The organism is Nocardioides cavernae (genome assembly GCF_013410035.1).
In the GTDB taxonomy this organism is placed as follows: domain Bacteria; phylum Actinomycetota; class Actinomycetes; order Propionibacteriales; family Nocardioidaceae; genus Nocardioides; species Nocardioides cavernae_A.
On the sequence record NZ_JACCBW010000001.1, the window covers coordinates 1 to 112,902 of the forward strand.

General features: G+C 72.6%; 111 protein-coding genes, 2 tRNA genes and 1 pseudogene (1 of these 114 only partly in view). 29 read left to right on the top strand and 85 right to left on the bottom strand.

What is annotated here, in order from left to right; all coding sequences use genetic code 11:
* On the top strand, positions 1–392 hold a 392-nt coding region (locus tag F4692_RS00005; RefSeq protein WP_179617621.1), incomplete at its 5' end, for an integrase core domain-containing protein.
* Here the strand turns inward: F4692_RS00005 and F4692_RS00010 are convergent.
* Both F4692_RS00010 and F4692_RS00015 read right to left on the bottom strand, forming a co-directional pair.
* Positions 389–997, bottom strand: a complete 609-nt coding sequence (locus tag F4692_RS00010; protein WP_179617622.1) for a hypothetical protein — start codon at positions 995–997, stop codon at positions 389–391. The two genes, F4692_RS00005 and F4692_RS00010, sit on opposite strands and share 4 nt — an antisense overlap.
* Before the next feature lie 5 nt (positions 998–1,002).
* Entirely contained in the window at positions 1,003–2,466 is a 1,464-nt protein-coding gene (locus F4692_RS00015; protein WP_179617623.1) for a M1 family metallopeptidase, read from the bottom strand.
* A gap of 182 nt (positions 2,467–2,648) precedes the next feature.
* Between F4692_RS00015 and F4692_RS00020 the strand changes: the two genes are divergently transcribed.
* Together F4692_RS00020 and F4692_RS00025 are read left to right on the top strand one after the other, a co-directional pair.
* Positions 2,649–3,530 (top strand): serine protein kinase RIO, encoded by an 882-nt coding sequence (locus F4692_RS00020; RefSeq protein WP_257029398.1) that lies wholly within the window; start codon positions 2,649–2,651, stop codon positions 3,528–3,530.
* A gap of 117 nt (positions 3,531–3,647) precedes the next feature.
* Positions 3,648–4,718: an LOG family protein gene (locus F4692_RS00025; protein WP_179617625.1), complete on the top strand. Its 1,071-nt coding sequence runs from the start codon at positions 3,648–3,650 to the stop codon at positions 4,716–4,718.
* A 6-nt stretch (positions 4,719–4,724) separates the two neighbouring features.
* Here the strand turns inward: F4692_RS00025 and F4692_RS00030 are convergent, their stop codons facing one another.
* The 9 genes from F4692_RS00030 to rpsB all read right to left on the bottom strand — a co-directional run bounded on the left by F4692_RS00030 (position 4,725) and on the right by rpsB (position 12,918).
* On the bottom strand, positions 4,725–5,960 hold the full coding sequence (locus tag F4692_RS00030) for a glycosyltransferase family 4 protein (protein WP_179617626.1): 1,236 nt from the start codon (positions 5,958–5,960) through the stop codon (positions 4,725–4,727).
* 198 nt (positions 5,961–6,158) lie between these two features.
* Positions 6,159–7,292 carry a dual-specificity RNA methyltransferase RlmN gene (rlmN, locus tag F4692_RS00035; protein ID WP_179617627.1) on the bottom strand — a complete coding sequence of 378 codons (1,134 nt, stop codon included), beginning with the start codon at positions 7,290–7,292 and terminating at the stop codon, positions 6,159–6,161.
* Positions 7,293–7,338: 46 nt separating this feature from the next.
* On the bottom strand, positions 7,339–7,686 hold the full coding sequence (locus tag F4692_RS00040; protein ID WP_218858109.1) for a hypothetical protein: 348 nt from the start codon (positions 7,684–7,686) through the stop codon (positions 7,339–7,341).
* An 83-nt stretch (positions 7,687–7,769) separates the two neighbouring features.
* A complete protein-coding gene (locus F4692_RS00045; protein WP_179617628.1) occupies positions 7,770–8,558 on the bottom strand; it encodes an SDR family oxidoreductase in 789 nt (262 codons plus the stop codon).
* 4 nt (positions 8,559–8,562) lie between these two features.
* The gene (locus F4692_RS00050; RefSeq protein ID WP_179617629.1) at positions 8,563–9,480 is read right to left on the bottom strand and encodes a phosphatidate cytidylyltransferase; all 918 of its coding nucleotides are present in this window, start codon (positions 9,478–9,480) and stop codon (positions 8,563–8,565) included.
* 10 nt (positions 9,481–9,490) lie between these two features.
* Positions 9,491–10,045, bottom strand: coding sequence for a ribosome recycling factor (gene frr / locus F4692_RS00055; protein WP_308645200.1), 555 nt, complete (start codon positions 10,043–10,045; stop codon positions 9,491–9,493).
* Between the two features lie 64 nt (positions 10,046–10,109).
* Complete coding sequence (gene pyrH / locus F4692_RS00060; RefSeq protein WP_179617631.1) at positions 10,110–10,829, bottom strand: UMP kinase; 720 nt, start codon at positions 10,827–10,829, stop codon at positions 10,110–10,112.
* A gap of 146 nt (positions 10,830–10,975) precedes the next feature.
* Positions 10,976–11,788, bottom strand: coding sequence for a translation elongation factor Ts (tsf, locus tag F4692_RS00065; protein ID WP_179617632.1), 813 nt, complete (start codon positions 11,786–11,788; stop codon positions 10,976–10,978).
* Between the two features lie 116 nt (positions 11,789–11,904).
* The gene (rpsB, locus tag F4692_RS00070) at positions 11,905–12,918 is read right to left on the bottom strand and encodes a 30S ribosomal protein S2 (protein ID WP_179617633.1); all 1,014 of its coding nucleotides are present in this window, start codon (positions 12,916–12,918) and stop codon (positions 11,905–11,907) included.
* Between the two features lie 432 nt (positions 12,919–13,350).
* Between rpsB and F4692_RS00075 the strand changes: the two genes are divergently transcribed.
* On the top strand, positions 13,351–14,076 hold the full coding sequence (locus F4692_RS00075) for a M23 family metallopeptidase (protein WP_179617634.1): 726 nt from the start codon (positions 13,351–13,353) through the stop codon (positions 14,074–14,076).
* Here F4692_RS00075 and F4692_RS00080 read toward each other — a convergent pair.
* The 14 genes and pseudogenes from F4692_RS00080 to F4692_RS00140 all read right to left on the bottom strand — a co-directional run bounded on the left by F4692_RS00080 (position 14,003) and on the right by F4692_RS00140 (position 24,281).
* Positions 14,003–14,965: a tyrosine recombinase XerC gene (locus F4692_RS00080; protein ID WP_308645085.1), complete on the bottom strand. Its 963-nt coding sequence runs from the start codon at positions 14,963–14,965 to the stop codon at positions 14,003–14,005. The two genes, F4692_RS00075 and F4692_RS00080, sit on opposite strands and share 74 nt — an antisense overlap.
* 28 nt (positions 14,966–14,993) lie before the next feature.
* A complete protein-coding gene (gene dprA / locus F4692_RS00085; protein ID WP_179617635.1) occupies positions 14,994–16,151 on the bottom strand; it encodes a DNA-processing protein DprA in 1,158 nt (385 codons plus the stop codon).
* Positions 16,148–17,752 (bottom strand): YifB family Mg chelatase-like AAA ATPase, encoded by a 1,605-nt coding sequence (locus F4692_RS00090; RefSeq protein ID WP_179617636.1) that lies wholly within the window; start codon positions 17,750–17,752, stop codon positions 16,148–16,150. Before F4692_RS00090 ends, dprA begins: the two co-directional genes overlap by 4 nt.
* Positions 17,752–18,147, bottom strand: a complete 396-nt coding sequence (locus tag F4692_RS00095) for a YraN family protein (protein ID WP_179617637.1) — start codon at positions 18,145–18,147, stop codon at positions 17,752–17,754. Before F4692_RS00095 ends, F4692_RS00090 begins: the two co-directional genes overlap by 1 nt.
* Before the next feature lie 134 nt (positions 18,148–18,281).
* Complete coding sequence (locus F4692_RS00100) at positions 18,282–18,590, bottom strand: DUF2469 domain-containing protein (RefSeq protein ID WP_179617638.1); 309 nt, start codon at positions 18,588–18,590, stop codon at positions 18,282–18,284.
* Entirely contained in the window at positions 18,587–19,327 is a 741-nt protein-coding gene (locus tag F4692_RS00105; protein ID WP_179618938.1) for a ribonuclease HII, read from the bottom strand. Before F4692_RS00105 ends, F4692_RS00100 begins: the two co-directional genes overlap by 4 nt.
* A gap of 41 nt (positions 19,328–19,368) precedes the next feature.
* Positions 19,369–20,193 carry a signal peptidase I gene (lepB, locus tag F4692_RS00110; protein WP_179617639.1) on the bottom strand — a complete coding sequence of 275 codons (825 nt, stop codon included), beginning with the start codon at positions 20,191–20,193 and terminating at the stop codon, positions 19,369–19,371.
* 36 nt (positions 20,194–20,229) lie between these two features.
* Positions 20,230–20,580 carry a 50S ribosomal protein L19 gene (gene rplS / locus F4692_RS00115; RefSeq protein WP_179617640.1) on the bottom strand — a complete coding sequence of 117 codons (351 nt, stop codon included), beginning with the start codon at positions 20,578–20,580 and terminating at the stop codon, positions 20,230–20,232.
* Between the two features lie 204 nt (positions 20,581–20,784).
* Positions 20,785–21,279 carry a GNAT family N-acetyltransferase gene (locus F4692_RS20760; RefSeq protein ID WP_308645201.1) on the bottom strand — a complete coding sequence of 165 codons (495 nt, stop codon included), beginning with the start codon at positions 21,277–21,279 and terminating at the stop codon, positions 20,785–20,787.
* Positions 21,280–21,297: 18 nt separating this feature from the next.
* Positions 21,298–21,963: pseudogene (trmD, locus tag F4692_RS20765) on the bottom strand (tRNA (guanosine(37)-N1)-methyltransferase TrmD); the annotation flags it as partial.
* The gene (rimM, locus tag F4692_RS00125) at positions 21,960–22,541 is read right to left on the bottom strand and encodes a ribosome maturation factor RimM (RefSeq protein ID WP_308645086.1); all 582 of its coding nucleotides are present in this window, start codon (positions 22,539–22,541) and stop codon (positions 21,960–21,962) included. The pseudogene trmD and the gene rimM, both read right to left, overlap by 4 nt.
* 97 nt (positions 22,542–22,638) lie before the next feature.
* On the bottom strand, positions 22,639–22,881 hold the full coding sequence (locus F4692_RS00130; RefSeq protein ID WP_179618940.1) for an RNA-binding protein: 243 nt from the start codon (positions 22,879–22,881) through the stop codon (positions 22,639–22,641).
* Positions 22,882–22,886: 5 nt separating this feature from the next.
* A complete protein-coding gene (rpsP, locus tag F4692_RS00135; protein WP_179617642.1) occupies positions 22,887–23,441 on the bottom strand; it encodes a 30S ribosomal protein S16 in 555 nt (184 codons plus the stop codon).
* Between the two features lie 186 nt (positions 23,442–23,627).
* Complete coding sequence (locus F4692_RS00140) at positions 23,628–24,281, bottom strand: GNAT family N-acetyltransferase (RefSeq protein WP_179617643.1); 654 nt, start codon at positions 24,279–24,281, stop codon at positions 23,628–23,630.
* A gap of 82 nt (positions 24,282–24,363) precedes the next feature.
* Here F4692_RS00140 and F4692_RS00145 point away from each other — a divergent pair, with 82 nt between their 5' ends.
* Complete coding sequence (locus F4692_RS00145) at positions 24,364–25,254, top strand: VanW family protein (RefSeq protein WP_179617644.1); 891 nt, start codon at positions 24,364–24,366, stop codon at positions 25,252–25,254.
* On the opposite strand, the gene F4692_RS00150 is transcribed toward F4692_RS00145, so the two are convergent.
* From F4692_RS00150 to F4692_RS00175, 6 genes are all read right to left on the bottom strand, one after another.
* Positions 25,238–26,320: an amidohydrolase family protein gene (locus F4692_RS00150; protein WP_179617645.1), complete on the bottom strand. Its 1,083-nt coding sequence runs from the start codon at positions 26,318–26,320 to the stop codon at positions 25,238–25,240. The two genes, F4692_RS00145 and F4692_RS00150, sit on opposite strands and share 17 nt — an antisense overlap.
* A gap of 10 nt (positions 26,321–26,330) precedes the next feature.
* Positions 26,331–26,699, bottom strand: a complete 369-nt coding sequence (locus tag F4692_RS00155; protein ID WP_179617646.1) for a hypothetical protein — start codon at positions 26,697–26,699, stop codon at positions 26,331–26,333.
* A 118-nt stretch (positions 26,700–26,817) separates the two neighbouring features.
* Positions 26,818–28,404, bottom strand: coding sequence for a signal recognition particle protein (ffh, locus tag F4692_RS00160; RefSeq protein WP_179617647.1), 1,587 nt, complete (start codon positions 28,402–28,404; stop codon positions 26,818–26,820).
* Positions 28,405–28,500: 96 nt separating this feature from the next.
* On the bottom strand, positions 28,501–30,723 hold the full coding sequence (locus tag F4692_RS00165; protein ID WP_179617648.1) for a [protein-PII] uridylyltransferase: 2,223 nt from the start codon (positions 30,721–30,723) through the stop codon (positions 28,501–28,503).
* Positions 30,724–30,751: 28 nt separating this feature from the next.
* Positions 30,752–31,090 (bottom strand): P-II family nitrogen regulator, encoded by a 339-nt coding sequence (locus tag F4692_RS00170; RefSeq protein ID WP_179617649.1) that lies wholly within the window; start codon positions 31,088–31,090, stop codon positions 30,752–30,754.
* The gene (locus F4692_RS00175) at positions 31,087–32,370 is read right to left on the bottom strand and encodes an ammonium transporter (RefSeq protein ID WP_257029404.1); all 1,284 of its coding nucleotides are present in this window, start codon (positions 32,368–32,370) and stop codon (positions 31,087–31,089) included. The genes F4692_RS00170 and F4692_RS00175 overlap by 4 nt, the downstream gene beginning before the upstream one ends.
* A 221-nt stretch (positions 32,371–32,591) precedes the next feature.
* Here F4692_RS00175 and F4692_RS00180 point away from each other — a divergent pair, with 221 nt between their 5' ends.
* Together F4692_RS00180 and F4692_RS00185 are read left to right on the top strand one after the other, a co-directional pair.
* Positions 32,592–33,536 (top strand): rhamnan synthesis F family protein, encoded by a 945-nt coding sequence (locus F4692_RS00180; RefSeq protein ID WP_179617651.1) that lies wholly within the window; start codon positions 32,592–32,594, stop codon positions 33,534–33,536.
* On the top strand, positions 33,526–36,507 hold the full coding sequence (locus F4692_RS00185; protein WP_179617652.1) for a glycosyltransferase family protein: 2,982 nt from the start codon (positions 33,526–33,528) through the stop codon (positions 36,505–36,507). The genes F4692_RS00180 and F4692_RS00185 overlap by 11 nt, the downstream gene beginning before the upstream one ends.
* A 118-nt stretch (positions 36,508–36,625) precedes the next feature.
* Here F4692_RS00185 and ftsY read toward each other — a convergent pair whose 3' ends face one another.
* The 5 genes from ftsY to smc form a co-directional block, all read right to left on the bottom strand.
* Positions 36,626–37,780: a signal recognition particle-docking protein FtsY gene (gene ftsY, locus F4692_RS00190; protein ID WP_179617653.1), complete on the bottom strand. Its 1,155-nt coding sequence runs from the start codon at positions 37,778–37,780 to the stop codon at positions 36,626–36,628.
* A 25-nt stretch (positions 37,781–37,805) separates the two neighbouring features.
* Complete coding sequence (locus F4692_RS00195) at positions 37,806–38,717, bottom strand: class I SAM-dependent methyltransferase (protein WP_179617654.1); 912 nt, start codon at positions 38,715–38,717, stop codon at positions 37,806–37,808.
* 95 nt (positions 38,718–38,812) lie between these two features.
* Positions 38,813–38,989 carry a hypothetical protein gene (locus F4692_RS00200; RefSeq protein WP_179617655.1) on the bottom strand — a complete coding sequence of 59 codons (177 nt, stop codon included), beginning with the start codon at positions 38,987–38,989 and terminating at the stop codon, positions 38,813–38,815.
* A gap of 102 nt (positions 38,990–39,091) precedes the next feature.
* Complete coding sequence (locus F4692_RS00205) at positions 39,092–39,544, bottom strand: acyl-CoA thioesterase (RefSeq protein ID WP_179617656.1); 453 nt, start codon at positions 39,542–39,544, stop codon at positions 39,092–39,094.
* Positions 39,541–43,095 (bottom strand): chromosome segregation protein SMC, encoded by a 3,555-nt coding sequence (gene smc, locus F4692_RS00210; RefSeq protein ID WP_179617657.1) that lies wholly within the window; start codon positions 43,093–43,095, stop codon positions 39,541–39,543. The genes F4692_RS00205 and smc overlap by 4 nt, the downstream gene beginning before the upstream one ends.
* A 126-nt stretch (positions 43,096–43,221) precedes the next feature.
* On the opposite strand from smc, the gene F4692_RS00215 reads away from it, so the two are divergent.
* Positions 43,222–43,851 (top strand): hypothetical protein, encoded by a 630-nt coding sequence (locus F4692_RS00215; protein ID WP_179617658.1) that lies wholly within the window; start codon positions 43,222–43,224, stop codon positions 43,849–43,851.
* Positions 43,852–43,874: 23 nt separating this feature from the next.
* Here F4692_RS00215 and F4692_RS00220 read toward each other — a convergent pair whose 3' ends face one another.
* The 13 genes from F4692_RS00220 to F4692_RS00280 form a co-directional block, all read right to left on the bottom strand.
* Positions 43,875–44,348, bottom strand: a complete 474-nt coding sequence (locus F4692_RS00220; protein ID WP_179617659.1) for a GNAT family N-acetyltransferase — start codon at positions 44,346–44,348, stop codon at positions 43,875–43,877.
* Complete coding sequence (locus tag F4692_RS00225; RefSeq protein ID WP_179617660.1) at positions 44,341–45,447, bottom strand: pyridoxal-phosphate-dependent aminotransferase family protein; 1,107 nt, start codon at positions 45,445–45,447, stop codon at positions 44,341–44,343. Before F4692_RS00225 ends, F4692_RS00220 begins: the two co-directional genes overlap by 8 nt.
* Before the next feature lie 28 nt (positions 45,448–45,475).
* On the bottom strand, positions 45,476–46,837 hold the full coding sequence (locus F4692_RS00230; RefSeq protein WP_179617661.1) for an FAD-binding oxidoreductase: 1,362 nt from the start codon (positions 46,835–46,837) through the stop codon (positions 45,476–45,478).
* A gap of 36 nt (positions 46,838–46,873) precedes the next feature.
* The gene (locus tag F4692_RS00235; protein WP_308645087.1) at positions 46,874–48,115 is read right to left on the bottom strand and encodes an MFS transporter; all 1,242 of its coding nucleotides are present in this window, start codon (positions 48,113–48,115) and stop codon (positions 46,874–46,876) included.
* A 59-nt stretch (positions 48,116–48,174) separates the two neighbouring features.
* A complete protein-coding gene (locus F4692_RS00240) occupies positions 48,175–48,366 on the bottom strand; it encodes a hypothetical protein (RefSeq protein ID WP_179617663.1) in 192 nt (63 codons plus the stop codon).
* A 106-nt stretch (positions 48,367–48,472) separates the two neighbouring features.
* Positions 48,473–49,345, bottom strand: coding sequence for a bifunctional DNA-formamidopyrimidine glycosylase/DNA-(apurinic or apyrimidinic site) lyase (gene mutM / locus F4692_RS00245; protein WP_179617664.1), 873 nt, complete (start codon positions 49,343–49,345; stop codon positions 48,473–48,475).
* A 2-nt stretch (positions 49,346–49,347) separates the two neighbouring features.
* Positions 49,348–50,148 carry a ribonuclease III gene (rnc, locus tag F4692_RS00250; protein WP_475115477.1) on the bottom strand — a complete coding sequence of 267 codons (801 nt, stop codon included), beginning with the start codon at positions 50,146–50,148 and terminating at the stop codon, positions 49,348–49,350.
* A complete protein-coding gene (gene rpmF, locus F4692_RS00255) occupies positions 50,094–50,279 on the bottom strand; it encodes a 50S ribosomal protein L32 (protein WP_179617666.1) in 186 nt (61 codons plus the stop codon). The genes rnc and rpmF overlap by 55 nt, the downstream gene beginning before the upstream one ends.
* 58 nt (positions 50,280–50,337) lie before the next feature.
* A complete protein-coding gene (locus F4692_RS00260; protein WP_179617667.1) occupies positions 50,338–50,931 on the bottom strand; it encodes a YceD family protein in 594 nt (197 codons plus the stop codon).
* 69 nt (positions 50,932–51,000) lie between these two features.
* Positions 51,001–51,486 carry a pantetheine-phosphate adenylyltransferase gene (gene coaD, locus F4692_RS00265; RefSeq protein ID WP_179617668.1) on the bottom strand — a complete coding sequence of 162 codons (486 nt, stop codon included), beginning with the start codon at positions 51,484–51,486 and terminating at the stop codon, positions 51,001–51,003.
* Positions 51,487–51,514: 28 nt separating this feature from the next.
* Positions 51,515–52,084 (bottom strand): 16S rRNA (guanine(966)-N(2))-methyltransferase RsmD, encoded by a 570-nt coding sequence (rsmD, locus tag F4692_RS00270; RefSeq protein WP_179617669.1) that lies wholly within the window; start codon positions 52,082–52,084, stop codon positions 51,515–51,517.
* A gap of 10 nt (positions 52,085–52,094) precedes the next feature.
* On the bottom strand, positions 52,095–54,305 hold the full coding sequence (locus tag F4692_RS00275) for an ATP-dependent DNA helicase RecG (protein ID WP_179617670.1): 2,211 nt from the start codon (positions 54,303–54,305) through the stop codon (positions 52,095–52,097).
* A 17-nt stretch (positions 54,306–54,322) separates the two neighbouring features.
* Positions 54,323–55,963, bottom strand: a complete 1,641-nt coding sequence (locus F4692_RS00280; protein WP_179617671.1) for a DAK2 domain-containing protein — start codon at positions 55,961–55,963, stop codon at positions 54,323–54,325.
* A 205-nt stretch (positions 55,964–56,168) separates the two neighbouring features.
* On the opposite strand from F4692_RS00280, the gene rpmB reads away from it, so the two are divergent.
* Complete coding sequence (gene rpmB, locus F4692_RS00285; RefSeq protein ID WP_056602600.1) at positions 56,169–56,354, top strand: 50S ribosomal protein L28; 186 nt, start codon at positions 56,169–56,171, stop codon at positions 56,352–56,354.
* A gap of 173 nt (positions 56,355–56,527) precedes the next feature.
* On the opposite strand, the gene F4692_RS00290 is transcribed toward rpmB, so the two are convergent.
* A complete protein-coding gene (locus F4692_RS00290; protein ID WP_179617672.1) occupies positions 56,528–57,478 on the bottom strand; it encodes a thiamine-phosphate kinase in 951 nt (316 codons plus the stop codon).
* 117 nt (positions 57,479–57,595) lie between these two features.
* Between F4692_RS00290 and F4692_RS00295 the strand changes: the two genes are divergently transcribed.
* Complete coding sequence (locus F4692_RS00295; RefSeq protein ID WP_090972075.1) at positions 57,596–57,832, top strand: Lrp/AsnC family transcriptional regulator; 237 nt, start codon at positions 57,596–57,598, stop codon at positions 57,830–57,832.
* 60 nt (positions 57,833–57,892) lie between these two features.
* Positions 57,893–58,351 carry a DUF3515 domain-containing protein gene (locus tag F4692_RS00300; protein ID WP_179617673.1) on the top strand — a complete coding sequence of 153 codons (459 nt, stop codon included), beginning with the start codon at positions 57,893–57,895 and terminating at the stop codon, positions 58,349–58,351.
* A 34-nt stretch (positions 58,352–58,385) separates the two neighbouring features.
* On the opposite strand, the gene F4692_RS00305 is transcribed toward F4692_RS00300, so the two are convergent.
* Complete coding sequence (locus F4692_RS00305) at positions 58,386–59,519, bottom strand: D-alanine--D-alanine ligase family protein (protein ID WP_179617674.1); 1,134 nt, start codon at positions 59,517–59,519, stop codon at positions 58,386–58,388.
* 32 nt (positions 59,520–59,551) lie between these two features.
* Here F4692_RS00305 and F4692_RS00310 point away from each other — a divergent pair, with 32 nt between their 5' ends.
* On the top strand, positions 59,552–60,628 hold the full coding sequence (locus F4692_RS00310) for a trans-sulfuration enzyme family protein (RefSeq protein ID WP_179617675.1): 1,077 nt from the start codon (positions 59,552–59,554) through the stop codon (positions 60,626–60,628).
* A 249-nt stretch (positions 60,629–60,877) separates the two neighbouring features.
* Here F4692_RS00310 and F4692_RS00315 read toward each other — a convergent pair whose 3' ends face one another.
* Both F4692_RS00315 and F4692_RS00320 read right to left on the bottom strand, forming a co-directional pair.
* Positions 60,878–61,879, bottom strand: a complete 1,002-nt coding sequence (locus F4692_RS00315) for an NAD(P)H-dependent glycerol-3-phosphate dehydrogenase (protein WP_179617676.1) — start codon at positions 61,877–61,879, stop codon at positions 60,878–60,880.
* Positions 61,876–62,658 carry a lysophospholipid acyltransferase family protein gene (locus tag F4692_RS00320; protein ID WP_179617677.1) on the bottom strand — a complete coding sequence of 261 codons (783 nt, stop codon included), beginning with the start codon at positions 62,656–62,658 and terminating at the stop codon, positions 61,876–61,878. Before F4692_RS00320 ends, F4692_RS00315 begins: the two co-directional genes overlap by 4 nt.
* 123 nt (positions 62,659–62,781) lie before the next feature.
* Between F4692_RS00320 and cofC the strand changes: the two genes are divergently transcribed.
* Positions 62,782–63,462: a 2-phospho-L-lactate guanylyltransferase gene (gene cofC / locus F4692_RS00325; RefSeq protein WP_179617678.1), complete on the top strand. Its 681-nt coding sequence runs from the start codon at positions 62,782–62,784 to the stop codon at positions 63,460–63,462.
* Between the two features lie 37 nt (positions 63,463–63,499).
* On the opposite strand, the gene F4692_RS00330 is transcribed toward cofC, so the two are convergent.
* The 3 genes from F4692_RS00330 to leuC all read right to left on the bottom strand — a co-directional run bounded on the left by F4692_RS00330 (position 63,500) and on the right by leuC (position 66,337).
* Positions 63,500–64,192 carry an HU family DNA-binding protein gene (locus F4692_RS00330; protein ID WP_179617679.1) on the bottom strand — a complete coding sequence of 231 codons (693 nt, stop codon included), beginning with the start codon at positions 64,190–64,192 and terminating at the stop codon, positions 63,500–63,502.
* Positions 64,193–64,308: 116 nt separating this feature from the next.
* Entirely contained in the window at positions 64,309–64,908 is a 600-nt protein-coding gene (gene leuD / locus F4692_RS00335; protein ID WP_179617680.1) for a 3-isopropylmalate dehydratase small subunit, read from the bottom strand.
* 4 nt (positions 64,909–64,912) lie between these two features.
* Complete coding sequence (gene leuC / locus F4692_RS00340) at positions 64,913–66,337, bottom strand: 3-isopropylmalate dehydratase large subunit (RefSeq protein WP_179617681.1); 1,425 nt, start codon at positions 66,335–66,337, stop codon at positions 64,913–64,915.
* 78 nt (positions 66,338–66,415) lie between these two features.
* Between leuC and F4692_RS00345 the strand changes: the two genes are divergently transcribed.
* Complete coding sequence (locus tag F4692_RS00345) at positions 66,416–67,138, top strand: IclR family transcriptional regulator (RefSeq protein ID WP_056602619.1); 723 nt, start codon at positions 66,416–66,418, stop codon at positions 67,136–67,138.
* A gap of 66 nt (positions 67,139–67,204) precedes the next feature.
* Positions 67,205–67,789: a TIGR03086 family metal-binding protein gene (locus F4692_RS00350; protein ID WP_179617682.1), complete on the top strand. Its 585-nt coding sequence runs from the start codon at positions 67,205–67,207 to the stop codon at positions 67,787–67,789.
* Between the two features lie 31 nt (positions 67,790–67,820).
* On the opposite strand, the gene F4692_RS00355 is transcribed toward F4692_RS00350, so the two are convergent.
* The 8 genes from F4692_RS00355 to F4692_RS00390 all read right to left on the bottom strand — a co-directional run bounded on the left by F4692_RS00355 (position 67,821) and on the right by F4692_RS00390 (position 72,814).
* Positions 67,821–68,303, bottom strand: a complete 483-nt coding sequence (locus tag F4692_RS00355) for a methylated-DNA--[protein]-cysteine S-methyltransferase (protein WP_179617683.1) — start codon at positions 68,301–68,303, stop codon at positions 67,821–67,823.
* A 1-nt stretch (position 68,304) separates the two neighbouring features.
* On the bottom strand, positions 68,305–69,840 hold the full coding sequence (locus F4692_RS00360) for an Ada metal-binding domain-containing protein (protein ID WP_179617684.1): 1,536 nt from the start codon (positions 69,838–69,840) through the stop codon (positions 68,305–68,307).
* A 61-nt stretch (positions 69,841–69,901) separates the two neighbouring features.
* Positions 69,902–70,489, bottom strand: a complete 588-nt coding sequence (locus tag F4692_RS00365) for a hypothetical protein (protein WP_179617685.1) — start codon at positions 70,487–70,489, stop codon at positions 69,902–69,904.
* A complete protein-coding gene (locus F4692_RS00370; RefSeq protein ID WP_179617686.1) occupies positions 70,486–71,046 on the bottom strand; it encodes a hypothetical protein in 561 nt (186 codons plus the stop codon). The genes F4692_RS00365 and F4692_RS00370 overlap by 4 nt, the downstream gene beginning before the upstream one ends.
* Positions 71,043–71,423: an Asp23/Gls24 family envelope stress response protein gene (locus tag F4692_RS00375; RefSeq protein WP_179617687.1), complete on the bottom strand. Its 381-nt coding sequence runs from the start codon at positions 71,421–71,423 to the stop codon at positions 71,043–71,045. The genes F4692_RS00370 and F4692_RS00375 overlap by 4 nt, the downstream gene beginning before the upstream one ends.
* Complete coding sequence (locus F4692_RS00380) at positions 71,416–71,592, bottom strand: DUF2273 domain-containing protein (protein ID WP_179617688.1); 177 nt, start codon at positions 71,590–71,592, stop codon at positions 71,416–71,418. Before F4692_RS00380 ends, F4692_RS00375 begins: the two co-directional genes overlap by 8 nt.
* Positions 71,593–72,024: 432 nt before the next feature.
* Positions 72,025–72,345, bottom strand: a complete 321-nt coding sequence (locus F4692_RS00385) for a hypothetical protein (protein WP_179617689.1) — start codon at positions 72,343–72,345, stop codon at positions 72,025–72,027.
* Positions 72,335–72,814 carry an Asp23/Gls24 family envelope stress response protein gene (locus F4692_RS00390; protein ID WP_179617690.1) on the bottom strand — a complete coding sequence of 160 codons (480 nt, stop codon included), beginning with the start codon at positions 72,812–72,814 and terminating at the stop codon, positions 72,335–72,337. Before F4692_RS00390 ends, F4692_RS00385 begins: the two co-directional genes overlap by 11 nt.
* Before the next feature lie 162 nt (positions 72,815–72,976).
* On the opposite strand from F4692_RS00390, the gene F4692_RS00395 reads away from it, so the two are divergent.
* Both F4692_RS00395 and F4692_RS00400 read left to right on the top strand, forming a co-directional pair.
* Positions 72,977–73,540: a sigma-70 family RNA polymerase sigma factor gene (locus tag F4692_RS00395; RefSeq protein ID WP_308645088.1), complete on the top strand. Its 564-nt coding sequence runs from the start codon at positions 72,977–72,979 to the stop codon at positions 73,538–73,540.
* Complete coding sequence (locus F4692_RS00400; protein WP_179617691.1) at positions 73,531–74,001, top strand: hypothetical protein; 471 nt, start codon at positions 73,531–73,533, stop codon at positions 73,999–74,001. The genes F4692_RS00395 and F4692_RS00400 overlap by 10 nt, the downstream gene beginning before the upstream one ends.
* Here the strand turns inward: F4692_RS00400 and F4692_RS00405 are convergent.
* Positions 73,994–74,686, bottom strand: a complete 693-nt coding sequence (locus F4692_RS00405; protein ID WP_179617692.1) for a response regulator — start codon at positions 74,684–74,686, stop codon at positions 73,994–73,996. The genes F4692_RS00400 and F4692_RS00405 overlap by 8 nt on opposite strands.
* Entirely contained in the window at positions 74,683–76,305 is a 1,623-nt protein-coding gene (locus F4692_RS00410) for a sensor histidine kinase (protein ID WP_218858112.1), read from the bottom strand. The genes F4692_RS00405 and F4692_RS00410 overlap by 4 nt, the downstream gene beginning before the upstream one ends.
* A 127-nt stretch (positions 76,306–76,432) precedes the next feature.
* On the opposite strand from F4692_RS00410, the gene F4692_RS00415 reads away from it, so the two are divergent.
* Genes F4692_RS00415 through F4692_RS00430 form a run of 4 tightly spaced genes read left to right on the top strand, consistent with a single transcriptional unit; the run spans position 76,433 to position 79,951 of the window.
* Complete coding sequence (locus F4692_RS00415) at positions 76,433–77,449, top strand: Bug family tripartite tricarboxylate transporter substrate binding protein (RefSeq protein WP_257029408.1); 1,017 nt, start codon at positions 76,433–76,435, stop codon at positions 77,447–77,449.
* Positions 77,446–77,985, top strand: coding sequence for a tripartite tricarboxylate transporter TctB family protein (locus tag F4692_RS00420; protein WP_308645089.1), 540 nt, complete (start codon positions 77,446–77,448; stop codon positions 77,983–77,985). The genes F4692_RS00415 and F4692_RS00420 overlap by 4 nt, the downstream gene beginning before the upstream one ends.
* Positions 77,985–79,559, top strand: coding sequence for a tripartite tricarboxylate transporter permease (locus F4692_RS00425; RefSeq protein WP_179617695.1), 1,575 nt, complete (start codon positions 77,985–77,987; stop codon positions 79,557–79,559). The genes F4692_RS00420 and F4692_RS00425 overlap by 1 nt, the downstream gene beginning before the upstream one ends.
* Positions 79,556–79,951: a universal stress protein gene (locus F4692_RS00430; RefSeq protein ID WP_179617696.1), complete on the top strand. Its 396-nt coding sequence runs from the start codon at positions 79,556–79,558 to the stop codon at positions 79,949–79,951. The genes F4692_RS00425 and F4692_RS00430 overlap by 4 nt, the downstream gene beginning before the upstream one ends.
* Before the next feature lie 13 nt (positions 79,952–79,964).
* Here the strand turns inward: F4692_RS00430 and F4692_RS00435 are convergent, their stop codons facing one another.
* The 16 genes from F4692_RS00435 to F4692_RS00510 all read right to left on the bottom strand — a co-directional run bounded on the left by F4692_RS00435 (position 79,965) and on the right by F4692_RS00510 (position 102,930).
* Positions 79,965–80,501, bottom strand: coding sequence for a copper resistance CopC family protein (locus tag F4692_RS00435; RefSeq protein ID WP_179617697.1), 537 nt, complete (start codon positions 80,499–80,501; stop codon positions 79,965–79,967).
* A 13-nt stretch (positions 80,502–80,514) separates the two neighbouring features.
* Positions 80,515–81,522, bottom strand: a complete 1,008-nt coding sequence (locus tag F4692_RS00440) for a sugar phosphate isomerase/epimerase family protein (protein WP_179617698.1) — start codon at positions 81,520–81,522, stop codon at positions 80,515–80,517.
* Between the two features lie 292 nt (positions 81,523–81,814).
* Positions 81,815–88,570 (bottom strand): ThuA domain-containing protein, encoded by a 6,756-nt coding sequence (locus F4692_RS00445; RefSeq protein WP_179617699.1) that lies wholly within the window; start codon positions 88,568–88,570, stop codon positions 81,815–81,817.
* A 195-nt stretch (positions 88,571–88,765) separates the two neighbouring features.
* Positions 88,766–89,926 carry a xylose isomerase gene (gene xylA, locus F4692_RS00450; protein ID WP_179617700.1) on the bottom strand — a complete coding sequence of 387 codons (1,161 nt, stop codon included), beginning with the start codon at positions 89,924–89,926 and terminating at the stop codon, positions 88,766–88,768.
* Positions 89,923–91,116, bottom strand: a complete 1,194-nt coding sequence (locus F4692_RS00455; RefSeq protein ID WP_218858113.1) for a Gfo/Idh/MocA family protein — start codon at positions 91,114–91,116, stop codon at positions 89,923–89,925. Before F4692_RS00455 ends, xylA begins: the two co-directional genes overlap by 4 nt.
* Before the next feature lie 105 nt (positions 91,117–91,221).
* Positions 91,222–92,298: a substrate-binding domain-containing protein gene (locus tag F4692_RS00460; protein ID WP_179617701.1), complete on the bottom strand. Its 1,077-nt coding sequence runs from the start codon at positions 92,296–92,298 to the stop codon at positions 91,222–91,224.
* A 134-nt stretch (positions 92,299–92,432) separates the two neighbouring features.
* The gene (locus tag F4692_RS00465; RefSeq protein ID WP_179617702.1) at positions 92,433–93,521 is read right to left on the bottom strand and encodes an ABC transporter permease; all 1,089 of its coding nucleotides are present in this window, start codon (positions 93,519–93,521) and stop codon (positions 92,433–92,435) included.
* On the bottom strand, positions 93,518–95,029 hold the full coding sequence (locus F4692_RS00470; RefSeq protein WP_218858114.1) for a sugar ABC transporter ATP-binding protein: 1,512 nt from the start codon (positions 95,027–95,029) through the stop codon (positions 93,518–93,520). Before F4692_RS00470 ends, F4692_RS00465 begins: the two co-directional genes overlap by 4 nt.
* On the bottom strand, positions 95,026–96,297 hold the full coding sequence (locus tag F4692_RS00475) for an ROK family protein (protein ID WP_179617703.1): 1,272 nt from the start codon (positions 96,295–96,297) through the stop codon (positions 95,026–95,028). Before F4692_RS00475 ends, F4692_RS00470 begins: the two co-directional genes overlap by 4 nt.
* A gap of 108 nt (positions 96,298–96,405) precedes the next feature.
* Positions 96,406–97,830 carry a xylulokinase gene (gene xylB, locus F4692_RS00480; protein WP_179617704.1) on the bottom strand — a complete coding sequence of 475 codons (1,425 nt, stop codon included), beginning with the start codon at positions 97,828–97,830 and terminating at the stop codon, positions 96,406–96,408.
* Between the two features lie 81 nt (positions 97,831–97,911).
* Positions 97,912–97,987, bottom strand: a tRNA-Glu gene (locus F4692_RS00485).
* An 88-nt stretch (positions 97,988–98,075) separates the two neighbouring features.
* Positions 98,076–98,147, bottom strand: a tRNA-Gln gene (locus tag F4692_RS00490).
* 73 nt (positions 98,148–98,220) lie between these two features.
* Positions 98,221–99,228 carry a CPBP family intramembrane glutamic endopeptidase gene (locus F4692_RS00495; RefSeq protein ID WP_179617705.1) on the bottom strand — a complete coding sequence of 336 codons (1,008 nt, stop codon included), beginning with the start codon at positions 99,226–99,228 and terminating at the stop codon, positions 98,221–98,223.
* Positions 99,229–99,231: 3 nt separating this feature from the next.
* Complete coding sequence (gene gltX, locus F4692_RS00500) at positions 99,232–100,710, bottom strand: glutamate--tRNA ligase (protein WP_179617706.1); 1,479 nt, start codon at positions 100,708–100,710, stop codon at positions 99,232–99,234.
* The gene (locus tag F4692_RS00505; protein WP_179617707.1) at positions 100,707–101,534 is read right to left on the bottom strand and encodes a fumarylacetoacetate hydrolase family protein; all 828 of its coding nucleotides are present in this window, start codon (positions 101,532–101,534) and stop codon (positions 100,707–100,709) included. Before F4692_RS00505 ends, gltX begins: the two co-directional genes overlap by 4 nt.
* A gap of 34 nt (positions 101,535–101,568) precedes the next feature.
* The gene (locus tag F4692_RS00510) at positions 101,569–102,930 is read right to left on the bottom strand and encodes a pyridoxal phosphate-dependent decarboxylase family protein (RefSeq protein WP_179617708.1); all 1,362 of its coding nucleotides are present in this window, start codon (positions 102,928–102,930) and stop codon (positions 101,569–101,571) included.
* An 83-nt stretch (positions 102,931–103,013) separates the two neighbouring features.
* Here F4692_RS00510 and F4692_RS00515 point away from each other — a divergent pair, with 83 nt between their 5' ends.
* Complete coding sequence (locus tag F4692_RS00515; protein WP_179617709.1) at positions 103,014–103,904, top strand: 3-methyladenine DNA glycosylase; 891 nt, start codon at positions 103,014–103,016, stop codon at positions 103,902–103,904.
* Here F4692_RS00515 and F4692_RS00520 read toward each other — a convergent pair.
* The gene (locus tag F4692_RS00520) at positions 103,892–104,533 is read right to left on the bottom strand and encodes a sulfotransferase family protein (RefSeq protein ID WP_179617710.1); all 642 of its coding nucleotides are present in this window, start codon (positions 104,531–104,533) and stop codon (positions 103,892–103,894) included. The genes F4692_RS00515 and F4692_RS00520 overlap by 13 nt on opposite strands.
* Positions 104,534–104,574: 41 nt before the next feature.
* Positions 104,575–106,119 (bottom strand): amino acid permease, encoded by a 1,545-nt coding sequence (locus F4692_RS00525; RefSeq protein ID WP_179617711.1) that lies wholly within the window; start codon positions 106,117–106,119, stop codon positions 104,575–104,577.
* Positions 106,120–106,357: 238 nt separating this feature from the next.
* On the opposite strand from F4692_RS00525, the gene F4692_RS00530 reads away from it, so the two are divergent.
* From F4692_RS00530 to F4692_RS00555, 6 genes are read left to right on the top strand one after another with little or no spacing between them, the layout of a single operon-like run.
* Positions 106,358–107,725 (top strand): glutamine synthetase family protein, encoded by a 1,368-nt coding sequence (locus tag F4692_RS00530; protein ID WP_179617712.1) that lies wholly within the window; start codon positions 106,358–106,360, stop codon positions 107,723–107,725.
* 55 nt (positions 107,726–107,780) lie between these two features.
* On the top strand, positions 107,781–108,506 hold the full coding sequence (locus tag F4692_RS00535) for a gamma-glutamyl-gamma-aminobutyrate hydrolase family protein (RefSeq protein WP_308645090.1): 726 nt from the start codon (positions 107,781–107,783) through the stop codon (positions 108,504–108,506).
* Positions 108,503–109,906 carry an aldehyde dehydrogenase family protein gene (locus F4692_RS00540; RefSeq protein ID WP_308645091.1) on the top strand — a complete coding sequence of 468 codons (1,404 nt, stop codon included), beginning with the start codon at positions 108,503–108,505 and terminating at the stop codon, positions 109,904–109,906. The genes F4692_RS00535 and F4692_RS00540 overlap by 4 nt, the downstream gene beginning before the upstream one ends.
* Positions 109,903–110,691, top strand: a complete 789-nt coding sequence (locus tag F4692_RS00545; protein WP_179617714.1) for a 3-oxoacyl-ACP reductase — start codon at positions 109,903–109,905, stop codon at positions 110,689–110,691. Before F4692_RS00540 ends, F4692_RS00545 begins: the two co-directional genes overlap by 4 nt.
* A 16-nt stretch (positions 110,692–110,707) precedes the next feature.
* On the top strand, positions 110,708–111,421 hold the full coding sequence (locus F4692_RS00550; protein ID WP_179617715.1) for a FadR/GntR family transcriptional regulator: 714 nt from the start codon (positions 110,708–110,710) through the stop codon (positions 111,419–111,421).
* A 43-nt stretch (positions 111,422–111,464) separates the two neighbouring features.
* Positions 111,465–112,073 (top strand): pentapeptide repeat-containing protein, encoded by a 609-nt coding sequence (locus F4692_RS00555; RefSeq protein WP_257029412.1) that lies wholly within the window; start codon positions 111,465–111,467, stop codon positions 112,071–112,073.
* On the opposite strand, the gene F4692_RS00560 is transcribed toward F4692_RS00555, so the two are convergent.
* Positions 112,070–112,621 carry a TetR/AcrR family transcriptional regulator C-terminal domain-containing protein gene (locus tag F4692_RS00560; RefSeq protein WP_179617716.1) on the bottom strand — a complete coding sequence of 184 codons (552 nt, stop codon included), beginning with the start codon at positions 112,619–112,621 and terminating at the stop codon, positions 112,070–112,072. The genes F4692_RS00555 and F4692_RS00560 overlap by 4 nt on opposite strands.
* 105 nt (positions 112,622–112,726) lie before the next feature.
* Between F4692_RS00560 and F4692_RS00565 the strand changes: the two genes are divergently transcribed.
* Positions 112,727–112,902, top strand: partial view of a biotin transporter BioY gene (locus tag F4692_RS00565; protein WP_179617717.1) — the 5' portion only. Its footprint extends 436 nt past the window's final position; only the first 176 of its 612 coding nucleotides appear in the window; it begins with the start codon at positions 112,727–112,729; the stop codon falls past the right edge of the window.

Below are 112,902 nucleotides of genomic sequence, written 5' to 3' on the forward strand. Positions count from 1 at the left end.
AGATCCACGACGACGAGACCGCCGCCACCGCGGCCGGCGTGCTCTACCGGGCCGTGGCCTGGTTCACCGCCCGTGGAGTGACCGTGGAGCGGGTCTTGTCCGACAACGGGTCGGCCTACAAGAGTCACCTGTGGCGCGACACCTGCGCCGACCTCGGCATCGCCATGAAGAAGACAAGGCCCTACCGGCCACAGACCAACGGCAAGATCGAACGCTTCCACCGCACCATGGCCGACGGCTGGGCATTCAAGAAGTTCTACAACTCCGAATCCGCCCGCCGCGCCGCTCTGCCAGCATGGCTCCACGAGTACAACCACCACCGGCCCCACACCGCCATCGGCGGGTCAGCACCCATCACCAGGTTGATCAACCTCACCGATCAGTACAGCTAGGCGCGGGCCGGTCCCCCGGTCTCGCCGAAGAGCCAGAACGTCAGCCCGCCCACCGCGACGAGCCGGGCGCCGGGGGGCGGCACCGGCCCCGCGCCGTCGGGCACGCCGAGGGCGGCCAGGACGGTGAGGGTGTCGTCGGCGTGCCGGCACAGCACGGCGTCGCCGGGCACGTCCGCGCACCCGGCGGGGTCCGTACGCCCCGCGCGCATGGCGACCTCCCACGGGAGGTCCTCGCCGTCGGCCGACACCACCACGCCGTCCGCTGCGCTGCGCACGACGACGCTCCCCTCGGCCCCTGGGGAGTCGTCGTGCTGGACCACGGCGCCGACGCGGGCCGCGGCGAGCAGGGCGACCGCCCCGGTCTCCGGTGGGACGGACCCCAGCGCGACCTGGTCGCCGACGTCGACGCCGAACGCACGCAGCACCCCCGCGAACGCGGCCACCTCGGTCAACAGGTGGGCGAACGTCCGCTCTGCGCCGTCGAGCGCGAGCGCGACGTCGTCGGCACGCCCCCGGATGACGTGCAGGTCAAGGGCCTCGTAGCAGGCGTTCAGGGTGCCCGGGTCGCCGTCCGTGGGCGCGCGGAACCAGTGCGGGTCCGGCACAGTGATCAGCCCAGCCCGTTGTCGGCGGTCGCGGCCGGCTTCGAGGCGGTGCGCAGCCACGCGGTGAAGAACGAGCCGAGGTCCTGCCCGCTGACGCGGGCCGCGGTCGCCTCGAACTCCGCGGTCGAGCCGTTGCCGCCCTTCTGCTCGCGCAGCCACGTGCGCACGACCTGCCAGAAGACCTCGTCGCCGACGCGGTTGCGCAGCGCCTGCAGCGTCATCGCTCCGCGGCCGTAGATCGCGTTGTCGAAGACCCGTGCGGCGCCGGGGTCGCCGATGGTGACCTTCCAGAAGTCCGAGGACGCGGCCACGTTGTCGTAATAGCTGCGGAAGGTCGCGTCGGCCGCCCGGCCCCCGTGGGTCTCGTTCCAGCGCCACTCCATGAACGTCGCGAAGCCCTCGTTGAGCCAGATGTCGGACCAGTGGTGGACCGCGACGTCGTCGCCGAACCACTGGTGGGCGAGCTCGTGGACGACGAGCGTGGTGTAGCTGCTGCCGACGGCGGGATAGGTCGGCCGGGTCTGGTTCTCGAGGGCGAAGCCGGGGTCGAGCCCGGTCGTGATCCCGCCGACGACGGAGAAGGGGTAGTCGCCGAGGTCCTCCTCGAGACCCGCCACCACCGCGGGGGTCTTCTTCATGAGCTTCATGCTGGCGGCCTGGTCGGCCTCGCTCAGCTGCTCCGACACCGCCACGAGCCACGGCAGTCCTCGCTGCCTGCCCTTCGCGAGGGTGAAGTCGCCGGCCGCGAAGAACGCGAGGTAGGGCGCCATCGGCTCGTCGGCGCGCCAGTGCCACTGGGTCGACCTCTTCCCGACCTTCTTCGCGCGCAGCTTCCCGTTGGAGACGACCTCGCGCCCCTTCGGCACGCGGACCTTGACGTCGACGACGGCCTTGTCGAGCGGGTGGTCGTTGCTGGGGAACCACCAGGGCGCCATGTGCGGCTCGTTCATCGTCACCACCTCGGACCGGTTCGCCAGCCAGTTGCGCTCGCCCGCGTAGGCGTAGCGGTCGGGGCGGTCGTCGTACGACACCACGACCGTGTGCGCGCTGCCCGCGGCCAGCGGCTCCTGCGGGGTGATCCGCAGCTCGTGGCCGCCGTCGGCCTTCGCGAAGCGCGCCTTCTCGCCGTCGACCGTCACCTTCGAGACCTTCAGCAGGAAGTCGAGGGAGAAGCTGGCGAGGTCCTGGGTGGCGGTCAGCTCGACGGCTGTACGCCCGCTGAGCCGCTTGCTCGCGAACCCGTAGCGCGTCGAGATGCGGTACTCGGTGACGTCGATGCCGCCGTTGCCGTCGAGCGGCCAGTAGGGGTCGCCGATCCCCGGCGCACCGTCGGTGGGTGCGGACGCGGGCGCCTGCGCGGTCGCGGTGGGGTGGAGCAGGCCGGTGGCGAGGACGGCGCCCAGCATGCCGGCGAGCAGGGGGCGGGCGAGGGGCCGTCGTGCGGGACGGGGTGTGGGGCGTGTGGTCACCGTCCGAACCTAGCGCCTAATTGCGTTGCGGCCGGCCGGGACGGTGCCCGACGATGGCACCGGCGTCCCGCCACCGCCCGGTGCTGCCACGCACCCGGTGCCCCGTCTCGAAAGGAGCCGTGACATGTCCATCACTGTCCTCGGCCTGTCCGCCGACCACCTTTCGCACACCTGGAGCACCGTTGAACCGCACCTTCCCGGAGGACTTCCTCCGGCCTGACGACCGGTCGTCCCTCGAGGGCATCGACGAGTCGTTCGTCTTCACCTACGACACCTACGCCGACGAGCTCGGCGAGGGTCAGCGCTGGTCCCGCTGGGAGGACCTCGAAGCCCTGATGAGGGGTCCCGAGCCGCGCCCCGACTGGGTCGTGACCTCGAGCGGGGCCATCGACACCGAGCTCGGCGTCCTCAAGACCGGCAAGGAGGCCGACGTCTTCCTCGTCGAGCGCGAGGACCCGCACACACCGGGCTCGGCCGTCGTGATGGCCGCCAAGCGCTACCGCGACACCGACCACCGCAACTTCCACCGCGCCGCGTCCTACACCGAGGGCCGGTCGATGAAGCGCTCGCGCGACGAGCGCGCCGTCAAGCGGAAGTCGACCTGGGGCCGCCAGGTCGCCGCCGGCGAGTGGGCGGTCTCGGAGTGGAACGCGCTGCGCCGCTGCTGGGAGCTCGGCCTGCCGGTCCCCTACCCCGTCCAGATCGACGACGCCGAGATCATGATGGAGTGGATCACCGTCGACGGGGAGACCGCCCCGCGGGTGGCGCAGGTCCGTCCCGAGCCGTCCGTCGTGGAGGGCTACTACGAGCAGCTGCGCGACGCGTTGGCCACGCTCGTGCAGGCCGGGCTCGTGCACGGCGACCTCTCGCCCTACAACACCCTCGCCGCCGGTGACCGGCTGGTCATCATCGACCTGCCGCAGGTCGTCGACCTCGTCGGCAACCCCCGGGGGATGGACTTCCTGCTGCGCGACTGCGCCAACATGTGCGCGTGGTTCCGCTCGCGGGGCCTCGAGGTCGACGAGCAGGAGCTGTTCGGCGAGCTGATGGCCCACGCGTTCTGAGCCGGGCAGCGGCGACCGAGGCACGACGTAGCCGGGCAGCGGCGACCGAGGCACGAGGTCGGGGCGTGGGCCCTGGGCCTTCCACCGGCTCAGGGCCCAGGCCCTAGGTTGGCGCCCGTGAAGCACTCCCACGGACGCGTCGTCGACGTCACCTCCCTCGCCGACCTCGACCGCCGGCTCGCGGCGGGCGCGCGGTCGCTGGCCGGCTGGCGGGTGGTCGGGCTCGACCTCACCGAGCGGGGACCGGTCGTCCTCGAGCGCTCGCTGGCCCAGTCGCTCTTCCTCGGCTGCACGTTCGCCGACGGGGACGACGACGCCGTGCGTCGTGCCGGCGGCATCGTGCTGCACGACCTCCCCGGCATCCCGGTCGACCCCTACCGGGCGACGTTGTACGCGCCGCGCGACCTCTACGACACCCCCCGCTACGAGGACTCCGCCGACGCGCGGGCGTACGCCTGGTCGCGTCGCGGCACCAGCCCCGAGGACACCCTCGCGATGGCGCTCCACGACCACCACGTCGACGCGGCGCTGGCCACGTGGGTCACCGACCGGCGCATCGTCGGGGTGATGGGCGGGCACGCGCTCGAGCGGGGCAGCGAGGCGTACGCCGACGCCGCGCGGCTGGGGCACGCCCTCGGCGAGCGGCTCACCGTCGCGACCGGCGGCGGCCCCGGTGCGATGGAGGCGGCCAACCTGGGGGCCTACGTCCCGGGTGACCTCGACGCGGCGCTGGCCACGGTCGCCACGGTGCCGTCCTTCCGTCCCGACATCGGGGCCTGGGCGCGCGCGGCGTTCGAGGTCGTCGACGCCACGAGCGGCGGGAGGGAGTCGCTCGGGATCCCGACCTGGCACTACGGCCACGAGCCGCCGAACCCCTTCGCCACCTCGATTGCGAAGTACTTCAGCAACGCGCCCCGCGAGGCGGTGCTGCTCGAGATCTGCGACGCGGGGATCGTGTTCCTCCCCGGGGCCGCCGGGACGGTGCAGGAGGTCTTCCAGGACGCCTGCGAGAACTACTACGCCGACCGCTCGTCCGTCGCCCCGATGGTCCTGCTGGGGGCGCACCACTGGACCGAGGTCCTGCCCGTGTGGCCGCTGCTCCGCGCGCTCGCACGCGAGCGCGCGATGGAGGAGCACGTCCACCTCGTCGACACCGTCGAGGAGGCGGTGGCGGTGGTGGTCGGGTAGGTCCGGTCAGCCGGCGCGGCGGACGCTCCGTGGGGCCTCGCTGACGTCGCGGTAGTGGCGGACGAGCAGGTCGTTCACCGACTGCCAGGTGCGCTCGCGCACGCTCTGCCGCGCGGCGACCGCCATCCGGCGGCGGAGCACCGGCTGGGCGACGAGGCGCTCGACGTGCGCCACCAGCCCGGCGGCGTCCCCCGGCTCGTAGAGGTGGCCCGCGACCCCGTCGTCGACGACGTCGATCGGCCCGCCCGCGCGGGGAGCGACCACGGGGACGCCACTGGCCAGCGCCTCCTGGGCGGACTGGCAGTAGGTCTCGTGCCGGCCCGTGTGGACGAAGACGTCGAGGGTGGCGTACGTCCGGGCGAGGTCGTCGCCGTGCAGCACGCCGAGGAACGCCGCGCCCGGCAGCAGCGCACGCAGGCGGGCCTCCTCCGGTCCCCCGCCGACCACGACGACGCGTACGCCGGGCAGCCGGTCGACGTGGGCGAGCAGTTCGAGCTCCTTCTCGGGCGCGAGGCGGCCGACGTAGCCGACGAGCGCCTCACCGTGCGGCGCCAGCTCGGCGTGGAGGCCCTCGTCGCGCCGGCCGGGCTCGAAGAGGACCTGGTCGACACCGCGTGGCCAGCGGGCCACGGCGTGCACGCCGAGGCCCTCGAGCTGCGCGATGCTGGCCGACGAGGGGGCGAGGGTGCGGTCCACGCCCAGGTGGATGCGGCGGGTCAGCGCCTCCATCGCGCGGGCGCCGCCCGGGACGGCGTACCGGTCCGCGAAGCCGACGAGGTCGGTCTGGTAGATCGCGACGGTGGGGATCGCGAGCCCGCGGGCGGCCCGCGCGGCCTGGTAGCCCAGCGTGGCGGGCGAGGCGATGTGCACGACGTCCGGGCGGAACCGTTGCATCGTCGCGCGCAGCCGGCGGCGCGTCTCCAGCCCGATGCGGAAGTCGGCGTAGAACGGCAGGTTCGTCCCACGCGCGTGGGTCACGGCGAACCCGGCGTACGTGTCGGGTCCGGTCGGTGCGACGAGCTCGGCCTCGTGGCCCTCGGCCGCGAGGTGTTCCAGGACCCGCCGCACGGAGTTGGTGACCCCGTTGACCTGCGGCAGGAACGACTCGGTGACGACGAGGACGCGGAGGCGGCCGCCGGCGGCCGGGCTGGAGGTTGTTCGGGAGCCGGGTCGGGAGCCGGGGAGGGGGACGAGGGTGGCCGGTGCGGTGCGGCTGCGACGCCGCCGCTCGAGCAGGTCCATGTGCCGGACGCTAGGGAGCGCCCCGCAACGGACGGCACGCCCCGGGCGGACGTCATGTGAACGCTTCCCGACGGACCGGTGGTGGGGCGTGCTTCGCACCCAGGATGCGTGCTTCGGGGTCGAGATCTCCACCTCGGAGCAGGGCGTTCACCGGATGTCCGGTGACTCCAGCGACCGGCCGGCCGTCGGAGCGGGCGGCTACTCCTTGGCGGCGAGCTGGCCGCAGGCCCCGTCGATCTCGCGACCGCGGGTGTCACGCACGGTGGTCGGGATGCCCTTGGCCTCGAGCCGGCGGACGAACTCGCGCTCGTCGGCGGGGTCGGACGCGGTCCACTTCGACCCCTCGATCGGGTTGAGCGGGATCAGGTTCACGTGGACCCACCCCCAGTCGCCGTAGGAGTTGAGCACGTCGCCGAGCAGGTCCGCGCGGTGCGCCTGGTCGTTGATGCCGCGCATCATGGCGTACTCGATGGACACCCGGCGCTTGGTCTTCGCGGCGTAGTTCCACGCGGCCTCGACGGTCTCGGCCACCGAGAACCGCGTGTTGATCGGGACCAGCTCGTTGCGCAGCTCGTCGTCGGGCGCGTGCAGGCTCAGCGCGAGGGTCACCGGGATCCCGAGCTCGGCCAGCTGGTTGATCCGCGGGACGAGGCCGACCGTCGACACCGTGATCCCGCGCGCGCTCATGCCGAGGCCGCCGGGCGCCGGGTCGGTGAGGCGGCGGATGGCCCCGAACACGGCCTTCGTGTTCGCCAGCGGCTCACCCATGCCCATGAACACGACGTTGGACACCCGCCCCGGACCGCCGGGGACCTCGCCGCGGGCGAGCGACCGGGCGCCCGCCACGACCTGCTCGACGATCTCGGCGGTCGACATGTTGCGCTGGAGACCGCCCATGCCGGTCGCGCAGAACGGGCACGCCATGCCGCAGCCGGCCTGGCTCGAGACGCACATGGTGGCCCGGTCGGGGTAGCGCATCAGCACCGACTCGACGAGGGCGCCGTCGAAGAGCTTCCACAGCGTCTTGCGGGTGGTGCCCTTGTCCGCCTCCATCGTCCGCAGCGGCGTCATCAGGTCCGGCAGCAGCGCCTGGACGAGGTCGTCGCGCTGGCCGGACGGCAGGTCGGTCATCTCGGCCGGGTCGTCGACGAGCCGCGCGAAGTAGTGGTTGGACAGCTGCTTGGCGCGGAAGCCCGGCAGCCCCATCTCCTCGAGGAGCTCCTTGCGGCCGGCCTCGTCGAGGTCGGCGAGGTGGCGCGGCGGCTTCTTGCGGCCACGCGGCTCGTTGAGGACGAGGGGCAGGGTCTTGATGGGCTCAGCGGTCTCGGACATCCCCACGAGTGTCCCACCCCGGCGGCTGCGCGGGCGATTCAGCGGGTCAGGCGTCGACCATGAAGTAGAGCACCAGCGACGCGACGCCGAGGGTGGCCAGCGCCGTGACGAGCATCCCGACGAACATGAACTGCGCGAAGCGACGGGTCTTGCGCTTGACCAGCATCGAGATCGGCAGGGCGAGCGCGATCAGGACGAGGGGGAACAGCGCGCTGGCCGTCTCGTAGCTGAACAGCAGCCGCAGGATGCCGATGAACGCTCCGGGCAGCGCCGTGACGAACAGCATCCCGGCGAAGAACCCGGTGATGCCGGCGAACGTCGGGTGGCTGTGGTGCCACCACTCGAAGTGCCGGTCCCCCGCCACCTCGTGCTGCTCCGCCTGGTCTGTCTCCACGCGACCAGACTAGGCGCTGGTCGCCCGGGTGCGGCGGTCGGCACGCGGTCGCAGGGAATTCCGCGCGGGCGGCCGGGCCTGCCTCACGGCGCGAGGAACTCGCGAGCCCCGCGCAGCCGCGTGGCGAGGAGGTGCGCAGCGCGCCGCGAGTCGAGGCGTACGTCGATCGGGCCCGGGTCGGGCAGGTCCGCCCGGCGACCGGCACGCAGGGCGCCGGGGTCGAGGCCGTCACGGCGGGCGACCAGACGGCCCATCTCGAGACGGCTCATCGCGTCCGCCCCACCGAGGTGCAGAACGCCGCGCACGTCGGAGCCGGCGAGCTCGACGAGCGCGGCCGCGAGGTCCTCGACGTGCACCGGGCAGCGGCGCTCGTCGTCGAACAGCACGCCGTCCGCACCGCCGGCCAGGGCGTGGACCAGCGCCTCGTGCTGGGAGCGTCCGTCACCGAGGACCAGCGAGGTGCGTGCGACCACGGCGTCCCCGGAGGAGGCGAGGGTCGCGGTCTCGGCGACGACCTTCGCCCGGCCGTACGCCGACACGGGGTCGGGCACCGACGACTCGTCGTAGGGCCGGTCCGAGCCGCCGAAGACGACGTCGGAGGACACCAGCAGCATCCGCGCGCCCACGTCGGCCGCTGCCTGCGCGACGTGCGCCGCCCCGGTGCCCGTCACCTCGCCGTCGGACTGGACGTACGCCGTGTGCACGACCGCGTCCGGCCGGTGGCGGCGCAGCAGGCCCAGCACCGCAGCGCGGTCGCGTACGTCGGCGTCGGCCGAGCCCACGGCGACGACCTCGTGGCCGGCGGCCGCCGCGGCGGCGACGACGTGGCGGCCGAGGTAGCCGGAGCGACCGCCCGTGACGAGGAGGCGCACGGGCTCAGAAGACGAGGTAGTAGAGCACCAGCCAGATCGGACCCACCGTGGCCAGCAGGGAGTCGAGCCGGTCCATCAGGCCGCCGTGGCCGGGGATGACCTGGCTCATGTCCTTGATGCCCAGGTCGCGCTTGATCACGGACTCGCACAGGTCCCCGAGGGTGGCCATCACCGCGGCGATCACCCCGAGCAGGATCCCGACCCACCAGTCGCCGCCGAGGAAGGACGTGACCAGCCAGACGCCGACCGCGGTGGTGGCGACGAGCGAGCCCCCGAAGCCCTCCCACGACTTCTTCGGGGAGATGACGGGCGCCATCGGGTGCTTGCCGAAGAGCACGCCCGCGACGTAGCCGCCGGTGTCGGAGGCGATGGTGATCGCGATGAAGGTGATGACGCCGCGCACGCCGTTGTCGTCGAGGTCGAAGCCGAGCGGTGGGAACGTGCCGCCCTCGGAGAGCAGCAGGGCCACGAACGAGGCGAGGAACGGCACGTAGACGAGGGTGAAGACCGACGCGGTGGCGTTCTGGACGTAGCCCGCGACCCCGCGGCGCAGCAGCCACAGCATGATGACCAGCGCGGTGACCGCGGTGGCGGTCATGAGGGCCGGCGCGCCCCAGAAGTAGGCGACGACGACCATCGCGACGCCGCCGACCATCAGCGGCTGCTCGGGGATGTCGATGTCCTTGGCCGACAGCCCCTTGTGCAGCTCCCAGACGGCCACCGCCACCGCGGCCGCGACGATGCCCATGAAGGCGGTCTTCCAGAAGAAGAGCGACAGCAGGATCGCCGCGACGAGCACGACCGCCGAGGCGACCGCGGCCCGCAGGTCACGACCGGCGCGACCGTGGTCCCGCTTGATCGCCTCGGCCGGTTCGATCGGCGGCTGGCGCGGTTCGGCTGCCGGTGGTTCGGAGGTCGTCATCGATGGGTGCTCAGACCTCGAGCAGCTCGGCTTCCTTGTGCTTGAGCATGTCGTCGATCTTGTCGGTGTGGGTCTTGGTGACCGCGTCGAGGCGCTTCTCGGCACCGGTGACGTCGTCCTTGCCGACCTCGCCGTCCTTCTCGAGCTTCTCGAGGGCCTGCTTGGCCGTGCGCCGCACGTTGCGCACCGAGACGCGGCCGTCCTCGGCCTTGGCCTTGGCGAGCTTGATGAAGTCCTTGCGGCGCTCCTCGGTCAGCTCGGGGAAGACGCAGCGGAGCACCTTGCCGTCGTTGGCCGGGTTGACGCCGAGGTCGGAGTCGCGGATCGCCTTCTCGATGGCGCCCATCGCGCCGATGTCGAACGGCTGGATGAGGATCGTGCGGGCGTCCTGCGAGGTGAAGCTCGCCAGCTGCTGCAGCGGGGTCTGGGTGCCGTAGTAGTCGGCCGTGATCTTGGCGAACATGGCCGGGTTCGCGCGACCGGCGCGGATGGCGGCGAACTCCTCGCGCGTCGCCTCGACCGACTTGCCCATCTTGGCGTCGGCATCGTTCATGACGTCGTTGATCACGGTTGCTCTCTCTCGTCGTACGTCCGTGGTGCAGGTGGTGCGGGTGTGTGAGGGCAGCAGGTCAGGCCGTGCTGCTCACCAGCGTCCCAATCTTCTCACCCCGCACCGCGCGGCCGATGGTGCCCGGGGTCGAGAGGTTGAAGAAGACGATGTCCATCCGGTTGTCGCGGGCCATCGCGATGCCCGTGGCGTCGGCGACCTTGAGGTCGCGCGCGAGGTACTCGTCGTAGGTCAGGTTGTCGAACTTCACGGCGTCGGGGTTGGTCTTCGGGTCGGAGTCGTAGACGCCGTCCACGCCCTGCTTGCCCATGAGGATGACCTCGCAGCGGGTCTCCAGCGCCCGCTGCGCCGCGACGGTGTCGGTGGAGAAGAACGGCATGCCGGCGCCGGCGCCGAAGATCACGACCCGGCCCTTCTCCATGTGACGGATGGCGCGGCGCGGGATGTAGGGCTCGGCGACCTGGCCCATCGTGATGGCGGTCTGCACGCGGGTCTCGACCCCGTGCTTCTCGATGAGGTCCTGGAGTGCCAGGCAGTTCATCACGGTGCCGAGCATGCCCATGTAGTCGGCGCGGGCGCGCTCCATGCCGCGCTGCTGGAGCTCGGCGCCGCGGAAGAAGTTGCCGCCGCCGACGACGATGGCGATCTGCACCCCCGACTTGGCGACCTCGGCCACCTCACCGGCGAGGGCGTTGATGACGTCGAGGTCCAACCCCACCTCGCCTCCGCCGAACACTTCACCGGAGAGCTTGAGCAGGACTCGGTTGTACGCCACGTGCATCCCTTCACAGCAAGACTGGGTGATCGCCCTGAACCTACCGGCCAGCGACCCCGGCGGTCGAACCGGAGCGAGGCGGGCCGACGACGCGACGAGGGGCCGCACGCCGGACGGCGTACGACCCCTCGTCGGTGTCGGTGAGGCGTGGCTCAGGCGCCGACCTCGAAGCGGGCGAACCGCTTCACGGTGGTGCCGGCCTCGTCCAGGACGGCCTTGACCGACTTCTTGGACTCGGTGACCGACTCCTGCTCGAGCAGGACGATCTCCTTGAAGAACCCGCCGAGGCGACCCTCGACGATCTTGGCGATCGCCTGCTCGGGCTTGCCCTCCTCGCGGGTCTTCTGCTCGGCGATGGAGCGCTCGGACTCGACGACGTCGGCCGGGACCTCGTCGCGGGTGAGGTACTGCGCCTTCATCGCGGCGATCTGCATCGCGGCGCCGCGGGCGGCGGCCTCGTCACCCTCGAACTCGACGAGCACGCCGACGGCCGGGGGCAGGTCGGCGGCACGCTTGTGCATGTAGGTGACGGTGTTGCCGTCGAAGTAGGCGACCTCGCCCAGCTCGATCTTCTCGCCGATGGTGATCGCGAGGTCCTGCACGACCTCGCCGACGGTCTTGCCGTCGAGCTCGGCCGACTTGAGCGCCTCGGTGTCGGCGGCCTTGACCGCGTCGGCCACGTCGGCGATCTGCTGGGCCTTGGCGATGAAGTCCTCGTTCTTGGCGACGAAGTCGGTCTCGCTCTTCAGCTCGACCAGCGCGTGGCCGGAGGTCGCGACGAGACCGGCGGCGGTCTCGCGCTCGGCGCCGCGGGCGGCGGCCTTGGCGGCACCCTTGACGCGGAGCAGCTCGACGGCCTTGTCGAAGTCGCCGTCGGTCTCGGTCAGCGCCTTCTTGCAGTCCATCATCCCGGCCTGGGTCAGCTCGCGGAGCTTCTTGACATCGGCAGCGGTGAAGTTGGCCATGGTCCTTCTTCCTCGGGTTCGGTGGGCCCGCTCCCCTGCGGGGCGGCGGGCGAGTGGGTGGTGGATCGGCGCGTACGCCGGCCGCGGGCGGGTGCCTGCGGCCGGCGTACGGGCGATCAGTCCTGCTTGGCGGCCTCGGCCTCGGCGGGGGCCTCGGTGGCGGCGTCGGCCTCGGGCGCGGTCTCGGCGGGCGCCTCGGTGGCGGCCTCGGCCTCGGGCGCGCTCTCGGCGGGCGCCTCGGTGGCGGCCTCAGCGGCAGCCTCGGCCTGGGGGGCCTCGGACGCGGCACCGGTGGCCTCGGAGGCCGGGGTCTCCGCAGCGGCGTCGCCGGTGGCGGCGGCAGCGGTCTTCTCGGCGTCACCGGCGAGGAGCTCGCGCTCCCACTCGGCCAGGGGCTCCTCGGCGCCGACGGTCTCGTCGGTCGCGCCGCCCTTGGCACCCGAGCGGGCGATCAGGCCCTCGGCGACGGCGTCGGCGACCACGCGGGTCAGCAGGCCGACGGCGCGGATGGCGTCGTCGTTGCCCGGGATCGGGAAGTCGACGACGTCCGGGTCGCAGTTGGAGTCGAGGATGCCGATGATCGGGATCCGCAGCTTGCGGGCCTCCTCGACGGCGAGGTGCTCCTTGTTGGTGTCGACGATCCACACGGCCGACGGGACCTTGGTCATGTCGCGGATGCCGCCGAGGGTCTTGTCGAGCTTCGTGCGCTCCCGCTTCATCTGCAGGAGCTCCTTCTTCGTGCGGTTGGAGCCGGCGACGTCGTCGAAGTCGATCTCGTCGAGCTCCTTGAGGCGGTTGATCCGCTGGTGCACGGTGGAGAAGTTGGTGAGCATGCCGCCGAGCCAACGCTGGTTGACGTAGGGCATGCCGACGCGGGTGGCCTGCTCCGCGATGGCCTCCTGGGCCTGCTTCTTGGTGCCGACGAACATCACGACACCGCCCTTGGCGACGGTCTCCTTGACGAAGGCGAAGGACCGGTCGATGTAGGCCAGCGACTGCTGCAGGTCGATGATGTAGATGCCGTTGCGCTCGGTCATGATGAAGCGCTTCATCTTGGGGTTCCACCGACGGGTCTGGTGACCGAAGTGGACGCCGCTCTCGAGCAGCTGGCGCATGGTGACGACTGCCATGGGTTCTCCTGTTGTTGCGGAGCGCGCTCACGGACGTGCCCGACCTTCAGCAGGACGAGCCCGGAGCGTGGCTCCTGTTGTTTTCAGTTCGTGCGCCCGACGGGTGCCGGATGCCCTGACGCTCGCGCGTCGGTCCGATCCGCACCGCTCCGATGGACCTGGAGGTGGTGGGAACTGAGGGCCGACGCCCACGGGTGGTCCGGAACCAGGGATGCGTCCCGACGCGGTCAGCGAGCGTGCGAAGTCAGTCCAGGTGGACTGCTCCGCACATCGTAGGTCACGCGTTCACATGAGGGCCAATCGCTGGGCCACGCTCAGCCGAGCGTGGACGCGACGTCCCCGGACCGTCCACACGCGGCGCCGGGAGGCCGTCCTCCACAGGCCCGCCCCGCCCCGGCCCACGACCGCGCGTCCGGCGGCGACGATCGCGGGATGCGCGTGCTCCCGACCCTCCACCTGACCGTCCTCCTCACCGTCCTCCTGACCCTGCTCCTCGGCCCCGGCCTGTCCTCCCCCGCCGGCGCCGTGCCCGAGCCCGACGAGGCCGACGAGCCCGCCGGGGTGTGGCCGCTGCAGCCCGAGCCCGCGGTGGTCGCCGGCTTCGCACCGCCCCCGCACCCGTACGCCGTCGGGCACCGCGGCGCCGACCTGGCCGGAGCGCCCGGTCAGGCGGTGCACGCCGCGCTGCCGGGCACGGTGGGGTTCGCCGGCTCGATCGGCGGCAAGCCCGTGGTCACGGTCGTCCACGGCGGCAGGCGGACGACCTACGAACCGGTCGCAGCGACGGTCGAGGTGGGCGACGAGGTCGCCGGGGGCGACGTCATCGGGCGTCTGGTCCTCACCGACAGCCACTGCTTCCCGGCCGCGTGCCTGCACTGGGGGTTGATCGAGGGCCGGGGCAGCGACCAGGAGTACCTCGACCCGCTGACCCTCGTCGGCGGCGGCCCGGTCCGCCTCCTGCCGCTGTGGCGCGACGAGCCCGTGACCCCCCGGCTGCCGTGGAGCCCCGCGTGGGCGCCGCCCCTCGCGCGATGGCCGCGGCCGGTCGATACCTGGGTCCGGACGGGTGTCGACGCGCCGGTCGTCATGCCCGCGGGTGGGCCTGCTGGTACGCCCGGCGCAGCCGGTCGGTGGTCACGTGGGTGTAGAGCTGGGTAGTGGCGAGCGAGGCATGGCCGAGCAGCTCCTGCACCGAGCGCAGGTCGGCGCCGCCCTCGAGCAGGTGGGTCGCGGCCGTGTGGCGCAGGCCGTGCGGCCCGATGTCGGGGGCGCCGGGGACGTCGGCGATCCGCCGGTGGACCAGGTCGCGCACGGCGCGTTGGTCGATCCGCCTGCCCCGGACGCCGAGGAAGAGGGCCGGCCCCGACCCGTCGACGCGCAGCGACGGCCGTCCGTGGGCCACCCACCGGTCCAGCGCCCGCCCGGCCGGGGTGCCGTAGGGCACGGAGCGCTCCTTGCGCCCCTTGCCGAACACCCGGACGACGCGGCGCTCGTCGTCGACGTCGTCGATGTCGAGCCCGACGAGCTCGCCGACGCGGATCCCGGTGGCGTAGAGCAGCTCCAGCATCGCCACGTCGCGCAGGCCGACCGGGGTGCCGTCGTCGGCGAGGTCGGCCGCCGAGCGGATCAGTGCCTCCGCCTCGTCCGCGCGCAGCACGGGCGGGAGCGTCTTGTGCTTCTTCGGCGAGCCGAGCGCAGCGCCCGGGTCCGTCGGGACCCGCCCGGTGCGGTGCAGCCAGGCCGTGAACACCCGGGCGGCCGTGGCTCGACGGGCGATGGTCGTACGGCTGCGGCCGGTGGTCTGCAGCCGCGCGAGCCAGCTGCGCAGCGTGCGGAGGTCGAGGTCGCCGACCTCCTCGACGCCGAGGCGGACGCAGTGGTCGAGCAGTCCGGCGATGTCGCCCAGGTAGGCGCGGACGGTGTGGGGAGCGAGGTCGCGCTCGGACACGAGGTGACGCTCGTAGTCACCGAGCAGCCGCGCGAAACCCTCGGGCAGGACGTCGTCGCCCCCATCGGTCGCCGTCCCGTCGCCCCGCGCCTCGCTCACCCCGCGATCGTAGGCGCGCGTGCCGCCCTCATCCGGCACCCGGCGCGAGTCGCCAGCCGCCGACGACCCGGGTGACGTAGCCCTTGTGGTGCAGCCGCTCCAGCGCCCGCACGGTGTCACGCACGTGGACGAGGCTGCGCCGGGCGATGGCGTCGGCGTCGACGGCCTCGCCGGCCGGCACCTGCTCGAGCACGGTGCGCTCGACCCCGCGCAGCCCGTCGCGCGGCCGCTCGGGACCACGCGGCGGCTCGACGAGGTGCTCGCCGGGTCGCCCGACCACCTCCAGCACGTCGGCACCGCCCGTGACCAGAATGGCCCCGCCGCCGCGCAGCCACAAGTGCGCACCGGCCGAGGTGTAGCTGGTGACCGGACCGGGGACGCACATCACCGGGCGGCTCAGCTGGTCGGCCCAGCGCACCGTGTTGAGCGCTCCGCTGCGCAACGCGGCCTCGACCAGCACCGTGCCGCGGGTCATCGCCGCGATCAGCCGGTTGCGGGCGAGGAACCGAAGGCGGGTCGGCCTCGACCCCGGTGGTTGCTCCGACACGACCGCGTGCTCGGCCGCGAGGTGCGCGAGGAGCGGCCTGTTGTGCTCGGGGTAGACCTGGTCGACCCCGCAGGCGAGCACCGCGACGCTCACGCCACCCGAGCGCAGCGTCGCGTCGTGGGCGACGAAGTCGATCCCCCGCGCGCCGCCGGACACGACCGGCCGGCGCGCGAGCGCGAGCTGGCCGCAGATGCCGCGGGTCACCTCGACGCCGTAGACGGAGGCGGCGCGGGAGCCCACGACCGCCACCGAGCCGGTCAGGTCCGTGAGGGCGAGGGGGCCGCGCACCCAGAGCCCGGGTGGGGTCCCGCCGAAGCACGGCGACTCCCCGTCGTCCCCCGTGCGCGCCGGCTCGACGTGGTCGAGGTCGTCGAGACCCCTGGGCCACTCGGGGTCACCCGGCACGAGGAACCGGATGCCCGCGCGGGCGGCGAGCTCGAGCTGCCGCTCGGGGTCGACCTCGCGGAGCCGCTCGTGGAGGCTGCTGCGCGCCTTGGGCTCGAGCTGGGACTCGAGGGCCTTCCGGGGACCGACGTCCGCGACGAGGCGGGAGGTGACGAGGTCGCCGGGCTCGACGGCGCAGGAGAGCGCCACGCGGGCGAGCCGGTCGGCGTCGGGGACGTCGCTGGTCGCGGTCATGACGCCGCCGCCGTGACGACCCGCGCGTCGAGGGTCCGCGCCGGGTCGTTGGACCGGAGGGCCAGGGCCGTCTCGGCCTCCTCGACCCCCGGTCGGGCCACCCCGGCACAGTCGGCGACCGTCCAGGCCAGCCGTTGGGCGCGGGTCAGGCCGCGCCGGGTCAGGCGCCCCGTGGCGAGCTCCTGGTCGATGCGTCGCTGCGCGTCGGGCACCAGGGGCCAGCGCTGGTCGATCGCCGTGCCCGGGACGGAGGCGTTGAGCAGCCACGCGCAGTCGCGGTAGCGCCGGGCCTGCCGCTGCCTCGCCTCGACCACCCGGGCCCGCACGTCGGCGGAGGACTCGACGGGACCGTCCCACGCGGCACCCGCGAGCCGCGGCTGCGGGCGCACCTCCATCCAGATGTCGACGCGGTCGACGATCGGGCCGCTCAGCTTGCGGAGGTAGTGGGCACGCTGCACCTCGCTGCACTCGCACGCTCCCCCGGACGTCCCGTGGAACCTGCCGCACGGACAGCTGTTGGCGGCGAGCACCACCAGCGAACGTGCGGGATAGGTGGCGGACTCCTCGCCGCGCGCGATCGTCACCTCCCCCGACTCCATCGGCTCGCGCATCGCCTCGATGACGTCGGCGCGGAAGTGGGGGAACTCGTCGAGGAACAGCACGCCGTGGTGCGCCAGGCTGACCTGGCCGGGGCGCACCCTGCCCGTGCCACCGCCGAGCACGCTCGCGGCGCTCGCCGAGTGGTGCGGGGCGAACCACGGCGGACGACGCAGCAGCCCGGACCCCTCCGGCAGGGTGCCGGCGACGGAGTGGAGCGCGGTGACCTCGAGCGCCTGCTCGGTCGTGAGGTCCGGCAGGACGGTGGGGATGCGCTCCGCGATCGACGTCTTCCCGGTCCCCCGCGGGCCCACCAGCATCAGCGGGTGGCCACCCGCCGCGGCCACCTCGACCGCGTAGCGGACGTCCTCGAGGCCGTCGAGGTCGCGCAGGTCGACGTCGCCGAGCCGGTCGTCGCCGCGCCACGTCGCCAGCGGGCTGGACGACGGGCCGACGACGGGGTCGGCCTCGGGCACCTCCGCGCCGCGGAGCACGGCGGAGACCTGGGCCAGGGACCGCACCCCGAAGACGGTCATGCCCGGCACCAGCGCCGCCTCGGCCGCCTGCGGCTCGGGGACGAACACCCGGGTGATGCCGTGGGCCGCGGCCGCGATGACCATCGGCAGGACGCCCGGCACCGGCCGCAGGCCGCCCGAGACCGACAGCTCGCCGATGAACGCCCAGCCCGCGAGGTCCCCGGGCTGCAGCTCCTCGTGCTGCTTGTCGGCCGCCAGCACGGCCACCGCGATCGCCAGGTCGTAGTGGGTGCCGCTCTTGGGCAGGTCGGCGGGCGCGAGGAGGATCGTGACCCGCTTGGTGGCGGGCCACCGACCGCAGTCGTTGTTGATCGCCATCCGCACGCGGTCGCGGGCCTCCGACAGGCTCTTGTCGACCCTGCCGATGATCGTCGTGCTGACCAGACCGGGCGAGACGTCGACCTGCACGTCGATCACGTGGCCGTCGGCGCCCTTGAGGGCCAGCGAGCGGGCCGTCGCGAACGCCATCAGCCAACCCCCGCGACGTGCTCGATCTGCACCGGTCGTCCCGGGGGCGCCAGCACGCCGACCAGGTCGACCCGGACGTCCTCGGGGTGGCAGGTGTGCGACCGCAGCCACCGCGCGCCCAGCCGGCGCAGCCGCTCGGCCTTGCGCTGGTCGACCGCCTCGAGCGGCGCACCGTAGTCGCTCGACGAGCGCGTCTTGACCTCGCAGATCACCAGGACGGGGCCGTCTCGCAGCACGAGGTCGATCTCGCCGGCGTCGCAGCGCCAGTTGCGGTCGAGCACGACCATGCCGAGGTGCCGCAGGTGGCGCTCGGCCAGGAGCTCGCCGCGTCGCCCGAGGCGGCGGTTGTGCGCGGCGACTGGATCGGGGACGAGGGATGCGGGTGTGCGCGTCATCGCGGGTGCCTTCCGACGAACAGGATCGGGTGAGGCACCAGCACACCGCCGCAGACCGACAGGCGGGGCCGGGACGGGGGCGAGGCTGTGGAGAAGCGCGGGGAGGGGCCGCCTGTGGACGGTTGGTGGCCCGGTCAGTCCTTGGGCGGGTCGATGTCCTGCGCAGCGAGCTCCTCGACGTTGACGTCCTTGAACGTCAGCACCTTGACGTTCTTGGCGAAGCGGGCGGGGCGGTACATGTCCCAGACCCAGGCGTCGCTCATCGACACCTCGAAGAACACGTCACCGCTCTCGGAGCGCGCCTTCACGTCGACCTGGTTGCAGAGGTAGAAGCGCCGGTCGGTCTCGACGACGTACTTGAAGATCCCCACGACGTCGCGGTACTCGCGATAGAGCGTGAGCTCCATCTCGGTCTCGTACTTCTCGAGGTCCTCGGCGCTCATGCGTCCTCCTGCTCCGGCCGGCCCTGCCCGTCGTGCTCGTCGGGCTCCCCGGGCTGTTCCGGACCGACACTAGTGGCCGGGTCCCCGGCCGGACCCGGCACCGGCTCGAGACCCGCCGCGCGGCGTACGTTGACGAAGCGCATCCGGTGCACCGGCGAGGGTCCGTGCGCGGCGAGCGCGGCCTCGTGGACGTCGGTGATGTAGCCCTTGTGGGTCTTGAAGTCGTAGGCCGGCCAGTCCCCGTCGAGCCCCACCATCAGCCGGTCACGTGTCACCTTGGCGACCACCGAGGCCGCCGCGATGCAGGCGGCCACCCGGTCGCCCTTCCACACCGCGAGGCCGGGCACGCCGAGGCCGTCGACGGGGAAGCCGTCGGTGAGGACGTACGCCGGCCGCGTCGCGAGCCGGGCGACCGCGCGCCGCAGCGCCTCCAGGTTGGCGACGTGCATGCCGAGGCGGTCGCACTCCTCGCTGTCGATCACCACGACCGACCACGCCAGCGCCCGGCGTACGACCTGGGCGTAGACACGCTCGCGCGCGGCCTCGGTCAGGAGCTTGCTGTCGGCGAGCCCGGGGACGACCCCCGCCTTCCCGGGCGGCAGCACGACGGCCCCCGCCACGAGCGGACCGGCGCACGCTCCGCGACCCGCCTCGTCGACCCCCGCGATCGGCTCGAGACCGGCCCGGCGCAGGGCACGCTCGTAGCCGTAGATCCCGGCGTCACGTCGCACGGTCACGCCACCCGGCACGGGCGCGGGCGGGTGCTCGACGTGCTGCGTCACGAGGACGACGGGTCCGGCACGTCCTCGAACGTGGCCGGACGGGTGTTCCAGCGGAAGCGGTCGGCGGGCCAGAGCAGCACGAACACCTTGCCGACGACCAGGTCGACCGGGACGAACTCGTCGCCGGGCACGCACTCGGTCTCGTCGGGCTGGCACATCTTCTGCGAGGAGTCGGCCGAGCGCGAGCGGTTGTCACCCATCACGAAGATGTGGCCGTCGGGGATCGGGCCGACCTCCCAGTCCTCGTTGCACGCGCCGTTGGTCGGCATCGGCCCGTTGCACTTCGCGCCACCGCGCTTGACGTAGGCGGCCTCGTCGAGGGGCTGGCCGTTGACGACCAGGCGCCCCTGGTCGTCGCAGCACTCGATGGTGTCGCCGGCGACGCCGATGACGCGCTTCACCAGATGGCCGCCGGTCGGGTAGAGCCCGACCTTGGCCATCACCTGCGCGACCGGGTTGGTCGGGCCGGCGGAGTCGATCGGGGGCAGCCAGCCGCCCGGGTCCTTGAAGACCACCACGTCGCCGCGCTGGGGCTCGCCGTCGCCCCAGTAGGACACCTTCTGGATGAGGATCCGGTCGTTGAGGATGAGGCCCGGCTCCATCGACTCCGACGGGATGTAGAAGGCCTGGACGAAGAACGTCTTGATGACGATGGCGAGGACCAGCGCGACGCCGAGCAGCAGGATCGTCTCCTGCCACAGAGGCAGCTGCTTGCGCTTCGACCTCCCCTTCGCGGCGCTCAGCGGCTCGTCCCGGGAATGCGACGACCGCGGCTCCTCGTCCATGGAGACGGACGAGGAGCCGCGGTCATCGGAAGTCACTCGCAGAGACTAACCAGTCCCTGGTCGAATGGCAGATCAGGCCTCGCGACGCTCCTTGATCTTGGCGGCCTTGCCGCGGAGGTTGCGCAGGTAGTAGAGCTTGGCGCGGCGGACGTCGCCGCGGGTCACGACCTCGATCGTCTCGAAGATCGGGGAGTTGACCGGGAAGGTGCGCTCGACGCCGACGCCGAAGGAGACCTTGCGGACCGTGAAGGTGCGGCCGACGCCGGCACCGTGGACGCGGATCACGACGCCCTGGAAGACCTGGACGCGCGAGCGGCTGCCCTCGACGACCTTCACGTGGACCTTGACGGTGTCGCCGGCACGGAAGGCCGGGACGTCGTCGCGCTTGAGGGAGTTGCCGAGCTCGGCAATGACGTTGGTCATGACTGCTCCTCGCGAGTGCCACAGGTCAGCCGCGGATCTGGTGGTGACGGATTCGGGTCGTGCGGGGCTGCTCGGTGCGACCGGGCCGGCGCGCCCCCTGTGGCAGGTGCGGTACGGCAGGCCCCCGGGGCGGTGCATCGACTGATGCGTCCGGGCGACCCTGGCCTCGAGCAGACCGAGGGTGAAGTCTGCCAGAGCGCCGGCTCAGCGGGAAATCCGCCGCCGGGCCCGCTTGGTCATGATCACGGCACCGTCGGGGGCGCGCCGGTCGGTACGGATCCGGAACCCAGCCTTCTTGTACATCCGCTGGTTGTCGAGCGACCCGGCACCCGTGAAGAGGACGAAGGTCTCCACGTCCTCGGGGGCGAGCTCCTCGACGAGCTCGAGCAGCGCCCTGCCCAGGCCGCGACCCTGGAGGTCCGGGGCGACCATGATCCGGCCGATGTCCCACTCGCCGTGCCGGTCGAGCCGCCCGCGCACCGCGCCGACGAGACGACCCGACGACGGCTCGCGCGCGACGCGCACGGTCCACTCCCCCAGCCCCCGGCGTACGTCGTCGAGCGACTCGCGCAGCGCAGGGATCTCCACCCCGGGGTTGGCCTGGAGCTCCTGGAGCCAGCACGCCCGCTGCAGCGTGAAGAGCTCGCCCGCGTCGGCGGGCACGGCGGGGCGTACGTCGAGGTCGGCCAGGGCGCCCACGGCTCCGGTCGCGGGGAGCAGGTCGGGACGGCGCTCGACGGTGCGGCGCTCGGCCTGCGCGCGACGCCAGGCGGCGATCCGCGCGTGGTCGCCGGACAGCAGCACCTCGGGGACCTCGCGGCCCTGCCAGGAGGCGGGCTTGGTGTAGACGGGGTACTCGAGCAGCCCGTCGGCGTGCGACTCCTCGACGAGCGAGTCGGCGTTGCCCATGAAGCCCGGCAGGAGGCGGACGACCGCCTCGGTGATCGCGAGCGCCGCGACCTCGCCGCCGTTGAGGACGTAGTCGCCGAGGCTGACCTCGCGCACGGTGCCGAGGGTCGCGGCGTGCTCCACGACCCGCTGGTCGATGCCCTCGTAGCGTCCGCAGGCGAGGACGAGGTGGTCGTGGGTGCTGAGCTCGTGGGCGAGCGCCTGGGTGAAGGGCTCGCCGCTCGGGGTGGTGAAGACGATCGTCGCGTCGCGGGCGACGGCGTCGAGCGCCTGGCCCCACGGCTCCGGCTTCATCACCATGCCCGCACCCCCGCCGTAGGGCGTGTCGTCGACCGTGCGGTGGCGGTCGTGCGTGTGGGCGCGCAGGTCGTGGACGTGGAACTCGACGAGGCCCTTCGCGGCCGCCTTGCCGGGCAGCGAGAGGTCGAGGGGCGCGAAGAACTCCGGGAAGATCGTGACGTAGTCGAACCTCATCCCGCGTCCCCCGGCCCCTGCTCGTCCGGGAACGGCGAGACCAGGCCGGGCCGGTCGGCCACGACCAGGCGCCCGGCCTCGAGGTCCACCTCGGGGACGAGGGCGGAGACGAAGGGCACGAGCGCGTCACGACCGTCGGTGGTGCGCACGGTGACCAGGTCCTGCGCCGACCCGTGGACGAGCGCCTTCACGGTCCCCAGCGGCGTGCCGTCGAGGTCGACGACCGCGAGCCCGACGAGCTGGTGGTCGTAGTACTCCTCCGGGTCGTCGGGGGTCTCGTCGGCGCCGATCGTGGCGTGCAGGAGGGTGCCGCGGACGGCCTCGGCCGCGGTGCGGTCGGACAGCTCCTCGAACGTCACGAGGAGCGTGCTCTGGTGCCACCTCGCCCGGGCCACGGTGAGGGCGGAGGGCCGCCGGTCGGCACCCGCGGGTGCCTCGGCGCGCAGCGTCGTCCCGGGCGCGAACCTCCGGTCCGGCTCGTCGGTGCGTACGTCGAGGGTGACCTCGCCGCGGATGCCGTGCGGCTTGCCGATGCGGCCGACCACGACCTCGATGTCGGCCCTGCTGTCCTCGTTCACGCGCCGAGGCTATCGCCGCGCGGGCGCCGGAGCGGAAATGCGCGACGGGCGCCACCCCCGTGGGGTGACGCCCGTCGACGACAGGTGGTGCTGGTGCTCAGCCGCGCCGGTCGGTGTCGACGAAGTCGACCCGGGCACCGCCCCGGCCGGCGAGGGCCGAGACGACGGTGCGGAAGGCGGTCGCGGTGCGGCCGTTGCGGCCGATCACCTTGCCGAGGTCGTCGGGGTGGACCCGGACCTCGAGGATCGAGCCACGACGCAGCTGCTTGTCGCGGACCACGACGTCGTCGGGGTGGTCGACGATGCCGCGCACCAGGTGCTCGAGAGCCTCGGCCAGCACGTCGCTCACGCCTCGCTCTTGCCGGCGTCCTCGGCGGTCACGGTCTCGGCGGCCTCAGCAGCCTCGGCAGCCCCCTCAGGGGTCTCCGACGCGGGGACCTCGGCAGGCGCCTCGGCGGCGGGCTCCTCGGTCGTCTCCGCAGCCTTGTCCTCGGCCTTGTCCTCGGCCTTCTTGTCGGCCTTCTTCTTGGCGGTGGTCGCGGAGCCCTTCGACTCGGCGGACACCTCCTTGAGGGCCTCGTTGAAGATGTCGAGCTTGGAGCGCTTGGGCTCCTTCACCTGGAGGGTGCCCTCGGCGCCCGGCAGACCCTTGAACTTCTGCCAGTCACCGGTCACCTTGAGGATCGCCTCGACGGCCTCGGAGGGCTGGGCGCCCACGCCGAGCCAGTACTGCGCCCGCTCGGAGACGACGTCGATGTAGGACGGGTCCTCCTTGGGGTGGTACTTGCCGATCTCCTCGAGGACCTTGCCGTCGCGCTTCTTGCGGGAGTCGACGACGACGATGCGGTACTGCGGCACCCGGATCTTGCCCAGGCGCTTCAAGCGAATCTTGACGGCCACGTTTGTGGTGTCTCCTCAGAAATTGTCGTGGGTGAGGGACCTGTCCTCCGGTGGGGAACACCAGGACCGGTCCTTCGATGGGCGCTGCGTGCTCGGATGAGAGGGTCCGGGCGCGCAGGACACGAGTGAAGATTCTGCCAGACGCGGGGCGTGCGCCACCAATCCGGCCCGACCAGCGCCCCCGGGTCAGTCGTCGAGGCCGATGAACGCGCGTACGGCGGCCGCTCCCGTCACCTCGACGGGCACGTCGCCGCGCACGAAGGTCCCGGGTGTCAGCACGAGGCCCTGGTTGAGGGCGAGCTCGCCCTCGCGTCGCTTGATCCGCCGGACCGACGTCGGCCGGTAGCCGACCTTGCGGGAGACACCGAGCGAGGCCGGGTTGTCGACGAACGCGGCGGAGGTGATCTCCTCGAAGCCGAGGTGGTCGAAGAGGAGCGCGCAGAACGCGCGGCGCACCGCGGTGCCGAGCCCGCGGCCCTGGAACTCCCGCCCCAGCCACGAGCCGGTCTCGCCGGTCCGGGTCACCGGGAAGTGGGTGGCGGCGATGCCCTGGGCGCCGATCACGCGACCGTCGAGGAGCACGGCGAGGTCGAGGCAGAAGTCGTCCGGCGAGAACGTCGAGCGCTTGCCCCAGTGGTAGGCGGCGGTGTTGCGCGAGAGCTCACCGACCGGCGCGGTCGACCACGGGACGTAGAAGGGCATCTCGCCGGGGTCGTGGATGCCGGCCTCGGCGAGGTGGCACAGCTCCAGGAGCAGGTCGTCGGTGAGGCCGCGCAGCTCGATCGGTCCGGCGACCACGTGCAGGCCGAAGGGCGGGTAGAGGTCGACGAGGGTGCTCATGCGGCCATCCCACCCCGCGGCGCGCACCGACCACAAACCGTGCGCTGCGCAACCGCGGCGGCCCGGACCGCGTCTACCGGGTATGACCAGCGTGCACGCCCAGCCGCCCGAGCCGCTCGAGCTGCCGGCCCGGCTCACTGCTCCCCCGCGGCTCACCCAGCGCCATCCGTGGCTGCTGCCCGCGGCGATGGCGGTGCACCGGGCGCGACGGCGTACGCGGTGGGCGCGCGACTCCTGGTCGGGCCGGGTGGCCTGGGCGACGCACCGCACCGCCGACGACCTGCCCGTGCGGCTCGTGCAGCACGGCTCCCTGCTGCTCCGCGAGCTCGACCCGGACCAGATGCACCTCCAGCACAACAAGGTCACGAACCTGCGACTGGCGGCCCGGCGGCTGGACGGCATCGTCATCGGGCCCGGGGAATCGCTGTCGTTCAACCGGGTCGTGGGCAACTGCACGCGGCGCAAGGGCTACGTCGACGGGATGAGGCTGTCCAACGGCTCGGCGGAGGCGGGCGTCGGGGGTGGCATCTGCCAGCTCGCGAACCTCGTCCACTGGATGGTGCTCCACTCGCCGCTCACCGTCGTCGAGCGCTCGGAGCACTCCTTCGATCCGTTCCCGGACCGCGGCCGGGTGCTCCCGTGGGGCGTGGGCTGCTCCATCGTCTACAACTACGTCGACCTGGTCGTGCGCAACGACACCGACCACCCGTTCCAGCTGCGCGCGTGGGTCGGCGACCGCTACCTCCACGGCCAGCTGCGCACCGACGAGCGGCCGCCGCACTCCTACAGGGTGGAGGCGCGCGAGGAGCGGTTCCTGCGCAGCGAGGGCCGGGTGTTCCGCCGCAACGAGGTGTGGCGGCGGGTCATCGACCGGCGCACCGGCGAGCAGGTCGGGGACGAGCTGGTCAAGAGCAACTGCGCCCTCGTCGTCTACGAGCCGGGGCCGGACGTCGAGGTCATCGACCTCGACTGACGGCGACGCCGCGCAGCACGATCGCGCTCGGCGTGCGCAGCACCGACAGGTCGGCGACGGGGTCGCGGTCGTAGACGACGAAGTCCGCCGACGCGCCCTCCTCGAGCCCGTCCACGCCGAGCCACTCGCGGGCCCGCCAGCTCGCGGCGCCGAGCGCGTCGTGCGCGGGCATGCCGATCCGCACGAGTGCCTCGACCTCGCCCGCGATGTTGCCGTGGCGGCTGATGCCGCCCCCGTCGGACCCGGCGTAGATCGGCACCCCGGCCTCGTAGGCCGCCATCAGCGTGGACGGCATCCGGTCGTAGAGGTCGGTCATCGTCGCGGCGTAGTCGGGGAAGCGCTCGCGCCCGGCGGCCGCGTGCTCGGGGAACTTGTCGAGCTGCATCACCGTGGGGACCAGCCGTGTGCCGTGCTCGACCATCGCGTCGACGAGGTCCTCGGTCAGGCCGGTGCCGTGCTCGATGCAGTCGATGCCCGCCTCGATCAGGCCGGGCAGGACGCCGTGGCCGAAGCAGTGCGCGGTGACCTTGGCACCCTCGGCGTGCGCGGCGGCGATGGCGGCCGCGAACGCGTCCGCCGGGAACGACGGGGCGAGGTCGCCCTCGTCGCGGGAGATCCAGTCGCCGACCAGCTTGATCCAGCCGTCCCCGTTGCGTGCCTCCTGGGCGGCGTACGTCGCCAGGTCCTCGGGCTCGACCTCGTGGGCGTACCCCCGGATGTAGCGCCGGGTCGCGGCGATGTGGCGACCGCAGCGGATCAGGCGCGGCAGGTCGTCGCGGTCGTGGATCCACCGGGTGTCCGCGGCCGACCCGGCGTCGCGGATCAGCAGGGCCCCTCCGTCGCGGTCGGCGAGGGCCTGCTGCTCGGTGGCCTCGTCGTCGGTCGCGCCGAAGTCGTCGAGGCCGAGGTGGCAGTGGGCGTCGACGAGCCCGGGCACGATCCAGCCCTGCGCCGCGGTCTCGGCGCCCGCCTGGGGCTCGTAGGTGATCCGACCGTCGACGACGTAGAGGTCGCGCGGCTCGCCGTCGGGGAGGACCGGGCCGCGGAAGCGCTGCGCAGTGGGCATGCGCGCGACGTTACAGCCGGTCGAGCAGCCAGGACGGGCTGAGGACCTGGGCCGGGGACACGTTGGCCGCCAGCGCGCGGTCGGCGGTGACCACGACGACGCTGCCGCCGGCGGCGGCCGCCAGGCGGGCCTGCTCGCGGATCTCCGCGTCGCCGTCACGGGCGGCGTGCACCGTCCGGACGTGCGCGTCACGCCCGGCGCGTACGCCCGCCTTGGCCTGGCCCTCCAGCACGAGGACGATCTCGTCGTAGGGCGTGTCGGCCACCAGCAGCCGTTCGTGCAGCCGCCGGGCCGCCCCGGGACGGTCCTTCCACCAGCCGTCGGGCACGGAGCCGACGACGTTGGCGCCGTCGACGACGAGTGTGGATCGTCGGTCCATGGCCACCTCCCGGTCTCGACGCGCTCGTACGGCTTCGTTCCTCAGCCGTGTCGCTTGCTCGACCTGGCCGGGCCCGCAGTCGGTCACTCGCTCCGCTCGTGACCGACTGCTCGTCTCATCACTTCAGGAACTGGGAGAAGTCCTTGGGGAGGTTGAGCTGCTCGGCAGCCTTCTCGTAGTCGAGGTCGGCGCCGTCCGGGTTGCCGAAGGGGTTGGCCGGCGCAGCGGCGGCCGCGGCGTCCTGGGCGGCCTTCTGCTGCGCCGCCTTGGCCGGGTTGCCGGAGACGCGCTTCTTGCCCTTCTTGCCCTTGGCCTGCGCGGGCTGGCGGGCACCGGCACGCTTGCCGCCGCCGAGTCCGGGCATGCCCGGCATCCCGGGCATGCCACCACCGCGCGCCATCGACTCCATCATCTTGCGCGCCTCGAAGAACCGGTCGACGAGCTGGTTGACGTCGGAGACCTGACGACCCGAGCCGGCCGCGATGCGGGCGCGGCGGGAGCCGTCGATGATCTTGGGGTTCTCCCGCTCGGCGGGCGTCATCGACTGGATGATGGCCTGGATGCGGTCGATCTCGCGCTCGTCGAAGTTCTCGAGCTGGTCGCGGAACTGCCCCATCCCCGGGAGCATGCCCATGATCTTGGTCATCGAGCCGAGCTTGCGGATCTGCATCATCTGCTGGAGGAAGTCCTCCAGGGTGAAGCCGCCCTTGGTGCCGAGCTTCGCCGCCGCGGCCTGGGCCTGCTCGGAGTCGAAGGCCTTCTCGGCCTGCTCGATCAGGGTGAGCATGTCGCCCATGTCGAGGATGCGCGAGGCCATCCGGTCGGGGTGGAACAGGTCGAAGTCGGTCATCTTCTCGCCGCTGGAGGCGAACATGACCGGCTTGCCGGTGATGGACCGGATCGAGAGCGCGGCGCCACCGCGGGCGTCGCCGTCGAGCTTGGTGAGGACGACGCCGTCGTAGCCGACGCCGTCGAGGAAGGCCTGCGCCGTGGTGACGGCGTCCTGGCCGATCATGGCGTCGACGACGAAGAGGACCTCGTCGGGCTGCACGGCGTCGCGGATGTCGGCGGCCTGCTGCATCAGGGTCTCGTCGACGCCGAGGCGGCCGGCGGTGTCGATGATGACGACGTCGTGGAGCCTGCGCTTGGCCTCCTCGATGGAGGCGCGGGCGACCTCGACGGGGTCGCCGCCGTGCTCGACTCCTTGGGCGTTGCCCGGCTCGGGCGCGAAGACCGGGACGCCGACGCGCTCGCCGTTGACCTGCAGCTGCTGCACGGCGTTGGGACGCTGGAGGTCGGCCGCGACGAGCATCGGCGTCTTGTCCTGGTCCTTGAGCCAGAGCGCGAGCTTGGCCGCCAGGGTCGTCTTGCCGGCACCCTGGAGGCCGGCGAGCAGGATGACGGTGGGGCCGGACTTGGCGTAGCGCAGGCGCCGGGTCTCGCCGCCGAGGATCGCGACGAGCTCCTCGTGGACGATCTTGATGATCTGCTGCGCGGGGTTGAGCGCGCCGCTGACCTCCTCGCCGCGGGCCCGCTCCTTGACCGCGCCGACGAACTCCTTGACCACCGGCAGGGCCACGTCGGCCTCGAGCAGCGCGATGCGGATCTCGCGCGCGGTGGCGTCGATGTCGGCCTCGGAGAGCCGGCCCTTGCCCCGGAGGTTCTTGAAGGTGTCGGCAAGGCGGTCGGAGAGTGTGGCGAACACGGTGTGGGCTGTCCCTCGGATCGATGGGTGGTACGCCTGCCAGCCTATCCGGGACGGCGCACTCGCGCGGGATCGCCGGTGCGTGGGCCGCCGACGTCAGCCGCCGAGCGCGGTGCGTACGGCGTGGGCGGCCGCTGCCGCCCGCTCCTCCGTGGGACGTACGCCCCCGACCTCCTGCACGTAGAACACGTCGACCGCCTGCGGCCCGAGCGTCGACACGTGGGCCGAGGCGACGGTCAGGCCGAGGCCGGCGAGCGTGCTCAGCACGCGGGCCACGACGCCCGGACGGTCGGAGGTGCGGATCTCCAGGACGAGCGAGGCGCGCGAGGCGTCGGGGCGCACCTCCACGATGGGCGGCAGCTCGCCCGCCGGGCGCTCGGGCAGGTCGGGCAGCCGCTGGCTCCCGTCGGCGACCCGTCGGATCCGCTCGCGGACGACCGTGGCGTCGAGGTAGGCGTCGGGCACCTCCCAGGCGCTGATCCCCCACTCGCCGTCGGCGTCGACCTGCGCCCACGCGCGCGCTGCCTTGACCGGCACCCGCAGGCCGGCCAGCCCCCCGGCCACGTCGGCGAGCAGGCCGACCCGGTCGTGGGCGACCACCGTCACCGTGGCGCCGACGTCGTGCGGCTCGACGCTGACCGAGACGGCGTCCGGGTCGCGGCGCACGGAGTCCGGGACCGGCAACGATGTCACGGTCGTCGCGTGGGTGACGTCGGCGCCGAGCGCGTGCCCGGCGCGCGAGACCAGCCGGTCGACCAGCGACTCGCGCCAGGTGGTCCACGCCGCCGGGGAGGCCGCCCGGGCGTCGGCCTCGGTGAGCGCGCGCAGGAGCTCGAGGCTGGCCGCGTCGGGCACGTGGGCGAGCAGCTCGGCGGTCGTCGCGGGGTCGTCGGGGTCGCGGGTGGTGGCGAGGTCGGCCAGGAGCAGGTGCCACCGCACGAGCGACGCGACGACCTCGGCGTCGAGGTCGGTGAACCCCATCCGGGCGACGATCTTGCGGGCGACCGGCTCCCCCGCGACCGAGTGGTCGTGCAACGAGCCCTTGCCGATGTCGTGCAGGAGCGCGGCGACGAGCAGGAGGTCGGGGCGCCGCACGCCGCGGATCAGCGCGCCGGCCTCGGCGCACGTCTCCACCACGTGCCGGTCGACGGTGAAGCGGTGGATCGCCGAGGCGTGCGGCAGCAGGCGGATCTGCTCCCACTCCGGCAGGAACGTCTCGATGCCGTCGACCTCGTCGAGCGTCTCCCAGACCGGGAGGAGGCCGGGTCCGCTGGCCAGCAGCCTGACGAGGGCGTCGCGCGCCGTGGCGGGCCACGGGACGGGCAGCTCGGCCCCCTCGCGGACGAGGCGCGCGGCGGTCGTGGGCGCCAGCACGGCGTCCCGGCCGGCCGCCTCCGCGGCGGCACGCAGCAGCAGCGTCGGGTCGTCCGCGGGCCTCGTCCCGGCGTCGAGGACGACCTCGCCGCGGGACAGGGCGATGCCGGGCGCGATCCGCTCGAGGGCGGGCGTACGCCTCCCCTTCTCCCCCGTCGGGCGCGCGAGCATCATGTCGGTGCGGCGCCACGCCAGCCGCGAGAGGTGCGCGATCCGGCGGCCCAGCGAGCGGACGTGCCGCTGGGCGGCCTCCGCGTCGGGCAGTTCGAGCCGCTCCGCGAGGGGCGCCCACATCTCGGGTGCGATGCGGTCCCCCGGACGGCCCGCGAGGTCCTGCACCTCGTCACGCACGTCGAGCAGGAGCAGGCGCGCGGTCTCCAGGTCCGGGGTCGAGGCGTCGACCAGCCAGCTGGCCTCGATCGCCTTCAGCACGCCCGCGTCGCGCAGGCCGCCCTCGGCCTCCTTCACGTCCGGCACCGAGACGTGCGCGAGCTCCCCGGTGACGTCGTGCCTCTTGCGGGTCATCGCCTTGAGCTCGGGCAGCCGGGTCCGGGCCTGGCGGCGCCAGTCGGCGAGCATCGTCGTGCGTAGCCGCAGGGTGAGGTTGGGGTCGCCGGCGAGGTGGCGCGCGTCGAGCAGGCCGAGGGCCACCCGGAGGTCGGTCGCGGCGTCGAGCACCCCGCTCATCGAGCGGACCGCGTGGTCCAGGCGGCGGCCCGAGTCCCACAGCGGATACCACAGGGAGCTGCCCAGCTCGCCGAGGTCGACGTCGTCCTCGTGGACCAGCACGACGTCGAGGTCGGAGTGCGGGGCCAGCTCGCCGCGGCCGTACCCCCCGACCGCGACCAGGGCCACCCCGGCGGCGGGCCCTGCGGAGGCAGCGTATGCCTGCCGGCAGAGCTCGTCGGCCGAGGTGGCCCTGGTCTGGCGTCCCGGTGCGGTCACGACGGGCTTCCCGAGAGCACGGTGACCATCAGAGGGCGGACGCGTCCTGCTCGCCGGTGCGGACCCGGACGACGGTGTCCACCGGGCTGACCCAGACCTTGCCGTCGCCGATCCGTCCGGTCTGCGCGGTCTTGACGATGATGCCGACGACGTCGTCCGCGTCCGCGTCGTCGACGACGATCTCGATCCGGATCTTGGGCACGAGCGCGATGTCGTACTCCGCGCCGCGGTAGACCTCGGTGTGGCCCTTCTGGCGGCCGTAGCCGCTCACCTCGGAGACCGTCATGCCGGCGACCCCGAAGGTCTCGAGTGCCTCGCGGACGTCCTCCCACTTGTGCGGCTTGATCACCGCGGTCACGAGCTTCATGCGCTGGCTCCTTCGGTCCGGGTGGGGGCGGGGGCGGTGGACGCGGCGAGGACGCTGCCGCCGCTGCCGCTGGTGCCGCTGTGCAGGTCGTACGCCGACTCGCCGTGGGCGGCGAGGTCGATGCCGTTGACCTCGTCCTCCTCGTCGAGGCGCAGGCCGATCGTGTACTTGATCGCCAGGGCGATGATCGCGGTCAGGATGCCGGAGTAGATCACCGCGACGACGACCCCGAGGGACTGGTCGGCGAGCGAGCCGACGCCGCCACCGTAGAGCAGGCCGTCGACGCCCCCGGCGCCCTCGGCCGTGGAGAAGACGCCGATCAGCACGGTGCCGATGATGCCTCCGACGAGGTGGACGCCCACCACGTCGAGGGAGTCGTCGTAGCCGAGGCGGTACTTCAGGCCGACGGCCCAGGCGCAGACCGCGCCTGCGATGAGGCCGATGGCGACGGCGCCGGAGAGGTTCACCGCGCCGGCCGCCGGGGTGATGGCGACGAGGCCCGCGACGATGCCGGACGCGGCGCCGAGCGAGGTGGCCTTCTTGTGCAGCAGGCGCTCGATGATCAGCCAGCCGAGGATCGCGCCGAACGTGGCGAGGGTCGTGTTGGCGAAGGTACGCCCGGTCTCCAGCGGGAACTGCGTCTCGGGGTCGTCACCGAAGACGATCGAGCCCACGTTGAAGCCGTACCAGCCCATCCACAGCAGGCCGGCGCCGAGCATGGTGAGCGTCAGGTTGTGCGGACGCATCTGCTCGCGCGGCCAGCCGATGCGCTTGCCGAGCAGGACGACCAGCACGAGCGCCGCGACACCGGCGTTGATGTGGACGGCCGTGCCGCCCGCGTAGTCCTGGGCCCCGATCCGACCGCAGATCAGCGAGTCGTCGGTGCAGCTGAAGACCATGTGGGCCATCGGGAAGTAGACGATGACCGCCCACAGCGGGACGAACAGCACCCACGCCGAGAACTTCATCCGGTCCGCGACGGCGCCGCTGATGAGCGCCGCGGTGATGATCGCGAAGGTCATCTGGAACATCACGAAGATGTAGTCAGCGGTCGACACCCCGTCGAGCCAGGCCAGCTCGAAGGGGTTGGCGAAGAGGGTGCCGTCGCCGCCGAAGCCCATCGACCAGCCGACTGCGACGTACAGGATCCCGACGATGGCTGCCGCGACGTACGACATCATCATCATGTTGAGCACTGACTTCGACCGCGACATGCCGCCGTAGAAGAGGGCCAGCGCGGGCACGGTCATCATCATGACGAAGGCGGTTGCCACCAGCATGAAGGCGTAATAGCCGTCCACAGAACCTCCAGGAACGATACGAGGGTGGGCGCGAGCCATGACGCCGCTGTCATGGCCGGGCTCACCGGTTGCCCCGCAGCCTGCAAGTGACAGGTTTCACCGGGGCGCGGTGCATGTTGCGGGCAGGCAACGGAATCGCGCCTCGTGTTACGGGTGTGTGAACGGCCGGGCCCCCGGAGCCGCCTTGTTAGTGTTCGGCCGTGTCCAGACTGGCCGTGATGGCGCACTACGACGTCGCCGGGGAGCTGCGGCCCCACGTGCGTGGTCAGGTGGAGGCGCTGGCCGCGTCGGTCGACACCCTGCTGGTCTGCACGACGGCCAGCCTGCAGGACTCCGCCCGGGCCTGGCTCAAGGAACGCGCGGTGGTCGTCGAGCGGGCCAACTACGGCTACGACTTCTTCAGCTACAAGGTGGGCCTCGACGCCGCCGGCGACCTCACGCAGTACGACGAGGTGGTCGTGTGCAACGACACCTACGTCTTCGCGCTCGACTCCTACGCGCCGGTGTTCGACGAGATGGCGACGCGCCCGTGCGACTTCTGGGGCCTCACCGCGGCCGAGCGCCTCGCCCCCCACATCCAGTCCTTCTTCGTGGCGTTCCGGCCGTGGGTCGTCGCCTCGCGCGCCTTCACCGCGTTCTGGGAGGAGATGGAGCCCATCTCCAAGCGCCGCCAGGTCATCCGGCGCTACGAGATCGGCATGTCCAAGCGGCTCTACGACGCCGGCTTCGTCTCCGACACCTACTTCGTCGAGACCGTGGAGGACCGCCGCATCGCGCGCGAGCGGATGCGGTGGTGGGCCGCGCACCGGTCGTCCTTCCCCCGCAACCGCGCGGAGGTGCGGGAGTGGCGCGAGCGCGCCAACGAGCCGTGGAACCCCGCGCGGAGCCTGGCCGACCGGGTCCTCGACAACGCCCGCCTGCCGTACGTGAAGATCGACACCCTGCGCTACGACCCCTACAACCTCGACGCGAAGCGCCTGCTCGAGCTGTGCGAGCGGCGGTTCCCGCAGCGGTTTGCGGGTGTGCGCGAGTTCCTCGAGGACACGGCGCAGTACTACCCCGTCCGCGACACGGAGCGGCTGCTGCCGACGCCGCTCGCGCTCGAGCCGCTCTTCCCGCGCGTGAGGTACTCCGATGCGCGGTGAGCGTCGCCGGCAGGGACAGGTGAGGCTCGACGACGCCGCGGAGGTCATGGTCGACTCCGGCCTGGTCGACGCCGACTACATCGGGGCCCAGCTCGGCACCACCTTCACCAACGACCAGGAGGCCGCTCGCGCGGCCGTGCTGGCGGGCGACGTCTCGCCGCACCCGCTCTTCGAGGCGCAGTGGATCGGCCGCCGGCGCTCGTGGCAGCGCAGCGGCCAGCACCCCGTGGTCTGGTACGTCTCCGAGCGTCGCCGGCGCAACCGCATCGCCCCGCACCCGCTCGTCGACCCGCGCATCGTCTTCGCCGCCCACCCCGAGGCGCGCCACCACCCCTACGGCGCCCTCTCCTACTGGCTGTCGGTGTCCGGGCCGGGCACGCCGCTCCCGACCCGGATCCTGCCGCGCAAGGTGTCGTGGTCGACCTACCGCGCGGCTGCCATCGAGGCCGCGGCCCAGTGGCGCGACGAGGTCGTGCGCGAGCGCCCCGACCTCGTCGGCCCGGCCCCGGCGCTGCCGGACCTGTCGGCGTCGCCGGCCGTGACGGTGGTCATGGCCGCCCAGGACGAGGGCCCGCTGGTGCGCCGCACCGTCGCCTCGCTGCAGGCCCAGACCTTTACCGACTGGCACCTCGTCGCGGTCGACCGGGGCTCGGTGGACGACACCGCTGCGGTCCTGCAGGGCGTCGCGGCCTTCGACGACCGGATCACGCTGGTGCGCGAGTCCCGCTGCAGCCACGCCCGGGCCCTCAACGTGGCCCTCGAGCACGGCACGGCCGAGCACGTCGCGTTCCTGCCGCTCGGGCGGGAGTGGCTCCCCGGGCAGCTCCACGACCTCCTGGCGCACGCCCACCGCAGCGGGAGCTCCGCCGTGCTGGCCGGCGCCGGGGCCGTCGGGCGCTCGCGCCACGAGCTCGTGGGCGGCCGGCCGGTCGACCTCGCCACCGCCGTGCTGCGTCGCGACGCCGTCAAGGACGTCGGCGGGTTCGACGAGGGCCTCGACGGAGCGGTCGAGCGCGACCTCCTGCTCCGGCTGACCCGCACCCAGGAGCCGCTCGCCGTCGACGTGCCGGTGCTCAGGCGTCCCGACCCGACGCCCACCGGCTTCGCCGACGACTGGGGCTCGGTCGTCCTCGAGCGCCAGCTCGTCGACTGGGACGCGGCCGCGGTCCGGCGTGGTGACGAGACGCTGGTGAGCCACGTCCTGCCCGTCGGCGCCGAGCCGCGCCGCACCGTCGAGTGGCTCGGGTCCATCCCGCGCGAGGGCTCCGAGCTCGTGCTGGTGGGCGTACGCCTGCGCCGGGCGCACCACGTCCTGGCCGCCTCGATCGCCGCGGTGATCTCCGGGGCGCGGTTCGTCTCCGTCCCGGCATCGGTCTCCACGTCGGCGGCCACCAACATCGGCATCGCCCAGGCGGCCGGCAGCACGCTCCTGCTGGTCCGCCCCGAGGCCATGCCGCCCCGCCAGCCCATCGCCGAGCGTCTCGCCGACGTCGTCCGCGGGCCCGGGGTCGCGCTCGCCCAGCCGGTCGTCGTGGACCTCGACGGCGTCGTGCTGAGCGCGGGCGCCCGCTTCAGCGCCGACAACCCCCACCCGGAGCTCTTCCTCTCCGGCCTGCCCACCAGCGACGCCGTCCGGATCGGCCAGTGCACCGTCGCCGCACCCGCGGCCCCGCTCGTCGCGCTGCGCACCGAGACGGCCGTGCAGCTGCGCGGCCTGGGCGCCCGCTTCCACAGCGTCCTGGCCGAGACCGACCTCGGGCTGCGCGCCGAGCGCGCCGGGCTGGGCACCTCCGTGGTCGTCCCCGACGCCGTGATCACCTCGCGCACGGCGTACGCCACCCCCGAGGAGCTCATCGGCGCGATGTCCTCCCTCCGGTCGACGGTCCTGGCCGGCGACCCGCCCGCCGACCACGCCCCCGCGCTGCTGCGTACGGCCGGCCTGGAGGTCACCGACCAGCGCAACCGGCGCGTGCGTGCCGACCCCGACGACCGGACCTCCCCGTCGGTGCTCGTGCCCGATCTGGTCCTGCGCGCCGTCGAGGGGATCCACGAGTCACCCCCGCGACTGCGGTGGGCGATCGACATCGCGTCGCCCGCTGCACAGCGCGGCGACCGGTGGGGCGACACCTACTTCGCCCGGTCCCTCGCCGACGCGCTCGAGCGCCGCGGGCAGCACGTCGCGATCGACCGGCGCGACGCCCGCGAGCGCGACTCGCGCGACCACGACGACGTCCTCCTCGTGCTGCGGGGGCTCGACCGCGTCACCCCGCGGCCGGGCCTGCTCAACGTCGAGTGGATCATCAGCCACCCCGACATGATCGCGCCCGACGAGGTGGCCGCCTTCGACCTCGTCTACGCCGCCAGCACCAGCTGGTCGGCCCGGATGACGCGCGAGTGGGGCACCACGATCCGGCCGCTGCTCCAGTGCACCGACACCCGGTGGTTCCACCCCGACCGGGCCGAGCCCGACACCGGCCCCGCGGTCCTCTTCGTCGGCAACTCGCGCGGGGTCTACCGCTACGCCGTGCGCAGCGCGCTGGCCATCGGCGCCGACCTCACCCTGCACGGCAACGACTGGACCGAGTTCGTCGAGCGCGACCAGATCGCCTCGGGCGGCGTGGACAACCGTGAGGTCGGTGCGCTGTACGCCTCCGCGGGCGTGGTGCTCAACGACCACCACCTCGACATGCGGCGCGACAGCTTCGCCTCCAACCGCCTCTTCGACGCCGCGGCGTGCGGTGCGCGGATCCTCAGCGACCGCATCGACGGGCTCGAGGAGACCTTCTCCGGCCTGGTGCTGCCCTTCGACAACGAGCACGAGCTGGCGCGGCTCATCACGCCGCCCTACGACGCCTTCCCCGACGACGCCACCCGCCGCGAGATCGCCACGCGGATCATCGCCGAGCACAGCTTCGACCAGCGCGCGGAGACGCTGATCGACGACGTCGTGCGCGCGCTGCTCGCCCGCTGACCCGGCGCCGTACGCCCAGCCGACGGGAGGGTTGTCAGGCTCTCGCTGACGTTGTCGGCCTCTGCAACGCCTGACAACGTCAGTGATCCCCGGTCAGCCGGGGATCGCTGATCTGGCCTCAGCCCAGCAGCGCGTCGACGAACGCCGCCGCGTCGAAGGGTGCCATGTCGTCGGCGCCCTCGCCGAGCCCGACGAGCTTGACGGGTACGCCGAGCTCGCGCTGGACCTGCACGACGATGCCGCCCTTGGCGGAGCCGTCGAGCTTGGTCAGCACGATGCCGGTGACGTCGACGATCTCGCTGAACACGCGCGCCTGGATGAGACCGTTCTGGCCGGTCGTCGCGTCGAGGACGAGCAGGACCTCCGTGACCTCGGCCTGCTTCTCGATGACGCGCTTGATCTTGCCGAGCTCGTCCATCAGGCCCGCCTTGTTCTGCAGGCGGCCGGCCGTGTCGACGAGGACGGTGTCGACGCCGTTGTCGACGCCGTGCTTGACGGCCTCGAACGCGACGCTGGCCGGGTCCCCGCCCTCCGGGCCGCGGACGACCTCGACACCGACGCGCTCGCCCCACGTGGCGAGCTGGTCGACGGCGGCCGCGCGGAACGTGTCGGCCGCGCCGAGGGTCACCGTGAGGTCCTCGGCGACGAGGATGCGGGCGATCTTGCCGACCGTGGTGGTCTTGCCGGCGCCGTTGACGCCGACCACCAGCACGACACCGGGCTTGCCGTCGGCGCCGGTGACCTGGACCCGGCGGTCGAGGTCGGTGCCGACGAGCTCGATGAGCTCCTCGCGCAGCACGGCGCGCGGGTCGGGCGCCTGTCCGCCCTCGACGCGCAGCCGGGTGCGCAGCTGCTCCACGAGCGCCTGGGTCGGTGCGACACCGACGTCGGCGGTCAGCAGGGTGTCCTCGATCGCCTCCCAGGTGTCCTCGTCGAGGCGCTCGCGGCTCAGGAGCGCGAGCAGGCCCTTGCCGAGGCCGCCCTGCGATCGGGACAGCCGCTGGCGCAGCCGGACGAGCCGCGAGGAGGTGCTCTCGGGCCTCTCGAGCGTCGGTGCCGCCGCCCCGGGTCCGGCCTCGACCGTCGCCGGGTCGACCGCCGGCTCCGGTGGCGCCTCGGTGGCGGTCTCGCCCTCGGTCGGCGGCGGAACGATGACGTCCGTGCCGGCGCTCGGCGGTGCCGCCTTGCGGCGTCGGCCGGACGTCAGCAGTCCGGCGAGCGTGAGCACGCCGACGACCGCGATGGCGATGATCAGATAGAGCCAGTCACCCATGGGCCCAATCCAATCAGAGGCCCCCTCAGAGGTGCACGGCGCGCCGCAGGCGGGTGAGCACCCGGCCCGTCGAGGCGGTCTCGGCGCCGACCAGCCGAGCCCTCAGGGCGTCGCGCTGGACGGCCAGGCGGTCACCGCGGGCGCGAGCACGGGCCAGCCGGCCCTCGGCCCTCGCGAGGTCCCCCAGCATCGCGTCGAACGCGGCGGCCAGGCCGGACCCGGTGTCCGGCACCACCGGGGTGCCGCACGCGTGCCCGGGCCGGGCGACCCACACGACCTCCTGGGACATCAGGTGGAACCACGCCACGGCCGCGTCGCCGACCAGGGCGCGCGGCGTCACGCGCACCGAGGACAGGCCCGCCGCGGACAGGCGGGCGTCGAAGTCGTCGCCGTACCACCGCACGTGGTCGGCCTGGCCGAAGCGCCTGACCCGGTCCTCCGCGGTGGCGGCCGGGTCCTCCTCGGTCGCCACGCCCATCTTGATGGGGACCTCGACCAGGGCGATGCCGCGCGGGCTGAGCACCCGCGCGATCTCGCGCATCGCGGTGCAGTCGTCCGGAACGTGCTCGAGCACGTGGTAGCAGACCAGCAGGTCCACGGAGGCGTCACGCAGCGGGAGGGCCGTGAGGCTGGCGAGGGCGTCGACCTGCCGCTTGTCGTGACCCAGGTCGAGGGCCACCCTGCGTCGTGCGCCGAGGCGGTCGAGGAGCGGGGTGGACTGGCGCGACGGCGCGATCTCGACGACCGTGTCGAGGTCGCGCAGGTCCGGCGCCAGCGCACCGAGGAGGAGCGAGAGGAAGCGGTGCCGCTCGAGGCTCCCGCAGCGCGGGCAGGTCGCCTCGGGACGACCGTCGGGACCGGGGCGGAACTGCCGGGACACCATCGCGCCGCAGGCCGCGCAGTAGGCCCTGCGCACGTCGGGACGTGAGGCGCTCACGCCTTGCACGCTAGCCCTCCGCGGCGCTCGTCACGGTATGGCCGGAAGGCGTGTCGCCCGGCCCGGGGACCGGTGCCTCGGGACGGGTCGGGGTCTCAGACCTTCGACTCGGAGTCCTCGAGGGTCGGCAGGGCGTCGACGCCCTTGCGCATGGCGTTGCCCACCTGCGGGACGACGGGCACCGCCTCCCCGCGGTGCGGGTAGGCGACGTAGATCGCCACGGCGGCGGCGACGAGCACGCCGAGGGTCATCATCAGGACGATCGCGAGCACAGGGTCCTCCGAGTGGGGCCGGGCAGGTCGTCACCACCATGGCACGCCGCCGGTGGCACGAGCGCGCTGCCACCGCCCACCGGCGCGTCGGGGTGAGGACCGTCACTGCTCTCTGAGGAGAGGTACGACGGCCGCACGCACCACGTCCGGCATCGGGGTGACGGGTCGGTCCCCGGCGCCGCGGGAGTTGTCGACGTAGACGTGCACGAACCGGCCCTCGGCCGCTGCCTCGTCCGAGGGCCCCTGGAACAGCCCGATGCGGTAGACGATCGAGCTGGTCCCGACCTTGTCGACGACCAGGCCCATCTCGATCGGCTCGGGGAAGCCGATCTCGCGGAAGTAGCGGCAGCCCGTCTCGGCGACGACCCCGATCTGCGGCAGCGCCCGCACGTCGACGCCCGTGGCCTCGTAGAGGTAGGCGTTGACCGCGGTGTCGAACAGCTCGTAGTAGGTCGCGTTGTTGAGGTGGCCGTAGGCGTCGTCGTCGCGCCAGCGCGTCGTCGCGGTGCGCCACGCGACGTAGTCGTCGCGGGTCGGCCGCTCGGGCCGGGTCATGCGGACTCGGCGTCGCGCAGCCGCTGGCTGATGACCGCGGAGACGCCGTCACCGCGCATCGTCACGCCGTAGAGCGCGTCGCCGACCTCCATGGTGCGCTTCTGGTGGGTGATGACGAGGAGCTGGGAGTTCTCGCGCAGCTCCTCGTAGATCTCGAGCAGGCGGCCGAGGTTGGTGTCGTCGAGCGCCGCCTCGACCTCGTCGAGGATGTAGAACGGCGAGGGCCGCGCCTTGAACAGCGCGACGAGGAACGCGACGGCGACGAGCGAGCGTTCGCCGCCGGAGAGCAGCGAGAGCCGCTTGACCTTCTTGCCGGGCGGGCGGGCCTCCACCTCCACGCCGGTGGCGAGCATGTCGGACGGGTCGGTCAGCACCAGCCGCCCCTCCCCTCCCGGGAAGAGCCGGGCGAAGGTCTGGTCGAACGCCTTCTCCACGTCGGCGTACGCCTCGGTGAAGACCTGCTCCACGCGCGCGTCGACCTCGCGGACGATGTCGAGGAGGTCCTTGCGGGTGCGCTTGAGGTCCTCCAGCTGCTCGGTGAGGAACTTGTGCCGCTCCTCCATCGCCGAGAACTCCTCGAGCGCGAGGGGGTTCACCCGCCCGAGCATGGACAGCGCGCGCTCGGCCGTGCGGAGGCGCTTGACCTGCTCCTCGCGGACGTACGGCGTGGGCTCGGGCGGCTCCTCCCCCTCGGGCACCTCGCCGCTGAACGGGACGAGCGTCCCCGGTCCGTAGTCGGCCACCAGTCCGTCGGGGTCGAGGCCGAGCTCCTCGAGCGCCCGCTCCTCGAGCTGCTCGATGCGCATGCGCTGCTGGGTGCGCGCCATCTCGTCGCGGTGCACCGAGCTCACGAGCTCGTCGTGCTCACGGCCCAGGTCGCGCAACGTGGTCCGCACGGTCATGAGCTGCTGCTCGCTGCCCTGCCGCGACTCCTCCACCGCCGCGCGCTCGTCGGCCGCCAGCATCACGGACCGCTCGAGCTGCTGGAGCACGACGCGTACGGCGCTGGCCACGGCCTGCGCCGCACGACCCTCACGGACGAGGCGCTCGCGGCGCTCCGCGGCGCGGGCCCGTGAGTCGCGCTCGGCCTGGGCGGCGCGGAGCAGCGAGTCGGCGCGGCCGTGGAGGGCCCGGGCGCGCTCCTCGGCCGTGCGCAGCCCCAGCCGGGCGTCCATCTCGCCCTGGCGCGCCTCGCGGGCGGCCTCGGCGAGGCGCTCCCGCTCCGCGGTGTCGGGCTCCTCGTCGGTGACGTCCTGGGCTGCGGCGAGGCGGGCCTCGAGGTCGACGAGCCCGGCGAGATCGGCCTCGCGGGCCTCGCGCGCGGTCGCGATCGCACGCTCGAGGCGCTCCGCCTCGCCCTTGGCGGCGCGGGCCTGCGAGCCGTGCTGACCGAGCTCCTCGGCAACCGCGGCGAGCGTCGCGTCGGACTCGTGGAGCTTGGCGAGGGCGACGTCGACCCGCTTGAGCGCCTCGTGGCGGGCGGCGTCGAGGCGGGAGATCTCGAAGCCGAGCCGCTCCGTGGTCGCGGTCGCCTCTGCCAGCTTCTCGCTCGCGTCGTCGACGGCGGCCTGGATCTCGATGAGGCTCGGCTGGCTGCTCGAGCCGCCGGCGGCGAAGTGCGCGCCGAGCAGGTCGCCCTCGCGGGTCACGGCGACGACGTCGGGCAGGTCGGCGACGATGCGTCGGGCGGCGGCGAGGTCGTCGACCACGGCGACCCGGCGCAGGAGCCGTACGAGCGCGGGACGGACGTCGTCGGGGGCCGACGCCACGTCGACGGCGTAGGTCGCACCGTCGGGCAGCCCGGGCCAGTCGCGGTCGTCGGCGGGCGCACCGCCCAGCAGCAGGCCTGCGCGCCCGAGGTCGTCGTCCTTGAGGTGACCGATCGCGGCGACGGCCGCGGTCGCGTCGGACACGACGACGGCGTCGGCGGCACTGCCCAGGGCCGCGGCGACGGCCGTCTCGTAGCCCTGCTCGACGTCGAGGAGGGCGGCGACGGAGCCCAGCAGGCCGTCGACGGTGTCGGTGGCCGCGAGCAGGGCGCCGGCGCCGTCCTTGCGGTTGAGACCGAGCTCGAGGGCGTCGCGGCGGGCCACCAGACCGGCGCGCTCCCGGTCGGCCCGCTGCGCGTCCTCGCGGGCCCGGGCGAGCTGCTCCTCGATCTCGTCGAGCGCGGCGACGGCCTCCTCGTGCTCGGAGTCGAGGCCCTCCTCGCCGGCGTCGAGGCCGGCGACCCGGGTCTCGAGGGCGGTGAAGTCCCGCTGGGCACGCTCGGCGCGCGCGGCGGCCTCCTCGCGGGCGTCGGTGAGCCGCTGGATCTCCGCGTCGGCCGCCTCGGCGCGCGACGTGAGCGCGTTGACCTGCCCGGTCAGCCGGGCGAGGCCCTCACGGCGGTCGGCGGCGGCACGCTGGAGGCCGGCGATCCTCTTGTCCTCCTCGGCGGCGGCGTCCTCGGCGGCGCGCTTGGCCACCACGGCCGCGTCGAGGGCCTTGCGGTGCTCCTCGACCTGTGCGGCGATCTCCGCCTCCTGCGCGCGGACGCGCTCGGCCTGCGCCTCGAGCTCGTCGGGGTCGCGTCCGGAGTCGACCGTGTCGCCCTCGGCGGCACCTGCGGCGTTGCGGATGCGCTCGTCGGCGAGCGACGCCGTGCCGCGCAGCCGCTCCTTCAGGCCGGACAGGGCGAACCACGTCTCCTGCGCCGCCGCGAGCCGCGGCAGGTCCTCGCGCAGCGTGGCCTCGAGACGCGCCTCCTGCTCGCGCCCGGCGGCGATTTCCCCCTCGACCTGCTCGCGACGCTCCTTGAGCAGGGTCTCGTCGGCCATCTCCTGGTCGAGGGACGTCCGGGCGGTGACGAGGTCGTCGGCGAGGAGCCGGGCGCGCGCGTCGCGCACGTCCATCTGCACCGTCTGCGCCTGGCGGGCGACCTCGGCCTGGCGGCCCAGCGGCTTGAGCTGGCGACGGATCTCGGAGAGGAGGTCGGCCAGGCGCGTGAGGTTGCCGTCGGTGGCGTCGAGCTTGCGGAGCGCCTTCTCCTTGCGCTTGCGGTGCTTGAGGACGCCCGCGGCCTCCTCGATGAAGCCGCGGCGGTCCTCGGGGGTGGCGTGCAGGATCGAGTCGAGCTGGCCCTGGCCGACGATGACGTGCATCTCGCGGCCGATGCCGGAGTCGCTCAACAGCTCCTGGACGTCGAGGAGGCGGCAGCCGTTGCCGTTGATGGCGTACTCCGAGCCGCCGTTGCGGAACATCGTCCGGCTGATGGTGACCTCGGCGTAGTCGATCGGCAGCGCGCCGTCGGAGTTGTCGATCGTCAGCTGCACCTCGGCACGACCCAGCGGGGGCCGGCCGGACGTACCGGCGAAGATGACGTCCTCCATCTTGCCGCCGCGCAGGCTCTTGGCACCCTGCTCGCCCATCACCCAGGCGAGCGCGTCGACCACGTTGGACTTGCCCGACCCGTTGGGGCCGACGATGCAGGTGATGCCCGGCTCGAGCTGGAGGGTCGTCGAGGACGCGAAGGACTTGAACCCCTTCAGGGTCAGGCTCTTCAGGTACACCGGGGGCTCCTCACCGCTCAGGCATGGCCACTGAAAATTGGGGAAGCTCAGCGCCGCTCACCCTACGACACCGGCCGCCCCCGCATCCCGTTGCGCACAGACGCGGCACGCCGCCATGCTGAGCGGATGCGCCCCACCGTCGCCGTCACGTCCGCCGTGCTGACGTGCGTCCTCGCCCTGCTGGTCCCGTCCTCCGCGGGGGCGGCGGCACCCGCCCCGCTCGGCAAGGCCGACCTGCTGTCGGTCAGCGACTACACCACGGTCTACCCCGACCTGCGCGACCCGTTCCGCATCGAGTCCCGCTCGCCCCTGTTCGCACCGCGCGGCTGCCAGGACCAGGCCACGGTGGTCCGCGGCGCCGACCGCATCTTCGGCAGCGTGTCGCCCGACGTGCGCCGCCGGTCGGCCGCGCTCCTCGACCAGCACGTCATCCGGTTCCGCACCGAGCGCGAGGCCCGGGAGCTCCTGCAGCGCTACCGGCACTTCAGCACGCGGTGCGTGGGTGACGTGGACACCGACGACGGCGAGGGAGGCGACGTCCGGTTGAAGAACCGCGCGTGGTTCCCGCCCCGGGTCGGCGACCAGTCCGCGGGGATGCTCATCGGCTGGTTCCAGGGCGGCTTCGCCGACTGGCGCCGCGTCCTGGCGGTCCGCCAGGGCCGCACCGTGACGGTGCTCGACGTGAGCTTCACCGACGTACGCCCACCGAAGGACGGCGTCGTCGCGCTGGGCGAGCTGGCGCTGACCCGGCTCTGAGCAGGCCCCGACCGGGCTGGCCCTCACAGATCCAGACGCATCTGCTGCGCGGTGACCGTGTAGCCGAGTGACTCGTACAGCGCGATCGCAGGCGTGTTGTGCCCGAAGACGTTGAGTGCCACCGAGGCCGCGCCCATCTCGTGCGCGGCGGCGTGGAGGGACTGCATCAGGGCACGCCCCAGGCCCCGTCCGCGGTGCTCGGCCTCGACGCGCACGTCGTAGACCCAGGCAGAGGTCCCGGACGCGCGGTCCCGCAGCTCGATCCAGCCCAGGCCGACCGCCTCGCCCGCGACCACGGCGGTCCACAGGTGCTGACCGGTGCTGGCCAGCCCGTCGGGCAGCAGGGTGTCGTACTCCTCCGACGCGCGCCGCGCGGCCGTGTGGGCGTCGAGGTCACCAGCCCTGCCCACGTGCTGCGCGTAGTCGTCCTCCGCGACGGCGCGGTAGGCGACGTACTCCTCGGGCGTCATCGGACGCAGGGAGAGTCCGTCAGCCACGGCGGAGCACGTCCTCCAGCGCCGCGAGCACGAGGAGGACGGCGTCCGGGCGCGCGTTGCGCCCCATCAGCCCGATGCGCCACACGCTGGAGGCGTACGCCCCCGCGCCGGCGCCGATCTCGATGCCGTGGCGCTGGAGGAGCTCCGCGCGGACGGCCGCGGAGTCGACGCCGTCCGGCACCTTGACCGTGGTGAGCTCGGGCAGGCGGCTGCCTTCGGCGGCGAAGAGCTCGAGCCCCATCTCCTGCAGGCCCGCCTGCAGCGCGTCGCCGGCCGCCTGGTGGCGCGCCCAGACCGCGTCGAGGCCCTCCTCGAGGATGCGGGTGAGGCCGCCGTGGAGGCTGTTGACCATCGCCGTCGGAGCCGTGTGGTGGTAGGTGCGCTGGCCGCCCTTCACCCCGGCCTCGCCCACGTAGCCGCCGAGCATGCCGAGGTCGAGGTACCACGAGCGCGGCTTCTCCACGCGGCGCTCGAACGCCCGGTCGTCGATGGTGAAGGGGGCCAGGCCGGGCGCGACCCCGAGGCACTTCTGGGTCCCGGCGTAGCCGATGTCGACGCCCCAGTCGTCGGCGCGCAGCTCGATGCCGGCGATCGAGGTGACCGCGTCGACGAGCAGCAGCGCGTCCGAGCCCTGCGAGCGGAGGCCGGCCCCGAGGGCGGCGATGTCGGAGCGGACGCCCGTCGAGGTCTCGGCGTGCACGGCGGCGACGATCGCGGGCGCGGGGTGCGCGGTGAGGACGCGGTCGACGTCGACCGGCTGCCCCCAGTCGTGCTCGACGGCGACCACCTCGGCGCCGCAGCGCGCGGCCACGTCGGTCATCCGCTGCCCGAACAGTCCGTTCACCGCCACGACCACCACGTCGCCGGGGTGGACCGTGTTGACGAACGCGGCCTCCATCCCGGCCGACCCGGTGGCGCTCAGCGGGAGGGTGCGGGCGTTCGACGTGCCCCACACGGTCCGGAGCATCTCGCACGTCTCGTCCATGATCCGCAGGAACTCCGGGTCGAGGTGGCCGAGCAGCGGCTCCGCGAGGGCGCGGGTGGCCTCCGGGTAGGGGTTCGACGGACCGGGACCGAAGAGGTGGCGCTCGCGGATCATGGGTCCGAACCTAGACGACCCGGTCACCTCACAGGACCGCGCCGGGGTTGAGGATGCCGTCGGGGTCGAGGGCGTCCTTCACCCGGCGGCTGAGCGCCATCACGTCGCCACCGAGCTGCTCGGGCAGCGCTGCCTTCTTCGTACGCCCGACGCCGTGCTCGCCGGTGATCGTCCCGCCGAGCCGGATCGCGGCGCGCAGGATGTCGTCGAAGGCGGCCCGCGCACGACGCGCGGAGTCCGCGTCCGCGGCGTCGTAGACGATGATCGGGTGGGTGTTGCCGTCGCCCGCGTGCGCGACCGTGGGGATCTCCACGTCGTGCTGACGGGCGATCGCGGTGACAGCCGCCAGGAGGTCGGGGAGCAGCGGCACGGGCGCCCCGACGTCCTCGAGCAGCAGGGCGCCGCGCGCCTCGACGGCGGGGAACGCCATCCGTCGCGCCTCGACGAACATCTCGCCCTCCGCCGGGTCGTCGGTGACGACGACCTCGCTCGCGCCCGCGGCGACGCAGGCGGCCTCGACGGCGGCGATCTCGGCGACCCGGGCGTCGCCCGGAGCGTCCGACTGGACGACGAGCAGCGCGCCGGCGGCGCGGTCGAGGCCGCGCGGGGAGAAGTCCTCGACGGCGTTGATCGACGCGCGGTCCATCAGCTCCATCATCGACGGGCGCAACGTGCGGCGTACGGCCACCACGGCCTCGGCGGCGGAGACCACGGACGGGAACGACGCGACCAGCGTGGCGGGCGGCAGCGGGACCGGTACCAGCCGCAGGATCGCCCGGGTCACGATCCCGAGGGTGCCCTCCGACCCGACGAAGAGCTTCAGCAGCGAGAGCCCCGCGACGTCCTTGATGCGCTTGCCCCCGAGCGTGACCAGGGTGCCGTCGGCCAGCACCACGTCGAGCCCGAGCACGTAGTCGGTGGTCACGCCGTACTTCACGCAGCACAGGCCGCCGGCGTTGGTCGCGACGTTGCCGCCGATCGAGCAGATCTGGAAGGAGGACGGGTCCGGCGGGTACCACAGGCCGTGCTCGTGCGAGGCGGCCTTGACCTCGGCGTTGAGCGCCCCCGGCTCGACCACCGCGACCTGGCAGTCGGGGTCGATCTCGATCGCGCGCATCCGCTCGAGGCTGAGCACGATGCCGCCGTCGACCGCGCTCGCGCCGCCCGACAGCCCGGAGCCCGCCCCGCGCGGGACGACCGGCACCCGGTGCGCGGCCGCCCAGCGCACCGCGGCCTGGACGTGGCCGGCGTGCTCGGCCCGCACGACGGCGACGGGCGTCCCGGCGCTCGTGTCCCGCGCCCAGTCGTGGCGGTAGTTCTCGACGGTGGCCGGGTCGGTGGCCACGACTCCGGCGGGCAGGGCGTCGACGAGCTCGGCGAGTGCTTCCATCCGCCCATCGAACCACTCCCGCCGAGCCTGGGGCGCTCACGCGGCGGCAGCCGCCACCTCGTCGGCGTGGGCGATGTGGGCCAGCTGTCGCCACACGAGCGCGAGGATGATGCCGGCGCCGCCGAACGCGAACCACCACGGGGCGGTCAGGCCCCACTGGCCGGCGATGAGGCCGCCGAGCAGCGAGCCGACGAGCATGCCGCCCATCACGCAGATCATGTAGACGGAGCCGACCCGGCCCTGGAACTCGGTCGGCACGGCGCGCTGGCGCACCGCGTTGGAGAGCGTGCCCCACACGAAGGCGTACGCACCGAAGAAGAACATGAGGGGGTACGCCACCCACGCCGAGGTGGTGAGCGCCATCGCGAGGTGGAAGAGCACCTCGGCGAGCAGGCAGGCGCGCATGAGGGTCGCGAGCCGGACCCGCTTCTCGAAGAAGCCGTAGGAGAAGGTGCCGACGAGGCCGCCGATCGCGGACGCGGTGGTGAGCAGGCCGAAGCCGGCCTCGTCGATCCCGACCCGCTCGAGCGACCACAGCACCAGCACCGACCAGGGCGCCGCCCACGTCACATTGAAGACGACGATCGTCAGCGCGAGCGTGCGTACGGGCGGGTTGCCGAGCAGCCACCGCACCCCCTCGGCGATGTCCTGCCGCACGTGCGTGTCGACGTCCCCGCGCACGGCGCCCGGGGCGGTGCCGATGCGCGAGATCAGCACGACGCCCATCAGCACGAAGAGCGTGGTCAGCAGGAACGGCAGCGCCATCGCGACGGAGAAGAGCAGCGCCCCGAAGGCGGGGCCGACGAGCTGGTTGGCGGTGACGCCGCCGGCCATGATGCGGGCGTTGGCGATGCCGAGGTCCTTCTTGTCGACCAGCATCGGGACCAGGGTGCCGCCCGTGGCGTCGGAGAACACCTCGGCGGTCCCGAGCGCGACCAGGGCCGCGAGGACCATCGCGATGTTGACGTGCCCGGTCACGATCACCGTGCAGAGCAGCGCGAGGACGAGGGCCCGCGCCCCGTTGGCGACCATGATCACCAGCCGCCGGTCCAGCCGGTCGGCCAGCGCGCCGGCGTAGAGGCCGACGACGAGCCACGGCAGCTGCAGCGCGACGGCGGCGGAGGCGACGAGGAGGGGGTCGCGGGTCTGCGACGCGACCAGCAGCGGCCCGGCCGCGAGCAGGAGGCCGTCGCCGAGGTTGGTGGACCACGAGGAGGCGACCAGCCACCGGAAGCCCCGTCCCAGGCGCTCCGGCAGGACGGTCTCGAGCAGTCTCACCACAAGCAGGAGACCCTACGTGCGGGGCGCGGCGCGGCGCACCCGATTACCGCAGGGGGTCAGGCGGGCTGCAGGTCCTCGGCCGGCCGACCGTCGCGGACCGCCGCGGCCAGCCGGTCGTTGTCGGCCTGCAGCCGCAGAACGAGCGACTCGAGGTCCTCGACACGACGGCGGAGCCGGTGGTTCTCGACGGCGAGGACCGCCGTCGTCCGTGCGTCGCTGTTGACGTGACCCATCAGCGCCTTGGCCATGGGGAGACCTTCCAGACAATTCTCGAGAGGCGGACCGGGAGACCGGCGGAGCGGCCGTCTCCAAGAGTCCCACCGGGGTGGCGGCCAGGTCAATCCGACGGGGAGGTCAGCGACGGTGCGGGGGCCGCTGGCACCGCGGGCAGAAGAACGACGAGCGGTTCATGAACGCCACCCGCCGGATCGGCGTGCCGCACCGGCGGCACGGCCTGCCCTCCTGGCCGTACGCGTCCAGCGAGCGGTCGAAGTAGCCCGACTCCCCGTTGACGTTGACGTAGAGCGCGTCGAAGGACGTGCCGCCCTGCGCCAGCGCCTCGCCCATCACGTCGCGGACGTGGCCGAGCAGGCCGCGCAGCACCGGGCCCGTGAGCCGGTCCCCCGGCCGCTCGCCGTGCAGCCTCGCGCGCCACAGCGCCTCGTCGGCGTAGATGTTGCCGACGCCGGAGATCAGTCCCTGGTCGAGCAGCAGGCGCTTGATCGCGGACGTACGCCGGCGCGCCCGCCGTACGAACTCGGCGTCGTCGAACGCGGGGTCGATCGGGTCGCGCGCGATGTGCGCGATCTCGCTCGGGAGGTCTGCGCCCCCGGCGGACACGGCCAGTCCGCCGAACATGCGCTGGTCGACGAACCTCATCTCCATCGGGCGTCCCGGACCGGACGGGCCGTCGGGGGTGCGGAGGCCGAAGCGCACGCGCAGGTGCCGCTCGTCGGGGGCGCCCGGCTCGTGCAGCAGCATCTGCCCGCTCATCCCGAGGTGGCCCAGGAGCGCGTCACCGTCGGCGAGGGCGAGCCAGAAGTACTTGCCGCGACGGCGTACGCCCGTGATGCGCTGGCCGACGAGCGCGGCCGCGAAGCCACTGGCACCGCGTCCGTCGCGGCGCACGGGTCGCGGGTGCAGCACCTCGACGGTCGCGATGGTGCTGCCGACGACGTGGCGCTCGAGGCCGGCGCGGACGACCTCGACCTCAGGGAGCTCGGGCACCGTCAGGCGTCGGCCGGGGCCTGGTCGAGCTGCTCGGGCTGGTCGGCGGCGGGCTGGGCGGCCTTGATCTCGCGGTACGCCGTCTCGGCGGCGCCCTGCTCGGCCTCCTTCTTGGAGCGGCCGGTGCCGTTGCCGAGGACCTGCTCGCCGACGCGGACGCGCGCGACGAAGGTCTTCATGTGGTCGGGTCCGTCGTCCTCGATGAGGTACTCCGGGACGCCGAGGCCGAGGTCGGCCGACAGCTCCTGCAGGGAGGTCTTCCAGTCGAGGCCGGCGCCCATCGACGCGGCGGCCTCCATCACCGGGTCGAAGAGCCGGTGCACCACCTTGGCGGCCTCGGTGATGCCGCCGCTGAGGTGGATCGCGCCGATGACCGCCTCGACGGTGTCGGAGAGGATCGACGCCTTGTCGCGGCCACCGGTCGTCTCCTCGCCGCGACCGAGCTTGATGTGCTGGCCGAGGCCGATCTGGCGGGCCACGTCGGCCAGCGCGCGGGCGTTGACGACCGCCGCACGCAGCTTGGCCAGCCGGCCCTCGGAGAAGTCCGGGTGCGCGCGGTAGAGCGTCTCGGTCACCACGACGCCGAGCACCGAGTCCCCGAGGAACTCGAGGCGCTCGTTGGTGGGGATCTGCCCGTTCTCGTAGGCGTACGACCGGTGCGTCAGGGCGCGCTGCAGCAGCTCGGGATCCAGGACCGGATCACCGAGCGCTGCGCGGAGCTCGTCAGTGCTCAGAGGACGGGGGTCGCTCAGAGGACCTGGCGACGGTCGGCCTTGGCGCCGTACTGGCCGCACTGGCCGCACGCACGGTGCGGGAGGTGCTTGGCACCGCAGGCGGGGTTGGCGCACGTCGCGAGGGTCGGCGCGACGGCCTTCCACTGCGAACGGCGGTGACGCGTGTTGCTGCGCGACATCTTCCGCTTCGGAACAGCCATGGTGTGTCTCCTACGTGGGCTCTGCTTGCGTGCGCACCGGGGATTCCCGGCGGCGTGGTCAGTCCTGGGGGTCGTGCTGGGGTTCTGCTGCGAGCTGCTGGAGTCCTGCCCAGCGCGGGTCGATCGGCGCCTCGTGCGTGTGGTCCGGGTCGTCCGCGAGCCGGGCACCGCACTCGGTGCACAACCCGGGGCAATCGTCCATGCACAGCGGCTGGAAGGGTAGTGCGAGCACCACCGCGTCCCGCAGCAGGGGCTCGAGGTCGATCAGGTCGTCCTCGAGCCGGCTGGTCTCGTCGTCGAGGTCACGGTCGTCGTGCTCCGCGGCCTTGTCGTGCTGGTCGGGGTAGACGTAGAGCTCCTGCAGCGTCGCGTGGATCTCGTCCTCGATCGGCTCCAGGCACCGTACGCACTCCCCCTCGAGCCTGGCCGTGGCCGTGCCCGTGAGCAGCACGCCCTCCATGACCGCCTCCAGCCGCAGGTCGAGCTCGACCGGCGAACCTTCGGGGACAGAGAGGACTTCGATCCCAAGTTCTGCCGGTGCCGGGACGGAGAGGTCCAGCTCACGCTGGGACCCCGGGCGGCGGCCGAGCTCGCGAGTGTCAAGCACGAGCGGCGCCCTCGGGTCCAGGCTGTTCACTGCGAACTCCCACATCTGGACACCAACACAACCTCGGAATCGTATCCGGCGCCCCACCACGGGGCAAAACCGTGGCGGTCGGGGTCAGGCGGAGCGCTCGGCGAGGCGTGCCACGAGCTGCTCGCGCACCGCCTCGGGGAGCAGCCCCCGGACGTCGCCGCCGAGGGCCGCGACCTCCTTGACCAGGCTCGAGGAGACGAACGCGTTGCCGACCGCTCCCGGGAGGAAGACGGTCTCCACGTCGGTGAGGTGGGAGTTCATCTGCGCCATCGGGAGCTCGTACTCGTAGTCACCCGCGCCGCGCAGGCCCTTCACGATCGCCACCGCCTTGACCTCGCGGCAGAAGTCGACGATCAGCCCGTCGAACCCGGAGACCCGCACGTTGGGGAGGTGGGCCGTGGCCTGCTCCAGCATCGCGATGCGCTCGTCGGGGGTGAACAGCCGGTTCTTCGAGGCGTTCACGCCGGTCGCGACGACGACCTCGTCGAAGAGCCGGGCGGCCCGGCCGACGATGTCGAGGTGGCCGTTGGTCACGGGGTCGAAGGACCCGGGGCAGACTGCGCGGCGCACGGGCGTCCCAACCTCTCGGTCTTCTCGGCTAGGCGGGCGGGGTGGCGTGACCGTACCAAAGCGCGGTCTCGCCATAGCGTTTCGTCCGGTCCTCCTCGATGCCCTTCGGCCAGTCGACGGCGCTGCGCTTGGCGGCGCGCTCGACGACGACGAGGGCGCCCGGCACCAGCCAGCCGTGGTCCACGAGGGCGGCGAGGTCGTCGGCGACGGCGTGGTCGGCCATCGGGTAGGGCGGGTCGGAGAAGACGACGTCGTACGGCGCGGCCGGGGGCGACTGGAGGACGGTGGCCACCGACCCCGCGATGACGCGCGCCTTGGGGAACCCGAGCGTGGCCGCGTTGCGGCTGATGAGGGCGGCGGTGCGGCGGTCCTGCTCGACCATCGTCACCACCCCGGCGCCGCGGGACCAGGCCTCGAGGCCGACCGCCCCGGACCCGGCGTAGAGGTCGAGGAAGCGCAGCCCGTCGAGCGAGCCGGTGCGCGACTCGATGGCCGAGAAGAGCGCCTCGCGGACCCGGTCGCTGGTGGGACGGGTCGTCTGGCCGCGCGGCGTCTCCAGACGGCGGCCCCCCGCCGTGCCCCCGATGATCCGAGTCATGTCCCCGTGCTCAGCCCTTCTCCATGAATCCCGACGCCGCAGAACGCTCCACCTCGTCGACGGCTTCGGCGAGTGCGGGCGCCTGGTCCAGCTCGGGATCCTCGGAGAGTAGCGCCTCGGCGGCTTCGCGGGCACGGACGATCGTCTTCTCGTCGCGCAATACCCGAAGTGTGACGAGGCTCGAGCGGAATCCGGACTGGTTCGCGCCCAGGACGTCGCCCTCGCGGCGCTGCTCGAGGTCGACGCGACTGAGCTCGAACCCGTCGGTGGTGGCCGCGACGGCGTCCAGCCGGTCGCGTGCGGGCGACCCGGCCTCGGCGTGGGAGACGAGCAGGCAGAGGCCGGGCAGGCCTCCCCGGCCGACGCGGCCGCGCAGCTGGTGGAGCTGGGAGACCCCGAACCGGTCGGCGTCGAGCAGCACCATGGTCGTGGCGTTGTGGACGTCGACACCGACCTCGATCACGGTCGTCGAGACGAGCACGTCGACGTCGCCGGCGGCGAACGCGCGCATGGTGCGGTCCTTGTCGTCGGGCTGCATCCTCCCGTGGAGGATCGACGTGCGCAGCCCGGCGAGCGGACCAGCGGCCAGCTCGGCGTGGACCTCCTCCACGGCGGCGAGGGACCGCTTGGGCGGCGCGACCTCCCTGCCGTCCTCGTCGAGGTCGAGCTGGTCGGACTCGCCCTCCTCCCCCGCGTCGCCGGAGATGCGGGGGCACACGACGTAGACCTGGTGGCCCTTCTCGACCTCCTCGCGCACCCGCTGCCACACCCGCTCGATCCAGGCCGGCTGGTCGGCGAGCGGGACGACGTTGGTCTGGATCGGTGCGCGCCCCGCGGGGAGCTCGGACAGCACCGACGTCTCGAGGTCGCCGAACACCGTCATCGCGACGGTGCGCGGGATGGGCGTCGCGGTCATCACGAGCACGTGCGGCGGCGCCCCGGCCTTGTCGGTGAGCGCGGCACGCTGCTCGACCCCGAAGCGGTGCTGCTCGTCGACGACGACGAGGCCGAGGTCGGCGAGCTCGACCTTGTCCTCGAGCAGCGCGTGGGTCCCGATGACGATGCCGGCCTCGCCCGTGACGATCCGCAGCATCGCCTCCTGGCGCGCGGCCCTGCCCATCGAGCCGGTGAGGAGCACGACCTGGGTGCCCTCGGCGGCCCCGCCGAGCATGCCGCCCTGGGCGAGGTCGCCGAGCATCGCGGTGATGGACCGGTGGTGCTGCTGGGCGAGCACCTCGGTCGGGGCGAGGAGGGCGGCCTGCCCTCCCGCGTCGACGACCTGGAGCATGGCGCGCAGCGCGACGAGCGTCTTGCCGGAGCCGACCTCGCCCTGGAGGAGGCGGTTCATCGGGTGGTCGCGGCAGAGCTCCTCGGCGATCACGTCGCCGATCTCGCGCTGGCCGCCCGTGAGCTCGAAGGGCAGTCGCTCGTCGAACGCGGCGAGCAGCCCGTCCTCGCGCCGTACGCGTGCCCGGGCGCCCAGCGCGCGGTGGGCGGCCCGCCGCCGGGCGAGCACCAGCTGGAGGACGAGGGCCTCCTCGAACCGGAACCGCTTCTGCGCGGCGCCGAGCTGGGCCCACTCGTCGGGGGCGTGGATCCACCGCAGCGCCTGCATGACGCCGAGCACGTCGAAGCGCTCGCGCAGCTCGGGGGTGAAGACGTCGGGCACGCCGGTGACGAGGTCGAGGGCGGTGGTGACGACCTTCTGGATGTCCCACGTGTAGAGCTTGGCGGTCAGCGGGTAGACCGGCATCAGCTTGCTCAGCGTGGCCGCCTCGGGACCGTCGAGGGCGAACCCGTGGGGCTGCTCGAGCTGCCAGGACCCGCGGAACTGCTTGACCTTGCCGGTGAAGACGGCGCGCGCGCCCGGGCGGAACTCGCCCTCGTGGCGCTCGGCCAGGGCGGCGTACGGGCTGAACAGGGTCACCGAGAAGTCGGGACCGTCGGTGCGCAGCCGGACCGTGGTGCGGAACTGGCGCCGGTTGCCGCTGAAGAACGGGGCGCTGTCGCACGAGCGCACCTCGCCGACGATCGTCAGCTGCTCGCCCACGACCGGCGTCGCGACCTCGGAGAGCTCGGTCGCGGCGACGTAGCGACGCGGGAAGTGGCGCAGCAGGTCACCGACCGTGACCAGGCCGAGGCCCTCCTCGGCGAGCTTGCGCTTCTTGTGGTGGTTGCCGAAGACCGCAGCGATCGGGCTGTCCGGGGTGATCGCGACCATGCGGGGATCCTGACCGCTCACTCGACGCTGACGAGCAGCGGGTAGCGCGGCTGGCCGCCGTCGTGCACGGCGACGTCGACGGTCGGGTGGTGCTCCTCCACGTGGGCGGCGACCCGGTCGGCCAGCTCGACACCGTCGACGCCCGACACCACGGTGACCAGCTCACCACCTCCGGCGAGGAGGCGCTCGACGACCTCGACGGCGACGGTCGCGAGGTCGGAGCCGACGACGGCGAAGTCCCCCGCGATCACGCCGAGCGCGTCGCCGGGCTCGCAGGGACCGGCCATCGTGATCGCCCGGCGGGCCGCCACCGTCACGGCGCCGTGGCGGGCGTGGCGGGCGGTGGCGGTCATCTCCCGCACGTCGGCGTCGAAGGCCCGACCGGGCTCGTGGACCGAGATGGCGGCGAGCCCCTGCACCTGCGCGGCCGTCGGGATCACCTCGACCGTGACGTCGTGCTCGGCCTCGGCCGTACGTGCGGCGATCTCCGCGGCGCGCACGGTGTCCCCGTCGTTGGGGAGCACCACGACCTCCGCGGCTCCACAACCGGTGATCGCCTCCAGCAGCTGGCCCGTGGACGGCCGCCGACCGGGGCCGCCGACGACGACCACGGCACCGGCGGACGCGAAGAGCGCCTCCAGGCCCGGGCCGGCGGCGACCGCGACGACCTTGCGCCCGGCACGGGTGGAGGGCCGCTGGCGGGCGGCCCCGACCTGCTCGGCGAAGTGGGTGACCCTGATCCGGTGGGGGCGGCCGGCGGTGATGCCCGCCTCGATGGCCGCCCCGACGTCGTCGACGTGGACATGGACGTTCCACAAGCCGTCGCCGCCGACGACGACGAGGCTGTCGCCGAGGGCCGCGAGGCTCGCCCTCAGCCCGGCGATCGCGTCCTCACCGGCGTCGAGGAGGTACATCACCTCGTAGCCGGGGCCGTCCTCGGTCAGGTCGTCGCTCGGGACGGTCGCCGCGACCGGGATGTGGTGGGTGCCGATGGGCGGTGACCACGGCATCGGGCGGCGACCGGTGGCGGTGGTCTCGACCGCGTCCAGGACCACGCAGAGGCCGCGACCGCCCGCGTCGACGACACCGGCCTGCGCCAGGACCTCGAGCTGCTCGGGCGTACGCGCCAGTGCGGCCCGGGCCGCTGCGGCGGCCGCTGTGAAGACGTCGCGCGTGCGCGCACCACGGGCGGCGGTCGCGAGCGCCGCGTCGGACGCCGCGCGGGAGACGGTGAGGATCGTGCCTTCCACCGGGGCGCCGACCGCGGCGTAGCTCGCCTCCGTCGCCTCGGCCATCGCTGCCGCGATCGTCTCGGCCGGCCTGTCGGCGATCTCGGCGCTCGCGAGGTGGCGTACGTAGGCGCGCAGCATCTGGCTCAGGATCACCCCGGAGTTGCCACGGGCACCCATCAGCGCGGCGCGGGCGAGCACCGCCATCCCGTCGCCGAGCGGCAGGTCCGGGTCGCCGGCGCGCGCCTCGCGCAGCGCGTCACGGGCCGCAGAGACGGTGAGGAACATGTTGGTCCCGGTGTCGCCGTCCGGCACGGGGTAGACGTTGAGCGCGTCGATCTCCTCGCGTGCCGACGACAGCGCGTCGGTGGCGATGTCGACGAAGCGCGCGACGCCGTCCAGCGTGATGCCGTGGGTGACGTGCTCCATCGAGTGGGTCTGCTCCTGCGTCTCGGCGTACGGTGGGGCGCGCCACAGGGTAGTGCCCCGCGTCGGCGCGACTGCGATTTCATCTCGCCGCGGGTCCTCGGCTACTCTTGCGCGGTTGCCTGTTGCCGCCTCGTGTGGCGTGCGGGCCTCTCGAGCATCGCTCTACCTCATCAGCAATCAAACCTCGAACGGATCGGAGTGCACGGTGGCTGCCGTCTGCGACATCTGCGCCAAGAAGCCGGGCTTCGGAAACAACCGTCCCTGGTCGCGCAAGATCACGAAGCGTCGCTTCAACCCCAACATCCAGCGCGTCCGGGCGACCGTGAACGGCACGCCCAAGCGCCTCAACGTCTGCACCGGTTGCCTCAAGGCCGGCAAGGTCTCCCGCTGACCTGACCAGACTTCTCGTCGAAGCCCCCGTCGCTGTTGCGGCGGGGGCTTCGTCGTGTGCGGGCGACGGGACATGGTGCGATCCCCGGTTGACCGGCTCTTCCTGACGTTGTCAGGCTCTGCAACCCCTGACAACGTCAGTGATCCCCGGCTGACCGGGGATCGCTGACGAGCTCAGAAGTGGGTCCAGCCGGTCGGGCCGTCGTACGCCGCACCGTCGACGGTGACGCCCTCCCCCGCGCGCACCTCGCCGACCACCTGCCACCCGTCCGGCACGGAGGCCACGTCGGGGAAGGTGGCGAGCAGCGAGTGGTCGTCGCCGCCGCCGAGGATGAACTGCAGCGGGTCAGCACCGAGGGCGGCGCCCACGGCCTGGAGCGGCTCGGGCACCTCGAACGCGTCGCGCCGCACGTCGATCGCGACGCCGCTCGCCCCGGCGAGGTGGCCCGCCTCGGCGAGCAGGCCGTCGGAGACGTCGATCAGCGAGGTGGCCCCGGCCCCGGCCGCGACCTGGCCGGCGGCGTACGGCGGCTCCGGGCGTCGGTACGCCTCGACGAGCGCGCGCGGCGAGCGGAAGCCGCGGCCGAGGACCGCCAGTCCGCCCGCGGCCCAGCCCTGTCGGCCGGTGAGCGCCAGCACGTCACCGGGCTGGGCGCCCGAGCGCAGCACCGGTGACTGGAGGCACTGGCCGAGCACGGTCACCGCGATCACGACCTCGTCGGCTCGGGTGATGTCCCCACCCACGACGGTCGCGCCGACGCTGGCGCACTCCGCCGCGAAGCCTCGGGCGAGGTCGAGCGCCCACGCCACCGGCAGGTCCGCGGGTGCGGCGAGCCCGATGGTCAGGTGGCGCGCGGTGCCACCCATCGCGTTGATGTCGGAGAGGTTCTGCGCGGCTGCGCGGTGGCCGACGTCCTCGGCGCTCGCCCAGTCGCGGCGGAAGTGGCGGCCCTCCACCATGAGGTCGGTGGAGACCACGACGTGGCCGTGCTTGATGCGCAGGACGGCGGCGTCGTCGCCGGGCCCGACAAGGACGTGCTCGTCGCCCGGGAAGAGCTTCACGAGCTCCGAGATCAGGCCGAACTCGCCTGCCTCACCGAGGGTTGCGTCCGCGTCGAGAGCCATGTCCCCATCCCACCAGACGAGGAGGGTGACCACTGTCACCCGGCCCCTGTCGGGTCCGCGTCGCGGCGCGGTAGGTTGTGCCGGTCACACCCGCTGAACGAGACCGAGGAGTCCACGATGGTCGTCCAGGCCTACATCCTGATCCAGACCGACGTCGGCAAGGCCGCCGAGGTTGCCCGCGAGATCGCCCAGGTCAACGGCGTCACGCTCGCCGAGGACGTCACCGGTCCCTACGACGTGATCGTCCGCGCCGAGGCGAAGAACGTCGACGAGCTGGGCAAGCTCGTCGTCTCCAAGGTGCAGAACCTCGACGGCATCACCCGCACGCTGACGTGCCCGGTCGTCCACATCTGACCTGAGACCCGAGTGCCACCCGCACGACGCCTCGGCTCCCCGCGGAGCCGGGGCGTCGTCGTGTCTGCTGCCGCGTGCGTGCTGCTCGCCGCATGCTCGTCGGGCACCATCCGCATCGACCGGTCCGACCTGTCCGGCGCGGACCGGGAGGCGTGCGAGGCGCTCGTCGCGGACCTCCCGCAGGAGCTGGCCGGCCAGGAGCGCGTCGACGTCGAGCCGGCCGACGCGCTCGGCGCGGCCTGGGGCGACCCGGCGTACGTCCTCACCTGCGGCGTGCCCCAACCGTCGGGCTACGAGGCGACGGCCGAGTGCAACGTGATCAACGGCGTCGGGTGGTACGTCCCCGACGACCAGCTCACCGACCAGGGCGAGGACGCCACCCCCGTCGCCCTGAGCCTCAGTCCCTACGTCGAGGTGCTGGTGCCGGCCGACTACCGCACCGAGGGCATCGACCGGGCGCTCTCCGAGCTCGGCCCGGTGCTGCAGGAGCACCTCGGCGAGGGACTCCCCTGCCTGTGACCTCCTGACGCAGGTCGGCGCAGGTCAGCGCAGGTCAGCGCAGGCCGGTGCCGCGGCGCAGCGCGAGCTGCACGAGGCGGTCGACGAGCTCGGGGTACGACATCCCGGACGCCGCCCACATCTGGGGGTACATCGAGGTCGGCGTGAAGCCCGGCATGGTGTTGAGCTCGTTGATCACGAGCGACCCGTCGGGCATCACGAAGAAGTCGACGCGCGCCAGCCCCTCGCACGAGAGCGCCTCGAAGGCGCGGACCGCCATCGCGCGCAGCTCCTGCTCGGTCGCCGCAGGCAGGTCGGCGGGGATGTCGATCTCGGTGTGCTGGTCAGCGAGGTACTTGGCCTCGAAGTCGTAGAACTCGTGGTCGCCGCCGGTGCGGACCTCTCCCGGCCGCGACGTCTCGGGCGGGCCCTCGAAGGTGCCGAGCACGCCGCACTCCACCTCGCGGGCGCCCTCCATCGACTGCTCGACGAGGACCTTCGGGTCGTGCCGGAACGCCTCCTCGAGCGCCCCCTCGACCTCGGTGGCGTCGTGCACCTTGCTGATGCCCATGCTCGAGCCCGCGCGCGCCGGCTTCGCGAACGACGGGAACCCCAGGTCCTCGACGCGGGCGCGGCAACCGACGGGGTCCTGCTCCCACTCCGAGCGGGTGACGACGATGCCGGGCGTGACGGGCAGCCCGGCGGCCTGCAGGACGACCTTCATGTAGGCCTTGTCCATGCCGATCGCCGAGGCGAGGACACCGGACCCGACGTAGCGCACGCCCGCCATCTCCAGCATCCCCTGCAGGGTGCCGTCCTCGCCCCACGGGCCGTGCAGCAGCGGGAAGACGACGTCGACCTCGCCGATGACGGACGGGACGCTCGCGGCCTCGGTGACGACGAGGTCGGTCCCGGTGGTCACGCCCATCAGCGCGACGGGCGAGCGGTCGGCGTCCACCTCGGGCAGGTCGCTGCCCCGGATCGCGAGCCGGCCGGGCTCGTCGGCCTCCAGCACCCAGCGGCCGTCGGTGGCGATGCCGACCGGCACGACGTCGTACGCCTCGCGGTCGATCGCCGCCAGCACGCTCCCCGCCGTGACGCACGAGATGCCGTGCTCGGAGGAGCGGCCACCGAAGACGACGGCGACGCGCGGCTTCCGGCCGGTCTTGAGGGGGGAGGTGTCGTTCATCGCCTCGACCCTATCCACCTACGCTGGCGCGCATGGCTGCAGACTCGCCCTCCCACCGGCTCTCCACGATCGCCGTCACGGCCGGACGTCCCGACCGGGTCCCGGACGCGCCGCTCAACACGCCCATCACGATGGCCGCGACCTACGTCGCCGGCGGGGACGTGGAGTACGGCCGCTACGGCAACCCGACCTGGACCGCGCTCGAGGACGCGCTGGGCGCCCTCGAGGGCGGTCGCTGCCTGAGCTTCGCCTCCGGGCTCGCCGCGGTCGCGACCGTGCTGGACCTCGTCGGCACCGACGGCACGGTCGTCGTGCCCCGCCACGCCTACACCGGGACGATCATGCAGCTCGGCGACCTCGAGGGCCGCGGGCGGCTGAAGGCCCAGCTGGTCGACATCACCGACACCGACGCGGTCGTCGCTGCCTGCGCGGGTGCCGCGCTGGTGTGGCTGGAGTCGCCGACGAACCCGGCCCTCGAGGTCGCGGACATCGCGACCATCACCGCCGCGGCGCACGAGGCCGGGGCGTACGTCGTCGTCGACAACACCTTCGCCACTCCCCTGCTGCAGCGACCGCTGGAGGACGGCGTGGACCTGGTCGTGCACTCCGCGACGAAGTACCTCGCCGGCCACTCCGACGTGCAGATGGGCGCGATCGTCACCGGCGACGACGAGCTGTACGCCGTCCTCAAGGGCCGCCGTGACCTCGTCGGCGCGATCCCCGGCCCGTTCGAGGCGTGGCTCACCCTGCGCGGGCTGCGCACCCTGCACCTGCGCGTGGAGCGGGCGCAGGCCAACGCCCAGGAGCTCGTCCGCCGCCTCGGCGAGCACCCTGCGCTGTCGGAGGTGCGCTACCCCGGGTTCGGCGGCATCGTCAGCATCGTGCTGGCGCAGGGCGAGGTGGCCGCGGACCTGCTCAGCCGCAAGACCCGGCTGTGGGTGCACGCGACGTCGCTCGGCGGCGTCGAGTCCTCGTTGGAGCGACGTCGGCGGTGGAAGGCCGAGGCGCCGACGATCCCCGACGGGCTGGTCCGGCTCTCGGTCGGGGTCGAGGACGTCGAGGACCTCTGGGAGGACCTGCGGAGCGCGCTGGACGGGTGTGTGGGTTGAGCAGCCCTGCCGTGTGACGCTCCACCCCGATACGGCGAACCACAGGAGGAGCACGGGGTCGCTGCGGGAGGGCGAGACGTTCGTGATGGCGATGTCCGTGGTGCCGATGGCCGACGAGGAGCTCGCCGGGCCGACGACGACGAGGTCGTGCGCACCTTAGAGGTCACGAGGTCGCCGCAGCCGGCACCGGGGACGTCATGAGAAGCACCGGTCCGGACCGGTGTTTCTCATGACGTCCGGGTCAGTCGGTCAGTCGGTCTCAGCCTTGGTGTCGCGGGCGATGAAGGAGTTCATCATGTCCAGCGCGGTCATCTTGCCGTCGACGACGGCGTCGACGGCCTCGGCGATGGGGGCGTCGACGCCGGTGCGGCGCGCGAGCTCGAGGAGCGACTTGCAGGACTTCGCGCCCTCCGCGACCTGGCGCGTGGACGCGTAGATCTCCTCGGTCGTCATGCCCTGGCCGAGCCGCTCGCCGAAGGTGCGGTTGCGCGAGAGCGGTGAGGAGCAGGTGGCGACGAGGTCGCCGAGGCCGGCGAGGCCCATCAGGGTGAGCGGGTTCGCGCCCTGCGCGGTCGCGAGACGGGCCGTCTCGGCCAGGCCGCGGGTGATCACCGAGGCCGTCGTGTTGTCGCCGAAGCCGAGCCCCACGGCCATGCCGACGGCGAGGCCGACGACGTTCTTGTAGGCGCCGCCGATCTCGCAGCCGAGCACGTCGACGGAGGTGTACGGCCGCCAGGACGGGCCGTGGGTGATGGCCTGGATGTGCTTGGCACGGTCCTCGTCGAGGCAGGCGACGACGGACGCGGCGGGCTCGCGGCGCGCGATCTCACGCGCGAGGTTGGGTCCGCTGACGACGGCGATGCGGTCGGCGGACGCGTCGGTGACCTCCTGGATGACCTCGCTCATCCGCATCAGCGACCCGAGCTCGACGCCCTTCATCAGCGAGACGAGGGTGGCGTTCTCCGGGAGGATCGGCGCCCACGCGGTGAGGTTCTCCCGCAGGCTCTGCGACGGCACGGTGAGCACGACGACGTCGGCGTCCGACGCGACCTGCTCGGGGTCCGTCGAGGCCGTGATCGACGGCGGCAGCTCGACGCCCGGGAGGTAGTCGGTGTTCTCGCGACGGTCGTTGATCGCCTCGACGACCTCCTCGCGCCGCGCCCACAGGGTCACGTCGTTGCCCGCGTCGGCGAGGACCAGCGAGAAGGCGGTGCCCCACGAGCCGGCGCTGAACACTGCGATCTTCGTCATCGACGCTTCCTCCGGGACGTGCGGGACTGGGTGTCGTCGTGGGGGTTGCCGGTCTCGCGCACGCCGCGCTGGCGCGGGTCGAACCGCTCGACCGGGGCGGTGGCGCCGCGCACGTCCTCGACGAGGACGGTGATGGCCGCCATGATCCGGTCGGTGGCCCGGCTGATCGACTCCGGCGTCTGCCCGGCGGCGACGAGGTCGTCGAGCGCGACGGGGTCACCGGCCTTCATGACGATGTTCTTGCGGGGCACCAGGTGCGGCTTCTTGGTGTAGGGCGGCAGCACCTCCTGCGCGCCCCACTGGCCGACCGGGATCACCGGACAGCCCGTGGCGAGGGCGATCCGGGCGGCACCGGTCTTGCCCTTCATCGGCCAGAGGTCCGGGTCGCGCGTCAGCGTGCCTTCGGGGTAGATGATGAGGCACTCGCCGTCGGCGATCGCGCGCACCGCGGCGTCGTAGGCGCCGATCGCGTTGCGGCTCAGCCGCTCCACCGGGATCTGACCAGCCGAGCGCAGGAAGCCTCCGAGGTACTTGTTGGTGAACAGCCCGGACTTCGCGAGGTAGCGCGGCAACCGGCCGTGGTCGTAGACGAAGTGCGCCGACAGCAGCGGGTCGACGTGCGAGATGTGGTTGATCGCGATGATGCAGCCGCCCGTGGCGGGGATCTTCTCGCCGTCGATCCAGGTGCGCGAGGTCGCCGTGAGCAACGTGGGCTTGAGGATGCTCGCGGCGACGGTGAGTGCCCATCCGCGCTTCCGCTCCAGCTTCCTGACGCGCACCCGTCACCTCTCCGTCCCTGCGAGCCCTGCCCCCGACGCTCCCTGCGTCGCGAGCAGGCTACTCGGTCCCGCGGCTCCGACGTCGGCACCGGCGCGCTGGTCCACGGTGGGAGAATCCGGGTGATGTCCGCACCCACCTCCGCCCCCGATGCTGCCGTACGCCCGCGCTGCGTGGTCGTCGTGCCCGTGAAGCCCCCTGCCTTCGGCAAGTCCCGGCTCCACGGGCTCGGTGACGACGAGCGCCGCGAGCTCGCGCAGGCGTTCGCCCTCGACACCGTGCAGGCCGCCACGGCGACGCCGGGTGTCGACGTCGTCCTGGTGGTGACCGACGACTTCCGGCTGGCCGCGCAGGTGCGCGCACTCGGCTGCGAGGTGATGCCCGACGGCACGACCGACGACCTCAACGGCACGCTGGTCCAGGCCGCCGCCGAGGTCGTACGCCGCTGGCCCGGCGCCGTCCCGGTCGCCCTGTGCGCGGACCTGCCCGGGCTGCGCCCCGTCGAGCTCGCCGGCGTGGTCGCCGAGGTGATGGACCGGGTGGGTGTGGGACGGGCGGTGTTCGTGCGTGACCACCTCGGCGTGGGGACGACCCTGTACGCCGCGCGCGCGGAGCACTTCGAGCCCGGCTTCGGTCCCGGGTCCGCCGCACGGCACGAGGCGGCCGGCGCTGTCGAGGTCGGCACCGGTGCCCGCAGCGTGCGTACCGATGTCGACGATCTCGCCGGGCTGGACGCCGCGCTGCTCGCGGGGGTCGGCCCGCACACGTCCCGGGCACGCGAAGGGCGGGCCACCCCGTCGGGGTGACCCGCCCTCGTCGACGTGCGCGCTGAGGCGTGCCGCGTCAGGACTTCTTCGCGGTCTTCTTGGCCGGAGCCTTCTTGGCCGCGGTCTTCTTGGCCGGGGCCGACTTCTTCGCCGGGGACTTCTTGGCGGCCGACGTCGTGGCGGCGGTCTTCTTGGCCGGGGCCTTGGTGGCGGCGGTCTTGGCGGGAGCCGACTTCTTGGCCGGGGCCTTCTTGGCCGCGGTCTTGGCCGGAGCGGCCTTCTTCGCCGGCGCGGCCTTCTTGGCCGGGGCCGACTTCGTGGCAGCAGCGGTCTTCGCCGGCGCGGCCTTCTTGGCCGGGGCCGACTTCGTGGCGGCAGCGGTCTTCGCCGGAGCGGCCTTCTTCGCCGTCGCACCGGTGACGGCGGCAGCAGCCGCACGCACGCTGGCCGGAGGCCTCGGCATGGTGGCAGCCGTCAGCTTGGGCAGCTTCTTCGCGCCCGAGATGACGTCCTTGAGCTCCTTGCCGGCGGAGAACTTCGGCACGGACTTCTTCTTGGACTTCATGCGCTCGCCGGTCTGAGGGTTGCGGACCCAGCGCGCGCTGCGCACGGCCTTCTCGAACGAGCCGAAGCCGGTGATCGCGACCTTCTCGCCCTTGGCGACCTCACGCGTGATGGTGTCGAGGACCGACTCCAGTGCGTGCGCCGCCTGCTTGCGGTTCCCCTCGTAACGCGCGGCGAGCGCGTCGATGAGCTCTGACTTGTTCACTAGTTTCCCTTCCAATGAACCCTGGACGCCGAGCTCGTGCTCGGCCCTCTGCTGGGCACGCTAGGCACATGGAAGGGTGAGGACAATCACCATCGCCCTTAATTGTTGGGGTTTTTTCAGGCCGTGACGGGCTTCCAGCTCGGTCGGGTCGCCTCGAAAGCGGCGATGTCGGCGTCGTGGCCGAGGGTGATCCCGATGTCGTCGAGGCCCTCGAGCAGGCGCCACCGGGTGTAGTCGTCGATGTCGAAGGAGTCCTCGACGGCGTCCTCGCCGACACCCGCACGGACCGTACGGCTCTCGAGGTCGACGGTGATCTCACCGCCGGGGTTGTCCTCCAGCCAGTCCCACAGGCGCTGCACGACCTTCTCGTCCACCTGCGCCGCGAGCAGGCCCGCCTTGCCGGAGTTGCCGCGGAAGATGTCGGCGAAGCGGGAGGAGATGACGACCTTGAAGCCGTAGTTCTGCAGGGCCCACACGGCGTGCTCGCGCGAGCTGCCGGTGCCGAAGTCCGGACCGGCGACCAGGACGGAGCCCGCGGCGTACGTCGGGTCGTTGAGCACGAAGTCCGGGTCGCCCCGCCAGGCCGCGAACAGGCCGTCCTCGAAGCCCGTGCGGGTCACCCGCTTGAGGTAGACCGCCGGGATGATCTGGTCGGTGTCGACGTTGCTGCGCTTCAGCGGGACGCCGACGCCGGTGTGGGTGGTGAACGTGTCCATCGGATCAGGCCTCCTGCAGTGCGGCGACGGGCGGCAAGTCAGCGGGCGAGGACAGCGTGCCCCGCACCGCGGTGGCGGCGGCGACCGGCACGGACACCAGGTGCGTACGACCGCCCTTGCCCTGCCGGCCCTCGAAGTTGCGGTTGGACGTCGACGCGCTGCGCTCCCCCGGTGCGAGCTGGTCGGGGTTCATGCCCAGGCACATCGAGCACCCGGCACCACGCCACTCAGCGCCGGAGGCGAGGAAGACCTTGTCGAGCCCCTCGGCCTCGGCCTGGAGGCGTACGCGCACCGAGCCCGGGACGACGAGCAGCCGGGTGTCCGGCGCGACCGTGCGGCCCTCGAGGATCGACGCGGCGAGCCGCAGGTCCTCGATGCGCCCGTTGGTGCAGGAGCCGACGAAGACGGTGTCGACCTTGACCTCGCGCAACGGCGTACCGGCCTCGAGGCCCATGTACTGGAGGGCCTTCTCGGTCGCCACCTTGTCGGTCGGCTCGTCGAAGTCGTCGGGGCTCGGCACGTCGGCAGAGAGCGGGGCGCCCTGGCCCGGGTTGGTGCCCCACGTGACGAACGGCGTCATCGTCGAGGCGTCGAGCTCGATCTCCTTGTCGAACACCGCGTCGTCGTCGGTGCGCAGGGTCCTCCAGTGGGCGACGGCCGCGTCCCAGTCGGCGCCCTTCGGCGCCTCGGGCTTGCCCTGGATGTAGTCGAAGGTCGTCTGGTCGGGCGCGATCATGCCGGCCTTCGCGCCCCACTCGATCGACATGTTGCACACGGTCATCCGGCCCTCCATCGAGAGCTCCTCGATGGCCTGGCCGCGGTACTCGACGATGTAGCCCTGGCCGCCCCCGGTGCCGGTGTGCGCGATGAGCGTGAGGACGAGGTCCTTGGCGGTGACGCCCTCGGGGAGGCTGCCGTTGACGGTGACCGCCATCGTCCTGGGCCTGGCCTGGGTGAGTGTCTGCGTCGCCAGGACGTGCTCGACCTCGGACGTGCCGATCCCGAACGCGATCGCGCCGAAGGCGCCGTGGGTGGAGGTGTGCGAGTCGCCGCACACGATCGTCATGCCCGGCTGGGTCAGGCCGAGCTGCGGTCCGACGACGTGGACGATGCCCTGCTCGACGTCGCCGAGGGGGTGCAGGCGCACACCGAAGTCGGCGGCGTTCTTGCGCAGCGTCTCGACCTGCGTGCGGCTCACCGGGTCGGCGATGGGCTTGTCCCAGTCGACGGTGGGGACGTTGTGGTCCTCGGTGGCCAGGGTGAGGTCGGGGCGGCGCACGGTGCGGTTGGCCAGGCGCAGGCCGTCGAAGGCCTGGGGCGAGGTCACCTCGTGGAGCAGGTGGAGGTCGATGAAGAGGAGGTCGGGCTCTCCGGCGGCACTCCGGACGACGTGCTCGTCCCAGACCTTCTCGGACAGTGTCTTGCCCATGGAACAGACTCCTTCAGCTCGTGCGGTGCGACGACGCTACCTCTTGCATCCCACTCCCTGAGATGAGAATATCGGCATATGGACAACGGATCTGGTGTCGGCGTGCTCGACAAGGCCGCTCTCGTGCTCGCAGCGCTCGAGGCCGGACCGGCCACCCTGGCGGGCCTGGTCGCGGGGACCGGGCTGGCCCGACCGACCGCGCACCGGCTCGCCGTGGCCCTCGAGCACCACCGGCTGGTGGCCCGCGACATGCAGGGCCGATTCGTCCTCGGTCCGCGACTCGCGGAGCTGTCCGCCGCGGCCGGCGAGGACCGGCTGCTCGCCGCGGCCGGCCCCGTCCTCGCCCGCCTGCGCGACATCACCGGCGAGTCCGCCCAGCTCTGGCGGCGCCAGGGTGAGCACCGCGTGTGCGTGGCCGCCGCCGAGCGCCCCTCGGGCCTGCGCGACACGATCCCCGTGGGCTCGCAGCTCACGATGAACGCCGGCTCCGCCGCCCAGATCCTGCTCGCCTGGGAGGACCCGGAGCGGATGCACCGCGGCCTGCAGAACGCGGCCTTCTCCGCCACGGCCCTCTCCGGCATCCGGCGCCGGGGTTGGTCGCAGTCGGTCGGCGAGCGCGAGCAGGGCGTGGCCTCGGTCTCCGCGCCGGTCCGCTCCCCCGGCGGCAAGGTCATCGCCGCCGTGTCGGTCTCCGGCCCGCTCGAGCGCCTCTCGCGCCAGCCCGGCCGGATGCACGCACCCGCCGTGCTCGCCGCCGCCGACCGGCTCTCGGAGTCCCTGCGGCGCGCTGCCGCGGAGTAGCAGCCGCCGCCGGCCCGGGCGCGCACGTGTGTGGCGCCTGCTGACGAGGTCGGGCAGGGTGGGTCCATGACCGACCTCGTGGACCTCGCGCCCGCCGGCGAGCAGCTCATGGAGGTGGTCGTCGACGTCCGCGACGACCAGCTCGGCGACCCGACGCCGTGCGAGGGGCGCACGGTCGGCCAGCTGCTGCAGCACCTCGTCGGCCTGACGGAGGCCTTCCGCGCCGCCGCGGAGAAGGACTTCGGCCCGTGGACGGACACCCCTCCCGACGCCGGCGACTGGCCGGACGTCGAGGACGGGTGGCGAGAGACGCTCGGACGCCGTATCCCCGCGTTGGTGGCGGCGTGGCGCGACCCGGTCGCCTGGGAGGGCATGACCCGCGCCGGCGGCGTCGACCTGCCGGGACAGGTCGGTGGCCTGGTCGCCCTGGACGAGATCGTGCTCCACGGGTGGGACCTGGCCCGGGCCACCGGGCAGTCCTACGGCAGTGACGAGGCCACGGCCCGCGCGCTGCTGGCCTTCGTCGAGGGCTTCGACGAGGGCGGGACGCCCGGCATGTTCGGTCCTGCGGTGACGGTCGGACCGGGCACCTCCACCCTGGACCGCCTGATCGCGCGCTCCGGGCGCGACCCGGAGTGGTCGTCGTCCTGACCCCGGTCTCCGGCCACGCCGGCCGGCGCCCTCAGAACAACGCGTCCTGCTCGAGCTCGAGCAGCGTCTGCTTGCGCTCCAGCCCACCGGCGTACCCCGTCAGCGTCCCGTTGGCGCCGATGACCCGGTGGCACGGCACCACGATCGGGATCGGGTTGCGGCCGTTGGCGAGGCCGACGGCGCGCGACGCGGCGTTCGTCATCCCGAGCCGGCCGGCGATCTCGCCGTAGGACGCCGTCTCGCCGTAGCCGATCAGCGCGAGCTGGGTCCACACGCGTCGCTGGAAGTCCGTGCCGACGGGGGCGAGCGGCAGGTCGAACGCGGTGAGCTCGCGGGCGAAGTACGCCGTGAGCTGGCGTACGGCCTCGACGAGCACCGGCGCGTCGTCCGAGCGCGGGCCGAGCGGGCGTCCGTCGACCGGCGGCGTGAAGGGCGAGAACGCGATCGCCGCGATCGAGCCGTCCCGCTCGACGATGCGCAGGTCGCCGACGGGTGAGGGCATCACGGTCCACATGTCAGTTCTCCTCGGTGGTCTGCAGGGCAGCCTGCGGGGTCTCGGGCATCAGGGTGTTCCACAGGTGCATGAGGGCGTAGGAGCGCCACGGCCTCCAGCGCTCGGGGTCGGCGTCGCCGCCGAGGTCGGCCAGGACCCGGCGGACCGCCAGGTCGGTGGGCAGGAAGACGTCCGGGTGGCCCAGCGCGCGCATCGCGACGTAGTCCGCGGTCCAGGGCCCGATGCCGGTCAGGGCCACCAGCCGGCGTCGTACGTCGTCGCGGTCGGGTCCGCGGTCCAGCAGGACGGTCCCGTCGGCGAGGGCGGCGGCGAGCCCGACCAGGGCACGCCCGCGAGCGCGCGGCATCGGCAGCGTCTCGGGGTCGGCGAGGGCGAGGGTGGCGGCGTCCGGGAACAGGTGCGTCAGCCCGGGGATGTCGGAGTCGACCGTGCGCCCGTGCTCCACCACCAGCCGACCGGCGACCGTCCGGGCACCCGTGACGCTCACCTGCTGGCCGATGACCGTCCGGATCGCGGTCTCGTCGCCGTCGACCTGGCCCGGCACGCGGAGGCCGGGCGTCGCGCGGACGAGTCGTCCCAGGACGGGGTCGGCACCGAGGTGGTGGTCGACCGCGAGCGGGTCGCAGTCGGCGTCGAGCAGGCGGCGTACGCGCTCGCTCGCGGCCGCGGTGTCGCGCAGGTCCTGCAGCCGGAACTCGGCCGTGACGGCGCCGGTGCCGCCGGCGGTCAGGTCGGCGGTCAGGTCGGCGGTCAGGTCATCGGGGAGGCCGCCGGGGAGGTCCTCGAGGTGGAGGCGCACGGTGCCCGGGGCGTGCGGGAGGTCGAGGGTGCGTGCGTACCAGCCGGGTCCGGCCACCTCGACGCCCGGGACGAGGTGGTAGGCCAGGAAGTCGAGCAGCCGGCGCCCGGCGAACGGGGTCCGCACCGGCAACCGCATCGTGACCACGCCCGCGCCGCGCACGCCGGAGCGACGCCCGCGCAGCTCGGAGGGCGAGGCGGCGTAGATCTCGCGCAGCGTGTCGTTGAACTGCCGCACGCTGGCGAAGCCGGCCGCGAACGCCACGTCGGTGAGGGGGAGGTCGGTGGTCTCGATGAGGACGCGCGCGCTCTGGGCGCGACGGGCCCGGGCGAGCGAGAGCGGGGTGGCACCGAGCTCCTGGCTGAGCAGCCGACCGAGGTGGCGCGGGGTGTAGCCGACGCGCCGGGCCAGGCCGTCCACCCCCTCGCGGTCGACGAGGCCGTCGGCGATGAGACGCATGGCGCGACCCGCGACGTCGGCGGCGACGTCCCACTCGGGGCTGCCAGGGGTGGCGTCGGGCAGACAGCGCTTGCACGCGCGGTAGCCGGCCGCGTGGGCACTCGCGGCGGTGGCGTGGAAGGTGACGTTGCGGATGGCCGGGGTGCGGGCCGGGCAGGAGGGGCGGCAGTAGATCCCCGTGGTGCGGACCGCGGTGTAGAAGACCCCGTCGAAGCGACGGTCCCGGCTCTGGACGGCGCGGTAGCAGGCGTCGGCGTCGAGGTGCCCGGTCGGTGTCATGCGACCAGTCTGACGCCCGCCACCGACCGTCACCAGCGGAAAACGGACACGACCGTGCGGGCTACTCCTGCACCGCGATCTCGGTCGTGCGGCGGGTGCGCGGCTGCCGGGCGGGGCCGTGCAGCAGGAAGCGCACGCGCACGGCGCCGTCGGGGAAGGCCGCGGCCACCTCGCGCTCGACCTCGGCCGCTGCCTGGACGAGCGACTCGGGGTCGGCCTCGACCTCGACGTGGGCGCTGAGCTCCACGACCTCGGGGGCGTCCGGGAGGACACGTCCGCGGGGGCTCGTGACCGGGGCGAGGCTGCCCCACCGCTCGGCGAGCGTGGAGGCGAGCGACGAGCGGTCGACCTCGAGCCGGCCCGTCGGGTCGCTCTGGGCGAGCCGGCTCGTGCCGCGGGTCAGTCGCGGACGGTGCGCGAGCAGCCACACGAGGCCGAGCACGCCGAGCAGGACGCCGGCGGCGGCCGCGGCCCAGGGCCACCAGGCGCTCGTCACGACGTCGTCCGTGCCGGACAGGTCGAGCGGGCCGCCGAGCAGTCCGGTGACGTCCAGCTTCCAGTCCCACACGGCCAGGCCGGCGGCCAGCAGTGCGGCTCCGAGGAGCACGGTCACCAGTCGGTCGGTGCCGCGCGTGCGTCGGGTGGTCATGCGTCGTCCTCCTTGGCTGCTCGTACGTCGACCCGGCTCGCGCCGAGCCCGGTTCCTGCCGCTGCGGCGTTCTCCTTCGCGGCGCCGACGGCGGTGGCCGAGGACGACGGGTCCTCACGGGTGGCCACCTCCACCAGCACCCGGCCGCGCGAGGCGCGGACGGCGCGTGCGGACAGCACGCCCTGCGAGCGGTCCGCGGCGGCGCGGGCCACCTCGGCCAGGGCCGAGGGGCTCGACCACAGGTGCTCGGCCTCGGCGGCGGTCACGTAGCGCCGCTTCGGGGGCAGGAGCCCTGCCAGCAGCAGGACCAGCCCGACCAGCCCCACGACCGTGCCGATCGCCAGGACGGCGGGCGTGGGCTCGAGCCGGTCGAGCCCGCTGACGGCCTCGGGGAGCCACGGCTGACCCGTGGCCCAGCCCTGCGAGACCGCGAGGTCACGGACGGTGACGACCGCGAGCGCGACGAGTGCGCAGGCCACGACGATGGCGACGGCCATCGCACGGGGACGGGACGCGGGTGGGCGCGCGAGTGCGCGGTCGGTGCGGGTGGTGCTCACGATGTCCTCCTGTCGTCGATGCCGGCGATCCGCACCGTGACGTCCACGGTGCCCAGGCGTACGCCGCTGAGCTCGGACGCGCGGTCCAGGACGTGGTCGCGGACCTCGGCGGCGATGCGGGTGACCGGGGCCGGCCACCGGCACGCCACCTCGACGGTGACGCGCGCGCTGGTGCCGCGGACGCGGACCGAGGCTCGGGGCGTCGAGGGACGCACGCCGGGCAGCCCGCCCTCGGTACGCACGACGCCGGGCACCTCCAGGGCCACGGACTCCACGACGTGCTGCAGGGCCTGGGCGCGCACGCTCAGGTTGCCGCGGCTCTCGGGGGCCGCCGGGGTCGCGGGTGCGGGCGCGGCGTCGCGCACGAGCTCACTCACGTCGGCCTCGCAGCATGGCGCGGACGTCGACCTCGCCGTCGACCTGGCCGCCGACGAGGTAGCCGACGGTGCCGAGCACGACGGCCAGCAGCAGCCCGGTCAGACCGCCGGTGGTGATGGCGATGGTCAGCAGCAGGCCTGTGACGAGGCCCAGGGTGGACGTGGTCATGCTCTCTCCTCAGAGGTGGAAGGGGTCGCGACGCCGTTCAGCACGGCGTAGCGGGTACGCGGCCAGCTGAGCGGTCCGCGTGCGGCTGCGGCGCGCAGCCGGCGCCGGGCACGCCGTGCCCGGCGGGCGGCGCGCGAGCGCGCCGTGGTGGTGACGACGGGCCGGGCGATCGTGCCCGGGCCCGCCGCCGTAGCAGTGCCGACACCGTCGGCCAACCCCGTGGACCGTGTCGGTGCCGTCCCCGACCCTCCCTCTCCCAGAGGGCGGGACTCGAAGGCACGCATCACTGCGAGGAACTCCTCCGTGTCGCCGCCCAGGTCGGGGTGGACGGCCCGGAGCGCGGCGCGCCGTGCGGCGCGGCGCTCACGTTCGGTCTCGGTCGCACTGCTGGTCATGGGTGGTCTCCGTGCTCGGGGCTGCGGGCGGTGAGGGCTACGGGATCGCCGGGGTCGGCGGGGCCTGCTCGGGCCCCGCGACGTCCTCGACGGCGAGGTGCACCGCACCCGGGACGATCGCGGCGACCGCGGAGCGGACCTGGTCCACCGTGGCGGCCATCTGCGCGTCCCACTCGAGCACGAGGTGCACCTGGGTCACGCCGTCGAGCAGCCGGATGCCGTTGACCCGGCGCCCGGGCAGGTAGGTGGCGACCTCGCCGAGGACGCCGCCGTGGAGATCGTGGACGCCCGGCACCGCCAGGACGGCCGCGGCGACGCGGTCGGCGAGCGCGTCGCCTGCGGTCAGCTCACTGGACACGCGTGGTCGCCGGCTCGTCGTCCGACTCCTCGCTCTCCAGGAACACGTCGTGGACGGTGATGTTGACCTCCGTCACCTCGAGGCCCGTCATCCGCTCGACCGCGTCCACGACGTTGCGGCGGATGGCCGCGGCGAGGTCGGCGATGGCGACGCCGTACTCCGCGACGATGTCGAGGTCGACGGCGGCCTGGTGCTCACCGACCTCCACGGCCACGCCCTGGCTGAGGTTGGTGCGCGAGCCCGGGATGCGCTCGCGGAGCGCGCCGACGGCGCGGGCGGCGCCACCGCCGAGGTCGTGGACACCGCTGATCTCGCGGGCGGCGATGCCGGCGATCTTGGAGACGACGGTGTCCGCGATCGAGGTCTTGCCCTGCTCGCTGACCAGCACACCGGCGCTGGCGGTGGTGGCGGGGGTGGCGGGGGTGGTGGCCTTCGCCGTGGGGGTCGTGGCCTTCGTGGTCTCGGTCATGGGTCTCTCCCTTCGATCTCCGACCCCGGCGGGGTCGGTACGGATGTTGGTCGTCACCAGTTCGCGGTTCGTCACGCCCGGGATGGTGTGACGCCCCTCACGTATGGACCAGTCCCTCCGTAGGGATGAACCCGGCTTGTCGCTCGCCTGCACACTGCTGAGGTGTCCACCCACGACCTCGAACCACCGACCGACGCCGCGCTGGTGCGTGCCGCGCGGCTCGGCGACGAGGACGCGTTCCACGAGCTCGTCGACCGCCACGGTCCGGGCATGCTGCGCTACGCCCGTCGTCTCGTGGGCGGGAGCGACGCCGACGCGGCCGAGGTGGTGCAGGAGGCGTTCATCTCGGCGTGGAAGAGCCTCGACTCCTTCCGCGGCGAGTCGTCGCTCAGGACCTGGCTCTTCCGACTGGTGCACCGCCGTGCGATGGACCTGCAGCGCCACCGTCGGCCCACCCCCATCGATGACGAGCTGCTGTCGCGCGTCGTACGCTCGGCAGACGACAACCCGTTGCAGGACGTCCTCGACTCCGAGCTCCTCGAGGCGTTGCAGGCGGCGCTGGACGAGCTCCCGTGGAATCAACGCGCCGCCTGGTTGTTGCGTGAAGTCGAGGGACTCGGGTACGAGGAGATCGCTCGCACGTTGGGAACGACGGTCGCGAGCGTCCGCGGGCACCTGCACCGCGGCCGACGACAGCTGGCAGAGAGGATGGCACGATGGCGCTGACACCCACCGGCCCCCTCGAGCGGGCCGCCGCAGCGGCGCGGGCCGAGGAGCCCGCGGACTGGCCGGCGGTCTCCGACGGGATCAGGCGCAAGGTCCGGGCGACCGTGCTGCCCTCACGACGCATCGTCGTGGTGGGCGCCGACGGGTCCGCCGACCAGGACGAGCACGGCTCGCACACCTACGTGTCGTCGCGGGTGGTGCGGGCGCGGCTGCGGCAGGTCCTCGGGGCGACACCCGGCGTGGCGGCGGAGCGCATCGACCTGACCGTCGACGACGACGACCGGCTGGCGCGGGTCGAGGTCGACCTGGTGTGCGCCTACGGCACCGTGCTCCCCCAGGCGGCCGACGTCGCGCGCCTGGCGGTCACGGCCGTGCTCGACGACCTGCTCGGCGCCGGCACCCGCCCGCCGGTCGACGTCGAGGTCAGCGACGTGGTGGTCGGCGACCCGCGCCTCACCTGAGGTCGGGCCGCGTGCGCTGGTAGCGCCGCTCGGGGCGTCCGGCACCGCCGTACTGCAGGCGTACGCCCGCGACGCCACGGGCCACGAAGTGCTCGAGGTAGCGCCGCGCCGACACCCGCGAGATGCCGACCCTCTCGGCGCACTCCGCTGCCGACAGCTCCCCCGACTCGGCGAGGGCGGCCTCGACCGCGTCGGCCGTCTCGGGGCTCAGGCCCTTGGGCAGGCTGGCCGTCGCCGGTGCCGTGACCGCGGCACCGAAGACGGCGTCGATGTCCTGCTGGCCCGGGGCCGTCGGGCCGGAGAGTGCCAGGTGGGCCGCGCGGAACGACTCCAGCCGGACCCGGAGGTCCTCGTAGTCGAAGGGCTTGACCAGGTAGTGCACCGCGCCGCCGGCCGCCGCGGCCCGCACGGTGTCGGCCTCGCGCGCGGCGGTGACCATCAGGACCCCGACGTCGTCGCCGTCGGCGCGCAAGCGGCGGAGCACGTCGATGCCGGTCATGTCCGGCAGGTGCACGTCGAGCAGCACGAGGTCCGGTCGCAGGCGGGCCACGTCGTCCAGCGCCGCCTGCCCGGTGCTGGCCACGCCGACGACGACGAAGCCGTCGGTGCGGTCGACGAACTGGGTGTGGATGCGCGCGACCATGAAGTCGTCGTCGACGACGAGGACCGAGACGTCTGGACTCATCTGACCTCCACCCCCCGCGCCGCTCCCGGCAGGTCGGCCTCGAACACCGCGCCGGACCCGCCCTCCCCGGCACGGACCCGTACCGCACCGCCCCGACGCTCGCAGACCACCTGGACCAGCGCCAGCCCGACACCCCGCCCGCCGACCGTCGACTCCTTGGACGTCCAGCCGCGGCGGAAGATCTCGCCCACCCGGTCGGCCGGCACCCCCGGCCCGGTGTCGGCGACCGACAGGTGCACGGTCGCGTCGTGGAGGCGGAGCCCCACCTCCACGGTGTCCCCGCCGACGGACACCGAGGCGTCGACCGCGTTGTCGACCAGGTTGCCCAGCACGGTGCCGACGTCGGTCGAGGCTTCCGGGTCCAGGCGCGGGAGCGCGCTGTCGTCGCGGACCACCAGGTCCACGCCCCGCTCGGCAGCGAGGCTGGTCTTGGCGATCAGCAGCGCGGCGACTGCCGGGTCCTCGACGTGCGCGAGGACGGCGTCGGAGATCTCCGCGCGGCGGCGGCTGAGAGTCCCGACGAGGCGGGACACCTCGTCGTACTCCCCCAGCTGCACCAGCCCGGAGATCGTGTGCAGCTGGTTGTGGAACTCGTGCGTCTGGGCGCGGAGCGTGTTGGTGATGGACTCGCGTGCGCTCAGCTCGCTCTGGAGCGAGAGCAGCTCGGTGCGGTCGCGCAGGGTGGTCACCGTGGCGACGCGGCGCCCGCGCTCGATCACGGGGTTGCGGTTCACGACGAGCACGCGGTCACCGAGCACCACGACGTGGTCGCGGATCTCGGCGTCGTCGGCGAGCAGGTCGTGGACGGCGGGGTCGAGCGCCAGGTCGTCCACGCGCCGGCCCTCGACGTCGTCGGCGAGGCCGATCAGCTCGCGCGCGCTGTCGCTCGCCATCGTCACCGTGCCGTCGTCCGCGACGGCGACGACACCCTCGCGGATGGAGTGGAGGAGGGCCTCGCGCTGGTCGGCGAGGGCGGCGATCGCGGCGGGCTCCAGGCCGCGCGTACGCCGCCGGATCAGCCGCGAGAGCAGGAAGGAACCGGCCGTCCCGAGGCCCAGCCCCAGCCCCGCGAAGGTCAGCAGGTCGGGCAGCACGCTGCGGGCGCGCTCGGCCCACGTCGGGTACTCCTGCGCGACCATGGCGATGCCGACCAGCTCGAGCCTCCGGTTGATGATCGGCACCTGCGCGGCGATCGACGGCGTACCGAAGTCGTCGACGTCGCCCGTCCACGGGCGCAGCTGCTGCACGGTGCTGCCGGCCAGGTCGATGGTGCGGTCACGCCCACCGAAGTCGCTGCTGACCAGGACCACGCCGTCGGGGTCGGCGAGGTAGACCCCGCTCGCCTGCACCTCGAAGCGCACCCGCTGCGTGACGGACGTGAGCGTCGACCGGTTGGCGTCGACCGCGTCGGTGCGGAACGAGAAGCGCACGATCTTGGTGTTGGCGAGCCGCTCGGCCTCCGCGCGCAGGCGCGCCCCGCGGGTGTCACGGAAGTCGGCGTCGCTCTGCTGCACCGACACCACGCTCGCGACGGCCACGACCGCGAGCAGCACCGTCAGCTGGAGCACGAGGAACTGCCCGGCGAGGGTCGCCGGACGCAGCCTCAGGCGTGACCACAAGTTCCAGAACCTCCATTGCTTGCGCAAGCGTGACGAGCACCACACGCAGTCTCCACCATCGTCCGGAGCGGTCACCCACCGCTCACGCACGGACCACCACAGTGACGACGACAGAAGGAGACCCATGATGCGTCCCCTCACCCGGCACGGGACGAGTCGCGGGGCCGCTCGAGCGGTCGCGGTCGTGGCAGCGCTGAGCGCCACGCTGCTGCTCGCCACCGGCTGCGGCGTGACCCGCGGGCCCCAGAGCAGCGACCTCACGATGCTGATCCCCAACAGCCCCGGCGGCGGCTACGACCAGACCGGCCGCGCCGCCATCGCGGTCATGGAGAACGACGACATCACGGGCGGCTCGTTCGAGGTGACCAACGTGATCGGCGCCGGCGGCTCGGTCGCGATGACCCGGCTGATGAACGCCGAGGGCGACGACCGCACGATGATGACCGCCGGGCTCGGCGTCGTGGGCTCGCTGTACTCGTTCGGCGCGCCCTACAAGCTCGACGACGCCACGCCGCTCGCGCAGCTCATCGAGGACCAGGAGGGCGTGCTCGTCCCGCCCGACTCGCCCTTCGAGACCATCGAGGACCTGGTCGAGGCCTGGCAGGCCGACCCGGGCTCGATCGTCGTCGGCGGCGGCTCCTCCCCCGGCGGCCCCGACCACCTGTTCCCCATGCAGCTCGCGTCGGCGGTCGACATCGACGCCCGCAACGTGCGCTACGTGCCGTACGACGGCGGCGGCCCGCTCACCAGCGCGCTGCTCGGCAGCAAGATCGACGTCGGGTTCTCCGGCGTCGGCGAGTTCACCGGGCAGCTGGCGTCCGGCGAGCTGCGCCTGCTCGCGGTGTCGGGCGAGGAGCGGCTCAAGGGCGAGGGCATCAGCCAGGCCCCGACCCTGACCGAGTCGGGCATCGACCTGGTCTTCACCAACTGGCGCGGCGTGCTCGCGCCCCCCGGCATCAGCGACGAGCGGCGCGCCGAGCTCATCGGGATGCTCGAGGAGATGCACGAGACCCCCGAGTGGCGCCAGGCGCTCGAGGACAACGGCTGGATCGACGAGTTCAAGACCGGCGACGAGTTCACGGCGTTCCTGCAGGAGCAGGACGAGCGCGTCGCCACCACCCTCGAGGAGCTGGACCTGCTGTGAGCACATCACTGGAAACCCCCGACACCCCCTCCCCGGCCGCGTCCGAGGCGTCGAGCCCCGACCGCGACATGGCGCAGCTCGGGCTCGCCGCGCTGCTCGTCGTCGTCGGTGTCTACACCCTCTACGACGCCTCGACGTTGCGCGTCGGCTTCGGCGACCCCGTCGGTCCCCGCCTGTTCCCCTACGTCATCGGGAGCGTCACGGTCGTGCTCGGGCTGCTGCTCGCGCTGGCGACGTTCCGCGGCAGCGTCCCGGAGGCCGAGGGCGGCGAGGACGTCGACCTGCGCCACCCCGCCGACTGGCTGACCGTCGCCAAGCTGGTCGGCGTGCTCCTGTTCACCGTGCTCACCATCTCGTTCCTGGGGTGGGCCGTGAGCGGTGCACTGCTCTTCGTCGGCTGCGCGTGGTCGCTGGGCAGCCGCACGCTCGTGCGCGACGTCATCGCCGGCGCCGTGCTGGCCGTGGCCAGCTGGTACTTCTTCCACGAGGGCCTGGGCGTCATCCTCCCGGCCGGGATCCTGGACGGGGTGCTCTGATGGACAACCTCAGCCTGCTGATGGGCGGCTTCGGGTCCGTCCTCACCCCCGAGAACCTCATGTACTGCGCCATCGGCGTGCTGCTCGGCACGTTCGTCGGCGTCCTGCCGGGCATCGGCCCCGCCATGGCGGTCGCACTGCTGCTGCCCGTGACCTACGGGCTCGACCCGGTCGCCGCGTTCATCATGTTCGCCGGCATCTACTACGGCGGCATGTACGGCGGCTCGACGACAGCCATCCTGCTCAACACCCCGGGCGAGTCGGCGTCGGTGATGACGGCCCTCGAGGGCAACCTGATGGCGCGGGCGGGACGGGCCGCGCAGGCCCTGGCGACCGCCGCCATCGGCTCGTTCATCGCCGGCACGATCGGCACCCTGCTCGTGGTCTTCTTCGCCCCGGCGCTGGCGTCCGTGGCCGTCGAGATCGGCGCGCCGTCCTACTTCGCCCTCATGGTGCTGGCCATGGTGTCGGTGACCAGCGTGCTCGGCGGATCGCCGCTGCGGGGCTTCATCGCACTCTTCATCGGGCTCACCATCGGCCTCGTCGGGCTGGACCTCAACACCGGCCAGCCCCGGCTGAGCTTCGACCAGCCGCTGCTCGCGGACCGGATCGACGTCGTGGTCGTCGCCGTCGGCATCTTCGCCCTCGGCGAGGCGCTGTGGGTCGCAGCCCACCTCCGCCGCAGCCCCGTCCGCGTCATCCCGGTCGGGCGACCCTGGATGAGCCGCGCGGACCTCAAGCGGTCGTGGGGCCCGTGGCTGCGCGGCACGGCGTACGGCTTCCCGTTCGGCGCGGTGCCGGCCGGCGGCGCGGAGATCCCGACGTTCATGTCCTACATCACCGAGAAGCGGATCGCCGCGCGCAAGGGCCAGGACGAGTTCGGCCGCGGCGCCATCGAGGGCGTCGCCGGACCGGAGGCAGCCAACAACGCCTCCGCCGCGGGCACGTTCGTCCCGCTGCTCGCCCTCGGCCTCCCGGTCACCGCGACCTCCGCGGTGATGCTGGCCGCGTTCCAGGGCTACGGCATCGAGCCCGGCCCCAGCCTGATGACGGACCAGCCCGACCTCGTGTGGGCGCTGCTCGCGAGCCTGCTGATCGGCAACGTGCTGCTGCTGGTGCTCAACCTGCCGCTCGCGCCGGTCTGGGCCAAGCTGCTCCGGATCCCCCGGCCGCAGCTGTACGCCGGGATCCTGTTCTTCGCCACGCTCGGCGCCTATGCCACCAACCTCCAGGCCTTCGACCTGTTCCTGCTGCTGCTGCTCGGTCTGCTCGGCCTGCTGATGCGCCGCTTCGCGCTGCCGGTGCTGCCGCTGATCCTCGGGGTCATCCTCGGCCCGCTGATGGAGCTCAAGCTGCGTGAGGCGATGGCCATCTCGGGCGGCGAGGTCGACGCGCTGTGGAGCGAGCCGCTCGCCGTGGTGATCTACGCGATCGTGCTCATCGCGATCGTGGCGCCGCTCGTGCTGCGCAGGATCCGCCCGGCGCCTGCCGCCGTGGCGGTCGAGGAGGGCCTGGCCGAGGACGCGACCCCGGACGCGACCGGAGATCTGGAAGAAGAGGAGAAGGTGCGATGACGACGATCGTGGTGGGCTGGACGCCCGACGAGTTCGGGGAGGCCGCGCTGGCGCGTGGCGTCGAGGAGGCGCGGCTGCGCGAGGGACGCGTCGTGGTGGTCAACGCCACCCGCGGTGACGCGCTCGTGGACGAGCGCTACGCCGACGAGGACCAGCTGGCGGCCCTCGCCGCGGAGCTCGGGGGCGCCGGCGTCGAGGTGGACGTACGCCGCTCGATGGGCGCCGACGTCGGCGACCAGGTGCTCGCGGTGGCCGAGGACGTCTCCGCCGACCTCGTGGTGATCGGACTGCGCCGCCGTTCGCCCGTCGGCAAGCTGCTGATGGGGAGCGTGGCGCAGCGCGTCCTGCTCGGCGCGGACTGCGCGGTCCTGGCGGTCAAGCCACCGCACTGAACGAACCCGCGAGTCAGGCGCGAGCCTGCGCCCGCCGGCGCTGCCACAGCACGAGCGCGACCGCGCTGCAGGTGAGGACGACGGCGACGGGGAGCACGATGCCTCCCACGCCGTCGTCCTCGCCTGCGTCCGAGGAGGTGGGTGCGGACGCCTCGTCCACCCCGGGCTCGGTGCCCGCACCCACCTGGAACTGGATCTCACCGGCCATCTCGTGGCCGTCGCCGGAGACGACGTCGTAGGTGAGGGTGTAGTCGCCGTCCTCGCCGGCCCACAGGGTCTGGTGGACCTCCATGCCGACGGCGGTCGGCTCGCCGTTGGTGACGCTGCCGTCGGGCCCGGTGACGGTGACCTCGTGCACCTCGCTGACGGGCCCGGTGAACGTCAGGATCGCCCGCGACGGCAGCGCCTCGAACACGCCGCCGTCCGAGGGGTCGGCCGACATCAGCTCGTCGTGCGCGGCCGCCGGGGCGACGGGCGCCCACCCGAGCAGCACCGAGCTCGCGGCGATCGCCACGGCTGCGGCTCCGCGTGGTCCTGACCGGGTGGGCATCGTCGGGCTCCTGTCAGGACTGCGTCGAGAAGGCCGCGTCGAACGCCGCCGACGGGGCGTCGAACGCGAGGCGGCGGACGAACTCGAGGGCCTCGGGGGCACCGACGAGACGGTCCATGCCGGCGTCCTCCCACTCCACGGAGATGGGGCCGTCGTAGCCGATCGTGTTGAGCATCCGGAACGACGCCTCCCACGGCACGTCGCCGTGGCCGGTGGACACGAAGTCCCAGCCGCGCCGGGGGTCGGCCCACGCGAGGTGCGAGCCCATCCGGCCGTTGCGGCCGTTGCCGACCTGCTTCTTCGCGTCCTTGCAGTCGACGTGGTAGATCCGGTCCTTGAAGTCCCAGAGGAAGCCGACCGGGTCGAGGTCCTGCCACACGAAGTGGGAGGGGTCCCAGTTGAGGCCGAAGGCCTCGCGGTGGCCGATGGCCTCCAGCGCGTCGACGGTCGTCCAGTAGTCGTAGGCGATCTCGGAGGGGTGCACCTCGTGGGCGAACTTCACGCCCTCGCTGTCGAAGACGTCGAGGATCGGGTTCCACCGGTCGGCGAAGTCCTGGTAGCCCGCGTCGACGAGGTCCTGTGAGGCCGGCGGGAACATCGCGACGTACTTCCAGATCGAGGAGCCCGTGAAGCCGACGACCACGTCGACGCCGAGCTTGCGCGCCGCCCGGGCGGTCATCTTCATCTCCTCGGCCGCACGCTGCCGCACGCCCTCGGCGTCACCGTCGCCCCAGATCTTGTCCGGGAGGATGCCGCGGTGGCGCTCGTCGATCGGGTCGTCGCAGACGGCCTGGCCCTTGAGGTGGTTGCTGATCGCGAACACCTGGAGGTCGTGCTTCTCGAGCATCTCGAGCTTGGCCGGGACGTAGGAGTCGTCCTCGACGGCGGCCCAGGGGTCGAAGTGGTCGCCCCAGCACGCCAGCTCGAGGCCGTCGTAGCCCCAGCCCGAGGCGAGTCGGCACACCTCCTCGAACGGCAGGTCGGCCCACTGGCCGGTGAACAGGGTGATCGGGCGGGTCATCGGTGCTCCTAGGTGTGTCGTGGGGTGGATGTGCTGCGGTGCTGCGGTGCTGCGGGGTGGAACGAGGTGGTGCGGGTGGGTCATGCTGGTGGGTGCGGCCGGCGCCGGAACGGAGCGCGCTGTCCCCGCGCCGGCCGCGTGGGAAACACCTGGCGGTGCCTCCCGGCGCCCCCAGGGGGACCCGTCCCCCGGCCGTGACGCAGGGCCGAACCTGCGTCACGGTCGGGTGCGACACCTCGCGGTGCCACGCGGCCGGGACCCGTCCGGGGACGGTCCTTCTCTCTCGTTGCGCCTACAGCTGCTTCTTGAGCGAGCGCGCCAGGCGCTTGAGAGCCCTCTTGGCCTCCTTGTCGTCGACCTTCGAGGCGAGCTTCGTGAAGCGCTTCAGGGCCTTGCGGGCCTCGCGCTCGTCGCCCAGCTTGTCGGCCTTCTTCACGGCCTTCAGCTCCTTGAGGAGCTTCGCGCCGAGCTTCTTGCCGATCGTGTCGTCGTCGTCGAGCCGCTTGACGAGCTTCTTGGCGCCGCCGTAGCTGGCGACCACCGTGAAGGTGATCGACTGCGACGCCTGGTTGCCCGCCTCGTCGGTGACGACGACATCGATGGTGTGCTTCCCGCTCTTCAGCGACAGTGCGTCGATCGTCGCGGGAGAGGTCACGACGGTGCCGTCGAGGCGCATGGTGCGCTCGCCGACGCCGGACGTGGCGTCCGTCGCCGTGACCGTGGCGGTGCGGACGGCGGCCGGGTCGAGCCTGGCCTTGTCCGCGATGCCGCTGATGGTGGCCACCGGGGCGGTGGCGTCCATCTTGATGGTGGTGGTGGCCACGGCCGAGGTCGTGCCCTTCGAGTCGGTCGCCCGGGCCTGGACCAGGGTGACGCCGTCGGTGGCGACCTTGAACGGCGCGGTGTACGCCGTCCAGGCACCGTTGCCGACGCGGTACTCCACCGTCAGCCCACCCGAGCCGCCGGCACCCGCGAGGGTGACGGTGACGGGGGCGGTGAACCAGTTGCTGCGACCGTTGGCCGCGCCAGGGGCGGTGGTGATCGCGACGGTGGGCTTGACCGTCGGGGTCGGGTCGTCCTTCTTCGGGACGACGACCTCGAACTCGCCGGTCGACTCGTTGCCCGCGGCGTCGGCGGCCGTGTAGGCCACCACGTGCGTGCCGGGAGCGGTGATCTCGAACGGACCGTCGTACTCGGTCTCGGCTCCCCCGTCGACCGTGTAGGTCAGCGAGGTCACCTCGACGTCGTCCGTGGCGTCCAGCACGACCGTGCCGGGACCGGTCAGGTCGAGGTCGACACAACCGATGATCGCGCCGCCGCGGTGCAGGGCCAGGATGCCGCCGTCGATGCGCGGCGCCCACGGGACCGTGGCCGTCGCGAAGGACGTGCCGTCGGCCTCGGCCTTGATCCTCGGGTCACCCGAGCCAGCGGACCAACCGGGGTTGGTGGGCCACAGCTCGTTCGGCGGGACACCGTCACCCGACGGGTCGTCGCGGTAGTGACCTGCGAAACCACCACACGTGGTGCCGACGTGGAGGTGGGACTCGTAGTCCTCCTCCGGGTCGAGACCCTCGAGCGACAGCTCCACCGTGGTGGTGTAGCCGTCGCCGGCGGCCTTCGAGACCATGGTGGCCTCTCCGGTGACGCCCGTGCTGGCCTGGTCGACCAGGTCACCGGCGTACGAGCCCAGGACCGTGGCACCGACCTTCGGGTCGGTCGTGTCAGCGGGCTGCCCCACCACGACCTCCGTCTGACCGGTGGACCGGTTGCCCGCCACGTCCGTGGCGCGGTAGCGCACGTCGTGGGTGCCGGGCTCGCTGATCTCGAGCGGCGTGGAGTAGGTCTTCCACGTCGTGTCGCCGTCGACCTGGTACTCGATGCTCGCGACGCCGGAGGCGGCGTCGGTGGCGGTCAGGGTGACCGTCTTGGTGCCGTCACCGGTGGTCGCGTGCGTCACGGCCGGGTTGACCGTGTCGATCTTGACCGACTGCGACTTGGTCGACTCCACGTTGCCGGCCGTGTCCTTGGAGCGGAACTCGACCAGCGTGGTGCCCTCACCCGGGACCGACACCGCGGCGGTGTACGGCGTCCAGGTGCCGCCGTCGATGCGGTACTCGGTCGAGGCGACGCCCGACCCGCCCGTCTCGTCGGTGGCCGCGAGGGTGAACGACGGCCGCGTGGTGTACCAGCCGGCGTTGCCGGTGGCAGCCGGGACGGTGATCGTCGTCGTCGGCGCCGTCGTGTCGACCGCAGGCTCGGAGCCGGGCTCGCACCCGTCGTCCGCGCCCATCGTGAACCAGCTGAAGGTCGACGTGATCCCTGCTCCACCCGCCTGGTTGGCGGCGGAGAGGAGGCCGATGCGCGGGTTGGTGAGGTCGGCGATGCTGTAGCCACCGGACATGTTCGTCCAGTTCTCGCCGTCGGTGCTGTAGCTGCCGAGGACCTGCTCACCGTCCTCGCTCGTCAGCCGCAGCCAGACCGTGCTCGGGAACGATGCTCCCAGGCCGGACGTGTTGGTCTCGACGGCGGAGCCCGTGGTCTCCCGCGCCGTCTGGATGATGTTGGACGCCGCGTTCGGGTCGGAGCTGCGTCCCTGGAAGACGTGCTTCAGGTAGTTGTCGTCGTCCCCGTAGATCAGCAGCCCCGCCGACTGGTACTGGCGGTTGATCGGCGCGGACACCTTGGTGGTGGCCACGAACGGGCCGTCGGGCAGGGTGCGGAGCACCAGGTCCCGGGCGGTGTTCGTGGTCTGGTAGAGGTCGGTCGCCTCCATCGGGATCTTCACCGAGCCGTTGGAGACCACGAGGTTCCCGCTGGGGCGCACGACGCTCCAGTCGGAGTTCAGCGCGGTCCCGTTGAAGTCCTCCACCACGCACGGCGGCTGGCACGGCGTGGCCGTGCTGTCCGGCGTGATCGTGAAGTAGTCGAACTTCGCGGTGAGGTTGTCCGCCGCACCGGCCGCGGTCGCACCCAGGGCCAGCAGGCCGACCTTGGGAGCGGTGATGCCGGTGAGGTCGCGAGCGGCGTTCGCAGCGGTGACGGGCGAGAAGGTGGCCCCGTCGCTGCTGTAGGACGCGGTGACGGCGTTGCCGTCGGTGCTCGTGAGGCGCAGCCACACGGTGTCGGGGAAGCTCGCGCCGAGGTTGGCGGAGTTGGTCTCCGAAGCCGTGGCGTTGACCTCCTTGGCGAACTGGATGACGTTGGCTGCCTTGCTGCCCGCCGCGGCCGTGGACCGGCCGGAGTAGACGAGCTTCAAGTAGTTGTTGTCGTCGCCGTAGATGATCAGACCGCCCTGCTGGTAGCCCTTGGTGGCGTTCAGCGTGACCTTGGTCGTGACCTCGAACGCCCCGCCGGGCAGGTCCTGGAGGACGATGTTCGGCGTGTTGTTGGTGGTCTGGTAGAGGTCGGAGTTGGTCAGCGGGATGTTGAGCGTCCCGTCGGCCACGGTCAGCGACTGGTTGACCCGCACGCTGCGGTTCCACCGGGTCGTGTCGAGCTCGTTGCCCACGAAGTCGTCGGAGCGACCACTGAAGCAGATGTTCTGCGCCGCAGTGACGTTCACCTCCAGCGTCTTGGTGGTCTTCGCACCACGGGCGTCGGTGACCGTCAGCGAGACGGTGTAGCGACCCGGGGTGGTGAAGGTCTTGCTCGGGTTGGCGGCCGTCGACGTCGTCGTGTCGCCGAAGCTCCACGCGTAGGTGAACGGCGCGTCACCGTCGGGGTCGCTGACCGTGCTCGTGAAGTCCACGGGCAGCGGGGCCGAACCCGACAGCTTGCTGGCGTTGATCGTGACCGCAGGAGGCGTGTTCTCCGTGACTCCCTTGCCGGCGAACTCGAGCCAGTTGACGTTGGCCCCACCGGTGGTGGCGACGACGTACAGCGGCTCGCTGGCGCTCGAGGCACCCGTGAAGTCGGTCTGGACGTTCTGCCACGTCTGGGCGCCACCGGTGTTGGGCACCGTCAGCGTCCCGATCGTGGTGCCCGTGGGCGAGCCCTGGCGGACGGCGAAGGCGGCGCCCGTCGTGGTCGAGGAGGCACGCATGGTCACACCGGTGATGTTGGTGAGGTTCATGACGTCCCAGCGGAACCAGTCGCCGGTCTCGACACCGGTCACGTTGAGACCGCCGTTGGTGTCCGTGGTCGTCTGCGTGATGACCCCGGGGCTGCCCGCGGTCTCCGAACCCGTACGACCGGTCTGGTCGTAGAACTCGGCCTCCTTCTTCTTGGTGTGCAGCACCGCACCGTCGATGCCCGTCAGCGGACCCGCCGCGCCGTTGCCGGAGTCGCGGTAGGTGGCGGTGACGGTGCCGAAGATGTTGGCGCCCGAGTGACCCGTGTCGCCCGGCAGCACGAAGCTGCCGCTGCAGCCCGTGTACTGCTCGTAGCCGTGCGAGTGCTGGTCGTGACCCAGTCCGGGCTGCACGACGACCTTGCTGCAGTCGATCGTGCCGTCCTCGGGGTCGGTGACCGTGACGGAGTACTTGATGGTGTCGCCGAACTCGAAGAAGCCACCGTTGAGCGGCAGCGTCAGGTCGACGGTCGGCGCGGTGTTGCCCGCGACGATGTCGATGTTGGTCGAGCCCGTCTTGCCGTTGGCGGCCGTCACCGTCAGGCGAGCGGTGTAGTTGCCCGCGGCCTGGTAGGTGAAGGACGCGGTCGGCGTGGTGGCGTCGACGGTGCCGTCGCTGGTGAAGTCCCAGGCGTACGTCAGGCCGGCGTTGGTGCCGGTGTCGCCGTCGAAGGACGTGCTGCCGTCGAAGCTGACGGTCAGCGGCGCCGGGCCCGACGTCTTGTTGGTCGTGGCGCGGGCGGTGGGAGCGCGCTCCCCCTCGACGTAGTCGATCCGGTAGACACCGGAGTCGGCGTTGTTGCCGTCGAAGCCGCTGCCCCACTCGATCATGTAGAGCGCACCGTCGGGTCCGAACTGCAGCGCGTGCGGACGACGCATCTGCAGGTTGGGCAGGAACCGGTTGATGTCGGTGTAGCCGGTGCCGCCGTCGTTCATCTGGACGGTGAAGAGCCGGCTGTTGTTCCAGTCGGCCCAGATCGCCTTCTCGTCGAAGTAGGCAGGCCACTTGCGGTCCGAGACCAGCTCCGGGTCGTAGTCGTAGGTGCCCGAGGTCATCGGCGCGCCGCTGGCCCCGATCTCCGGGGTGCCGGTGGTGTTGGCGTTGTTGCTCTGCCAGATCACCGCCGCCTTGGCCGGCGGCAGCTGGGTCAGGCCCGTGTTGTTGGGCGAGTCGTTGACAGGGGCGGCGCAGTTGAACGTCGCGCCCGCCGTGCTGCTGGCGAAGTTGTAGTCGTTGTACGGCGTGTTCGCGCCGACGCAGTACGGCCAGCCGTAGTTGCCCGGCTCGTCAAGGATGTTCCACTCCACGCGGCCGTTGGGTCCGCGGGTGGCGCTGGTGGAACCGGCGTCCGGACCGTAGTCGGCGACCAGGATGTTGTTGTTCTGGACGTCCAGGCCGATGCGGAACGGGTTGCGGAAGCCCATGGCGTAGATCTCGGGGCGGGTCTTCTGCTGGGTGTCGGCCGCCTCGTCGAAGAGGTTGCCGGCAGGGATGGTGTAGCCGCCGTCGGCCTTCGGCCGGATGCGCAGCACCTTGCCGTTGAGGTCGTTGGTGTTGCCCGACGTGCGCTGGGCGTCCCAGGCGCTGCGACCGGAACGCTCGTCGATCGGCGTGTAGCCGCCCGAGTCGAACGGGTTGGTGTTGTCACCCGTCGCGAGGTAGAGGTTGCCGTCGTTGTCGAACTCCATCGAACCACCGGCGTGGCAGCACTCGTTGCGCTGCACCGGGACGTCGAGGATCGTCACCGCGGACGACAGGTCCAGGGTGTTGCCGTTCATCGTGAACCGCGAGATCCGGTCGATCGCCGCCGTGCCCGAGGGCGCGTAGTAGAGGAACACGTGGTTGTTGGTGGCGAAGTCCGGGTCGAGGGCGATGCCCAGCAGGCCGAACTCCTGGCCCGTGTAGACCGGGATGGTGCCGGCGGTGACGACGCTGCCGTTGGGCAGGATGATCTTCACGGCACCGGCGCGGTCGATGTAGAACACCCGACCGTCCTCGGCGATGGCGAGCTCCATCGGGTTGGTGGTGTTCTCGTCCAGGGCGACCTTGGCGAAGCTGGGCTGCAGCGTCGCCTTGCAGTCCGACGGGACGACACCGGCGGCGGTCTGGATGCCGCCGAGGATGTGGCCGAGGAACTTGGCGTCGGAGAAGGACGCGACGGTGTGGCCCATGCCGGTGTACCAGCTGCGGCCGCCGTCGTAGTCCTGGCACCAGGCGATCGGGTGCTCCGCGCCCATCGCGCCGCCACCCGGGGCGTACGTGGTCTCGTCCATCGAGGCCAGCACGTGGATCTTGTTGCGGGCGGTGGCCGGGTTGGTCCGGAAGTTGTACCACTCGTCGGTGCGCTCCCAGCGCTTCGCGATGCCCGCGGTGGACGGGTGCGCCGGGTCCTCGACCTTGACGGTCGCGGTCGGGGTGCCGTTGGGGTGGTTGTTGAAGTAGGCGCCGACGAGCTGGCCGTACCAGGGCCAGTCGTACTCGGTGTCGGAGGCCGCGTGGATGCCGGCGTAGCCGCCGCCACCCTGGATGTAGCGCTCGAACGCCGCCTGCTGCGTGGCGTTGAGGACGTCACCGGTGGTGGACAGGAAGATGACGACCTCGTACTGCTCGAGGTTCGCGTCGGTGAACGCGTTGGCGTCCTCGGTCACCGTGACGTTGAAGTTGTTCTGGGTCGCGAGCTGCTGGATCGCGGTGGTCGCGGCACCGATGTTGTCGTGGCGGAAGGCCGCGGTCTTGGAGAAGAGGAGCGCGTCGAACTCGTCGGCGGCTGCGGCGGCGGAGGCGGCGGACTTCTCCTTGGCCGCGGTCCACGGCACGGCGTCCGCGAGGGGGGTGCTGGGGAGGTCCTTGGTGCTGTCGGCCTTGGTGGTGCCGGCCTTCTTGGTGTCGGCCTTGGAAGCGGCCTTCTCGGGGGTGAGGTCCGGCGCGACTGCGCCGGCCGGGGTGGCCGAGAGCGCGAGCGTGGCCCCGAGGGGCATCGCCACGATCATGGCCAAGGTGGAACCGAGTGCTGCGCGAGAACCCCCGCGCAGCCGCGTGATGAGTCTGTTCATCACGATCCCTTCTCTGGATGGACGTGCGCTCCATCGGTTCCGGGGCGGGTCCCCGGGCGTTCGGCCCCTTTTTCTGTGCGGTCATCTCCCGGCGGGTTCGGCCCCGCCGGGAGATGCAGGTCAGCGAGCTCCGAGCAGGTGCTCGAGCGCGAGCTGGTCGAGGGCCTCCAGGCCCACGCTGCGCGCGCCCAGGCCCTCGACGTCGTACGTCGCCGCGCGGAGGTCGGCGAGCGACTCCCCCTCGGCGAGGGTCGGCGTGCCCAGCGTGCCCACCTCGGCCGCCTCGAGCGCGGCGACGACGTCCGGGTCGGCCCGGAACGCCTGCACCCGCTCGCGCAGCATGAGGTAGTTGCGCATGCAGCCGCGGGCGGACTCCCACACGCCGTCCATGGCCTCGGCACGCGGCGGCTTGAAGTCGAAGTGGACGTAGCCGTCGTAGGCCTTGCCGGTGCCGGCGCCGAGCAGCGCGTCGACGGTCCAGAAGGCGCCGCGCAGGTTGCCCGCTCCGAAGCGGAGGTCCTGGTCGAAGCGCGGGCCGTGCTGGCCGTTGAGGTCGACGTGGAAGAGCTTGTCGTGCCACAGCGCCTGGCTGATGCCCTGGGCGAAGTTGAGGCCCGCCATCTCCTCGTGCCCGACCTCGGGGTTGAGGCCCACCATCGACGGGTCGTCGAGCTCGTTGATCAGCGCGATCGCGTGACCGATCGTGGGCAGCAGGATGTCGCCGCGCGGCTCGTTGGGCTTGGGCTCGAGGGCGAAGCGGATGTCGTAGCCCTGGTCCTTGACGTAGGCGCAGAGCAGGTCGAGGGCCTCCTTGTAGCGGTCCAGGGCCGCCTGCACGTCCTTGGCCGCGCCGTGCTCGGCGCCCTCGCGGCCGCCCCAGAGGACGAACGTCTTCGCGCCGAGGGAGGCGGCGAGGTCGACGTTGCGCAGCACCTTGGCCAGGGCGTACCGGCGCACGTCGCGGTTGTTGGCGGTGAGCGCGCCCTCCTTGAAGACGGGGGCGCTGAACAGGTTGGTGGTCACCATCTCCACGGCGAGGCCGGTCTCGGCGAGCGCCTTCTCGAACTTCTCGAGCACGCTGTCGCGCTGGTCCTCGTCGGGCAGCAGGTCGTCGTCGTGGAAGGTCACCGCGGCTGCGCCGAGCTCGGCGAGGCGGTAGGTCGCCTCCACCGGGTCGAGCAGGTCGCGGGTGCTGGGCCCGAACACGTCGGTGCCCTGCCAGCCCACGGTCCAGAGGCCGAACGAGAACTTGTCCTCGGGGGTGGGTGTGTAGTCGGTCATGCGGGGATCTCCTGCCACGTGTCGGTGTCACTGCTGGTCTCGACCGCGGCCAGGACGCGCTGCACCTGGAGTCCGTCGGCAAAGGATGGGGTGGGGTCGGTGCCGGCCGCGATGTCGCGGACCAGGTCGACCACCTGGTGGGTGAAGCCGTGCTCGTAGCCGATGACGTGCCCCGCGGGCCACCAGGCGGCCACGTAGGGGTGCTGCGGCTCGGTCACGAGGATGCGGCGGAAGCCGGCGGTGCCGGCGTCCTCGGTGCCGTCGAAGAAGTGGAGGACGTTCATGTCCTCGAAGTCGAACGCCAGGCTGCCGCGCGAGCCGTTGATCTCGATCCGGATGGCGTTCTTGCGGCCGTTGGCGAAGCGGGTCGCCTCGAAGACGCCCATCGCCCCGCTGCGGAAGTCGGCGAGGAACGTGGCGGCGTCGTCGACGGTCACCTTGCCCGTCCCGGACCCGGCCGTGCCCGACAGCCCGGAGTGCTCGCTCGGCTGCGGGCGCTCCTCGACGAAGGTGCGCAGGCGCCCGGAGACGCGGCTGATGGTGTCGCCGGTGATGAACTGGGCGATGTCGATGATGTGGGCGCCGATGTCGCCCAGCGAGCCGGAGCCTGCCTTGTCCTTCTCGAGGCGCCACGACAGCGGCGCCTCCGGGTCGACGATCCAGTCCTGCAGGTACTGCGCGCGGACGTGGTGGATGGTCCCGAGCCGGCCGTCCGCGACGAGCTGGCGGGCGAAGGAGATGGCCGGCACGCGCCGGTAGGTGAAGCCGACCATGGCGCGTACGCCACCTGCCGCGGCCTTCTCGGCGGCGAGGGTCATGGCCTCGGCCTCCTCGACGCTGTTGGCCAGGGGCTTCTCGCACAGGACGTGCTTGCCGGCCTCGAGGGCGGCGATGACGATCTCGGCGTGGGTGTGGCCGGGGGTGCAGACGTCGACCAGGTCGATGTCGTCGCGGTCGACGAGCGCCTGCCAGCTGGTCTCGGTGGAGTCCCAGCCGAGCCGCTCGGCGGCGGCCTGCACACCCTGGGCGTCGCGGCCGGCCACGGCCGTCATCCGCGGTCGCAGCGGGAGGTCGAAGAAGCGGGGGGCGGTGCGCCAGGCGTGCGAGTGGGCAGCGCCCATGAAGGCGTAGCCGACCATGCCGACGGACAGGACTCCGTCGCCGGCGGGTGAGTCGGGAGTGGCGGTCATCGGACCTCCTCGTTCGGGGTGGAAGAGCGGCGCACGAGCGTGTCGGGGCGCGGTCGGCCCGCGGCGGCTCCCTCTCGGGAGCCGCCGCCGGCCGTCACGCGTCTGTCAGGACTCGAAGGCCGAGTCGATGTACTGGTCGACGTTCTCGGACGTGACCACGGGGGCGAAGAGCTGCACGGTGCGGGGCACCTCGACCTCGACCAGGTCGCTCATCGCCTTCGACTGCACGAGCAGACGGGCGAGCTTGACGCCGTCGGCGCCCTGCGTGGACGGGTAGATGACGGTGGCCTTGAGCACGCCGCTGTCCTCCTGGATGGCCCGCATGGCGTTGGCCGAGCCGGCGCCACCGATCATCGTGAACTCGTCACGGCCCGCGTTCTCGATCGCGGCGAGGACGCCGACACCCTGGTCGTCGTCGTGGTTCCACAGGAAGTCGATCTTCTTCTCGGCCTGCAGCAGGTTGGCCGCGACCTCCTCGCCGCTCTCGACGGTGAACTCGGCGGCCTGGCGGGCGTCGACGTCGAGACCGCACTCGCCGAGCGCGTCCTCGAAGCCCTGGCTGCGGTCCTGGGTCAGGGGCAGCGAGTCGATGCCGGCGATCTCGGCGACGACGACGTCCTCGTTGCCTCCGGCCTGCTCGCAGACGTACTGGCCGGCCGAGACGCCCATGCCGTAGTTGTCACCGAGCACGGTGACGCGTGCGGCGTTGGGGTCGTCGAACTCGCGGTCGACGTTGATGACCGGGATGCCGGCCTCCATCGCCTTGAGCGCGACCGGCGTCATCGCGGCGCCGTCGAAGGGAAGGAGCACGATGGCGTCGACCTTGTCGTTGATGAAGGTCTCGACCTGGCTGATCTGCAGGTTGACGTCGTTGGTGCCCTCGGCCACCTGCAGGTCGATGTCCGGGTACTCCTCGGCGAGGTCGCGGACGTTGTTGGTGATGGCGGCCATCCAGCCGTGGTCCGCAGCGGGAGCCGAGAAGCCGATGGTGACCTGGTCACCCTCCTCGTCGTTGCTGCCGGCCGCGGCCGCCGGGGCGCTGTCCGAGCCGTTGTCGTCGTCGTTCGCCGCGTCCTCGGCGCTGCCCGTGCAGGCCGCGAGGGTGAGGACGGCGACCGATCCGACCAGGAGGCCGGTGAGGCGGCGGCCCTGCTGCCGTCCGAAGGGGGTGCGCAGTCGCATGGGTCGTGCTCCTTGTTCTTCTGGGTTCATCCGGGTGGGTGCGGTGCGAGCCGGCCCCCGGGGGCGTCCCTGGGTGGTCCGACGTGGTGGTGCGGGTGGTGCGGTGGTGCGTTGTTCCGAGCTGGGGGCGCGGCCTAGGTGGAGGTCGCGTTGCGTGCCAGGCGCTGCTGGAGCAGCACGGCGACGACGATGATCAGGCCCTTCGCGACCGCCTGGGTCGAGGTGTCCTGGTTGTTGAGGGTGAAGACGTTGCCGAGCGTGGCGAAGATGAGCACGCCGACGACGGTGCCGACGATGGTGCCGCGACCACCGGTGAGCAGGGTGCCGCCGATCACGACGGCGGCGATGGCGTCGAGCTCCCACATGTAGCCGTGGGTGGAGCTTCCCGTCGTCGTGCGGCTGATGAGCATGAGGGCCGCGAGGCCGCAGCAGACGCCGACCAGGACGTAGAGCATCACGGTGTGGCGGTTGACGTTGATGCCGGCCAGGCGCGCGGCCTCGGGGTTGCCGCCGACGGCGAGGGTGCGGCGCCCGAACGTCGTGCGGTTGAGGAGGACCCAGCCGCCGAGAGACACGAGGGCGAAGATGATGACGAGGAGCGGCACACCGAGGACGTCGGCGCCGAAGAAGTCCTTGAACCCGTCGACGGTGACGATCTGCGTGCGGCGCTCGGAGATGATCTCGGCGAGGCCGCGCGCCGCCGCCAGCATGGCGAGCGTCGTGATGAAGGGGACGACCTTGCCGTAGGCGATCACCAGGCCGTTGACCAGCCCGGCTCCCGCGCCGACCGCCAGGGCGGCGAACACCATGATCGTCCAGTGCGTGTCGGTCGCCATGGTCTGGGTGGCGAAGGTCGTCGCCCACACCGAGCAGAGGGCCACGAGCGCGCCGACCGAGAGGTCGATGCCGCCGCCGGTGATCACGAAGGTCATCCCGATGGCGACCACGCCGAGGGCGGAGGCGAACCTCAGCACCGTCAGGATGTTGTCGATGCTGGCGAACCGGTCGCCCGCGGTGACCACGCCGGCGGCGCAGATCAGCAGCAGGGCCAGGACCAGGCCCAGGTTGCGCCCGAACGGGCCGCTCATCAGGCCCCCGCTGCTCGGGGACTCGGCCCCGGCGCGCTCCACCGTGATCGTCTCGCGGGTGGGGGTGACGGGGTTCTGGACCTCCCCGACGTCGGGGACGTGCTCGGCACCTCGGCTCGTGCTCTGCTCGCTCATGCGACCTTTCCTTCCATGACCAGGTCGAGGACCCGGGACTCATCGATGTCCGACGACGGACCAACGTGTACGACACGGCCCTCGCGGACCACGAGGACCCGGTCCGCGAGCCCGAGCACCTCCTCCACCTCGCTCGACACCACGACCACGGCGACACCGGAGTCGGCGAGCGAGCGGACGAGGGCGTAGATCTCGGCGCGAGCGCCGACGTCCACCCCTCGGGTCGGCTCGTCGAGCAGCAGCACCCGGCACTCCCGGAGCAGCCACCTGGCGAGCACGACCTTCTGCTGGTTGCCGCCCGACAGGAGGCGCACGAGGCGATCCACCCCTGCCGGACGGACGTCGAGGGACTCCGTCAGCTCGGTGGAGCGCTTGCGCTCGGCACGGCTGTCGAGGAGCCCGAGCCGGCTGAAGCGGCTCATGGAGGAGACGGTGATGTTGCTGTAGACGGCCTGGTCGAGCAGCAGCCCCTGGGACTTGCGCTCCTCGGGGCACAGGCCCATCCCGGCCTTGACGGCGGCGGGCACCGAGCCGCGGCGCAGCTCCTTGCCATTGACGCGCACAGTGCCGGCGGTGGCGCGGCGGGCCCCGTAGAGCGTCTCGATGATCTCGGAGCGACCGGCCCCGACCAGGCCGGCCAGCCCGACGATCTCGCCGGCGCGCACCTGGAGGTCCACGTCGGAGAAGACACCGGCCAGCGACAGGCCGGAGACGTCGAGGACGGGCTCCGCGTCGGCGGGCACGGCCTCGCCCCGGGGCGGGAAGACGTACTCGATCGAGCGGCCGGTCATCAGCTTGATCAGCTCGCTCGTCGGCGTCTGGTCGACGGCGAGGCCGGTGGCGACGGTGCTGCCGTCCTTGAGGACCGTGATCCGGTCGCCGATCTGGCGGATCTCCTCGAGGCGGTGGGAGATGTAGACGATGGCCACGCCCTCGGAGGTGAGGTCGCGGATCACCCGGAAGAGGTTGTCGACCTCGCCCTGGTCGAGCACGGCGGACGGCTCGTCGAGGATCAGCAGGCGCGTGTCCTGCGACAGCGCGCGGGCCATGCTCACGATCTGCTGGGCCGCGGGCGAGAGCCGACCGACCGACCGCGTGGGCTGGATCTCGCTGTGCCCGAGACGGGCGAGCAGCTCGCGGGTGCGGCGGATGGTCTCGCTCCGCTGGCTGAACCCACCGCGGCTGAGCTCGTGGCCCAGGAAGATGTTCTCGGCGACGCTGAGGTCGTCGACCAGGTCGAGCTCCTGGTAGATCGTGGAGATGCCGAGGTCCATCGACGCCTGCGGGGTGGTCAGCGCGACGGGCTCGCCCTCCCACAGGATCTCGCCCTCGTCGGGCTGGTAGCTCGCGGAGAGCACCTTGATGAGCGTGGACTTCCCGGCGCCGTTCTGGCCCAGCAGGCAGTGCACCTCGCCGGCGCGCACCTCCAGCTCCACGCCACCGAGGGCGAGGACGCCGGGGAACCGCTTGACGATGCCGCGCATCGTGAGCAGTGGGGAGTCGGTCATGACAGCACCTCCAGGGCGTGGTCCGCGCGCGGCACCAGGGTCGGGTCGTCGTAGACGTGGTCGATGGCGACCGTGGCGGCGCCGTGCACCGCCGCGGAGAAGCCGAGGGTGGACAGGCCGATGCGGGTGCCGCCGGCGTCCGGGGCGAGCACGCCGGCGGCGAGCTCGGCCTCGACCTCGTCGTGGATCCACTCGCCGATCTCACCGAGGTAGCCGGAGAGCACGATCATGCCGGGGTTGAGGACGTTGGTGAGGATCGCGGCACCGACACCGACCCAGCGGCCGATCTCGCGCAGGGCGACCAGGGTCGGCTCGTCACCGGCGGCGGCGCGCCGGGCGATCTCCTCGACCTTGCCCTCGAGGTCGAGGACCGGGGAGCGGAGCAGGTCGTCCTCGCTCGCCGCGGCGAGCTCGATGAGGCGGCTGAGGCCGATGACGGTCTCCCAGCAGCCGGTGCGGCCGCAGCCGCAGCGCGAACCGTCGCGGTCGACGACCATGTGGCCGAACTCGCCGGCGTAGCCGCGGCGGCCGGGGAACGGGCGGCCGTCGGCGACGATGCCGCCGCCGATGCCGACCTCGCCGTGCAGGACCAGGATGTCGCGGCGCTCGGGGTCGCCGGGGGTGGCCTCGGCCACGGCGGCGAGGTTGGCCTCGTTGTCGACGTCGAGGAGGTAGGCCGGGTCCGCGAGCCGGCTGCGCAGCATGGCGGCCAGCGAGACGTCCTGCCAGCCGAGGTTGGCGGCGACCGAGACGGTGCCGCGGGCGTGGTCGACCAGCCCGGCGACCCCGACGACCGCGGAGACCGGGGTGGCACCGAAGGCGGCGAGGTCGGCGAGCGTGCCCTCGACCAGCTCGACGAGCCGGTCGATCACGGCCGCGGGCTCGAGCCCGCGGGTGTCGATCGAGGTGCGCCGCTCGCTCACGACGACGCCGGCCAGGTCGACGGCCCGGGTGGAGACGTGGTGGACGTTGATCTCGGCACCGAGGCCGTACGCCCCCGCGCCGTCGATCTCGACGATCGTGCCGGGTCGACCGACGGCTCCGCGCTCGGCGCTGCCCTCGCGGACCAGGCCGCGCTCGAGGAGCTCGCCGACCAGGCTGGAGACGGTCGCCTTGTTGAGGCCGAGGTCCGAGGCGAGGCGGGCCCGCGAGCGCGGGCCGTCCTCGCGGAGGCTGCGCAGGAGCAGCGACAGGTTGGCGCGACGCACGGTGCCCTGGTCAGCGCCACCGCTGCCAGTGGCCGCCCAGCCGTCCCGTACCTGCGACATCGAGTGCTCCTTGGTGGCGACGGTGTGACGATCGCCACGACTTAGTTTGATGGACCGCCAAACTAAGTCGGTGACGCGCGTCACGTCAAGGAGGTTCTTGGGAGATTCTCAGGTGGTCTTGTCCAGGTGCTTCTCGCGGCCCTCGGCGTAGCGTGCGCGGATCGCCGGCACGGCCCGCGGAGCGACGTGCTCGGTGCCCTCGCGGTCCCACTTCGGCGGTGCCTCGGAGCCCGAGGCGGCCCACGCGGCCTGGCGCGCGGCGCCGTCCGCGACGTACTCCCCCGGCGGCGGCACGGCCACCGGGACGCCGAGGACCTCGGCGGCCACGGTGCGGACCGCCTCCGAGGCGGCGGCACCGCCCACGAGCACCGCCCGCTCCGGACGTACGCCGGTGGCGACGATGGCGTCGAGGCCGTCGGCGAGGCTGCACATCAGCCCCTCGACCGCGGCGCGCGCGAGCATCGGGCGGGTCGCCGTGGCGAGGCTGATGCCGTGCAGCGACCCGGTGGCGTCGGGGCGGTTGGGGGTCCGCTCGCCCTCGAGGTAGGGCACCAGCACCAGTCCCCCGGCGCCGCTCGGCGCCTCCAGGGCGAGGGCGGAGAGCGCCTCGTGGTCGACGCCGAGCAGGCGGGCCGTCGCGTCCAGCACCCGGGCGCCGTTGAGGGTCGCCACGAGCGGTAGGAACAGCCCCGTCGCGTCGGCGAAGCCGGCGACCGAGCCGGTCGGGTCGACCGGCGGCACGGGCGTCACCGCCGTGACGACGCCGGAGGTGCCGATCGAGACGACGACGTCGCCCTCGCGCGCGCCCAGGCCCAGTGCCGCTCCGGCGTTGTCGCCCGCCCCGGCGCCGAGCAGGATGCCTGTCGGGGTCGTCCCGGCGACCGCGCCGGGGGCCACGACGCGGGGCAGCCGCGGCACCGAGCCGAAGGCCCGCTCGAGCAGGTCGGTCCGGTAGTCGCCGGTGGCTGCCGACCAGTAGCCCGTGCCGCTGGCGTCGCTCCGGTCGGTGGTCAGGTCGCCCAGGTCGGTGCTGCCCGAGAGCTTCCAGGTCAGCCAGTCGTGCGGCAGGCACACCGCCGCGGTCCGCGCAGCGTGGTCCGGCTCGTGCTCGGCGAGCCAGCGCAGCTTGGTGATCGTGAACGACGCGACCGGCACGACCCCGACGGCCTCGGCCCAGGCGCGGCCGCCCTCCTCGGGGCCGCCGAGCTCGTCGACCAGGTCGCGCGCCGCGCCCGCTGACCGCGTGTCGTTCCACAGCAGCGCCGGGCGTACGACCTCGCCGTCCGCGTCGAGGCAGACCATGCCGTGCTGCTGCCCGCCGACGCTGACGGCGGCGACGTCGTCGAGCCCGCCGGCGTCGGCGACGGCCTCCTGGAGCGCCGCCCACCAGTGGTCGGGGTGCACCTCCGTGCCGGCCGGGTGGGACGCGCGCCCCTGACGCACGAGCGCACCGGTGGCGGCGTCGCGGACGACGACCTTGCAGGACTGGGTGGAGGAGTCGATGCCGGCGACGAGCCGGGGGCCGTGGGTCATGGGCGCGGATGCTAGCCCACGCCTCGTGGCGGGCCGGGAAATGGCGAAGGGCCCGGTCCGAGGACCGGGCCCTTCCATGCGTGGTACCCCCGACCGGATTTGAACCGGCGTTACCGCCGTGAGAGGGCGACGTCCTAGGCCGCTAGACGACGGGGGCTTGCATGTGCTGCTCGAGGAGCAGCGAGCGAAACTCTATCGAACGATGGAGTGCCGCTCCAAATCCTGGCTCTGTGAGCCGGGACTCGCTGGGGTACTAGGACTCGAACCTAGAACAACTGAACCAGAATCAGCCGTGTTGCCAATTACACCATACCCCATGGGGGTATCGGATCGGTGTCCGACCACCCACGCGGTCCCGTCCGGCGCACCTTCCGGAACCGACCCCGAACGTTACACGCGCGGGGGCGGGGCGGCCAAAACGGGGTCCCCCGACGGCGGTGGCACCGCTCCCCCGACCGGTGGTCCCTCGTCGACGAGGCCCATGGCCCTGGCGACCCACGTCGCGAGGGCGAGGTAGACCAACGACTGCGTGAGCGTCGAGAGGATCATCCACCAGCTGCTGCCCCCCTCGGCGTTGAGCGCGGTCGTGAGGTCGCCGAAGGCGAGCGCGAGCCCGAAGGCCAGGAAGTTGTTGAGCACGTGCATCGCGATCGGCGCCTCGAGGCCACCGGTCCTGATCACGAGGATGCCGGCCATCACGCCGAACGCGAACCGGTCGAAGAAGACCGGCCAGTCCTGTGAGAGCCCGTGGAACAGCGCGAAGATCAGCGCCGGGCCGAGGACCGCCAGCGCCTGCGACGCGCGTCGCGCCCACACGAGCGACCCGAACGCCTGGGTGAGGTAGCCGCGGAAGAGGTACTCCTCACCTGCGGCCTGCAACGGGGTCAGCAGGAGGATGACGACCAGGAAGTCACGGGTCCGGGTGGTGAAGTCGTTGACCGCCCCGACCGGTGCGCCCTCCGCCGCCGAGATCGGCAGGACCAGGCTCACCAGGAGCGACGCCAGGAGCGCGACGACGGACAGCCCGAGGCAGACGAGGAGGTAGCGCCAGCGCAGCCGCGGTGCGACCGAGGAGACCCAGCGGGGCTTGAGCCTGTGCAGCCACCACGTCACCAGGAACGTCAGCGGGATGGCCGCGGCGATGATGAGGTTGAGCAGCGCCAGGCCGGTCGGCGTGGCCTCCGTGGTCACGTCGAGCACCGACGATGCCTGGTCGAGGGAGTCGCCGAGGGCCATCAGCACGGCGACCGCGACGGCCCCCGCGACCAGTGGCACGAGCGCGAACACGAGCAGCAGGAGCAGCACCGCGCCCACGAGCGAACGCCAGACTCCCGGCCTCCCGACACGGTGCAGCTGGTGGTACTGCGGCCGGAAGGCCGGGTCCAGGGGTGTCGCCATGGCTCAGTCGGACCCTGCGGCGCCGGAGGCCTCGGACATCGCGTCGTGCAGCCTCGTCATCGAGCGGTCGCGGCCGAGCAGCTCCATCGACTCGAAGAGCGGGGGGCTGACCCGGCGCCCCGTGACGGCGATCCGCACCGGGCCGAAGGCGACCCGCGGCTTGAGCCCGAGGCGCTCGACGAGGGCGACGCGCAGCGCCTCCTCGATGGCCGCGGTGCTCCAGGTGTCGATTCCGGCCAGGGCGTCGTACGCCGCCTTCACGACGTCCTTGCCGGGCCCGTCGAGCTCCTCGTGCCGGACGAAGTCGGCCTCGTCGACGAAGAGGAAGCCGAGCATGGTCGAGGCCTCGGTGAGCTTGTTGATCCGCTCGCCGACGAGCGGCATCGCGAGCTCGAGCATCTGCGCGTCCGCGTCGCTGACCGGGTCTGCGACGACTCCGTCGGCCTTGAGGAACGGCAGCACCCGGTGGGTGATCTCGTCGAGCGGGAGCAGCCGCATCTGTGAGGTGTTGATGGCGTCGGCCTTCTTGAGGTCGAAGCGCGCGGGGTTGGGGTTGACGTCGTCGATGTCGAACGCCTCGACCATCTCCGCCATGGAGAAGACGTCGCGGTCGCCGGAGATCGCCCAGCCCAGCAGGGCGAGGTAGTTGAGCAGCCCCTCCGGGATGAAGCCCTGCTCGCGGTAGGCCAGGGCGTGCGCCTCGGGGTCGCGCTTCGAGAGCTTCTTGTTGCCCTGCCCCATGACGTAGGGCAGGTGGCCGTAGACCGGCACCGACGTCGCGATGCCGAGCTCGACCAGCGCCTCGAAGAGGGCGAGCTGACGGGGCGTGCTGGAGAGGAGGTCCTCGCCGCGCAGGACGTGGGTGATCTCCATCATCGCGTCGTCGACCGGGTTGACGAGGGTGTAGAGCGGATCGCCGTTGGCGCGGGAGAGCGCGTAGTCCGGGACGTTCTCGGTCTCGAAGGTGATCTCGCCGCGGACCGCGTCGTTCCACGTGATCGAGCCCTCGGGCATGCGGAACCGGACGATCGGCTGCCGGCCCTCGGCCTCGAAGGCGGCACGCTGCTCCGCGGACAGGTCGCGGCAGAAGCCGTCGTAGCCCTGCGCCTTGGAGCCCGAGGCCTTGCGGCGCGCCTCGACCTCGTCGTTGCGGCAGAAGCAGTCGTAGGTGTACGACGACGCGCTGAGGTGGGAGAGGACGTCGCGGTAGATGTCGCCGCGCTCGCTCTGCAGGTAGGGGCCGTGCGGACCGCCGACCTCGATGCCCTCGTCCCAGTCGAGGCCGAGCCAGCGCCACAGCTCGAGGATCGCGTCGTAGGACTCCTGCGTGCTGCGCTCCCTGTCGGTGTCCTCCATCCGGAAGACGATCTGCCCACCGTGGTGGCGTGCGAAGGCCCAGTTGAACAGGGCCGTGCGGACCAGGCCGACGTGCGGCGACCCCGTCGGCGAGGGGCAGAAACGGACGCGTACGGGCGTGCTCATCGGGGGCTCTCTCCAGCTCGGCGTGCAACGGGGTTGGTCAGGGCGCCGATGCCGACGATCGAGATCTCGACCTCGTCACCGACCTCCATCGGCCCGACACCCTCGGGGGTGCCGGTGAGGATGACGTCGCCAGGCAGGAGCGTCATCACCGAGGAGACGTGCGCGACGAGGGTCGGCACGTCGAAGATCATGTCGGCGGTGGAGCCGTCCTGGACGAGGTCGCCGTTGAGGTAGGTCTGCACCTGACGACCGTCGTTGAACGCCTGCGGGTCCAGGTCGGTCTCGATCCACGGGCCCAGCGGGCAGAAGGAGTCGAAGCCCTTGGCGCGGGTGAACTGCACGTCGGAGCGCTGCAGGTCGCGGGCGGTCACGTCGTTGGCGATCGTGTAGCCGAAGATCACGTCGGTGGCCTGCTCCGCCGGGACGTCGCGGCAGATGCGGCCGATCACGACCGCGAGCTCGCCCTCGTACTGGAGGTCGCTGGTCTGCGCGGGGTAGAAGATCGGGTCGCCCGGCCCGACGACGGTCGTGTTGGGCTTGAGGAACATCAGCGGCTCGGCGGGCACGTCGTTGCCGAGCTCGGCGGCGTGGGCGGCGTAGTTGCGCCCGATCCCGACGACCTTGCTGCGCGGGATGATGGGGGCCAGGAGCCGGACGTCGGCGAGGCGGTGCTGCTCCTCGAGCAGCTTGATCCCGACGTAGAGCGGGTCGCCCGTCAGGGCGACGACCACGGAGTCCTCGGCGGGCTGGCCGAACTCGTCGACCTCACCGGTGACGACGCCGAAGCGGGGCTCCTCCCCCGTGCTGAACCGACAGATGCGCATGGGTCGACCCTATCGAGACCGCCCACCCCGACACCTACTGCCCGGATGCACGCCTCAGGGCCGCGAGGCTGGCGGCGACGTCGTCGACCGTGGTCGACCAGTTGCTCACGCTCACCCGCAGGACGGCGCGTCCGTGCCAGCGCGAGCCCGTCGTCCACGCCGTGCCCTCGGCCAGCATGGCGTCGACGACCCCGCGGGTGCGGTCGTCGTCGCCGAAGGCCGTGCAGACCTGGGTGAAGACGACGTCGTTGAGCACCTCGGCTCCCTCGATCGCGGCGATCCCCTCCGCGAAGGCCGCAGCGTGGTCGCAGAACCCGTCCACCAGGTCGGCGACCCCGTCGCGACCGAGCGAGCGCAGCACGGCCCACACGGGGAACGCCCGGCCGCGCCGGCTGATCTCGGGCACCTTGTCCAGGGGCTCGCCCGCCTCGCTGAGGATCAGGTAGTCGCCGTGCATGCCCATCGCGGCCCGCAGCGCGGCGCGGTCGCGCACGATCGCGAGCCCGCAGTCGTAGGGCACGTTGAGGGTCTTGTGCGCGTCGGTCGCCCACGAGTCGGCCTGCTCGGCTCCGGCCACCAGGTGGCGGCGGCGCGGTGAGGCGCCCGCGAAGAGCCCGAAGGCTCCGTCGACGTGCACCCATGCCCCCGCGTCGTGGGCGGCGGCGACGGCCTCCTCGAACGGGTCGAACGCACCCGAGTGCACGTTGCCGGCCTGGAGGCACACGATCGTCGGGCGGCCGTCGCCGGCATCCAGGGCGGCGGCGAGCGCAGCCGGCTCGATGCGTCCCTGGTCGTCCGCGGCGACGGGCTCCGGGGCGCCGAGGCCGAGGTAGCGCAGCGCGAGGTCGATCGTGTCGTGGCGCTCGGCACCGACCAGGACGCGTACGCCCGGCGACCCGGCGAGACCGCGCTCGGCGACGTCCCAGCCGGCGCGTCGCAGCACGTCGTCACGGGCGGCCGCGAGACAGGTGAAGTTGGCCATCGTGCCGCCGGTGACGAAGCCGACCGCGCTGCCGGCCGGGAGCCCGAGCAGGTCGACGACCCAGGCCTCGGTGACCTCCTCGACCGCCGTGTGCGCCGGGGTCAGCATCCGGAGGCCGGTGTTCTGGTCCCAGCTGCTGACGAGCCAGTCGACGGCGAGGGCGGCAGGGTGCGTGCCGCCGATCACGAAGCCGAAGAACCTGCCGCTCGGCATCGCGGTCAGTCCCGGCTCGCAGGCCGCCGCGAGCTCGTCGACGACGTCGGCGGGCGGGATCGGGCCGTCCTGCAGGTCGCGCCCCAGCCGGGCGAGCACCTCCTCGGTGTCCGCCCGGGGCGGCACCGGTCGGCCGTCGAGCGAGGCGAGCCACCCGACCGCGTGCTCGTGGGCACGGTCGAGGCCCGAGGTCCGGTCCATGGGGGCAGTGTCCTCCCCGACGGGCCCCCGGTCGAGGGGTCGTCGAGTCGGTCCGGACCAGCTCGCCGCCGTACGGTGACGCCGTGCAGGTGCTGTCGGGACCCGAGTGGCGGGCGCGGGCGGAGGCCCACGCCGCCCGCGTCGACGACGCCGTCGCGCCGCACCTCGCGCGCCGCGCCGGCCAGGTGAAGCACCCCGTCCACGACTTCCTCTTCACCTACTACTCCCAGCGGCCTGCCCAGCTGCGCCGCTGGCACCCCGGGTTCGGGGTCGCGCTCGAGGACGCCGACGAGTACGCCGTGCTCAAGGGGTACGACGGCGACCCGGCGGCGGTGAGCGCGGCGTACGTCGGGTCGCAGCGCCCGCTGCTCGAGCGGCTCCACGCGCTGCTGTCCGCGACGGCCGCGCGGGCACCCCAGCTCGGTTGCTTCGGCCTGCACGAGTGGGCGATGGTGCACCGCTCGGCCGAGCACGGGACACGCCACGACTGGCCCCTGCGGCTCGGCCAGGAGGGCACCGACGCCGTCGTCGAGTCGCACCGGATCGGTTGCTCGCACTTCGACGCGTTCCGCTTCTTCACCCCCTCCGCCCGTCCGCTCAACACGCTGCAGCCGGGGCGCGACGACCGGCCCGACTTCGAGCAACCGGGCTGCCTCCACGCCGGGATGGACCTCTACAAGCACGCCTTCCGGCTGACGCCGATGGTCCCGAGCGACCTGGTGGCCGACTGCTTCGACCTCGCCCGCGACATCCGCGTCCTCGACATGCGCGCCGCGCCGTACGACCTCACCGGCCTGGGCTTCGAGCCGGTGCGGATCGAGACGGCCGACGGCAAGCGGGAGTACGCCGATGCGCAGCGCGGGTTCGCCGAGCGCGGGGCGCCGCTGCGGCAGCGCCTCGTCGAGGAGTGCGAGCGTCTGCTGGCGGTCGTGCCCGCCGTTGCCTCCGCGCCCGTCGGGGCTCAGAACTCGTAGCCGAAGGCCTCGATGGTGTCGGCGAAGACCTCCGCGACCCGCTGCTCCGAGGCCGGCGAGTAGAGCTCGCGGTAGTGGCCGGCGGGACGGGCGTTGCCCTTGGCGCGCGGCAGGTCCGGCTCCCCCGGCAGGCCGAGGTGGTCCCAGACCTCCTGCAGCTCGGTCGCGAGGTTCTCGTAGCGCAGCACCCGGTCGAGCGCCATCTTGCCGCGGATGCGGTAGAGCCGGCGGTTGTTGGCGAGCTGCTCGATCCAGATCTCCTGGACGTAGGTCTCGAAGTCGGGGAGCTCGTCGCGGTCCTTGTACTTCCAGAAGTAGAGCGAGACGACCGCGTCCCACGGGTTCCGCTCGATCGCGAAGGTGTAGTAGTCGGCGAAGGTGTCCGCGCCGACCAGGTCGCGGGTCGCCTTGGCGCCCATGTGGTTGTACGCCTTGCGCGGGAGCGGCGGCGACTGGAAGTTCTGCGGGGGCCGACCGCCCGCCGCCTGGCGCAGCCTCTCGTCCTCGGGGCTGATCTCGGTGATGACGTCGTCCGGCCCGCACACCTTCGACAGCGCGATCTCCACGCTCGTGCCCGCGGTCTTGCGGGTCTTGAGGAAGATGAAGCGGTGCTGGTGGGACGCGATCACGGCACGACCCTATCCGTCGGGGTGGGCCGTCGGGTCGGGCCTCAGGTGCGGTCGTCCTCCGAGAGCAGCTCGTCCTCGACCGCACCGCCGTAGCCCTCCCGCTCGGGATCGCCGTGCATGCCGCCGCTGACGGCGTACTCCTCCTCGGGCGACAGCACGAGGCGGTGGCGGCCGTACATGCCGAAGGCCAGCAGGCCGAGGGCGTAGAGCACCACGATGGTGATGATCGCGGGCCGGTAGGTCGGGTTGATGAGCACCGCGACGAACGTGACGCCGGCGATCGCGAACGCCACCCACGCGCCGGCGGTGCCGACGGGGCTGACGTAGGGCCGGCTGGCGTGGGGGAACTTCCGCCGCAGGAGCACGAACGAGACCATCTGCAGCATGTAGGCGAGCACCGCGCCCCAGACCGCGATGTTGAGGACGATGTCCCCCGCGCCGCCCACGTTGTCGACCGCGACCAGGGCGGCGTACCCGATGAGGGCGCCGGCGAGCAGCGCGACCCACGGGGTCTTGCGGTCGCCGGTGAGCGAGAGGAACTTCGGGTAGTAGCCGGCCCGCGACAGGGAGTACATGTTGCGGCCGTAGGCGTACATGATCCCCTGCAGGCTGGCGAGCAGGCCGATCAGCGCGAAGGCCGACAGGACCGCGGCCCAGCCGTCGGGCATGAAGGCCCGGAACCCCGCGAGCAGGGGCTCGCCGGTGGCCGCCTCGTCCGACCCGTCGAGCCCGCTCATGGCGTACGAGCCGGTGACGGCGGGGTTGAGGAAGAGCACGATTGCGCCGCACGCCACGAGCGTGACCAGGCCCCAGATGCCGGCCTTGGGGATGTCGTTGGTGGGGTCGTGCGCCTCCTCCGCCGCCAGCGGCAGCTCCTCGATGCCGAGGAAGAACCACATCGCGAACGGCAGGGCGTAGAGGATGCCCATCACGCCGAACGGCAGGAAGGTCGAGTTGCCGGCCTCGGGCTCGATGTCGAGCAGGTTGCCGAAGTCGACGGCGCCGTTCGCGATCGCCAGGATGCCGAACAGCGCGATGATGCCGACCGAGATGAAGGCGACCACGAGGGCGAAGCGGAACGATGCCTCCGCACCCCACGAGTTCAGCCCGACGAAGACGGCGTAGAGGATGATCCACCACAGCCAGCCGGGCATGCTCAGCCCGAACAGGTCGTCGGTGACGGCGTCGGCGTAGCCGGCCGAGAAGTAGACGACCACCCCGGTGGTGGCGACGTACTCGATCGTCTCGGCGAACCCGGTGACGAAGCCGCCCCACGGCCCCATCGCGGCCCGCGCGAAGGAGTAGGCACCGCCGGTGTGCGGCATGGCCGCCGACATCTCGCCGATGGAGAACAGCATCCCGAAGTACATGACGACGATGAGGAGCGTGGCGACGAACAGCCCGCCCCAGCCGCCCTCGCCGAGCCCGAAGTTCCAGCCGGAGAAGTCGCCGGAGATGACGGCCGCGATGCCGATGCCCCAGATCCCCCAGAAGCCGGCGGAGCGCTGCAGCTGCCGCTTGTCGAAGTAGCCGTCGTCCGCGTGGTGGTAGCTCACACCGGAGACGTTGAGGGATTCCTTGCTCATGTCGGACGCTCCTGGGACGGGGGCCGCGGGCCTGGTCGCATGACGGGGTCTGCCTTGGCCGGGACGCTAGACCTGTCAATGGCAGGGCGGCAATACCTTTGGACCGGAGTTTTCGTGGAGGAAACACAGGCCGCTCCGTGCTCGTGCGCTCGCAATGGTTGACTCCACCCCACAATGGGCGCATAACTGGTCGCACCCGCCCCACCCTGTTCCACCCCTTCGCCCCACAGGAGGCGCCATGGCGCGCAACAAGGGACTGCTCACCCTCGACGAGCTCGGCGCGCTGGTGGACGCCGGCGAGATCGACACGATCGTCGTGGGCTTCGCGGACATGCAGGGCCGCCTCGTCGGCAAGCGGGTCTCCTCGCGGCTGTTCATGGAGGAGGTCGCGCCGCACGGCGCGGAGTGCTGCAACTACCTCCTCGCCGTCGACATCGAGATGAACACCGTCCCCGGCTACGCCATGTCGGGGTGGGAGCGCGGCTACGGCGACATGGTCATGCGACCCGACCTCTCGACGCTGCGGCTGACGCCCTGGTTGCCCGGTTCCGCGCTGGTGATGGCCGACCTCGAGTGGCACGACGGCTCCCCCGTCGCCGCCGCACCGCGCAGCATCCTCCAGCGCCAGGTCGACCGGCTCGCCGAGCGCTCGCTCGTGCCGTACGCCGGCACCGAGCTCGAGTTCATGGTCTTCGACGACAGCTTCCGCGAGGCCCACGGCAAGGGCTACACCGGCCTGCGGGCGGCCAGCGACTACAACATCGACTACGCGATGCTCGGCTCGACCCGGATGGAGCCGCTGCTGCGTGACATCCGCCTCGGCATGGAGGGCGCGGGGATGTACTGCGAGGGCTCCAAGGGCGAGTGCAACCTCGGCCAGCAGGAGATCGCGTTCCGCTACGACCACGGCCTGGTCACCTGCGACAACCACACGATCTACAAGAACGGGTCGAAGGAGATCGCCGACGCGCACGGCAAGTCCCTGACGTTCATGGCGAAGTACGACGAGCGCGAGGGCAACAGCTGCCACATCCACCTCTCGGTGCGCGGCGACGACGGCTCCGCGGTGATGGCCGACGACGACCGGCCCCACGGCATGTCGCAGCTCTTCGAGCACTGGACCGCCGGGCAGATCGCCTGCATGCGTGAGCTGACGCTCCTGTTCGCACCGACCATCAACTCCTACAAGCGCTACGTCGAGGGCAGCTTCGCCCCGACGGCGGTCGCGTGGGGCATGGACAACCGCACCTGCGCGCTGCGCGTGGTGGGGCACGGCCTCGGCATGCGCCTGGAGAACCGCGTCCCCGGGGGCGACGTCAACCCCTACCTCGCGGTCTCCGCGATCATCGCCGCGGGACTCCACGGCCTCGAGCACGAGCTGCCCCTCGGGCCCGCCCTCGAGGGCAACGCCTACACCAGCGACGTCGAGCGCCTCCCCACGACGCTGCGCGAGGCGGCCGACCTCTTCGAGCAGTCCGCCGTGGCCCGCGCGGCCCTCGGCGACGAGGTGGTCGAGCACTACGTCAACAACGCCCGCGTCGAGCTCAAGGCCTACGACGCGGCCGTCACGGACTGGGAGCGGGTGCGCTGCTTTGAGCGGATCTGACCCCGCTCCCTCCCCCACTCCGCGCGCCGCCGGGTCCCGCCGCCCCGTCGTCGGCGTGACGACGTACGTCGAGCGCGCCCGGCAGGGCGTGTGGGACGTGCCGGCCGCCTACCTGCAGTACGCCTACGTCGAGCTCGTCACCCACGCCGGGGGCGTCCCGGTGCTGCTGCCTCCCCCGGGCGTCGGCGCCACCCCGGTCGACGTCCTCGACCGGGTGGACGCACTCGTGCTCTCCGGCGGCCGCGACGTGGACGCCCGCCGCTACGGCGCCGAGCCGCACGCCACCGCGGACCCGCCCGCCACGGACCGCGACGAGTGGGAGCTGGCGCTCACCCGCGAGGCGCTGGACCGCGGCCTGCCGCTGCTCGGCATCTGTCGCGGGGCGCAGGTCCTCGCGGTCGCGCTCGGCGGGACGCTCGTGCAGCACGTGCCCGACCTGCCCGCCGCAGGCGCGCACAAGCACGGTCCGGGCGAGTTCGCCACGCACACCGTGCGCACGGTCGACGGCAGCCGCGTCGCGACGGCTCTCGGCGGCGACGCGGTCGTGTCCTGCTACCACCACCAGGCCGTGGAGCGCCTGCCCGAGGGCCTGCGCGCGACGGCGTACGCCGAGGACGGCGTCGTCGAGGGCGTGGAGCTGGACGGCGAGGGGTTCGCCGTCGGTGTGCAGTGGCACCCCGAGCAGACGCTGGACGACCTGCGGCTGATGCAGTCGCTGGTCGCCGCCGCACGAGACCAGTGGGACCGGACGATCCCTCGGACGATGAAGGAGAAGGTGTGACCACCGCGATGTTCGACATCGTCAACCCGGCCGACGAGTCGGTCGTGACGAGCGTCCCCGAGCAGGGGGCCGAGGCCGTCGACGAGGCCGTCGCCCGGGCCGGGACCGCGCAACGGAGGTGGGCCGCGCTCGCACCCGCCGAGCGCGCCGGCGCCCTCCGCGACTTCGCCGCCGTTGTCGACGCGCACGTCGACGAGCTGGCCGACCTGGAGGTCCGCAACTCGGGGCACCCGATCGGCCAGGCGGAGTGGGAGGCCGGCCACGTCCGCGACGTGCTCACCTACTACTCCGCCGCACCCGAGCGCCTCTTCGGCAAGCAGGTCCCGGTCGCCGGCGGCCTCGACATCACCTTCGCCGAGCCGATCGGCGTCGTCGGCGTGGTGACGCCGTGGAACTTCCCGATGACGATCGCGTCCTGGGGCTTCGCGCCGGCCCTGGCCGCCGGCAACGCCGTCGTCCTCAAGCCGGCCGAGTGGACGCCGCTGACCTCGCTGCGCCTCGCCGAGCTCGCCATCGAGGCCGGGCTGCCCGACGGCCTGCTGCAGGTCGTCACCGGCAAGGGCTCGGTCGTCGGCGAGCGGCTCGTCGACCACCCGGGCGTCCGCAAGGTCGTCTTCACCGGCTCCACGACCACCGGCACCCGGGTCATGGCCCGCGCAGCCGCGCAGGTCAAGCAGGTCACCCTCGAGCTCGGCGGCAAGAGCGCCAACATCGTCTTCGCCGACAGCGACCTCGAGAAGGCAGCCGCCACCGCGCCCTACGGCGTCTTCGACAACGCCGGCCAGGACTGCTGCGCCCGCAGCCGGATCCTGGTGCAGGCCTCGGTCGTGGACAGGTTCATGGAGCTCCTCGAGCCCGCGGTCGCCGGCGTGCGCGTCGGCGACCCCCGCGACCGCGACACCGAGATGGGCCCCTTGGTCTCCCGCGCCCACTGGGAGAAGGTCTCCTCCTACGTCCCCGACGACGCTGCCGTGGCGTTCCGCGGGAGCGCACCGGACGGGCCGGGCTTCTGGTTCCCGCCGACCGTGCTGACGCCCTCGCGCGAGGACCGGACCGCGCGCGAGGAGATCTTCGGGCCCGTGGTCGCCGTCCTGCCGTTCGAGGACGAGGCCGATGCCATCGCGCTGGCCAACGACTCGGACTACGGGCTGTCCGGCTCGATCTGGACCCGCGACCTGTCCCGCGCCGTACGTGTCAGCCGCGCGGTCGAGGCCGGCAACCTGTCGGTCAACTCGCACTCCTCCGTGCGCTACAGCACGCCGTTCGGCGGGTTCAAGCAGTCCGGCGTCGGGCGCGAGCTCGGCCCTGACGCCCCGCTGTCGTTCACCGAGACCAAGAACGTCTTCATCGCGATCGACCCCGACCCCGCTTCCGACCCAGCCCCCCAGGAGCAGCCATGACCGTCACCCCCGTCGACCTCACCCAGCGGTTGCGCGACCGGGTCGCCATCGTCACCGGCGGCGCGTCCGGCATCGGCCTGGCCTCGGCCCGCCGGCTCGCCGCGGAGGGCGCGCGCGTCGTCGTCGCGGACCTCGACCCGGAGACGGGCGGGGCCGCGGCCGAGGAGGTCGGGGGCACCTTCGTCGCGGTCGACGTCTCCGACCGGGAGCAGGTCGACGCGCTCTTCGACTCCGTCGCGTCCTCGCACGGGTCGGTCGACATCGCGTTCAACAACGCCGGCATCTCGCCGCCGGAGGACGACCTCATCGAGTCCACCGACCTCGACGCCTGGGACCGCGTCCAGCTGGTCAACCTCACGTCGGTCTACCTGTGCTGCCGCGCGGCGCTGCGCCACATGGGTCCGCAGCAGCGCGGCTCGATCATCAACACGGCGTCGTTCGTGGCGGTGATGGGCTCGGCGACCTCGCAGATCTCCTACACCGCCTCCAAGGGCGGCGTGCTGGCGATGTCGCGCGAGCTCGGGGTGCAGTACGCCCGCTCGGGCATCCGCGTCAACGCGCTGTGCCCCGGGCCGGTGAACACGCCCCTGCTGCAGGAGCTGTTCGCGAAGGACCCCGAGCGTGCTGCGCGCCGGCTCATCCACGTCCCGGTGGGCCGCTTCGCCGAGCCCGAGGAGCTCGCCGCCGCCGTGGCGTTCCTCGCCAGCGACGACGCGTCCTTCATCACCGCCACGAGCTTCCTGGTCGACGGCGGCATCCACGCGGCGTACGTCACGCCGCTGTGAGCGACCGGACGTCGCCATGACTGAGCCGCGCCTCGCCGAGGAGACGTTCTTCCGGCCCGTCCGGCCGGGGAACGCCTTCGAGGACACGGTGCAGCGGCTGCTCCAGACGATCAGGCTCGGGGTCGTCGCACCGGGCGACTCGCTGCCCTCGGAGCGGGAGCTGGCCGTACGCCTCGGCGTCAGCCGCGACACGGTGCGCGAGGCGCTGCGCTCGCTCGGTGAGGCGGGGTACGTCGTCGCGCGCCGCGGCAGGTACGGCGGGACCTTCGTCGCCGACGACCTGCCCCATCCGGAGCCGGACGCGGCCGGGCCGGACCCGGCCGACCTGGAGGAGATCCTGGCGCTGCGCGAGGTGCTGGAGGTCGGTGCCGCGCGTCTCGCCGCGTCCCGGACGCTGGCGGCGCCCGAGCGCGACCTGCTGTGGCGAGCGCTGGAGGAGGTCACCGGCGCCGCGCCCGTCGACTACCGGCGCCTGGACTCGCGCCTGCATTTGGTGGTCGCGGAGATCACCGGGGTCCGGTCGCTCGTCACCCTCGTGGCCGACAACCGCATGCGGATCAACCAGTACCTCGACGGCATCCCGCTCATCGAGCGCAACATCGCGCACTCCGACGAGCAGCACCGCACGCTGGTGACCGCGATCCTGGCCGGTCAGCCCGAGGCTGCGGCGGCCGCGACCGAGGAGCACCTGGCCGGGTCGGCGGCACTGCTGCGCGGCTTCCTGGCGTGACGTGGGGGCACGGGCGTCGGCGGCGGTCGCTAGCGTGCGGCGCATGGGCGAGCCGATGGACGCGACCGGGCAGCACTTCCGCGGCGAGGACTGGTACGCCGAAGAGCTGGGTGCGGCCAGGTTCGTGGACTGCACCTTCACCGACGTCGACCTGACCGAGGCGAGCACGACCGGCGCGACGTTCGAGTCGTGCACCTTCCACGGCGGCCGGTTCAACGCGTCGACCCACACGGCGACGGCGTTCGTCGGGTGCACCTTCCGGCGCACGTCGTTCTTCGACGCCACGCTCGACGGCTGCAAGCTCGTCGGCTCGAGCTTCGAGGAGTGCACGATGCGCCCGCTGACGGTGAGCGGCGGGGCGTGGCTCGGCGTGACGATCCGCGGCACCAACCTCGCCCGGCTCGACCTCACCGGCGTCGACCTGCGCGAGGCCGACCTGTCGCTGTCCGACCTCACCCTCGCGGTGCTGGCGCGGGCGCGACTGGACCGGGCCGTGCTTCGGGAGGCCACCCTCGACCGCGCGGACCTGCGCGGCGCGAGCCTCGACGGGATCGACCTCACCGCTGCCACGCTCAACCGGACGCGTCTCGACGTGGCGGGCGCGGTGCTCCTCGCCGAGCTGCACGGCGCCGACGTGGACCCGACGGCCTAGGCCACCCGCGCGCGCAGCCCGTCGATCACCAGGTCGAGCCCGAGGTCGAAGTCCGGCAGCGACTCCAGCGACCGCTCGACCGCGCCGAGGCGCACGGCCTGGCGCGCGGTCTGCTCCTCGAAGGCGTGGCCGAAGACGTAGTGCACGAGGGTGCGGGAGGCGACGGCCACCAGCTCGTCCGGGACCCCTGCGTCGGTCAGGACCTTCTCGAGGTCGGTGACGGGTCCTGCCGCTCCGAGCCCGAACGCCCACACCGTCGCGACGACGTCCGCCCCGTCGGTGACCGCGAGCATGGCGTGGCGCAGCTCGGCGCAGATCTCGCGCAGCTGCTCGGGCCACGCCACGGCCGTCCGAGGACGAGTGCCGCGGGCGAGGATCTCGTCGGCCACCGCGGCGAGCAGCACCTGCTTGCTCTCGAAGTGGTGGTAGATCGCGCTGGGCTGGACCTCGAGCTCGGTGCCCAGCCGGCGCATCGTCAGCGACGCGAGCCCGCCCCGGTCGAGCAGGGACAGCGCGTGGGCGAGCACGTCCTCGCGGCGGTTCGGCACCGCGGCCCCCTCTCGCGTACGTGTCCCGGCGTTGACGCGGACACCCGTCGTCCCTAACCTGAACACCGTTCAACTGATCACCGTTCAGGTAGAGGAAACACCGCCATGAGCACGCGCCGCAACCCCGGTACCGACATCGCCCTCATCGCCGCCTTCGCGGCACTCGTCGCGGTGTGCGCCCTGCTGCCGGCGATCAAGGTGGCCGGGCCCGTGCCGATCACGCTCCAGACCTTCGCGGTCCTGCTCTCCGGGGCGGTCCTCGGGGCACGGCGTGGCTTCCT

Coding starts and splice junctions, on each gene's coding strand:
- F4692_RS00030 (WP_179617626.1), bottom strand. CDS start 5,960: ATGGACCTGCTCGAGCGGCGGCGTCGCAGCCGCACCGCACCGGCCACC.
- rlmN (WP_179617627.1), bottom strand. CDS start 7,292: ATGTCCGAGACCGCTGAGCCCATCAAGACCCTGCCCCTCGTCCTCAAC.
- F4692_RS00050 (WP_179617629.1), bottom strand. CDS start 9,480: ATGACGACCTCCGAACCACCGGCAGCCGAACCGCGCCAGCCGCCGATC.
- pyrH (WP_179617631.1), bottom strand. CDS start 10,829: ATGCACGTGGCGTACAACCGAGTCCTGCTCAAGCTCTCCGGTGAAGTG.
- tsf (WP_179617632.1), bottom strand. CDS start 11,788: ATGGCCAACTTCACCGCTGCCGATGTCAAGAAGCTCCGCGAGCTGACC.
- rpsB (WP_179617633.1), bottom strand. CDS start 12,918: ATGGCAGTCGTCACCATGCGCCAGCTGCTCGAGAGCGGCGTCCACTTC.
- F4692_RS00075 (WP_179617634.1), top strand. CDS start 13,351: ATGCGCGTGCTCCCGACCCTCCACCTGACCGTCCTCCTCACCGTCCTC.
- dprA (WP_179617635.1), bottom strand. CDS start 16,151: ATGACCGCGACCAGCGACGTCCCCGACGCCGACCGGCTCGCCCGCGTG.
- F4692_RS00090 (WP_179617636.1), bottom strand. CDS start 17,752: ATGGCGTTCGCGACGGCCCGCTCGCTGGCCCTCAAGGGCGCCGACGGC.
- F4692_RS00095 (WP_179617637.1), bottom strand. CDS start 18,147: ATGACGCGCACACCCGCATCCCTCGTCCCCGATCCAGTCGCCGCGCAC.
- F4692_RS00100 (WP_179617638.1), bottom strand. CDS start 18,590: ATGAGCGCCGAGGACCTCGAGAAGTACGAGACCGAGATGGAGCTCACG.
- rplS (WP_179617640.1), bottom strand. CDS start 20,580: ATGACCAACGTCATTGCCGAGCTCGGCAACTCCCTCAAGCGCGACGAC.
- F4692_RS00140 (WP_179617643.1), bottom strand. CDS start 24,281: ATGAGCACCCTCGTCGACCTCTACCCGCCCTTCGGCCTGCACGTGGTC.
- F4692_RS00145 (WP_179617644.1), top strand. CDS start 24,364: ATGACCAGCGTGCACGCCCAGCCGCCCGAGCCGCTCGAGCTGCCGGCC.
- F4692_RS00150 (WP_179617645.1), bottom strand. CDS start 26,320: ATGCCCACTGCGCAGCGCTTCCGCGGCCCGGTCCTCCCCGACGGCGAG.
- F4692_RS00155 (WP_179617646.1), bottom strand. CDS start 26,699: ATGGACCGACGATCCACACTCGTCGTCGACGGCGCCAACGTCGTCGGC.
- F4692_RS00170 (WP_179617649.1), bottom strand. CDS start 31,090: ATGAAGCTCGTGACCGCGGTGATCAAGCCGCACAAGTGGGAGGACGTC.
- F4692_RS00175 (WP_257029404.1), bottom strand. CDS start 32,370: ATGCTGGTGGCAACCGCCTTCGTCATGATGATGACCGTGCCCGCGCTG.
- F4692_RS00185 (WP_179617652.1), top strand. CDS start 33,526: ATGCGCGGTGAGCGTCGCCGGCAGGGACAGGTGAGGCTCGACGACGCC.
- ftsY (WP_179617653.1), bottom strand. CDS start 37,780: ATGGGTGACTGGCTCTATCTGATCATCGCCATCGCGGTCGTCGGCGTG.
- F4692_RS00205 (WP_179617656.1), bottom strand. CDS start 39,544: ATGACCCGGCCCGAGCGGCCGACCCGCGACGACTACGTCGCGTGGCGC.
- F4692_RS00215 (WP_179617658.1), top strand. CDS start 43,222: ATGCGCCCCACCGTCGCCGTCACGTCCGCCGTGCTGACGTGCGTCCTC.
- F4692_RS00225 (WP_179617660.1), bottom strand. CDS start 45,447: ATGATCCGCGAGCGCCACCTCTTCGGTCCCGGTCCGTCGAACCCCTAC.
- F4692_RS00230 (WP_179617661.1), bottom strand. CDS start 46,837: ATGGAAGCACTCGCCGAGCTCGTCGACGCCCTGCCCGCCGGAGTCGTG.
- F4692_RS00240 (WP_179617663.1), bottom strand. CDS start 48,366: ATGGCCAAGGCGCTGATGGGTCACGTCAACAGCGACGCACGGACGACG.
- rpmF (WP_179617666.1), bottom strand. CDS start 50,279: ATGGCTGTTCCGAAGCGGAAGATGTCGCGCAGCAACACGCGTCACCGC.
- F4692_RS00260 (WP_179617667.1), bottom strand. CDS start 50,931: ATGTGGGAGTTCGCAGTGAACAGCCTGGACCCGAGGGCGCCGCTCGTG.
- rsmD (WP_179617669.1), bottom strand. CDS start 52,084: ATGACTCGGATCATCGGGGGCACGGCGGGGGGCCGCCGTCTGGAGACG.
- F4692_RS00275 (WP_179617670.1), bottom strand. CDS start 54,305: ATGGTCGCGATCACCCCGGACAGCCCGATCGCTGCGGTCTTCGGCAAC.
- F4692_RS00280 (WP_179617671.1), bottom strand. CDS start 55,963: ATGGAGCACGTCACCCACGGCATCACGCTGGACGGCGTCGCGCGCTTC.
- F4692_RS00290 (WP_179617672.1), bottom strand. CDS start 57,478: ATGGCTCTCGACGCGGACGCAACCCTCGGTGAGGCAGGCGAGTTCGGC.
- F4692_RS00295 (WP_090972075.1), top strand. CDS start 57,596: ATGGTCGTCCAGGCCTACATCCTGATCCAGACCGACGTCGGCAAGGCC.
- F4692_RS00305 (WP_179617674.1), bottom strand. CDS start 59,519: ATGAACGACACCTCCCCCCTCAAGACCGGCCGGAAGCCGCGCGTCGCC.
- F4692_RS00310 (WP_179617675.1), top strand. CDS start 59,552: ATGGCTGCAGACTCGCCCTCCCACCGGCTCTCCACGATCGCCGTCACG.
- F4692_RS00315 (WP_179617676.1), bottom strand. CDS start 61,879: ATGACGAAGATCGCAGTGTTCAGCGCCGGCTCGTGGGGCACCGCCTTC.
- cofC (WP_179617678.1), top strand. CDS start 62,782: ATGTCCGCACCCACCTCCGCCCCCGATGCTGCCGTACGCCCGCGCTGC.
- leuD (WP_179617680.1), bottom strand. CDS start 64,908: ATGGACACGTTCACCACCCACACCGGCGTCGGCGTCCCGCTGAAGCGC.
- leuC (WP_179617681.1), bottom strand. CDS start 66,337: ATGGGCAAGACACTGTCCGAGAAGGTCTGGGACGAGCACGTCGTCCGG.
- F4692_RS00345 (WP_056602619.1), top strand. CDS start 66,416: ATGGACAACGGATCTGGTGTCGGCGTGCTCGACAAGGCCGCTCTCGTG.
- F4692_RS00350 (WP_179617682.1), top strand. CDS start 67,205: ATGACCGACCTCGTGGACCTCGCGCCCGCCGGCGAGCAGCTCATGGAG.
- F4692_RS00355 (WP_179617683.1), bottom strand. CDS start 68,303: ATGTGGACCGTGATGCCCTCACCCGTCGGCGACCTGCGCATCGTCGAG.
- F4692_RS00360 (WP_179617684.1), bottom strand. CDS start 69,840: ATGACACCGACCGGGCACCTCGACGCCGACGCCTGCTACCGCGCCGTC.
- F4692_RS00365 (WP_179617685.1), bottom strand. CDS start 70,489: ATGACCACCCGACGCACGCGCGGCACCGACCGACTGGTGACCGTGCTC.
- F4692_RS00380 (WP_179617688.1), bottom strand. CDS start 71,592: ATGACCACGTCCACCCTGGGCCTCGTCACAGGCCTGCTGCTGACCATC.
- F4692_RS00390 (WP_179617690.1), bottom strand. CDS start 72,814: ATGACCGAGACCACGAAGGCCACGACCCCCACGGCGAAGGCCACCACC.
- F4692_RS00400 (WP_179617691.1), top strand. CDS start 73,531: ATGGCGCTGACACCCACCGGCCCCCTCGAGCGGGCCGCCGCAGCGGCG.
- F4692_RS00405 (WP_179617692.1), bottom strand. CDS start 74,686: ATGAGTCCAGACGTCTCGGTCCTCGTCGTCGACGACGACTTCATGGTC.
- F4692_RS00415 (WP_257029408.1), top strand. CDS start 76,433: ATGCGTCCCCTCACCCGGCACGGGACGAGTCGCGGGGCCGCTCGAGCG.
- F4692_RS00425 (WP_179617695.1), top strand. CDS start 77,985: ATGGACAACCTCAGCCTGCTGATGGGCGGCTTCGGGTCCGTCCTCACC.
- F4692_RS00430 (WP_179617696.1), top strand. CDS start 79,556: ATGACGACGATCGTGGTGGGCTGGACGCCCGACGAGTTCGGGGAGGCC.
- F4692_RS00435 (WP_179617697.1), bottom strand. CDS start 80,501: ATGCCCACCCGGTCAGGACCACGCGGAGCCGCAGCCGTGGCGATCGCC.
- F4692_RS00440 (WP_179617698.1), bottom strand. CDS start 81,522: ATGACCCGCCCGATCACCCTGTTCACCGGCCAGTGGGCCGACCTGCCG.
- F4692_RS00445 (WP_179617699.1), bottom strand. CDS start 88,570: ATGCCCCTCGGGGCCACGCTCGCGCTCTCGGCCACCCCGGCCGGCGCA.
- xylA (WP_179617700.1), bottom strand. CDS start 89,926: ATGACCGACTACACACCCACCCCCGAGGACAAGTTCTCGTTCGGCCTC.
- F4692_RS00455 (WP_218858113.1), bottom strand. CDS start 91,116: ATGACCGCCACTCCCGACTCACCCGCCGGCGACGGAGTCCTGTCCGTC.
- F4692_RS00460 (WP_179617701.1), bottom strand. CDS start 92,298: ATGCGACTGCGCACCCCCTTCGGACGGCAGCAGGGCCGCCGCCTCACC.
- F4692_RS00465 (WP_179617702.1), bottom strand. CDS start 93,521: ATGAGCGAGCAGAGCACGAGCCGAGGTGCCGAGCACGTCCCCGACGTC.
- F4692_RS00470 (WP_218858114.1), bottom strand. CDS start 95,029: ATGACCGACTCCCCACTGCTCACGATGCGCGGCATCGTCAAGCGGTTC.
- F4692_RS00475 (WP_179617703.1), bottom strand. CDS start 96,297: ATGTCGCAGGTACGGGACGGCTGGGCGGCCACTGGCAGCGGTGGCGCT.
- xylB (WP_179617704.1), bottom strand. CDS start 97,830: ATGACCCACGGCCCCCGGCTCGTCGCCGGCATCGACTCCTCCACCCAG.
- F4692_RS00495 (WP_179617705.1), bottom strand. CDS start 99,228: ATGGCGACACCCCTGGACCCGGCCTTCCGGCCGCAGTACCACCAGCTG.
- gltX (WP_179617706.1), bottom strand. CDS start 100,710: ATGAGCACGCCCGTACGCGTCCGTTTCTGCCCCTCGCCGACGGGGTCG.
- F4692_RS00505 (WP_179617707.1), bottom strand. CDS start 101,534: ATGCGCATCTGTCGGTTCAGCACGGGGGAGGAGCCCCGCTTCGGCGTC.
- F4692_RS00510 (WP_179617708.1), bottom strand. CDS start 102,930: ATGGACCGGACCTCGGGCCTCGACCGTGCCCACGAGCACGCGGTCGGG.
- F4692_RS00525 (WP_179617711.1), bottom strand. CDS start 106,119: ATGAGCAAGGAATCCCTCAACGTCTCCGGTGTGAGCTACCACCACGCG.
- F4692_RS00530 (WP_179617712.1), top strand. CDS start 106,358: ATGGCGCGCAACAAGGGACTGCTCACCCTCGACGAGCTCGGCGCGCTG.
- F4692_RS00545 (WP_179617714.1), top strand. CDS start 109,903: ATGACCGTCACCCCCGTCGACCTCACCCAGCGGTTGCGCGACCGGGTC.
- F4692_RS00550 (WP_179617715.1), top strand. CDS start 110,708: ATGACTGAGCCGCGCCTCGCCGAGGAGACGTTCTTCCGGCCCGTCCGG.
- F4692_RS00555 (WP_257029412.1), top strand. CDS start 111,465: ATGGGCGAGCCGATGGACGCGACCGGGCAGCACTTCCGCGGCGAGGAC.